This window comes from Bdellovibrio sp. HCB117, assembly GCF_047305915.1.
Classification (GTDB): domain Bacteria; phylum Bdellovibrionota; class Bdellovibrionia; order Bdellovibrionales; family Bdellovibrionaceae; genus Bdellovibrio; species Bdellovibrio bacteriovorus_B.
In genome coordinates, this window is record NZ_CP178622.1 from 1,088,087 (window position 1) to 1,202,770 (window position 114,684).

The following is a 114,684-nucleotide window of genomic DNA, read 5'->3' on the forward strand; positions in this document are numbered from 1 at the left end:
TTCCGCAACATTGAGAAGCCGTGCGATTTTTTACTTCGTTGAATTTTCGTTCCGTCTTTTGCAAGTCTTGTGCGGTGGCGACAGAAAATCCATTTTTTAGCATCTCGTTGCGCGAAGGGTTTTGATACTTTTCAGAAGACTTGTCCAGCTCGGCCGGTTTTTCTTCCGCAATTTTTTTCCACCAGGATTTTCCATCATCCCAAAGGGCTTTGCAGAGGGGCTGATGGACAGGCTTTTGTTTTTTAGAAATTCTTTGCAGATCGGCGCAGAAGTCTTTTTGAGATAGAGACAGACCTTCTCGGATTTGCTGAAGAGATTGAGTGGACTCATTGTCCGGTGTGCAATACGAATGGGCCATTGCTAAGCTCAAGAACAGAAGCATTGAAATCATATGTTTTATTCTAGCAAAGGAAGTGCAAAAGTTAAGTCCAGTCGCTGGTTAATGGACTGAAAACGTTTACTTAGGACTCCAACTTGTTTCAATGAGAGACTGGATCTCCACTTTTTCCATACTCCCTAAACACTCGTGTCACCGAAGCTGAAACACTCTGATTGGATCGCGACGGCGAAAAGATTTTACAGCGTCGAAAAGCTGTTAGACTTTTCTTAAGGGGAAACTATGTCATTCATGTCAGCGCGTCGATACCGCTATTTTGCGATGTTTGGGGTTGCAATTGCAGGCCTTTCTTTTTTATTCACAAACTGCGCGCGCGACAGTTTCGCCATCATCGAGCCTTCATCAAAAGCTCAAGCTAGCGAAGGGGAAGTGATTCCCGAAGATCCAGCAGCGGAGTCGGTAAAAATGATTCCTTGCTCGCAAACACAGTTCGAGTTCCCTTTATCAACCCACTGGTCGAATGAAAAAGTAGACGTCGTCGAAGGTGCTGCGGATACATTGCAAACAAGTGAACCTAACAAGGTCGGCACTCGTCGTATGTACAATTATGGTTTCATCCCAGACTATGATCACTATATCGGTACGGACTACGACCCTTATCGCTATCAAGACGCTGATTTTAGGTCATTCAGTAACAATCTTTGCCAAAAGACGGGCGTCGCTTTGGAAGTGCGCCGTCCTAGTTCCTTTTCAAACTGGAGTATCGCAAAAAAGAAAATCGTCGAGGGTCGAGGTTCGGTGCAGATGATTTATGCTTTACGCATAAGTGGAGCGTTGCTGAATGTCTTCTTACCACCTAATTGGAAAAGCAGTGCAAAGCGAGGAACCTATCCACTTGTTGTTACGGGCTCCTACGACCTGAAGCAGTCCTTCACGTCTGAAATCCCTGAAGTCGTTTCCAGGACGTGGGCCGAATCCAAAGTTCCTGTCATCGGAGTTCTTTGGAACGGCGGTGGAGGATTAAACTCTCGAACGGTGAACACTAAGGCGCGAGCTCAGTTTAACGACATCGTTCAAAATTTAGCAGATCACTTTGGCGCAGATCCTTATCGCATAATTGCGACCGGAACTTCGCGTGGTGGCGCTACGGCGATGGCCATGGCCTCGAATCCAGAAAGGTACCCTTATAAAGTCGTGGGAGCGTTTGTCTCAGTTCCCCCCGCGGACTTTGGCTTTTTGGCAGAGCTGACGGGCGCAACGGTTCCCTTTCTTATGCAAGCGGCCGAATGGACGATCGGGCTTTTAGATACTTGGAAAAAAGACTTCCGCTATCCAAATCTTGGAAACAAGATGACAGGTTACACGCGCAATGAAGCTCACACACACATCCTAGTGGGGTCGAAAGATCGCGCGACGATGGATGCGAATTTAAGTTTAACGAGTCCACGCTTTGTGAATGCTTTGAAGAGTTCCGGAACGCAAGTGTATTTGGTCATTGGCTCGCATGATTTCATTGTGGGGTGGGCGGATCAATATCGTTATGCACGTATTTTGCGAAATGCGGGAATTCCGATGGAGTTAAGTGTGAACTACCTTTCCGGTCACGGCGCTGTTGATACTGGAATGGATCCCGCAAACTTATCAAGAGTCATGAAACTTGTCGCCACTCGAAGCACAGTTTCGTTGATTCAAACCGGAAGAACGACTTATCGGCGTAATGATTATCTTCAAAAGAAGATGGTCGTCACTTCAGGGCAAGCCTTCACGATGGAAGTCCCAAGAATCGTCACACCAAGTGTTGAAGGCCATCTTATCATGACGGGTTTGCCGGGCACTCAGGTAGAGTACGACGGTGTATTTTCAACAACGGCGCAAGGGCCCACATCTCCATTCGGTCTTCAAAAAGCCACTCTAAACTCAGAGGGACTTTTAATAACAAAGTTGGAGCTGGAAGCTGGTTTTTATAGAGTGCAGTCTGTGCGCATCTTAAAACCGGGCCAATCGAAATGGCAAAGTTTGGATTTAAAGCAAGGGACTACAAGCTTAGAACGAGGCACTCTGACTGTCGAAGTCCGCGATGTAGATCCTCATCCTGACACCACAGCCGGTGAAATTGCTGACGCTTTAACCAGAACTTATTTAGGAGCCGGTGGAGTTTCTGGCACCAACGGAAATCCAAATCTTACTTACGGCATAGCTGAAACAAACTAGGGAAGGTCCAAGCGTTTCTTGATGGCTTCGACGGCGTAAGCGTTTCGGCTCAAGATGGCGAAGTCCAATAGGGTTTGCTTGGTCTGCTTCGTGCGGAAAGTTCTTAGTTCGTCTTTCGTAATAGAACTGATCAAAAGATCGACGACCATATCATCAAAGATGTGCACGGTTTCACCTGAAGATGTTTTGTAAGAATCAATATAGGAAAAAATTGCATACTCAAGCGCGGTCATGTAGATCGGAAGCGAATCCTGATAGATGAAGACCGGAAAGTTTTCCGTCGCCGCCGAATACAGCAGAAGAGACTCGATCTTGTCCAAGTAGTATCTGCTATCTAAATCGGTTCTTAATGTCGCTAAAGCATGAATGCGTTTGCCGATAGCAAAGGCCAACGGACTATCTGAAGAGTTCACAAAAATTACGGGGCGATAAAGCTGCTTGGCTACATAGAAGCGATCTTTCAAGTAGGAGCAGTGTGGTTCGCTGGCGATATTTGGCCAACGCTGAAGTAGGATTGAAATCCAGTCAAACTTCCAATTGTCCAGCTCTTCAAAAAAAGCGGCATCACAAGTTGTGATCTTCTTCATGATATAGTCGTCAAACGTGCGTCGATGAAGAAGGTCTGGATATTTCGTTAAGAAAAACCAAATTCTTTGGGAGTAGTAGTAATCCTGATCTTGCACGCCTAAAAGCAAAAGATACTCATGAAGGATCAATTGCTCCTTCATAGGCTGATTCAATCGTTCCCATTTCGCAAGAGAGATCATTAGCCTTTTGGGTGTTTCGTTAGGATAGCTAATAGCGGTTTTCTCGACGCCATCAAGGTAAAGCGGTTGGGCGCTGAAATCGATCACGAGATCAAACTCCTGCATCCCTTTTTTAATTTCAGCCAGTTTTTTTAAGCCCAAAAGATCGCGGGAAATTTCATCTGAAAATCCGATAAGCGTGCTGCGAGTAGCGGCGATCAGATTGATCACGTCGATTTCATTGAAATCTCCACCGAAGCCTTCCTTCCATTGCGGAGTTTCTTCAGAACTTCGAGCTGCGTCAGCAAAGTTCAGGCGAATCGAGTGAGATCCACCATGCGTAGCGAAAGCCTGGCAAGAGATTGCAAAGAGCAACGTGATACAAATCTTTTGAATCATAGAACATCTACCTTCTTAGTTACCGGAAAAAACGAAATAGAAAGTTTATAAACGGAATCCTTTTTTTCTGACTCTTCTTGAAGAAGAGTGGCAAAAGCTCTTTGAAAGGTGACGATACCTTGCTTAGCTTTTTCGATTTGATTTTTACTTACCGCCATCGTCATTGAAGACTGAAGACGTTCTTCAACGGGAATGTCATCAAGAGCATCTAACGCCAGATTCAAGATCTGTTTTTGTAGATCACGGCGAGCATCGGCAGTGCCATTGGGAGTCCCGTTAGAAACATGGTCACTGTTATCTTTCCATTTGCCGTCGTCGGCTTTTACAAGCATGTCTAATCTTAAAAGACGATCCACGGCTTCTTGTGTCTCGTTGGCACTGAGTCCTAAACGTGTTTGGATCCAAGCGACATCCGATTGAAAATCGGCCAGACGTGTGAGTTCTAAAATGGCATAGTGATACCAGTCGGCCATCACACGGAATTGATCCAGCGATAAACTTAAAAATTCAACCTGCTTCTCTACGCGCTCCATCCATTGGCCTTGCTTTTCAATTTCGCGCAAGAAGAAGTCGCGACGCTTAAGATGCTGAACGATGGTATTAGGCAATTTCAAGACAGTGATAAAGTGTTCGAATTTATCTTCACTGATCCCGATCTGACCATTCAAGATTTTTGAAAGATGGGAAGGGTTGATTTCTAAAGCCCGTGCGAAAGCTCTTAATGAATAGCGCGGGTTCACCTGACAGCGACGCTGCAGTTCTTTTTGTAAGGCCTCGCGCATGGAATTAGGTAGATCGTTCGTAGAGAGTTCCTGTGTCTTCAAGTCCATGTAAAAAACCTATTTAAAAAGAATTTGCGCCACTAAACGTCGAACGTCTTCAGCGGTTGGAGGGTTTTGTTTTTCGAGTTCCAGATAGATGTATGCGATTTCATGAAAAATCAGCACAGCTCGCTGTTCGATACTAAGTGGGTAAAAAGCTGGTGTTGTGCAGATTCGGTAACTGTTGCGAGCAGGATCAAAGAAGTTGATAGCCGCCAGTTTAAAATCCGTGATTTTATTCTGCGCTTGGGCCTCACGTAAAACGCGCATCGTTTCATGAAAAGTATAAGACGTTTCTGCCTGTGTGAAATCCGAAGCCGTGCAGTCTCCGAATTGAATAGATGTGTAAATGTCCATCGCCACAACAGGGTAACGAAGTCTAAAAATATACTCGGTGATTTTCGCGTGAAGAAGCTCGGCTTTGGAATAACGTGGTAGAACCTCTATTTTAGATTGCTGTTCAAACACGTCTTGAGCGAACCAAAGGCCTTGAGTCTGAACGGCAAAGCCTCCGTTACCGCGAATGAAGATCGCTTGCGCCGACTGGGGGACCCACAGCAAAATGAAGAACAGAGTCGGAATGCTACGACCAAGGAAAGACTTGAACATTGATTTCATAGACTTCTTTCTTTTCTCCGGCTTCAAGAAAACGCGCGGTTTTCTCTACAAATTTCAAAACTCGTTTTTTCACCAAAGGTAACTTCTTAGGATCAATACAAACACTTACCGAGCATACATCGCGTTTTTCCACGGGCACGGTGTCCAATTGAGAAATAATTCGGCTCAATGATTTTTTGTGGGAAGCACGCAGGGCTTCGGAAGGAACATCCAAAGTTGTTATAACGTGTTCATGATGTATGACGACTTTTTTATCAACAACTTCGATCAGTCCGACGGATTTCAGGTTGTGCAGGATTTTATCGACCTTATCTTTAGAGATTTTTAGTTTTTCCGCAATCCAGTCCGGTTTCAGCACGAAGTCGGTTGCTGTGGTCAGGGCCAGAAAAGCAAAGTGTATGGGGTCGGATATGATCTCAAAGCGTTCGGAGGAAAGACGGTGAGCTTTAGATGCTTCCCAGCTTTCCGGAGACTGGAAGGCTTCGGCTTGTTTGTCAGGAAGATTTAAGTTTGCCAGGATTTTTTTAGCCGTTTTTTCGGTGCACATTCTTCGACCGGAAAGATAGTCGTTCAGTTGCCCGATAGAAACGCCACAGTGCTTCGCAAAAGCCCTTTTAGAATAGCGCTCGTTGCGGCTTTGGCGCTCCTTTAAAAGTTTTTTGAGGAACTGCGGGAACTGTTTTCTCACTCGTATCTCCTTCGTCGCGGAGATTAGCCTTGCCTTTCAAATATTTGCAAGTTTGCAGTGTCACAAGTGTACGCTTTTTTTGTGCGCTCATTTACTAATACCTGATTTCAATAGCTTAAATACTTTTTTTAGTGCTCTTATTCAGAAGTGCGTCGCTTTTAAAAACAAAAAAGTATTTACATAAAAACTTTTGTTCCGAGAACCTGTAAAGATCTTCGCGCGGCCCGGCAGATTCAGTGTTTCAGTGCCAGTGACACACTATCTACTCCAGGGACCCCTCGTAAATTCAACCCCAGAAAAAACGTCTTAAGAGGTCTCTTTACGGGCCGAATAGACAGGTATGTTTAGAATCACTCGTCTTTTAGACCAAAAGGGAATGAGCCTTGTTGAGGCCCTCGTAGGGATCAGCATGATCGGTGTCGTTGCGGCGTCGGCGGCAACCCTTATGGTGAATGTCACCGATTCCCATGCGGTTGCTAATGATAAGGTTTCCTTAACGAATATTTCTAGCTCCCTGATGAATGTGATTATGAACGAGGCGGCTTGGTCGGTGACTAAGACCCGCAATAGTTCGATGGCGTGTTCTCGGACGGTGCCTTCGAGCTGCGCTTCTGGACATAAATCGAAAGTGTCTCTTTTTAATTCAGAGGGTAAGCAATTAACTCATTTAAATAATCCCGATTGGGGATTTTACTCCAATGGTCAACCTTGCAGTACATATGGAAGTAACGGCTGCAACTTCAAAGCGGAAATCAATTGGGTGGTAAAATGCAGCAACACGCAAAGCTGTCTTTATCCCGTTGAAGAAGTCTCCATAAAATTTTCTTATGCCGGAACACGTTCTATCAATACAGCTCTTTATGACATTCATGCTCTAAGCCGTAGCAGTCATGCAATGAACAGCTCTCCATTTTCAGTTTGTGCAGTCAAAGGAATGTCTTTCGTGGGTTATGGTCGCAGCATCGCAAGCGCAACAGGCGGTACCTACACGGCAGATCAGCACGGTTGTATTTCCAGTCTTGCCTTTCAAGGAGCTCGAGGAAGTCAGGGACCTCAAGGCCCTCGCGGACCCGCAGGGATCAAAGGTAAAGATGGCGTGGCTTACTATTCTGGAAGTCCGCCTGCAACGGGAGGATCTTGTGCTGGAGGGACACTGACTCTTCATTCGCCTGACAAAAAGAACAAGTGTGTTTTCAGCTATTCCTCTGCGGCTTACGGTGAAAGTACGACAGTGAAGTTGGTCGGCTCCACTTTTGGTTCCGGTCCAACTGTCGATTACTGGGCAGATTGTCGCACAGATGGAACTTGGAACTATCGCGCTCTCTGCCCTAATGCGAACGCGATGACCTGCGTTCAGGGAAGCCAGGATGTGAAATCTCCGAACGGAAAGAACACATGTCGCTTTGATTGGCCGATGGGGTCCTCTGGAGACGTGCACAAAGTTTCTGGTACTAACGGTGGTTCGGGCTCAGCAGTATGTCCTCAAGATTCAGGACACTGGACTCTTTCATTCAAGTGTCCCGACGATCCGAAAAAAGCGGGTATAACATGCCCGGCGGGACAAGAGTCCCTTCCATCTGCGAGTGGCGATGCAAATAAACACTGTGTGTGGTCGTTTAATGAGAGTGCTCCCAACAAAACGGTGACCGCTAAGCAGTACAATAAAAATGCCAGTGGTCATTTAAGTGCTTACTGTAACGACAAAGGGCAATGGGTCAATGTGCAAGCAAGATGTGATTAGACCCGAGGAAGAGTTATGAAGCTGTTATTAAATTCAAAAGGGTTCGGCATTGTGAATGTCTTGATGGCAGCAGGTTTGGTGTCCATGACGGCGTTATCTGTGGCTTCGGTTCTTTCAAAGCAAAGTAAGGATCAATCGGAATTCATGCTCAAAACTCAAGTGACTGAAATTCGTCGTTCTTTGCTTTCGGCTATTGCCTCGGATTCAGCGTGGCAGGAAACTCTCACACGAAATGCAGTGATGCGATGTCTTTCACCGCACCAAAAATATTGTGGACCTAATCAGACAGAGACCGCAGATATCGTTCTTTACGATGCCAGCGGACAGGTGTTTTACGACGGTACAAAGCCCACGGGTGGCTTTCGCATCGATGGTCTGCCCTGCGACACTTATTCGACTTCAGGCAATGACAACTGTCCCGTCAAGGCGTTCTTAAAATGGAGAGCCGCTTGTACAAGTGGGGACTGCACGCAAATCGAAAACTTCGTCAGCCTTTCGTTTGTGTATAGTCCTTCCAGCAAGGAAAAGAAATTTCCGTTCAACGCTCGTAATTACGGCGTTGAAGAGGTCAGTCGTATTAAAATTTCAGCTTCAGAATCGCCGGTTCTGGAGTGTGCAAGAAAATCGTCATTTTTTATTGGTGAAGGACAGTCCTTCAATGGGTACGTAGCGGACACGACAGGATGTGTACCATATGTTGCTTTTCAAGGAGCTAAGGGAGCCACAGGAGTCGCCGGGATGGCGGGTCCTCAAGGTGTCCCTGGAGCCAAAGGGGCCGATGCACATTGCTCGACTCCGTAAGTAAAAGAATCCGCTGACCATTGGGGGGAAGATGGCCGAAGGAAGTTTTGCCAAAAGGCGCAAGCTATTGTCACTGACGTTGCTCGTAGGTGTCGGGACCTCTATATTCTATACGAATTGTTCAAACTCTGGATTTACGACAACAGCGTCGTTAGAAGACTCGCTGCAATCCGCATCGACCTCGGCTTCATGCAATCAGGCTGTGCGAAATTTTCCACTGCCTACGCATTGGTCGAACACGGTGCTTGATATTGTGGAAGGAGCTTCGGACACTTTGCAAATCAATGAAAGTGATCCGGTGAAAACCCGTCGCATTTACAATTACGGTTTTTTACCTACGGTCAATGCTTATGTGGGAACTTCTTTTGACTTATTCCGCATGGACGATAATGACTTTAATAACTGGGCCGCGGAACTTTGTCGTAACAATGGTTTTCCTATCGATTTGGTGAAGCCCGGTTCGTATTCAGATTGGGTTGTCGCAAAGAAAAGCGTGAAGTCGAATAAACAATCCGTGCAGCTGCTTTATGCATTAAGAAAAGGAACATCCCTAGTAAACGTGTTCCTTCCTCCTGAGTGGAAAAGCTACGCCGCAAAAGGAACCTATCCCATCTTAGCTGGCGGATCCTACGACATCAGCAGTTCTATGCGTGGAGATACTGCTACTCTTGTCGCCGCTCAGATGAAACTTTGGAAAGAAAAGAAAAAGCCTTTCATCGTCATTCAATGGAACGGCGGTGGCGGTCGCGCTTCGATCACCATGAATCCGAAATCTCGAGATGACTTTAATAAAATCGTTCAAGATTTGTCAGAAAACTTTGGGGCGGACGCTCAGCGCATTGTCACGGTGGGTGGTTCTCGAGGGGGAGCGGCGGCTTTAGCCGTGGCTTCAAATCCAGAAAAAAATCCTTATCGCGTGGTTGCCACGTTGGCGGGTGTTCCGGTCACAGACATTGTTGAATACACCGAGCTGATGGGCTCAACCGTGGCGATGACATTAGGGATGACTGAGTACTCTTTGGGTCTTATGGATATATGGAAAAAGAATTTTTCTTATCCAGCGGCAAACAACGGTTTAACGGGCATGAATCGTTCTCAAGCGTATTTGCATGTGGTCACAGGAAACTCTGACGCCAACTACGTTCGCAATAATTTAAATTTAAATAGCTCGCGATTTTTGAATGCTTTAAAAGCTGCGGGTACGCGCGTGCACTTAGAGATCAGCTCTCACGATGTTTTCATTCCTTATGTGTCGCAATTAAAATACGCAAAGGCTTTAGAAAAAGCGGGAATTCCCACCGAATTGAAGGTCAATTATTTGGCGGGCCACTGGATCAGTCCGGAATTTAATTCTGTGTCGTCGCTGATGAATGTGATGGAGAACACCATTGATCGCAGATACTCCGCGATCTTTAACACCGGAACTAAAACTTATTTTAAAAATGAGTGTGGGCAGGGACTGAAGCAGATCTCAGGCCCGATTATGACATTTGAAGTGCCTCGCTTCACAAGTCCCAATATCGATGGCCACTGGCTGGTGACGGGAGAGCCCGGCGCAGTCATCGAGTTTGATGGAGTTTACCGTGAAACTGAAACCAGTCCTGTGTTAGGAAGTTTTGGTACGCAGACCGCGACGCTGAATTCCGATGGTGTTTTTATTTATAAATACCAATTGGATCCCGCCGTTTATGAAATCAAAAAAGTCCGAATGAAAAAGAAAGATAGCAATGTCTGGAAGGACATCAGCCTCGGTTGCACAAGCACGAGCATGAACAGTGGGGCCCTTTGGATTGAGGCGCTTCCGACAGAGCCTTCGCAAGACGATACGGCCGCTCGAGTTGCTGATCGTATCATGCAAGGTTATTTGGGACCGGGATACGTAAAAGGTATCAACGGCTTTCCCAATGTGACTTATGGAATTGCGGAATAAAGACAGCTAACAAAACAAGAAGGGGGGCTAATTCATTAGCGATTTTTCGTTAGTTGGCTTTTGTTCGAAGTAAAAAAGGGGGAATGATGGTTAGTCTTAATAAAAAGAATATTTCTAGAGGAATTCTGATCGTGGGAGGAGTAGGCACACTCCTGGTGTCGTTTCAGAATTGCGGTTCACAAGCGACCTTCGATGAAATGACGATGGCGTCGGGTTTGGACCCCTCAGGTCTGGGCACGGTGCCACCTGTGATTGTCGATGACAACGGAAACATCGTCGATAATTCAGGATCGACGCCGAACACGGGAACTTCGGGATCAAACACGAATACGGGATCTAACACGAACACGGGATCTAATTCGAGCACTACGACTCCTGGTACGAGTACCCGCACAAATGGCAGCTCGACGAAGGCTGCTCCGAAGGTGAGTGCTCTTTCAAACTATATCAAGTCTTTTCATAACGAAGTAGCCGACGGAAATTTCCATGGGCACTTTGTGGTTTCGGGAGTATCGATTGCGGAAAAAGAGCAGATCTATCTTTGTGTCGCGAATACTTGTTCTGACAAAGACTATGTGAAGTTGACACACCATCCATATGTCGCTGCGGTCAGCGCGCGAGACGGGGGTGTGCACTTTTCTGTCTTCTTTGCTAAGGTTCCGAATCTTGAATTGGGTGGCACGATGAGCGTGTACCTGTACAAGATCGATAACCAAGGCGGAAAAACATCTTTGGGTGGAATGAGATATCCTTTGCACGTCGCACTTCCGTACGTGCGCGATTATGCGTATCCGAAGTTTTCAACCGTCTCGCAAGTAGGTAATACGACGATTGGACTCGATATGTATTGCAACGGCGGTGGTGCCGGTCTTCCTAACTATTGGGTTGGGAACTGGAAATGCCGCTACGATTTGCGTGTGAATTAATGGATCCTCGTAAGGGCCCCCGATGGGGGCTCTTTTTCTTAGAACTGAATACTGCAATGACAAAGGGCATGGATCAATGTGCAAGCAAGGTGCGATGAACCCTCAAGGATTTATGAAGCCGTTAGTCAATCCAAAAGGATTCGACAACGCGTATTTTTTGATGACATCGGGTTTGGTGATAGACACCATGAAAAGACGAGGTCTACATCTGACTTTGATTTTGATGAGTTTCTTAATCTCGGGTCTTTACTCCTTTAGTTTAAAGGCACAAACGCTCTCCGGTGATATGTTTTATTATTCTATAAAAGATCGCTTTTCCCAAGAGTTCTGCAAGGATTCGGACCCATTGAGTTCTTGTGCAACGATTTCTCGCGAGTATTGTGAGTACCAGGTGGCTCATTTCCTAGATCAATGTTGGGGTGATGCGCGGTTGCCATGGATCGAGGAGCAAAGGAAGTCGACGGTTTTAAAACAACTTGGTCCCTGTGTTTCTCGGCGATTTGTTTCAACCAACAAAGGAAGCTGGCTACAGAGTAAAACATGTGAAGACTGGTTGCGAACTCGTGGGCAGGGTAGGCCTTTCTGGGAGGATAGTGCTGATATACGCAGTATTCGCTCGAAAACGCCAGCGGGTAAGAAAAATTCGTTGAAGCAGTTGTATCCAATAAAGGTCGCCGAAAAAACTGGAAATCTACATAGGATAAATAAGCTATTATCTAAAGAATTTAGAGTCCTTTGTCCTTCTCACAGCGGAAGAGATTTATATACTTGCGTTAAGACGGTCTATTCGAGCACGAATATAGAGTTCACAACGGATCTTGTGCTACTTTCGTCTGCTGCTGTGTACGCTATGTTGAAAGATAGGAATATGGGATATGCTTCATCAATTCTAAAATTAATGGGCGCAGAAAATTTAATTTTTCTTTTGGAAAAAATGGATTTGTCTAAATTGTACATCGCTCAATACCAAGCGCACGACATCGCCGAAAAAGTTGAACTGAACAATTTCAAAGCGATGGAAGAAAAACTGCTTCGTCAGGCGTATGGAGAAATCTCGAAGTCCATTGGTAAACTTCTTAAAGAAGCTGAGGCTTCTAAAGACGCCGAATCAATTCAAAATATCAAGGAAGCAAAGTTAAAATATTTAAAAGCTCGGTATGAAAAGATAAAGTCAGCCTCGTTAGCTATACCTTAGCTCAGCGGTGGCGCTGGTCTTCCTAATTACTGGGTAGGCAATTGGAAGTGCCGCTACGATTTGCGTGTGAATTAATGGATCCTCGTAAGGGCCCCCGATGGGGGGCTCTTTTTTTGATGACTTCTTAAGGCGCGACTTCGGTATGCCTCGACCAATGCTTTATGTATCAAGCCCATTGATACAGATTCTTTGATAACTCCTCAGGGTTCTTGAACATATTGTCGATGCGTAAGTAGGAGTCAAAAAATGACTCGTATATCGAAGCTGTATTGTTTGGAGAATTATGAAGGATAGAAGACAGTCTTCTATTGAAAAATCAGTCCTCATAATGGCGGTGTTGCAAATGCTGCCGGCTTGTACTCTTCAAGCAAACATCACCGACCTTCAGACTGTAGCCACCCCAAGTGTAGGTAGCTTAAAAGCCGCTCCTTTATTGGTTCACGGTCAGACCGTCAGTATGGGTAGCGGCTACGTGATTCGTGGTTCGTTTGGTGAAATTTCAGAGCGTCAACAATTACCAGCGAGTGAGTTTGCAATTGACGGAGTATCGAATGAATAGATTTCTCCTGTCCCTTCTCTTATTGATGGCGTTTGAGGTTGAAGCTCAGGTGAACAACGCAATCTCTTTCCATGCCATCGTTAAGAATTCTTTTGGGGAAGTCTTTACTCGCACGGGTCTAAGTGTAAATGCAAAAATCTTATCAGCTAATAATTGTATTTTAAGAGAAGAGCAGTTTAATGGTATTGCCATTACCGATGGCTATCTGAACTTATGGATCGGTCGAGGCATTGTTGGTGGTCACGATCCTGGGCTTACGATGAAAGAAACCATGGACAACTCACATGTGATTTCAAGTGGGCCATCTCAACCGGGGGGCTTGGTTTGCCTTGATGGCACCGGAAATGTTGATGGCGGAGTCACTTCGTTCAATCCTGCCGTGAGCGGTACGAAAAGAAAGTTTCGTCTATCCGTTGTAATTGACGGCCAAAATTTATTTGCAGATTTTGATATGGGTACGACGGCTTACGCTTTGAATGCGGAAAGCTTACAGGGTAAATCGCCTGCAGACTTTATCATGAGCAACAGCGCTCAAGGCGTAACACAAAATAATATCGAAAGCATCTTTAGTCGCTTCACAAAGCTGGATGCGATTTTGGGACGCTTTGATGCGACCGGGGTGAGCTTAGGCGCGAACATCACCGGAAATGCGGCGACCGCGACAACGGCAACAGTCGCAGATTCAATTGCTGGCGGTCTTAACGGTCTCTTACCGAATCAAACAGGCAAAGCAGGACTTTATTTGCGCACCGACGGAACAAATGTGAGCTGGGAAGCTGTTGCTGGCGGTAGTGGCAGCTTATCAAGCGTGGGATTGAATTTACCAAATATCTTTTCAGTTTCAGGAAGCCCACTGACGGCGGATGGATCCATCGTGGCCTCTCTTGTTAGTCAAAATGCAAGTTATGTTCTTGCAGCTCCGAATGCCTCTGCGGGAGTTCCCACCTTTAGGCCTTTATCGGTGAGTGATATCAGCAATGCAGGCAGCGCCGCTCTTTATCATGTTCCTGTGACAGGCGATGCCGGAATAACAGAGCTTGTAAAGGGTGATGACTCTCGCTTAACAAATGCACGTCCTATTCCGGATAACACAATCACGACGGTAAAAATTCAAGACGGCGCGGTTACCAATGACAAGCTGGCCGCCGGCATTAGTGCCGGAAAAATTTCTGGTTTAGGCGGATTGGCAACTAAGGACTTCGTAGATCTTTCAACAAGTGACGTTACGGGAACGCTAGCAGCATCAAGAATGCCAGCGCTTACAGGAGATGTCGTATCAACCGCAGGATCCGTGGCTACGGTCATTGGCAACAATGTCGTGACAAGTGCTAAGTTCAGACAAAGTATTGCCCGATCCGTCGTGGGTGTCAGTGGGAATGCGACGGCCAACGTGACTGATATTCAAGGAACGGCCAATCAAGTTTTGCGCGTTGATAATCTGGGAACGACATTGGATTTTGGAGCTGTGAATTTAGCTTCGACCAGCGCCGTGACAGGGGCCCTGCCAATCGCAAACGGCGGCACCGGTGCAACGACGGCCGCTTTGGCAAGAACAGCCCTGAGTGCCGCGGTAAGTGGGACAAACGGGGATATCACAAGCTTGACGGCAGTGACGTCTTTGAGTAGTTCGAGCGCGCTCTCATTAACTTCAGCGTCGAATACAAATATCAATATCACACCGGGTGGCACAGGGCGGGTGATTCTTGGTGGCAACGTAGGTTTGGGTGTGCCATCGCCAACGGAAAAACTTGAAGTGAGTGGCAATGTTAAAGCTACTAGTTTTATTTCAACTTCGGACAGTCGTTTAAAGACGAGTGTGGAAACATTGAGAGGCCTTGATACGATTCTAAGACTTCGCGGAGTCCACTTCCGATGGATTTCAGATCTGACGCCCGAGTTGGGATTGATTGCTCAAGAAGTCGAACAAGTGGCGCCGGAACTGGTGGTCACGGACTCGCGCGGATTTAAAGCAGTTAAATATTCCAACATTGTGGCGCCTTTAATTGAGTCTACCAAAGAGCTGTACGGTCTTTGTGTTGATACTTCAAATAAAGTGAAAGCGCAAAGTCGTGGTATTGCCACGGTCGAAACTCAGGTGCAGAAATTAGAAAATAAAATTCGCAAGCTGGATGCTGAAAACGCTGAGCTTAGAAGCCGCTTGGAAGCTTTGGAGAAGGCTGTTTATGAAGCTCGTTAATTATCTCCCTATCATTTTTTTGCTCATCTATTCGGATGCTGGCTATGCGCTTGGGACCGGTGTTGCTGGTAAGATTGAATTTGAAAATAAAAACCTATCTTATTACAACGGTACATCCTGGTTTACTATTGATTACTCGATCGGGACCAGTTGCTCAGGGCATGCAGCCGGGACTATTCACTTTGAGTCTCCTCAGATGAGATTTTGTGACGGCACTGACTGGCGCATTATTGTTAGCACACCTGTGTCGATTTGTGCGCCAGCTTCCGCTGGCGCTCTTGAGTTTAACTCTCCCAACTTGAGGTTCTGTGATGGTACTGATTGGCGACGGATCGAAGCTACGGCTCTCACAGCTTCGCCCTCGTTGTATTCTTCGCCAGTACCGAGCATCCAGGCCTTGGGTGATGCCAGTGCTTTAACTGGAGTGGGGACCAGTTCTGGGACGGAACCTTGGATTGAAGTTACTTATACTCAACCGAAAACAACGAGTTCAGCAACTTTTCGGCAGTTGGATCTAGCGGCGCCGGGGACTTGGGGAGCGCATTACCTTAACGGCGCATCTTATCAGTATCACGATGGTGCTGGCTGGGTGACACTAGCGAACTTATCAGGATTCACAAATGCCGGTGCAGCGATTACGTTTTCGCATGGAAGCGTAACGGCGACACGCTTTCGAGTTATACGTTTAAGTGTCACGAATTATCTGGGAGTGGGAGAATTTGTAATTAATCCGTGAGGGTTCGATTCGGTCTAGTCTTTACCTTAAATCATTCAAAAGCCCCTCAGTCGGGGGCTCTTTTTTTAGAACTGATGGAACTTCTCGTCGTTTTTAAAATTTAAAATAGCGCGAAAGCCGTGAGTTCCTGCCATGCCTGCGATTACTGTTCTTAACGCATTGATCATGCGACCTTGAGAACCCACCAGTCTTCCATACTCTGATTGCACAGTTTCAATTTGATAGATTGTCGTACGTTCTCCGACAGAATAAGTGACTTTAATATTTTCCGGAGTGGTCACGATTTTTTTGACAACGGATTCTAAAACTGAGCGCAGCGATTCCCTGACATCAGCCTGGCTAGTAGATAGGGCAGCGGACATGTAAACCTCCATGACCCTATTGAAACGTACATTGCGTAAATGATGAAGAGCTTAAGGACCATAAAGTGTGGAACCGTCGCTGAAACGACGATTCCACTAGCAAAGATTTTTTAACCGATTTTAAAAAGGTTCGCGATCCAAGCTACTGAAGAAAGAATTGAGCCTAAGTAGCTGCGCGGATTTGCTGGGACGTAACCACGTTTTCCTTGGATGTGTGTTTCAAAGTGCAAGTGCGGAGCTGTTCCGATACCTGTGTTTCCTGATAGAGCAATAAGATCACCTTGTTTCACAGACTGTCCCGCTTTGCTCTTAAAGCCAGATAAGTGAGCGTACAAAGTTTCAAGTTTATTGCCTGGGTGTACGACGATGACGTAGTGACCGTAGCCAGAAATTCTTTTTGTGCGGCGATTTTTCTCTGTGCGAGTCGCTAGAACTTTTCCATCAAGCACGCTGACGACAGAGGTGCCAGTTGCTGCGCGTAAATCAATACCTTTATGTAGTCGCTTGCGCTTAAGTACGGGATGGTTGCGCATTCCATATTCACTTGTCACTGTTAAGCATCCACGGCCACAGTTTTTAATCGGGCTGATCACAGTTTGCACCGCCGCCTTTTCAATGACACCAAACTCAATTCTTTCTGCGCGCATGCGGTCGACATATTTCGATAATGAATTCATCGAGTGCAGTCGCCCTTCTTGCATGAACTCATTGAAAGAGCGCAAAGCATCAGCACCGTTGCTTTCAAGGGCCCCAGTCACTCTTAAATCTGAAAGAGAAAGACAAAGATCCGTGCGATCCATGATCTCATCAGAGCGAATATCTTCGTCCATCACGTCAACGATGCGAAAGCCGCAGGCAAAACCTGCGCTATTTTTAGTGACCTCTGTCTTTCCGGGAGGAATGAAAGGAAAGCGGATGCGCTCGGGACTGCTCGTGGCATCACTTAGTGCGGAATTAATATTGTGTATATCAATCGCCAAAATAGATTCTTCTGGTAATTCAATCGCAGAGACCAAGGCACGTTTGCCATCCGCAAGCTCAGAAGCTTGGTAAAGATGAATGGCGAGCTTGTTTTCCAAGTAAAGCGTGTCATTGATTTCTTCAAAGGCCTGCGCCAAACCTGGCGTCGCAGTCATTACTAAAACACTTCCGAGTAACTGTGACAGAAACTTATTTCGCATACGTTCCTCCGATCCACTTTGGCGGAAATGCGAAGAACAGGCCATGATTTGGAGCCTATGAAAAGCCCCTAAAACGATTAAACAAGAAATCGCTGTCTAAGTTTTAGTGAGTTGGCTTCAAAAAATGTCACCGCGGATGGCAGGGATCCGCAGTAAGGGATTGTTTTCTAACTTAAAGGAGTTGGCGTGGGCGTGGGAAGTGGGATGATGTCGGGCTCTCCGGGCACTTGCGGAAAGCTGCCATCCATCCAAGCCTGCTTTGCTTTCTCGATCTTCTCTTTCGAAGACGAAACATAGTTCCAATAGATGTGACGAGGCTCAGGGAATGAATCTCCACCCAACACCACAACTTGAGTATCTTCCGTCGCCGTGATCTTTAAGGAAGAGTCATGTTCCAAAATCACAAAGTCATCCGGGCCGATTTCTTTTTCTCCCAAAGAAAGTTTTCCTTTGATGATGAAGAACGCAAGTTCCTGAGAGCCCGGATCAAATTCGAAAGTTCCGCCTTTCTTTAACTGCACATCCATAAAGAAAAGTTTTGAATACACATCGACAGGCGAAGTTTTTCCGAAAGCGGAGCCCGCGACCAAACGCACATCCGCATCACCTACCTGAAAGCGAGGAATGTCAGAGGCTGCATGATGCTTGAACGAAGGCTCGCGATCTTCTTCAGCTAAGGGTAATGCCACCCAGAATTGCAGAAGGTGCAAGCGATGTGCTTTGCCATGAAGTTCTGGTGGCACGCGCTCCGAGTGTGAGATTCCTTTTCCTGCCGTCATCCAGTTGACGTCTCCCGGAGCCAGGAGTTGTTTATGTCCCAAGCTGTCGTGGTGAAGAACAGCGCCTTCAAGTAAATAACTCAAAGTAGAAAGACCGATGTGGGGATGAGGGCGCACTTCCATGCCTTCTCCCGCAGGGAAATCCGTTGCTGGAAAGTAGTCGAAAAAAATGAACGGACCGATCATGCGTTTTTTCGCATACGGCATCAAGCGGTGCACAGTGGGGCCACCGACAGAGACAAGACGGGGAGCAATCTCCATAAGAATATTATTTTGTGTAGAACTCATATTATGTCCCCTTTCATTCTGTGGAAACTCATGATAGCCTTAACCAATTTAGCATGTGAATGAAAATTTAAGGAGTAGCATGAAAACAAAAAAAGAAATCGTCGATAACTGGCTGCCTCGCTACACGGGCGTGCCTTTGAACGAATTTGGTCAGTACATTTTGCTTACGAACTTTGGCAATTATGTGAAGATGTTCGCAGAAAAGTTCGATGTCCCAGTGCGCGGTCTTGACCGCCCGATGCAATCAGCAACAGCCGAAAACATCACTATCTTAAACTTCGGTATGGGAAGCGCTCTTGCTGCAACGTGTATGGATCTTTTAACCGCGATAAATCCTAAAGCGGCTCTTTTCCTTGGAAAATGTGGTGGTTTGAAAAAGAAAAACCAATTGGGTGATTTTATTCTTCCGATCGCGGCCATCCGCGGTGAAGGAACGAGTAATGAATACCTTCCTGAAGAGATCCCGGCTTTGCCATCCTTCCGTTTGCAAAAAGCGGTTTCTTCAATGATCGCGAAACATCAATGCGACTACTGGACGGGCACGGTTTACACGACGAACCGTCGCGTATGGGAGCACGACGAAAACTTCAAAGATTACCTGGCTAAAACGCGTGCGATGGCTGTGGATATGGAAACAGCGACGATCTTCGTTACGGGGTTCGTAAACGAAATTCCTCGCGGCGCTTTGTTGCTGGTATCTGATAACCCGATGATTCCCGATGGCGTGAAGACAGAAGAGAGTGATAAAAAAGTCACCGCTAATTTTGTCGACAAGCATCTGAACATTGGTATCGATGCTTTGCGCGAGTTGCGTGATTCCGGTGAATCTGTGAAACACTTGCGCTGGGATTGATTTCACACAAACTCTTGTTCCTGAAATTTCCAAAGTCATGCAGTTCGAATAGCTTCTAACTCCTAAATGGAGGCTCACTGCATGACTCGCTGGATGATTCTTTTTGTTACTTTAATTTCTGTTTCGACTTCTTGGGCATTTGATTCTTACGAAGTTCAAGCCACTCCTCGGCCGCTTCCCGATGCGCCTTATGAGCCTGGTCCCGGCGACCCTATTCCCAGCGAGCCGCCTCGTGAAGAGTTTATTCCTTATTCGTTAGGTGAGGGTGATACGGGACGCTTTGGTTCTAAAGATACCGAGTTTTATCCACGTTTTGATTTAGCGAGAGTTGTGAGTATTCGTTTGGTCGGCTCACGCAATGAGATTGATGTGAAAGAAGTGAAAGTTCTTTACGCTGACAACATGGTAGAGAGAAGTTTGTACACGCTTCAGGGAAATTTACGTTCCGGCGCGATGAAAGAAATCGCTTTGGATGGGCGACCTATTTATCGCATTGATATCTCTGCCAAGTCCGAGCGCTTCTGGAAAAAGTTAGGGAGTTACCGAGTAGATATCATCGCTGTACGATGACAAATGCCCAAAGTTTGAGCATGAAAATTCGATAGGAAAATAGAAAAAGGCCTCGGTTTCATAGGGGCCCTTTTCGTAAATTCACCTTTTTTCACGCAATTAACATGTTGTGTCATTTTGAAATGTGCGATATAACTGGCACCACTTTAATCACTACAACTGAAGTACATTTTGGGGAGGCTCGCTTTGATCAATCCTGGCACTAACATGCAAGCGGAAGAAATCGACTCTGACTTAGACTTGGACCTAGATAACGAAAAAGAGATGAAGAAAACCTCTGCTTTCGAAGCAGATATGGACGAGGACCTTGAGGCAGAAGCTGCTTTAGCTACTATGGCTGGCAACTTGTTGATGGAAGGCGAAGAAGACGACACGAACCTGGATGAAATCGAAAATATCTTAGAATTGCCAGACACAGGTTTCCCTAAGTTCACTTTGGCAAAAAATAAAGCTCGTTTCCTAAGAATGGTGAGCTGGTATCGTGGTAAAGAAGAGTGGATTGAAGTTGCTCCTTTGTCAGGCGTAACAAAACTCTTCAAGCAACAAACGAAAGAGTTGGAAGGCATCCGTTCTTCTAAACTTGATTATGAAATGGAACTTGAAACTGGAACTTTGACTCCGTCACAACGCTCTTATCGCCGTGACGAACTTAAGATGTGTAAAGTTCAAGAAAAAATGGCTGTTCACTTGATCTCTAAACTTCAAGTGAAAATCAAATCCGGCCGTAGATAATCCGCGTTCGCGGGTTGCAGTAAAACGACTTAAATTGTTGTAACCATCAAAGCCAAGGGTCTCCACCCTTGGCTTTTTTCTTTTATCGCACAGCACACAGACCCGACAAACCTTCCTGATGATTCTCTTTTAGTTTACAGTTTGAAAGTACTCTTAAAGAAGGAAAGGTAGTTCCTATGAAATCTTCTAAAAAGAAATCACAATCAAGCGCAGTAGCCATCGACATCGGAATCCCAGAAGCAGACAGAATCAAAATCGCAGACGGTCTTTCCAGACTTCTTGCTGACTCTTACACTCTTTATCTAAAAACACACAACTTCCACTGGAACGTGACAGGTCCGATGTTCCAAACTTTGCATTTGATGTTTGAAACTCAATACACAGAACTAGCTACGGCCGTAGACTTGATCGCAGAAAGAATCCGCTCTTTAGGCGTTCCGGCACCAGGCACTTATAAAGAATTTGCAAAACTAACAAGCATCGAAGAACCAGACGGCGTTCCATCAGCAAAAGAAATGATCCGCCAATTGGTAGAAGGCCAAGAAGCGGTTGTAAAAACAGCTCGCTCGATCTTCCCGAAAGTAGAAAAAGCGGGGGACGAAGTGAGCGCGGATCTTCTTACACAACGTATGCAACTTCACGAAAAGAATGCGTGGATGCTAAGAAGCTTGTTGGAAGAGTAGTTCGTAATTCCAGAATTTTAAAAATAGAAAAAGCCCTGGGGAATCCTCGGGGCTTTTTTATTTTTGAATCTAGAGCGTAAACTTAAAACTTAACGCAACCGCTTACCGCCACGGTGGCGGTAAAACGGGTGATCCTGCTTTCACTTCCACCGTGGAAGTAACTTTGTTTGCGAAAGGATAAGCGCCGACGTAGTTGCTCACTGCCACGATGGCAGTGAAGTTATGCTTGAAGCCCGATAGCCAGGGGAGCCAGGAGGCTTTTCGCTCTCCCAGAGTGACGCAATCGCTTACTGCCACCGTGGCAGTAGAATGAAGCAGCAAGTGTTTTCAGTTTGGAAGTTTTTGAAGTCCAAGCACAATTCTCAACCGGTAGAGTGAAGTGGTGAACGAAGAATGAACGAACAAAGATGGTAAAAACTACTTCGCAAAGCCGGAGTCGCACTAGCAACAAGATCCCAGCCGAAGGCATCTGCTAAAAACAAAAAGCAGCAAACCCAAAACAAATCTCCACACGCAAGCCCACTCCCACCAAGATAAATTTTTGAACAGCCTGCCAAGGTTAAGACATATCTTGCGGTATTTAGAAGTTGATTACTAACCGGACTACGAGGCTGGGAACGAATATAGGGGTGGCCCCGCAAAGGTCGGCCTTCGTCGGCGCCACGACGGCGCGAACCGCCGAAGGCGGCGACGATTGAGCCCGGATGGCGTGCCGACCGCCGCGGAGCCACCCCTATATTCGTTCCCAGCCAACCGAAGCCCCGAATAGAAATCAAGACCCAAAATAACCCGGCAGAAAGCCCAGTCTTTCCCCCAACTTAAACTGTCTCAAAAAAAAATCGCACCTGGCCCTAAATTCTCAGCGTGATACGCCGATAGGTACAAAGTGAGTCAATTAGCATTGAATAATGTTTCAAAAGGGGAGGATTTAAATGTCACGCACAGTAATGATCGTGGTGAGCGATAACCAGGAAACGATTGAGAACGCAAAGAAGTACTGGGAAACACACGATGTGACAGTTCAAGCCTATTCATCTTCACAATGGAGAGAAGGTCTTGATAATGCATTTTTCAGACAACAACTAGTAGCTGGTGTTCCTGCTTTGATTTCAGGTAACAGCCCAGTAAATTCTGATGCTGGCGGTAACGTAATCCAGTTCCCAACAGCGACAGCAACTTCATCTAGCGTACAAAAAATGGAAGAGCTAGAAGCTCATGCTATCGAAAACGCTATCGTACAATACAAAGGCAACTTGACTGAAGCTGCAAAAGCTTTGGGTATTGGTCGCGCGACTTTGTATCGTAAAGTAAAACAATATCACATCGATCCTTCAGCAGCTCGTAAGAAGAAAGTGGCTGCTTAAGACCCTTTTGAATTGAAAACCGAAGACCGGGTGTTTACACTCGGTCTTTGTTTTTTCGGGGACCTTTCGGAATGAGTCGTGTTCTTGCCATACTACTAGCACTCAGCTGCGCCTTCGGAGCGTATCATTTCACTTTGCAAAAAAGTTTCGTGAACCCGTATCCGGTGGTTTGTGATTTAGTTTCCTCAAAAATTTTTCTAGAAGACGACCAAGTCAAAAAATGGAATCGCATCTGCCATCGTCGCAGTCGCCTGGTGACGCCTTATTCGCCCAAAAAATTAGTCATTAAAGATATCAACAATGTGTTGGGTTTGCTCAACGTTTCTCATCTCGAGGTCTATGACTCTTCTGAAGTGAAGAGTATCTGGAGAGGAGAAGCCTTAGAAACAGGAATTGAAGCCGAGTTCGTCGACAGTGAGCTTGTGATTTTCAAACTTCATCCCAACTCGCCTGGGGCTTTGGCCGGCTTAAAAAAGGGCGACGTTATTAAAAGCATCAACCGCGAACAGCCCAATCCTTGGGAAGCTGCGACTGAATCGGGCACATACGTGATCGAAAGAAAAGAACAGGAAATTTCTTTTCAAATCAAAGCCGCTCATATCGTTCGCAAAGAAGAAGTCAGCTTTGAAGATCTAAAAAATAAAGCGGCGATGATTCAAATCCCTTCATTTCGTGCCGATTTTTTCGCCGATGAAAAAATCGCCGAGCTTCAAAAGAAACTTCAGAACGTCAATCGGCTGGTTATCGATCTTAGAGGCAATGCAGGTGGAAACTTCGTTGCCGGTTTGAGATTTCTTTCGTTGATTCTGTGTCAACCGGAAGAGGTCGGGCGTATCGTGCGACCGCGCTATTCGCAGAATGTGACAGCTGAACTTCCTGATGACTTGCGCGATGAAAAGCAGTTAGAGATTTTAGACCACAGCAAAGAAGTGCTCCTAAAAACTTTCAAACAGGACACTTGCTTCCGCGGCGATATCAAAGTCCTGGTGGATGGGAAAACGGCGTCGGTGGCCGAGATGGTCGCACAAGCTCTTAAAGAATTTAAAAAAGCCCCCCTATTAGGAAGTCCTAGTCGCGGCCAAATGCTTGTGGGCGTTTGGTATCCGCTGAATGAGGTAGGACCGGGAGTGGAGATCTCGATCCCGGAAGCTCTGTACCTCAGCAACAACAAGTACAAAATCGAAGGGCAGGGTGTCGAGTTAGATAAAGTCCTCTATTACAACTTGAATGAGATGCAGGCAGGAATAGACTCTTGGGTAAAAAGAGCTCTCGATTGAAGGCTGTTGAAAAAGGCCCGTCCGACTGCGTTGTCGGGCTTTGTCCTCGCTCCGACGTGCTGCTAGCAACGCCTGCGCTGCGGGAAAACCCTCCGCCTTGCGGCTGAACCTTTTTGAACAGCCTTCAAACTGGCCTTGGAGTTAGTTTTGCGGTTTGGCAGTTAATTTTTTCGTCTTGAAATGAGATGATCATTTTAATACGTCAAACATCTTTTGTTCGGCTGTTCAGCTCTTTTGCAGCGAGCGAGAATAAGATAGACTTATAGACGGCACAGTCCTCGCACTAATGAGTAATATCATTTTACGAGGGGAAACATATGAGGAATGCAAGCGTGATTGAATTTCCAAAAGCTCAGTCAGTAAGAAAAAGATTGCAGGATAAAGCTCAAGAGCAAAAAGCAGTTCTTGTTCTTTCCATTGCTTCCGTACTCATTATGTCTGTATTCCTGAATCAGTGGTTGGTCCAAGGGCCAGAAAAATTAACCACAAATGGCAATCGGGGTGTCGCTAGTATTGAATCAGCGGCATTGGCCAAAGATGTGAAGTGGGAACAAGACCTCGCTAAGAAATTAGCGTCGGATAAAAACGCTGTGGCCGGCAGTTTGGCCGTTGCACCCACTCTTCGTGATGAATTGATCTTTGGATTTTTGGAAGGTCGTTACGGTATGAAGCTCGCTCAAGGCAAAATCGAAAGCCTGGAGTTCATTGATGCTCAAGCGGGTGATCAGCCAATGGCTATTTCTGATAAAGCAGAGTTCTTAACGAAGTATTCCGAAGCTTTCGGTATTGGTTTTGACCAAGTCAGCTTGGCGCAAAACTCTGCGGAAGGTCCAGTGTACTCTTTGATCTCTGAATCTAAAGAAATCGTTGGTCGCGCGCAGTTCGTGACAGATGAACAAGGTCGCGTTTCGGCGATCAATTTTACACAATAATTGCTTTAGTCTTTCCTGTCCCAAGCCGATACGATCCTTATGGTATTTCGCGATCTATCGGCTCCACAGTCTACTCCATCTTCGAATGAAAAAACCGCGACACCGATTGCTTCGGTGTCGGATCGTTTTATCGCCCTTGTCTTGGACTTTCTGATTTTTTCTCCGGTGATCAGTTTAATTATTTCGGGATTGGTTCGTCAGACAAAAACGTATTTTCTTTTAGATGTCTCTTCAGCGGAAGGAATGATTTCAGCGACGTTGGTTATTGCCGTTGCAATCTTCTTTATATGCTTGTTGCAAACGGTGTTTTTGTATTATTGGCAGGCAACTCCCGGGCAGCTCTTTATGCAAATGCGTGTGGTGTCTTTTCCTCACGCACAGAATCGGCTTTCAATAAATCAGTGTGCGACCCGCGCTTTTTTGTGGTGCACTGGATTCTTGGTTCTAGCTATTCCATTTTTAGAAGTCGTCAGCCATCCATTGCGTCGCGCTTTCCATGAAAGAGCTTCCGACACCATGGTCATGACTTTGAAACATGTTCCTGATGACGGCCCTCATCCTCTGGAATCAAAATTCATCGCATCTTGGATGCGCATGAGCTTTTTATTTTTACTATTATTTGTCGTGATCGGTTTCTTTAAAACATATCATTCTCTTCAAGTCGGGGAGTATGCCTCGAAAGAAAACCGCAGTGTGGCTTCGTGTAAAGAAATTAAAAGTACCGAGTTGACGACGTCTTCACGAATGGATGCGGCTTTGGTGCTTTATCTCTTAAATGAAATCTCTCCTGAGTGTTTAAGCAAAGAAGCGGATGTGTCTTTGTGGAGTGACCCGGTCTCGTCTCAGGATCTAGCGTATCTGGCAAAGTATTTAACGGCATCAGAGTCGGAGCAGGAAAAGTATTTCGATAAAATCTGTGAAGACTCTTCATCACCAACTTGTGCGACAGCTCGTTATATGTTGGAAGATGGAGAAAAAGAAGAGCTAGATCATGCGGATCCGAAACTGTGGATTACACAGCTTCTAAAATCTGATGAAAAGTATGCCGAACAAGATTTCGTCGCAAGTCTTGCTTTAATCGAAGAGTTGCAGAAAGTGCCAGCGCTAAAAGCAGCATTGGAAAAACGTTTTGTCCGTTCGGTGTGGGGTCTTAATGAGATGGCCTATGCGCATCCTAAAAAGAAGGGACGTGTTCCTGCCAGTGCCTCGGATGAATCTTTCATTGAGACTTTCAAAGAAAGATACGAGGTTCCATGATTTTCCCAGCTCCCGAAGATTTTAGAAGTTATACACGCTACCCACTAACGATCACGCTTGTGGTGTTGAATGTATTTATCTTCTTATTGATCTTTAGTGGTGCACCGAATTCAGTTTCTTCAGCAAGTCTTTTGCAAAAAGACGGTCTGACTTTGACGGGCCGACTTTACTACCAATATCTTCAAACTTTACCTGCAGAACTTCTTTATGAGAAGCCAGCGTGGGTGCATGAAGTGACATCGAACAATGTCGAACAATTGGGTGTTTTAGGGGCTTACGCCCTTCGTGACGCTCGTTATTTAGCGACGGCGGAAACCTGGGCCTATAAGGGCGATGAAATTCAAATCAATCAGTGGCGTTCCGACATTCAAGAGTTTCGAAAGAAGTATCAGGAACAACTTTTATTTCGATTTGGTCTGAGTTCTTATGAAAAAGGCGCGCTTTCTTGGGTGACCTATCAGTTCTCGCACTCAAACTGGATTCATTTAATTTCAAACTTAGCTTTCTTGGCCGTGATTGGCATTGCGGTCGAAGCCTTAGTAGGAAGTGGAGCCTTGCTCTTTCTATACATGCTCGGCGGTATTGCTGGGGGCGCAGGCTTTTTATTCTCTGAAGCTCATGGAACAGTCCCGATGGTGGGGGCGAGCGCCTCAATCAGTGCGCTTCTCGCATTTTACTGCGTGGCTGAAACTCGAAAACGCATTCGTTACCTTTATTTCGTTTCGCCCATGCCCGGGCACTACGGTCCGATTTATTTACCGACCCTGCTGATCATTCCCTTATTCTTGCTTGTAGACCTTGCTAATTTCTGGTCGACACCTGAGGGCTTAGGGGGAGGGGTGGCCTACGCTGCTCATCTTGGCGGCACATTCTTAGGCGTTTTCGTGGCGCTTCTTTATCGTTGGAAAGCTCCGACGAGTTCGGTTTTAACTCAATCCTGACATTGTAATTAATATATAGCCGTTGACAGTTCTATTACGCTTGAGACACATTGGGACCCCAGAGGCTGTAAAATCACCCACAAACGAAATGGTGGACCCGAATGAAGCTATTGAAGCTCATTAAGTCAGTGATTGTTCTTACATTATTATCCGTTGGCGTTGCGAATGCGTCGCAATCGACAGTGATCCCGTACTACGGTGAAGAATTCTACCGTGATCTGAAAGCGGGCGTTTCCAACAGAGATCTACAAACAAGATTAAAAGCCGTTCTTAGAAGCTACCACGTACAACGTGCCGGAGCTTTAGACATGATCGTGAAGAGCTGCCAGGCCGGACAAGGCAAATGTTACGCTCACAGCGCGATCGGTTATGGTGCTGCCAGAGTCTTCTTGTTGGGCAACTACTACCTAGTAAAAGATGGCAACAATGGTTATGCCGTTCACGATGTTTACTGTGATAAAGATAAAAGACGTGCTGATTTCCGTGGCACTCCTCCAGCTCCCGGTCGCATCCCTGATAATGGCGTGATCAATGTTGAGCACACTTGGCCACAAAGCCATTTCACTCGCAGATTCCCAGATGAAGTGCAAAAGTCAGATCTTCATCATCTTTTCCCAACAGATTCACAGTTGAATTCCATCCGTGGTAACAATCCATTTGGTGAAGTGACTCAAGATTTGATGGACTTAAAGTGTCCTGCATCTCGTTACGGTTTGGGCACGGCGGGTTCTGATGAAGTTTTCGAACCACCAACGGCACACAAAGGGAACGTAGCGCGCGCTTTGTTCTACTTCTCGATCCGTTACGATCTTCCGATTGATCAGCGTGAAGAAGTTGTTCTTCGCAAATGGCACAATGAAGATCCGGTTGATGAAGAAGAGATGAGAAGAAACAACGAAATCTTCAAAGCTCAGGCAAACAGAAATCCTTTCATCGATTTCCCCGAGTTGGCTGACAGAATCGCTGACTTCTAAACTGAACATAATAAATTTTTGAATTACAAAAGCCCGTCGACCACGGGCTTTTTGTTTTTTGCATTCACTTGTTCGAAGAATTCAATAAATTTCTTAAAAAAACTGAAATTAGACTCTTGCAATGCTGAAATTGTTGTGTTGCAATCATTTCTACGGGAGGGGTGATACCACGGAAGGTCTCGGGGAGCATGATGTTCTCACCTCTATTTTTCTTTTATAAATGAATAACCCACGGTAGAAATACCGTGGGTTTTGTTCTTTTTGGGGTCTATTATGAATCAAGGCACAGCTTTAATGATAGTCGATGCTCAGGTGAATATGTTTGATCCGAAAAGACCCGTCTTTGAAGCCGAACATCTGTTGGAACGTCTTAAAAAGTTGCTTTCCTTAGCCCGCGCATCCGGCACCCAAGTTGTTTTTGTTCAAAATAATGGCACTGCCGGTGAGCCTGATGAGCCCCGCACCCCAGGCTGGTTGATTCATCCCGAGCTAGAGATCGCCATCGGCGACCTGATCATTCAAAAAACCGAGTGCAGTGCCTTTGCTGAAAATGATCTAGAAAAACGCTTGAAGCAGATGGGAATAAAAAAGCTCATCATCGCAGGTTTGCAGTCTGAATATTGTGTAGTCACGAATTGTGAAAAGTCGCTTGAGGCAGGGTTTGAAGTGATTCTGGTTTCCGATGCCCATAGCACCTATGACTCTGCCACGCAAAAGGCCCCTGAAATTATCGCCAGCATTAATGCGAAACTGCGCGACAAATTGGATTTGTGGCGAGTAGATGACGTTCGTTCGACGTAAATTGTCCGGCCTAAACTATTTATGAAATGCCTCTATGTATTCTAGAATAGTGAGCAAATACGTGGTCGTTAATTTAACCTCATGTACGACTTTCTGCTCCGAAAAATCATTCTTTAAACTCTGTATGATATTTCGTAAAATATTAATGTTACCCGTTTCCAAAAAGTGACCGAAGTTTTTAGATGCTTCCCTCAGGCTAACGCTTTTGGGTCTCATTTGAAGTAGCATATTAAATATTCTATTGGCCGTCCCATAGTAAGCCCTTAGCGCTTCCTCAGAATTTATATTATTTTGAATTACATGACTCTCAATAGGAACAAGATAGTCCTTAAACTGGTCATGCATCGCTTTGTTAAATTGGTTCACGGGTTCTACCGTTTTTACGGAACCGTCTATGCCGGAAATTTTTTCTTCTAGTGATTGAATCGTTTTTGCTTGGGAAGAGATAGTTGCTTCGCGTGCAGTTGCGACTTCCTCAATACGATTTCTTTTGTCAAATTCTTGGCTGTACATTGACCTGAGATGTGCCATCTCGTTTTCGATAGATCTTAATCGAGACGAGGCATCCACTGCTGCGTTAGATCTATAAACTCGGATAAACTCGATCAATTTGTATATCGGAAGTAACGCCGCAGATAGCGCGATATAAAAGCAGGTTAGAAGTACCGGGAAAATAAATGGGTAACTGACTATTTCTAAATAAGGCAGGTCAACTTTGAATAACGGAGAAGTTAAGAGGCGTTCCGTTTCCTGAATTTTTTGATCAACATTTTTGTCGGAAAAGACCGTTAAGACTATTCGCCAGTTCACGACAAAAAACAAAATCGAATAACTTCCAAAAATAGGATCTACGATACGGGCTTTTGCATTATCTAACGCGGACTTAATTACTTCTTCCATAATTCCCTCGTAACCCCCATATAATAAATTAAAATGAGTTTGCAAATAAAAAAGGCTTCGTATCACTACGAAGCCTTTTTAGTTTTAAAAGAGTTTCGAAACTATTCTTCCGCGGGAGCAAAACCACGACGAAGAGTGTTCTCTGTCACGGCCGCTGGCTCCATGTATTGTTTCAAGTAATCAGGGCCGCCGGTTTTAGAACCGATACCCGACATTTTGAAACCACCGAATGGATGACGATCCACCATCGCACCGGTGATGCCACGGTTGATGTACAAGTTCCCTACTTCGAATTCTTCTTTTACGCGAGCGATATTGGCAGGGCTTCGAGAGAACACACCACCAGTTAAAGCGTACTCTGTGCTGTTAGCGATTTCCAAAGCTTGATCCAAGTTTTTCGCACGGATCACCGCCACCACTGGTCCGAAGATTTCGTTTTGCGCTAGTTTTGAGTCGCCTGCGACATCGCCAAAGATTGTCGGTGGAACATAGAAACCATTTGTTGGCACTTGGCCCTTGAATAAAAGTTTCTGAGTCTTTTCGTTTTCCGCAATTGTGTTCATGATACGCTCGTGCGCCTCTTGATCCACAACCGGGCCCATATAAGCTTTTGGATTTTCAGCCGCAAGGACCGAGATCGACTTCGCCGCTTCCACCAAACGATCTGTGAAACGATCATAAACCTCATCAAGAACGATCACACGGCTGGCTGCTGAACACTTCTGACCGCTAAAGCCGAAAGCAGAGTACAAGACACCATCCACGGCTTCATCAAGATCCGCATCGTTATCGATGATCACGGCATTTTTACCGCCCATCTCGATAATGCATCTTTTCACGTGAGTTTGGCCGGGTTGAACATGAGAAGCTCTGTTTAGAATATGAAGACCGACAGCTTTAGAGCCGGTGAATGCAATGGTCGTCGTGAATTTGTGGTTCACAATGTGTTCGCCCACTTCTTCACCGAAACCAGGCAGGAAGTTGATAACACCCGCCGGGAAGCCCGCCTCTTGAACAAGCTTCATCAAACCGTAAGCCACCACAGAAGATTGTTCTGCAGGTTTCATCACCACGGTATTTCCAGTCACCGCCGCGGCTGTCACCATGCCGGCTAAAATCGCCAACGGGAAGTTCCAAGGAGCAATAACGGCAGTTACACCACGTGATTTATAGATGTAGTGAGAAAGTTCACCAGGCAATCCACCCACGCGCAACGGCTTTTGCAGGTGGCGCATGTCGCGAGCGTAATAACGGCAGAAGTCGATGGCTTCCGCGACGTCACCATCAGCTTCGGCCCACGGTTTACCCACTTCCATCACTTGAGTTGCGATCAATTTGAATTTATCGCGAACCATCAAGTCAGCTAGCTTATCAACCAAAGCCGCACGCTGTTCACAAGGCACATTCTTCCAAGTTTTGTAAGCAGCTTGCGCGGCCTGCATTGCTTGTTCGGCATGTTCGACAGAGGCCATGTTGATCTTACCAACCACTTGGGAAGATTCAGAAGGATTCACGCGATCAAAGTTTTTATCCGTGCGAACTTCTTTGTTGTTGATCACAACAGGAACATTCACGGGCAAAGACGCCTTCATGTCAGCCAGCGCTTTGAGCATCTTTTCGCGATCTGCTTTCACAGCGAAATCAAGAAGAGGTTCATTATAGAACTTGCCTGGTTTTTTAGGAAGGACCGGAGACGTCGGAGTCAAACCTTGAGCAGGGTCTTTCAAAAGTTCTGCTGTTGTTTTGTTATCCGCGAATTTTCCGCGCAACCAAGATTCGTTGGATGAGTTCTCAAGCAAACGGCGAACGAGGTAAGCCATGCCCGGGATCAATTCACCTACGGGAGCATACTCACGCATGCGGTAACCCATGTCGACGATAGTTTTCTTAATCGGCTCAGCCATTCCGTAAAGCATTTGGAATTCCAAAGCTTCTTTTGGAATATTCAATTTTTCAGCATAGACCATACAAGCCGCGATAGTTCTGACGTTATGAGACGCAAAAGCCGGGCGGATGTATTTGATGTTTTCAAGGAAGTACTTCGCGCACACTTCGTAGTTGGCGTCGGACTCGGCTTTGTTCGTGTAAACAGGAACGGGCCAGCCGCGTTGTTCAGCTTCAATAGTTTCGTAGTCCCAGTAAGCACCCTTCACTAGGCGAACCCAGAATGGAGTGCCGCGAGTTTTTGCGAAGTCTGTCAACATTTTGCAGTCTTCGAAAGAATCACGAAGGTAAGCTTGGATCACGATACCGAAGTATTTGTAGTTTTTAAATTCAGGCTCATTGATAAGCTCTGTGAAAACTTCCAAAGTCAGGTGTTTTACAGAGTACTGTTCCATATCCAGATTGATGAACACGCCTTTTTGCATTCCCAAACGGAATACGGGACGCATACGATCTTTCAAGATTTTCTTCGTTTCATCCCAAGCTGTGTCTTTGATTTGCGAGTAAAGTGCTGTCATTTTCACAGACACGTTTACTTTCGGCATTGCACCTTCATGATCGCGATCAATCTGTGGAACTTCATCCCACTTTTCAGCGTCTTTCGCGAGCCAGTTCACAAGTTCCACGTATTTGTTCGTGTACTCTTGCGCTTCTTTTTCAGAAAGAATGGCTTCACCCAAGATGTCGACAGTGAAAGTCATTTTGTTTTTGCGCGCTTTTTTCAGTACCGGCAACGCCTCGTCAGGGTTTTCACCCGTGATAAACATTTGCGCCATACCCACGACGTTTTTCTTAATAGCACCGGCCATCAAGCCCGGAGCCAAAGAACCCAATCCCAAACCCACGTTGAAAACAGGAGGAAGTTTTCCACCATCTTCAGCAAAGTATTCTTTCAAGTGGCGAGCGACTTCATCACCCGAGTTGATAGAAGGAAGTACGTCCACAAAGCGGAACATGTTGGTTTTGAATTTTTCATTTTTCATACTCCATTCCATGATGGAGCCGTACCAGAAATCTTTTGAGAAAATGGAAGCCTTTGATTGGCCTTCCATACGCTTCATAATCTCTTCGCCGCGCGCGACGATTTGCGATTGGATGTCGTTCATATTTTTACCTCAATGAGAGGGCCGCATATTCCCTCTAGGGAAGTAAAAACTCAAGTAATTTGCAGGAACAAAGTCGGGGAGATTTGATAGAATTGGACCAAGGCGTCATAGAGTGAAAACGCCTTGGATTTATAGCGAATTAAACGACTTTCCAGCTGTGTTTCATCTTTCCTGGAATTTCAGCTTCCAGAAGATCGCCTTTTTTAAAGGCACCCACACCCGGAGGAGTCCCTGTAAGAAGTAAATCCCCGGGCATCACCGGGAAGTGGGTACGCACAAACTGAAGCAGCTCTTCAAAGCCAAAGATCATTTGGGACGTGTTGCCTTGTTGGCGAAGCTCGCCGTTCACCTTCAAGACGATATCCAGATTTTTAAGATCCTCTAAGTCAGAAACCGGAAAAAACTCAGAAAGGGGACAGGCGCCTTTGAAGCTTTTTGCTAATGTCCAAGGCTGGCCTTTTGCTTTCAGCTGGTTTTGTTTTTCGCGATCCGTAAGATCTAAAGCAATGCAAGCCGCATCGATTTGCAAGTTGTCATCAAACTGCAAAGCCAGCTCTGTTTCGTAGTGCAATTCATTTTTCCAAGACGGGAGATGAAGCTCTTTCGCTGCTAAAGTAGCGCAGCTTCCCGCCTTTAAAAACAACAAAGGTTCTGTCGGCACTTCGTTGCCAAGCTCTTTTGCGTGTTCAGCGTAATTGCGACCCACAGCCCAGATATTTTGAATCATAAATGCACCCTTTTAAATTCGATAAACTCAAAGACACCATCGCTTTTCACTTCAAAGCCCACGTACTGACAGGGGCTCCAGTGAGAATATTCTGAATCCGAAAAATCTTTATCACTGGGAACTACGGCTAATGCTTCCACCACCAAATCATAATGCGAACACAAGAAAACCACGGCCTTTTTGTTTTCAGCCAAACGCTCAAAAAGTTTCTGGATACGTGAGCGAAACTCCGACAAGTTTTCGTCGCCTTGTTGCTCTAACAGCTCATCTGTATTTTGTAAGGGAAGATCGAAGTGCTGAGCCAAAGGACGGAACGTGCTATGGGTGCGCTTCTTCGGGGACACCCAAAGCTCTGTCGGCGTCGGCAATTCTTTTTTGAGCACCTTGTCGAGAAGTTTTGACGCCTGGGCATGACCCTCGGCCGTCAAATCCGGATCGCCTGAAAAATCCATAGCTTTTTGTGCATGTCGAAAGAGGTAGATCTTCATCGGGGTGCGCTCTCTTATACTTGAATTTATTGGGTGGCCCTGTTACGTTGCGATTTAGTTTTCCATAAGGTCTGGGAGTTTGTCATGAGTAAAGAGCGTGTTCATCGTTTTGTTTCTAAAGATTTAACTGTGCGTATTGCCGCAGTGAACGCGACTGAAGTTGTGAAGCATATGCAAGATCTCCAGCACACCTATCCGTTGGCGACAGTGGCGGTGGGCCGCAGCATGGTGGGTGCGATTTTGATGGCGTCCCAATTGAAAGATGGCCAAATGGTCGGTCTTCTTTTCCGTGGGAACGGCGCTTTGCAAAGCGTTTATGCGGAGGCCTCTTATGACGGCCATGTGCGTGGTTACACTCCAAACCCGCAATACCAACCTCCTACTTATGACAATGGATTGAGTTTGAAAGAGGCCATTGGAAACGGCACACTGAGTGTGGCTCGTCATCAGCCTTTCCAAAAACAACCTTTCCATGGAACTGTGGAATTGGTGAGTGGTGAAATCGGTCAGGACATTGCGCACTACTTGCATCAGTCACATCAGATTCGTTCCTTGGTTTCATTGGGTGTGTACTTAGATACTTTTGGTAAAGTGCAGGCCGCGGGTGGTGTGTTGATCGAAGTCATGCCGGGCGTGGAAGAGTCTGTCGTCGAAAAAATTCAACAGAACTACGAAGAGAAAAAGCCTAATATTTCGAAAATGTTGATGGAAGGTGCGACTCCAGAACAACTGGTGGCTCCATTCATGGATGGAATTCCATTTGAAGAATTAGAGCATGACAAATCCTTAGAATATTTCTGCCCATGCACAAAAGATCGCGTCGTACGTGCACTAGAGACATTGGGTGAAGAAGAGCTTCAAGATATGATTAACAAGAATGAAGAGGCTGATGTCACTTGTCAGATCTGTGGCAAACCGTACAAGGTCTCTGTTCCTGAAATTCAAGATATCAAAAATAGAATCCATAAAGAATCCATGCATTAGTTTTTTGGCGCGAGCGCAGACAGCGCTCGTGCTCTTGTCCGCATCTTTTGCTTTCAAATTCAGTTGCAAATTTCTAACTCAGAAATTTTCCCGGGCTGTGCTACCACATTCTGAGGAGACTTCTATGAAAAAAAATTCTTTATTCGTAGCTTTGCTACTGGGTTCAGTTTCTGCTTCCGCAGGCAGCTCAAGCTATGTTTGTAAAAATCAGTCGGGCACGGTGATCATGGATGCAATGGCGTCGGGGCTGGATGGAATTATTAACATTTACTATGAGCGCAACGGAAAGAAACATCACTATCGCGGTGATGTCGCTATAAAACCTGGCTATGCGAAAGACACTCCGCCAGAGAATTTTCTTTTGGCTCTGCCAACAACTAACATCAAAAAAGTGTCCGAGAAGTGCGAACAAATGCACGTCATTCAAGCCGATGGCACCGAATGCTACGGTCGTGAAGCTTGGAATATTGTGACGGAAGTGAATTACCTGATCAGTGCCTCAAATGGAAATGCCGTCTTTACAGATGAAAAACTGGGTGCAGATTCTCAAGTCGAAGGCAAAACAGAGCAGGGGTATATTCATGATCGTTTTAGCTGTCTGGATTCGGGCGTTACAACGGCCGGAGGCTGCTTCGCTGAAGAAGATAGTCAGCTAATTGAATGGGTAGAAATCCCTTGTAACTAGCGTCAGTCACTTCTTGGCAGGTGTCTAAGTCTTTGACACCTGCGGAGCTCTGTCGTTGAGGCCATGCCGGATTCAAAATTGCTCTTCCAAAAGGCATGAGCAAAACCACCTCCTATTTACTGAAAAACCGCGTCCTGCTATGGCTGGGGATTTTGTGCGGCATGAGCCTTTTAGTGGGAGCCTTGAGTTTTGCTTACGAAGTCCATTCGGCAAAAACATCCGTCGAACGCTATGTTGGAATTTGGGAAGATGATATTGCTCGCGCCAAGATCTTTCAGGGCGATCCCAGCCTGCAAAACAAAATTCTAAAGCAGCTTAAAGAAGTTCACGCCGCTGTAGGCACAACGGAAGTACAAAACCCGGAACAGTTGCAATGCGCGTTTTCTACGGACGTACCTATCACTTACAATTCATTGCCATCAGGATCCATGCGCGTATGTTTTAGCGCGCTTGATTTAGTTCTGCGCTCTTTTCTTTCACCGGTGTTTATGGTTGGAATCCTTTTAAGTTTTTTCTTCATCGGTTTTGCCGTTCGCCGCGAATTCTTAACCCGTCTGCATGAACAAAAGCTTGAAGCCGAATTGGCATTGAATAAAGAAATCGCCAGCATCTCGCGCCAAGTGGCTCATGATATTCGCGGGCCTTTAATGGCCTTAACGACGCTCAGTCGTCTTTCCCACGAAATGAGTTCGGAAAAGAAAGAGCTCTTAAATCTGGCCGTGTCCCGCATTGGTGGCATTGCGGAAGATCTTTTGAATAAAGGCAAGAAACAGGAAAAGACGACAACCACGGAAGAGCGCAAAGCGGACGATCTATCCTTAGTGACAGAGACGCTTTTAAAGGAATACAGATTCTCTCATCCTGATGTGACATTCACCTTGCATAAACATATCAAAAGTTCTGAAGTTCCTATTGCTTTAGAGGCGATCAAAGTTCAACGCATCCTAAGCAATCTATTAAATAATTCTTTAGAGGCTTTACCTGCATCAGAGGCAGCCATCAACTTGACTCTTTTAGAGCGTGATGAACATTGGCTTTTACAAATTATGGATAACGGCAGTGGGATTCCCGAGGACGTTCTTCCGAAGCTGATGCAAGAGGGCTTTACTCACGGGAAAGAAAACGGTCATGGTTTAGGTCTTTACGACGCCAAGAAAACTTTAGAGTCTATTGGTGGAGAATTGCAATTGCGCTCAAGATGGGGTGTTGGAACACAAGTGGTTTTACTTTTTCCCAAGAACCGAGAAACCGAAGCGCAGATATCTTAATTTTCTAACTGAATTCCCAAAACATTTTCGATGGTCTTATCGTAGACGTCTTTTTTGCGTGGCCTAGAGAGGCCAGAATCTTTCTTTCTGAGGACACCCAGCTCTTTGGGAACAGAAACGTAAAGATCCTGAACTTCGCCACCCGCACGAAGTTCAAATTTGTATTCTTCGTCCCGGCAGGTAGCAGTGAAAGAAGCCTGCTCTGGCAATCCCTTTTGTGGAGTCAGTTGCAGTTCACTGACGTTCAAGGTCGTGACCTTCATGTTCAGATTTTTTTCAAAAGGATTTTCAATATTTTCAATCGCGCAGGGAAAAAGTAAAACAGTCGGGGCGCCAATGGAAACTTGGATCCTAGGGGATAGTGCCAAGTTTTGAGTTGCTGAATTTTCAATCTTCATTTCAGAAACCAAAAGTCCCCAAGGATTTTCTAGAGTTCTTTCCGTGTTCTGCAACTTTAAGCTCGTTGTTATATAAAGCTGACTTTTTGTCGCCTCATCGTTCTTTGCCGCAGCTTCGGTGATTTGTAAATGCGTTGTCGCCTTATAACTTCCATCCTTTTGCTGTTGTAAAGTGACGATACGGCTTAAATGAGACAGATTTTTTTGTTGAATCTTTTCACGCAAACGACTGACTTCGCGCACACGGTTGTCGGCTAAAGATCCGATCATCAAAGAGGTTAAAGAGGTTTGCGACTGCCAGAAGTTATTTGAGTCGTAGTTATAGTAACGATCTAAGAACTGACGCAAAAAAGTGAGTTTTTCCATTTCGCCAACTTGGGAGTTTTGTAAAACACCTTTTGCCGCGTCCATCGTGATTGCAACCACGCGAGGATTGTTTTTAATTTGCCAGTACTTATAACTGACAAAGACAGCCCAAAGAAAAGTGAGTAGGAGAAGGGCAGAAAGAACTTTTACTTTCATTGGTCGCCTTTTTCTAAAGGCAGAATCTCAATCATTTGATCACGGTGATATTTTTTATTTGGGCCTTCATCCACCCATTGATCAATTTTGTAAAGTTTGATGCGGGCTTTGCCACTTTGAAAGTACTTCTTATCGGCGGGGCCCTTGGTGTCTTTTAAGAGGGTCGCTGGTCCGTTTTGAAAGAAGTCCAACTGCGCCTTCATTTTTTCATTTTCTAAGCGCATCACTTCCATATCTTTTTCATCATTGAAATAGTAGTTCGCGGCGACAGCGGTCACAACACCCAGGATTCCACCCCAGTACATCGCGTGCAATTCAGGGCGCTCATCATCCGGTGCGGTCGCAGCGCCAATCACAGCCCCGACACCAATACCGATTCCGGTCGTGGCCAAACGACTTTTTTGATTTGTAGAGCAGGCAGAAATAAAGAGGGCACACACAAGCAACAGCAACAATGATGATTTCATATAGACAAGTCTAAGTTTAAACACCAAAGACTGCAAACACTGGCTGGCTGGCTTTAAGGCTGGAAATTATTTAAGAAGATGCTTGTACAAGGGAAGGTACATGTCCTCGTCCATCTCGACTTCCCAATCTTTGCGACAAGGATGATCAGTGAATTCGACATTGGCACCCGAAAGAATCGCAAGCGGGCAGCGCTCGTTGGCTTCGCCCATCATCAACACCGCCGAAGCCGCTAAGCTGTCAGCCACATTGATCTTGGTCATCTTCAAAGGGCGACCAAAGATATCCTCTTGGCCGATCATATTGCGCAGGGGATGAAATCCCGCCAGCGACAATGTGACTCCCGTCACGCCTAAACGCAAAGGTCCAGTGCGAGAGTCGGTTAAGAGTACACCCAGGTCTTTAATTCCTAAACGTTCGCGAAGGGCGGAGCGAATTTTTTCTGCGGAAGCGTACGGCTCTAAAGGGTAAAGAATGTAATCGCCGTGTTCAGAATTGGATTCGTCAATACCGGCCGCAGGTAACATAAGACCATGCTTAATCGTCAGGCTGACTCCATGTCCGATTTCACCTAAGTAGTGATCGGCTTCACGACGGATCAATGATTTTTTATCGATATTAGCTAAAGACTCAAATCGATTTTCAGCAATACTGACAATCTTTGAAGTGATTGCCAGGATTGTTTTTTCTTTCCACAACAAAGGATCGACAGAACGGATGATGAACTCCACCAAATCATCGCCTTGATGAAAGACATCAGTTTGAATCGGGGTGATCATCATCGTTTTTGTCACGGTCTTATCCTAGTTTTTGAATGATAGCGTCTGTGAAGGACACCGTTGAGCCTTTACCACCCAGATCTCCGGTACGTGCGTTCACGTCAGATAGCGCGGCCACCAGTGCTTTCATGATCGCGTCTGCTTTTGCATTTTCATGCACGTGCTGAAGCATCATCACCGCGGATTGAAGTAAAGCTGTTGGGTTGGCTTTATTCTGTCCAGCGATGTCGGGGGCAGATCCATGAACAGCTTCAAAGATCGCCGCTTTTTCACCGATATTGGCGCCTGGAACAACTCCCAATCCACCCACAAGACCGGCACAGAGATCACTTAAGATATCCCCGTAAAGATTTTCAGTGACGATCACGTCAAACTGTTGAGGCTTTGTCACTAACTGCATGCAGGCATTATCGACGATCACATCTTTGGTTGTGATCTCGGGATATTGCCAGCCGATTTCTTGCGCGACTTTCAAGAAAAGGCCGTCGGACATTTTCATGATGTTTGCTTTATGAACGATGGCCACGCGATTGCGGCCTGTGCGTTGAGCAAGGTCATACGCATAGCGAGCAATACGCTCAGAACCTTTGCGAGTGATGCGCTTAATGCTTTCTGCGGTGTCTTCATCCACCATGCGCTCGATACCTGCGTACAGGTCTTCGGTGTTTTCACGAACGATGGTTAAATCCACATCGTTACAAACGCAGTTTACTCCAGGCAAAGAACGAACCGGGCGGACGTTGGCGTAAAGATCGAACTTCTGTCTCATCGTTACGTTGATTGATTTATGACCGCCACCCACGGGAGTTGTCGTTGGACCTTTGATCGCCAGTTTATTTTTATTGATAGAATCGACGGTGTTCTGAGGAAGAAGTTCACCCAAAGTATGCAAAGCCACTTCGCCGGCTTGATGCTCTTCATATTCAAAAGGAGCTTTAACGTGCTTAAGAACGCGGATCACCTGAGTCATGATCTCAGGACCAATACCATCACCAGGAATCACTGTGAGTTTAGTCATTAACGGAAGCCTTTCTATTTGTGGCTTAGGTTTTAACACATTCGCGCGCGGACTGGCAGGGGGAGTTTTTTAACTCCCTACCAGGGAAGGTAGGATGTGGTGATAAGATGTGAGGGCCGCCAGGATTTCCCGAATGGGTGAGAGCCCGAAGAGTCTCATTTTGAGACTTGCTTTTCCTATAGAGCAATCGCCGGACCAACTGTTTCGGAGCCCTTTTGCACCACACTTTGCGGCGAAGGGGTGTCAGCTTTCTTTACACGGACAAAGTTCAAAGAATCCAAAAGCTTAGGGGGATTTTTAGCCCTTGTCCAGGAACGAGACACTGCGGTTTAAACGAAGCCTAAAAATGCAGCAGGTTTGAATAGGGAAGACAAAGCCTTGTCATTCTAGTGACTTAGGTACCGGCAAACAGAGGAAGCATTGTGGTCCCATCCTTGTAATAGAAACCCTTCGTGGAGGTCGCTCTCATGTTGAAGTGGCTTGGGACCGCGTTGGTCCTTATTACAGTTATATCGATTCAAGCCTGTGCGCCGAAGTCTCAAGAAGACTGCGGTTTCGTGCAAAACGTGTATGGCGAACGCATCTCTTGGAAAAGCGATGTTCCTGTCACGATGTATATCCACGCGCAAGTTCCTGACTCTATGATTCCAGCTATTTTGAAAGCGGCAGACACGTGGGAAAAAACCGCAGGTCGCAAACTCTTCAATATCGTCACGAGCACTCGTTATACAGGTCCGATCAATCCCCACAAGGACAGCGTCAACGTGATCTATTTGATGTCTTCTTGGGAGGACAACCGCGCTTCCGAACAAGGTCGCACGAGTGTTTATTGGATCGGGGATCAAATTAAAGAAGCAGATATTCGTTTAAATGCCGCTGATTTCGGATTTTACTGGAACGGTCAAACTCTGACTAGAGCTGCAAAAACAGATCGTCAGGGCTCAGCTCCTGTAAATATCGAAGCGCTTGTTCTGCACGAAATGGGACACGTTTTGGGCCTGAAGCACAAAGATGGCGCGGGTTCCGTGATGGCAACGTATTTGGCGAGCGGAGATGATCGCGTGAACTTAGCGGGAGCCGATCAAACGGCCCTCCAGTGCGAATATTAAGGCGCTCAGCATTGTAAAAACTTTATGTAAGATTATTTAAGTTGTTGGATTCGAAAAAAGCTAACTAGACTTTGAATTCTGCGCTTCGTGCAGGGTGAAGGAGAGCAAAATGAGAGTGATCACATTAGATAAAAACGCAAAGGTTGAATCGTCTGTGGATTCTTATTTGGGCTCAATCGAAGAATTGTCTCCCATGGTACACAAGTCTTACCATGAACTTGCGGATACTCCTGTTATCGAAAAAGATTCTTTGGCGCAACTTCACGCCAACATTGAAACTCTGACGGATCTTCAAGCGCGTTTATCTTTCCTTATGCGCGAAGTTCGCTACCTAATGAAAGTGTAGTGAGACCGCTTTCTCTCCACCATCGGTGGAAAAATTACGAACTACGAACTTGTGTTAGATGACAGATTGTTAATAAAAAGATCTAATCCTGTTTATGGGAAAAGATCTCGGAGAATTCCGAACTTACATTCAAAGTCATTTCGAAAAATGGGGATTCACGAAAGCTGAATCTGAGATCGGCATCCTTATTCTTCGCGGACTGAGTCTTCGCGAGATTGCCGGTCAGCGCGGCACTTCAGAGACGACCACACGTCAACAAGCCCTCAGCCTTTACAAAAAAGCTTCGGTCGATGGTCGCCATCAACTTTCTGCTTTCTTTTTAGAACAATTGTTGGGTTCGGGTGGGGTTAAGCCTTCCGGTCGAAACGGCTGATATTGCCTTTAGGAATCTGAAATACAACCCAGTCACCATCACGTTGACGGGTCATGCCTTCTGTAATGACAGGCTTATCAAATACAAACTCTTCACGGAATGTTTGGAAGTTCGCACTGCTTACTTTTTTTCCGCTGACTTCATCTTCAAATTTGTCTTTGAAAGAGCGTTGGCCCGTGATCGTCGCTTTGTCGTTTTGGATAGAGACTTTCACTGCGTCTTTTTCATGCTCGGGAACATAGGCTCTTAACGTATAAAAATCCGAACTTTCACTTAACTGGCTTCCGCGGTCTTCCACTTTATAAAATGGATCACTGGCCTTGTTCGAGTAGTGGGAAGCGGCTTTCACGAAGTCCTTACGGGCTTCACCCAGTTGACGAACATAGCGCTGAGTTTGAATGTCTAAAGCTTCCCTTTGTGCGTCTTCGTTTTTCATGTAAACGCTTTGGAATCTTTCGTGCTGGGTTTTAAGCGTGTCTTCATTTGCTTTTTTATTATGCATGATTCTTTCAGAATACTGCTGATTCACGCGCTCTTCTTTGGAAGCCCATTGTTTTTGTTGCTGATCGTAGCGTTTCGCCGAAAAGTCATTCAAACGCGTCAGCTTCTTTTGTTGCTGCTCTTGTTCAAAAGCGATTTTCTCGTCACCACGTTGTTGAGTGTCTTGAAGTTCTTTTTCATTGCGCGTGCGCACGCGTTCCTGGGCGTATTTTCCACGTTCCACTTCATTCGTTAAAATCGCATCGTTTTGTTCACGTTGTCGATCCAAACGCTTTTCACTGAAATCATTAATCTGCTGCATGTCTTGATTGTATTTTTGTTTCGCGCGCGCGATGTCTTCGCCACTGCGAGTGCGAACATCTTCGATGCGAGCTTGAGAAGAGTCTTCGATCTCTTTCACTTTTTGGCGGGCGCTGGTTTGAGCTTCCGCCACCGCGACCTGACGTTTTTGTCGAGTCTCTGACAGCTTTTCGTCATAGCCTTTTTGTAAAGACTGAGTGCGAGCATTGTAGTTCTCGGTCAAACGTTGGCGTTCTTGGGACGCTTCTTCGGCCAGTTCTTTTTGACGGTGACGGATGTGATTGACGGCGGCTTGGTTTTGTTCGGTCAAGGCCGTCTTTTTATCATCATAATGATCTTTAAGATCTTCGAGTTGAGCTTCGCCTTGTTTTACGATCTGCTTTTTTTTGCGTGCGTAGTCCGCTTGAAGGTCATTCAATTCGGCTTGTTGGGCTTTGCGCTGTGAACTGTCGATAGAAGACATGCTCACAGTGTATCAAATCAAGACGAATCCATTAAGGTGCAGGATTTTCTTCTGTGGGAATCTGGCCTTTGGGGTTGGGGCAAAGCGGTTGGAAGTCGCCAGTACGGCCGTAACAGCGCCAAGTATCGATATATGTGACCTGTTCATCCGGAGCGACGGGGTAATAGTAGCGATACTGTTCGGGATCGAGAGTGCTTTCAACCAGACGGAAGTCTGTAGCGGGCTTCGTGGGATCTGTGGATATTTTTGAGATCTTCAATAGAAATACGCGGTACTCAGCCTGAGACAGGCTGGGGCTTAAAAATAAAAAGAAAGCCGATAAGAAAACTCGATATTTCACAAGTCTTCCTATCGGCTTTGCGGTGGGAAACTTTATTAATCTGTCTTTCACTTCCAACCTTACGGTGTCGTGAATTCAATAACCTCACTCAGTGATTTTCCTAAGTCTTCTGAGATACTGACCGCTTGTGCCGTGTAAGTAGTTTGGGATTTTAATCCCGTGACTTGCACAAAGTGGTTGGTTCGTAAAACGTTGTCCGAATTTGTAAGAATCACTTCTTGAGTTTCTTTATTAATCAATTTCACTTGCGACGTAGCGGCGATATCAGTGCTCCAGCTAAGCTGCACACCTTGAGTGATAATCTCGGCCACTTTGAACTTTGTTATCAGTGGATTTGTACCTTCGACACAAGGATTGTAGGCTTCATTTTTGGGGATGAAGAAGTTGTCCTTCTGAACAACCTTCCAGCCACGAGCCAACAAGTCATTGTACGCTTGCTGCGGAACAGATCCTTTGTTCGGATCAAAGAAGTGCTCATTGCCAGTCTGACCACAAGCCTCATCTTTTCCGGCGACGGAAGCTTTTCTCCAAAGCAGAACATTTGAGATGTGATAACGGGGACCTTGATAATAGGTGAGTTCCAAAGGCACGGTTTTATCGCGATTCATCGAAATGATTTGCGAAGCGCAGCCCATGCGCGTGGGATGTTCACCGTCGTTATCAATCACGGTGGTTTTTAAAGGACTTTCTAAAGTGCCGGAAAGAATTTTTAGTTTAGATCCGTCATCAGAAAGCAGGGCCAATTCGTAGTCGCCCTCTTCGTCGTTTGCAGAAAGTTTTAAGATCGTTTCAAACTTCACACCGAAATTTTCGATCAGCATAGAGCCGGCATCATCTTTTAAAACATCATGTGTTTGTGTCGCAAATCCTTCGTGGAACATGCGAGTCGGAACATTGAGATCCGCAAAGAAAAGCTTCTGATCTGATTTTTTAGCAAACGTCACATAGTCTTCAGACTTATTTAGTAAAGGCATTCCCGGAGTCACATAATAAAGGCTCGCTTTAATACCTTGTTGAAGATTGTCGGCGGGAATTCCACCGAAAGGATCACACACGGTCTTATCTAGTGGATTGGCGTTGACGTCGACTTTCGATATCTTCAATGCGGTCCCGCTGCTTTGTGCAGAAACCGAGTTCGCTTCCAGTCCGTTTTTCAATCCACAAGATGCAATTCCAAGCTGAAGAGAAACGAGTGCAAGTGTGGTTTGCAATCTCATTGTCATCCCTCCGTGCGAGATGAGCCCAGAATACCACCACACCAACGCTTTGCATTATTTTTCAAGAATGATGTCGATTTAGAACTCCAAGAGTTCGACAGAAATTAAAACATCACGATTTTCAGAGGGAAGTCCGCCCAAACTGTCGAAGTTTTCGTCGGAAAAGGTACCTGCTACCTTTTTAGCACAAAGGGAAGCAGGTATCTTTTAGTGTTTGTGTTCGTTATTTGCGCGGACGGTGTTTTCGACGATGTGGAAGTAAGCTCTGACTAGCATTTGGTAGGATTCAGAGTCTAAGGCTTGAAGGTAAGCCATCTTCTCGAAGTATGTTTTTTTTGCGATCAGTTCGGTCATGACGTCTTGGACTTTTTTCATCTTGTCGAAGCTGTAAAAGTCTTTGTCGTCTTTCACTTCTTTCAGGACATCCGCGATTTCTTTGTTGTCAAAAAGAACGTGAACACCCATGGCTGAATGAGATAGCAATGCTTCCATTCTTTCCAAACTTGTCTCTTCTATATTGACCAAGCGCGCCTCCTTGCGACGTCTTACTTCCGATGGTGAGGAATAAATCATCCCGTTGCAAGACCAAAAATGAGACTATGACGAACCTTGTCGATCTCACTTTTTTTTAAGTTGTTGGGGATCGTAAATGTTCTGATAATAGAACGTGTGAAGGATGCGAAAGAATATGGCGAAAACTAAATCCCGTGCGAAGAAGAAAACAACAAGTGCCTCTGAAAAAGAGTACATTATCGTCGATGAAGCGGCGGGACTTATTTTTGACTCCGAGGAAGATCTTTACGGCTATTTCCAGTCAGCTATCGATAAACTCGAATCGGAGTACCAATCTTTACGAAGTCCTGACGATTATAATGACGAAGAACAAATTGGCCGAGAGCATTATCTTGAGGCGACATTGGACGAGCCAGATGAAGTTTGGTTAGACGATAAGACTCTGGAAGAGTTCCCTGTGTATCACTTCATCAAAAATATCGAGCAAGGTGATGAGGCATTTAAGTATGTCGCAGTGGCCTATGTGTCATCTGAAGATGAATATCCGACCTTTGTTTTTATTCACTTCCCTACAAAAGACAGTCGCGTATGGCAGAACTACCAGCGTGGCGAGATGGCCTACGACAAAAACTTTGAAAGCGTCGCTGAAGGCGCCATCGAAGGTGATGCGCTAGGTGAAGGTGATCCTTTGGCGATGGGTCTTTATATGGCCATGCTGAAAGTGCGTGGTGAAAAAGATATCGCTCAAGACAAGTTCCCAGAATTTGCTGCCCTTCGTGAAGAGACAATCGAAAGTGCGGATGAAATCTGGCGTAAGAACGACCTAGACGGAAACGTTCTCGTGAGTTTTATCAAGGAATTTCCGGATCACGAGACAGTCAAAGATTTGACTTACATCGCGGTCACTCAAGAAGACGAAGAGTCGAATGTACATTCGCTTTTATTCTCGTTCCCGACGACGGATCGCACTTTGGTAGATCGTTATCGCCAGGGCGAAAATCTTCAAGCGGACGAAGTCTCTCAAGAGTCTGCTCACTAATGGTGGCAAATCGCTAGCTTCATGCAGGACTAAAAAGAAGAAAGCGTACCTTTGGGGTACGCTTTTTTTGCTTTTGGAGGGTGAGGGGGATCACCCTTTTTGAAGCTTCTTCTTTTTTCTTATTAGAAGCAGTAGTTGTTAGCCATCGATACGAACTGAGAGGTTGTGTAGCCTTGGTTCAAGTAGCTTGCGAATGGGTGCAAGTTTTTAAGTACACCAGCGCGAGCTGTTCCTGTTGACTCCAAAGCGTAGTCTGCAGGGTTTGCGTAGAACGCTGGAAGAAGGATATCTAGAGCGTTCAACGACTTGTTTGTGCTCAAGTCATAGTTCGTTACTTTAAGTACATCGTATTCACCTTGAGTGTCTTTAAGATCAACCAAGATATTTACTGCGCTGAAGAAAGTTTGTGGATCCGTAACACCCAATGCTGAAGCTACTGCCGCAACATCGGACCATCTCATTGTTTTCATCCAACCAGTCAAAGCTTGACCTGTTGTTGGGTGAACGATGATGAATTGAAGTGGAGTGTTATCCAATTGAGTGCTGCCTGAAGAGTTTGCCAACCACTTCCACATAGAGATGTATGAAGAATCGCTTTTGAAAGTTGCAGGCAATGAAGTCAAGCGAGCGTAAACAAAGTCCATGCGAACATAGTTGCTGTTGTCAGTGTAAGCTTTCAATTTCGCAGTGATGTCGTTAGCAGAGCGTTGGTTGCAGTAAGCTACAGACTTCGTTGAAGATGAAGTGCCTGTATCTACTACGCGGCTTGAAAAATCCGAAGATCCCGCCGTGTTTGAAGATCCGCAAGCAGTTAATAGTGCCGTTGCAGTCAGTACCAGGATCGTTGTTAGAAGTTGTTTTGAATTTTTCATATAGCCCCCTATGCCATAGTACTAAAGCAATGGGGGTGCCATATTTCACTCTGAAACAAAGTTGATTTCGACGTATTTTCAATGACTTGCAGAACGCAGGCTTCTCACAGTGAAACGATCTCAAAGTGGTCCGTCAAACTTATGGGGGAGTGCCGCACTTAGAGTGTCACTTTTGCGCAAGGGATCTCAGGCTGAGACGAAACGAAAGTCTGCGCTTAAAGACTTTCTGCATTTTTCTGAGAGTTTTCGTCGTCTGTGAACTCTTCTCTCTGAAAGATAGGACCGTAAGGAGCAATAAGCTCTCGGGTCCACCAGACGCCGTCTTTACGAAGTTCGGCGAAGCTCGAAAACTTATATTCATAGCGAAGAAGACGAAGCGCTTTGGGGGGCTGTCCTTTGAAAGGGTCTTTCTCAAAAAGCATCAAGACATCTTGAGAACCTTCGAAAATACGTGTGAGCAGGTTTTGCAGCCACAAATTCTCGTTGAAAGACTCTAAAGCGGCAAACCACATCTGCCAGTCTAAGCGTGGCTGGTGAGGAGCCACCACAGTTGGAAAACGCTTTAGGGATGTGGGTTTATGTTTAAATTCGTAAGTCTCCCAGTGAACTCCGTCATTGCTTCCTTCTAAGACCAGCTCCGGACGGACGCGAGTCATCACTGCGAAAAGACCATACGGATTGCAAATGCGGAAGGGATAGAAAAAACGCATGTAGGGAAGCATGAAGTCCCAGGTTTTGGATTTTTCCGCCAAACTTTTGGCAATCCAAAACAAAGAAGAAGGCACAACAAGAATCACTGGTATCAATGCAAAGACCGTAGAAACCGGCGTGTTTTCGACCCAGTTGATCTTAAAGCCCCAGGTTGAATCGGGAAGAACACCCAGGCAAAGACCCAAGGTTAAAATATTAAAGAAGCCATAGTTGCCAGTCAGAATGATTAGAATCTGCAACGTAACTAAAAGAATGACGGCGGCTGTTTGCAGAGGACCAGGATAGAAAATAAAAAATGGTGCGACAAGTTCGATAAAGAACAAGGTCATCGTGCAAAAACGCAGAACGCCGGCAGGAAGTTTATGAGCAAAGTAAGCAAGCGGCGTTGGCAGGGGCTGTGTCCAGAAGTGGAAAGAAAGAGCCGACAGGTCCTTCCAATAGGGGTCTTTATTCGCAAGCTTTACTACGCCTGAAAGAAACATCAGCTTAAAGAGCAAAAAGAGCACCATGAAGTAGATGATCGGATGTAAGACGTGAGCTCCCAGGGGCAGCCATTCCCATTGAAAGGGGGCAAAGAAAAGTCCTAAGAAGCCAAACTCTAAAAGTAAACTGTCCCACTGATAACTTAAAAAGAGCTGTCCTGCGCTGACAAACGAAAGATAACAGACAAAGCAAATAAGAAACATAATGCTTTGACTGAATCCTAAGAACGCCAGTGAAGCCGCCGTCATTCCAATGAAGCAGACCGCTTTCAAAGCCAGGTCCGAAGAGGCAAACCAAAACACCGACGGCACGTGATAAAATCTTTCCGAGCGCATCTCTTTATCTAAAAGATTTAAAAGATGATCGATGGACAAAATACCTTGCCGTCCATAAAGACCCAAAAGCTGAGGCAAAAGCGAAAGAAAGGCGATGAAATAACAAAGACTCAACGTCTTAGAGAAAATCCAGCTAGAGATGTTGTAGTCTGTTAATAACATAGAACCTTTTTATTAAGCTTCGCCGATTTCAACCCAAGTAATACCGTCGCCACCACTTTCTGGTGAACCGGCTTTCCATTTTTTCACATAGATGGAGCGTGACAGATAAGTGCGAACGGCTTTCTTTAAAGCTTCAGTTCCGTGACCATGGATAACTTTGAGGCGATCTTCGCGCGAAGTGGCCGCTTTATCCAAAGCGACTTCGAGTTCTGACAAAGCATCTTCCACGGTTTTTCCGCGCAAATCCAAAGTGCGATCTTCGTCAGCTAAAGCCACTGTGAAAGAAGAACTTTGACGAACCAATTGTGAGGTTGGATTTTGCGGTTTTCCTGGTGGTTTTAAATCCTGCCAATGAAGTTGTAAACGCACAGAGCCTGAAAGCACTAGGACTTCACCTTTGTTATTCGGCGTGCTTTGCACGATACCATCAGAGCTTAATGTCGGCACATAGACCTTGGATCCTGGCGGGAATTTTTTTGCAAACTCTTCCGCATTTTCCGGAGCGCCTGGTGTTGTGACAGGTTTCGCTTTAACGATTTCAGGAAGCTTGTATTTAATTTCTTGCAAAGCCGTGTGGCGTTTGAAAGTTTCTGTGACTTTCGCCTGAGCAATGGCTTCTTCGACCTTGCGCTCGGCTTTTTTCAAAGTTCTTTGCAGCCACTCTTCTTTATCTTTATTGAATTGCTCTAACAAGCCTTCGTACTTGCGTTTTGTTTCTAACGCCTTGTTCGTTTCTTTTTTAAGATGATCTTGCAGAATGCTGATATCAGATTTCAGTTGTTCAATTTGCTCTAAGCCTTCTAAACGCGCGCGAGTCGCGGGAGCTAGAACTTCCAAAGCTCTTTGCACGATAGCTTGAGATACGCCGACGCGTTTGGCTGTTTGAATAGCTAACGAATCCCCTGGGATGCCTGCGATGAACTGATATGTCGGGCGACCGGTTTTAGGATCGTACTCAAGACTTCCGTTAAGCACGCGCGTTTCTTCATCCCATCCGGACTTCAAAGGTCCTAAGTGCGAAGTGATAACGGCAAAGACATTGTTCGAAGAAAAACTTTCGATAAAGCTTCTTGCTAGGGCACTTCCTTCTTCTGGATCGGTGGATCCGCAGATCTCATCAATCAGAATAAGATTTTCGCGGCCTTTCATCGCTGCCGCTTTGCCTAAGATTTTTAAGTGAGCGGCAAAAGTACTAAGCTCTTCATCAACACTTTGTGCGTCACCAATGCCGATAAGAATATCTTTAAAGAATGGAAGCTTCGACGTTTCGCTGGCACAAATAGGAAGGCCACAGCGAGCCATTTGCGCTGCAAGACCAATGGATTTCAAAAGAACCGTTTTACCACCGGCATTAGGACCGCTCAGAAGTAAGATTCCTTTTTTTCCTTCCAAAAGAACCGAGTTTGAAACGACCTTCTTGCCGGAAAGCTGTAAAAGCGGATGGCGAGCTTCGATCAACTCTAACGAATCAACAGAGAACTCGATCGGGTGGGCTTCCACGAGTGTTGCAAACTGCGCTTGAGAAAAGCGCACGTCGGCCTCTTCAAGAAGTTCGCGTGTGATTTCAATTTCGCTGGCTTTAGACGAAAGATATCTTGAAAGCTCGGTCAAAAGTCTTTCGATCTCATCTTCAATTTCAACTTCGATTTGGCGCAGACGATTGTTCGTAGGAATGACAGTTTCTGGTTCCATGAACACAGTTTGTTTTGTCTGAGAAGATCCATGGATCACGCCCGGAAGGTGGTGTTGCATGCCACTGCGAACAGGCAAGACCCAGCGTCCATCACGAGTGGTGACGTACTTATCTTGAAGTACGTTTTCCATGTTATGGGCTTTCACCAAACGATCCAACGTCGTTTGCACTTCGCGAGCCAGACGTTCTTTTTCTTTATAAAGACGGTACAGAGTTTCACTGGCGTCAGCGCGAATTTCTCCGCCCGGAGTCAGGATTTGATCGATTGCGGATAAAGGCTCATCGGCTTTCATCACGCTGCTGGCTAATTTCTGTGCCCAGTTGTTTTCAACTGTGTTTAAAGCCTCTTTCAAAGCGAGTGCTTCTAAACAGAAACTGCGAACGTCTTTGATTTCTAAAGTTTTTAAAACCGCGTGCTTTTTAAGGCGGGTGATCCAAGTGGAATAAAGATCCAAGCTTTGCATGAACGGGCGGATGCCTTGATTTAAAACTTCTGTGGCATCAGCGATTTCTTGGAAGCTCTGGTAAGCCTGTTCCTTGGAAGCTAGTGGTTTTGTTTCCATCACGGCTTCACGGCCGGCTTCACTCGTCGCATGCGAACGAATCTTTTCTAAAATTTCTATCCAATCAAGAACGACGAGATCTTGCATGAAGAGCTCCTGTAATAATCAAAGTCAGTAGGGCGGCGATCAAAAGAACCCAGTCGAAGTGGCCCCACTTTGTGTAGAAAGTCATCGGCGCGTTTTTCAAATACTTTATCACGAACTGACCGCTCCATTCCTTATGAAGAGGTGATTTTTGTAGAACATCACCATTTGCAAGGACGGCCGTACTGATTCCCGTATTTGTTGAACGCACCAAAGGTCGACGCACTTCAATTCCGCGCGCCAATGTCATATAAAGATGTTGATAAGGTTCGGCATGGTCTCCGAACCAAGAGTCATTTGTGACATTCACCAAAATGTCAGAGCCTTTTTTCGCCAGCCCGCGAGAGAATTCAGGATAAAGACCCTCGTAACAAATCTGTCCGCCCCAATGAATTTCTTCACCACGGAAATTCCAAGTCATGACTTCAGGGCCGTTGCCGCGACCGAAGTTAGAAACAAAAGGCAGAAGTTTGAGCAGGAACGGGAAGCGCTCACTCAAAGGCAGGTATTCTCCGAAAGCTAGAAGTTCGGTTTTGCGATAAGGGTGATCTAAGTTGTTGGTTTGAGCGTCGATAAGGAAAAGGCCGTTGTAAGTCGATGTATCGACCTTCTCGTCCGTCTTTTCGTCTTTTGAGTAGGCTCCCGTGATCAAAGGCTTTCCGAACTGAATCAGTCCGGCCTTCAAAATTTCCGTGTGTTTGCGGCCCAGAAGGTGTTGATCCAGGTAGTCAGGAAATGCTGTCTCGGGCCAAACAAAAATATCTGTGTCGGGGAACTTCTGATGAGCTTCGGCTGTCAGGTTCACAAATTTGTTCGTGATAGCTTCTTGATAGCCTTTGCCTTGCTCGGCATAGACTTTTTCAAGATTACCGATGTTGGCTTGAACGATCGTCGCTTTGATTTCTCGATCAAAGCGGTTCCAGTTTTTTCCGTGGAAGTGACCGATGCCCACTAATGCGGCAAATGACAAAGACAGAAAACTTAATTGTGTCAGGGCTTTTTTCACAAAGTTTTGTTTCAGCCAAATGTAACCCACCCACGCATTGAAAAGCAAAACGACGGAAGAAAGGCCCAAGAAGCCAATGATGTCTGCAAGGTGATAGGTCGGAATTTTCGCCCAGAACAGAGTATAACCAAGATTCCAGTCAAAAATCACCGGCCACACGCGCTCTAAAAGAGACTGCAAGATTGCGATGATGAAAAGGCTCGGCCCCGCTTCCAGCTTGAATTTCAGGCGCAACCACGTTCCAGCCGCCACGGCGACGGGAATGTAAAGATGCATGAACGCACAAAAAAGCAGCAGAGCTACGACAGAAACTGACCAGGGAATTTGCCCGAATTCGTGAGCAGTGTAGGCAATCCAATGAAAGCCAATCATGCTGAGCACGAACTGTGTAATCCACGCCGCCCAGAATGAATTCTTCACGGATTTGCTATCTTCGACAGCGTAAAGCCAAAGCGGCGTATAGCAAAAGATTAAAGCCCAAGGAGGAAAGGGAATGTAGCTTGTGCCTACAAGAATTCCCGAGAGAATCGCCCAACGAAATTCGTAGGCTTTCTGCTTGAAAAATTGAATCGTTCTCTTCATCATGGTATTAGTAACACAAAGAGTGAGTGAGTCCACTGTGAATTTATCAACGAAATTGAAAATCCGATGTCCATCTTGCGCGAAACTTTATGAGGTTTCTTGTGACGATATTCATTCGGAAACGCCACTATTTCAGTGCATTTCTTGCGAGACAAGATTCAGTTTCGAATATCCTCCTACAGATCTTCAGAATGTGGCCTGCTTTGCGGTTTCAATGACGGCCACTGAGGCTCCCAAAGAGGAAGAAGTGGCCCCTGCCGCTGCCGCTCAGCAGCATCTGGGCGAGACTTACTCTGTGGAGCCGGGCACTCATGAAATGAAATCTTGCCCGAAGTGTGGCGCCTTGAACGGCCGTCGCGCGAAAGAGTGTTACTCTTGCCACGTTCTTTTTGAGCGTCTCGAGGGTTTGCCTAAAGACCCAAGCTTGAAGGCACAGCCAAGTCTTGTGCGTAAGTGGAAGAACTTGGTTGAAAACTTTGAAAATGAACAGCTTCACGATGAGTTCATCCGCGCTTGCCATGAATTGGATGCCCTTCGCTTTGCAACTTTGAAGTATGAAGAGCTGAAAGCCGCGCAAGGCGGGGATCCGCAATGTGATCAAATGATCGCGCGAATCAACAGTCTGATGATGGTCGGTTTGTCTCAGAAGCCCGTGGCCACTGTTGGTAAAGTTCAAGCGGCAGCTCGCCCGAAATGGCAGAAGTACATGTACTGGGGGCCGTTTGGTCTTAGTGCTTTTTTAATTCTTTTAGGAATGATCAATCTTGGTCACCGCAACCTGATCGGTGTCGGTGTGGCGTTGGCATTTATGTCAGCGGGATTGATGATCATGATTCGCGGAAAGATTTCTCTTTCCGACTTCGTTGACTAGTATTTCTTTTTCTATGAAACACTTTCTTTTGAAGGACATCCATGCGCTTTGACATGCGTTTTTCCTCCATGCTGAGATTTGTTTACGAACATCACAGCAAAAGGATTAGACATGTTAAGTTGGTCGCACTTCTTACTGACCCTCTGCCTATCTATCTCGGTCTCATCTGCAGCAGCATCGCAGGTTGTTTTACGTTCTGAAGAAAGTCGATGGGTGGTTGAGCTCATTTCCGAAAGCTCTGACGGTTGGCCGGTTGTATCTCAGCGGATGACCTTTCCTTCAGAGGAAGAAGCCACAAAGCAAGCTGCTTTATGGAAACAAACGTTTCCCAATACACAAAAAAGGATCTTCACGCCGAGCGTAGTTTCGGGAAGTTTGTGGGTGACAAAGCATGCGTGGTCTGAGGATTGGGAACGTCGCTACGCAAAATGGATCGAAGCCGAAGTCGACAGTGAGTTCTTTGTTCGTTACAAGATCGCGACCGACTGTGCTGATGTCGCCTATTCCTTAAGATGGATCTTTGCAAGAATCCATGGGTTGCCAGCAGCTTCTCGTCTAGGAGGCAGTAACACCCTATTAACAAACGAAACTTTACGTGGAGAGTGGGCGCGCCTTCCCACGTCAGCCGACTGGTTTAATGATCGTCGTTTTTTGGCAGCTCTAAATTATCTTTTAGATATGACATATACGCATACGCTTTGGAACGACTCTTTTCCGGTAGCGCTTAATAAAGCGGCTCTTATCTCTGGAAGTTATCATCTTTCTTTGCGTGAACAGAGTGGGCATACTCAATTAATTCGTTGGTTGGGTGAAAATGCCGAGGTGCCTTTTCTAACTCTGAACTCATCAGTACCTCGCATAGTTCGTTCTTTGGCTGAGTCTATGCTTTTTGCTGATTTTCCGAAAGAAAAAGAAGGGGCAATCCTTCGCTTTCGGTGGGCCGTGAAAACAGCAAACGGAATCACTTTAAAGAGTTCGACTGAAATGCCAGGGTATTCTAGGGAACAATACTCCTTTAAGTCTGACAAGGACTTTTCTATTGCTCTTTTTGAGCACATGGGTTTTTCCGACAGTGTGAACTCAATTCGAGAGTATATCTACAAAGATATATTTCAGCAGTTCAAATTACGAAAAGAATTAGTCGAAGAAGGGTTTGCAAAGTGCAAACTCATAGACTGTAGGCCCGGAACTGTCGGATATGAGAATTGGAGCACCCCTTCCAGAGATTCTCGCATTAAAGGAAAGATTGCGAGTCTTATTGCCTTTCCAACGCCCCCACAGGAATCACCTTTACTTTCGGCGGAAGTGTTCAACATAGAGGGAGTTTCATGGACTCTTAAGGCCTTGATTTGGAACTGGAAGCACGCGCAATTTGATTCTGATCCTCGATCTTCCGTTACTCAAAGATGGGGCGCCGGAGGAGCTTCTTGGGGCCAAACGCAAGAAAAGTTCTTTGTTGATAAAGCAAAAGAACGTCTAGTCTACCTACAGATGTCCCGAAACCAATGTCGGAAACAAAACTGTACTTTTGGTTCATCAGGTTGGGAAGTAACCAGTTCGAATAAATTCGACAGAGAAATCGCTAGCAGGATCAAGTACATTTTGGGAGGTATGTCAGCACTTCCCGAAAAGGCTCTACAAGCTTTGTTTTCACGCATGAGTAATGAAGTAGTCATCGTGAGTGGGCAAAAAATTAATCTGAAACATATACTTTATAACAGTATTAACATGAACTCATCAGCTTCCGCTTCCATGGAAGAGCAATGGGCCCTCGGTACGGATTTGTCTTTGATGCTGCTGCCTTCAGCCGCGCGGCCTTATTATGATCAATGGTTGTATGATCAAGATAATAAAAAAATATTCAGTCGTACGGGAGATATGATTGATGTAGGTGGTGCGATCCTAGCGGCATTCAAATCCGCACCGGTGTTAATATTGAAAAGAGACAATGATTTAGAGTTGTTGAACCTCAGGACGGGAGCTAGAGAAATCTTGCCGCAACATTTCCATGATGGGGAAATGTCTGAAGAAGGCATAATTATCAGATCCGGTGGTACGACATCGGTTTGGCTTTTAGATGTAAGTTCGATAAAACTGTATGAAGCATTAAGAGTCCCCGGTGTTGATTCGAAAATCATTTCTGGTTTCCTTGTAGATGGCTCAAAGTCGTACGATTTAGAATTTCGCAAGTCGTATAATTTTGTGTTGAGCTTGGAGGGGGTATTCACTCAATCAGGAAACTTTTTTGGTTTCATTGATAAAACATCCGGTAAGTATATGTTGCTTGATAGGAAGTTAGCCATTCTCGCTGAGCTCCCTATCTTTGGCGAAGGGTTAGTGACAGGGTTCGATGCCGATCAGCGTATTCTGACTATTACCCAAGAAGGCGAATCCATAGTTTATTTTATGGATGAGAGCTTGAACTCGATCTCAAATCAAAAAATTCAAGGGACTTGTTGGCTGGAAAATGAATTATTGGCTTGTCGTAGCAGGGAAAAGGCCTCTTTTTTTCGTATCGAATACGGTGATTTGAAGCTGGAAATGGAAGGCCAGAATTTGCAATGGGTTACTAAATCAGCTTACGCCAAGGCAACTTCTGATGATTCGCTTCAAGTCTTCTCTCGTATCAACGATAAACTCTTAATAACTGCTTTTTCGGTATTTCCTCTAGAGGAGGGCCGGGTAATTCTAAAGACGACAGCGGATGGCGCTTATCATATTGTAGATTTAAACGACCTCTCAAAACCTGTTTTCACGAATATTTTTTCATCAGAATTTGGGGTTATGTCAGAAAAGTTCGGTAAAGATCTTGTTATATACCCCGCTGCAATGGACTCAATAATTCTTTGGAAGAACTATCAGCGAAGGCATTAAGCAAGGAAGGGTTAGAACCCTTCCGAACCTTGTTTCGTACCTAGTTTTGATGGACGAGATTTTGGGCCGATGGCGTCGATCAAGGATCTGCCGAATTGGCTCATCTCTTTAGTTGTCGGATCAATACCATTTTCAAGATCACGATTTCGTTTTTCATTCGGATCCGCAGTGAAAAGCTTCATGTTTTGCGTATTCACGGCAACAACACCTGTCGCGGAAACACCCTGATCTAGAATCGTAAGTGCTTTATAAAGATTCAACTGACGAGATGTTCTGGTTTTTGAAGCGAGCTGTGATTGGGCATCGCCGGTGGCAAGAATGTACTTCTTCACATCTTCTGCTCTGAAAGACTGCTTGTGTGCCATCGTCAAAGCCGCAGCACCGGTCACAAACGCAGTGGCTTGCGAAGTTCCGGTCATATACCCGTAAGCATTTCCGGGAAGGCAAGAAAGAATGTTTTGTCCTGGAGCTGCGATATCTACAGTTTCAATACCATAGTTGGAAGACGCGAGCACTTGTGTGGAAGGGTCAATCGCCGTCACCGAAATGATGTTTTTTAATTTATAGTCAGCCGGGTAATAGTGGAATTGATCCGAGTTCGAACGCTCATTTCCTGCCGCTGCGACAAAAAGAATTCCTTTTTTCTCGGCTTCGGCAACAGCATCATACTCTTCTTGAGAGAACTCCGTCCCACCACCAGAGTAGTTGATGATGTGAGCCCCCATTTTTACCGCGTAGCGAATAGAAGCCACCGTGTTTTTCAAGTTGTCGGTGCCGGGAACTTTCGGATCGTAATACTTAAGAATCATCAAGCTAACTTCCGGAGAAATCCCTGTAATGCCTTTGTTGTTTCCAGCTTCAGCACCAATGATTCCGGCAATGTGAGTACCGTGACCGTGATTGTCGTCGAGTTTGTTGTTGTTAGAAACAAAGTTCCAACCATAAACGTCGTCGACAAAACCGTTACCGTCATCATCGATACCGTTGGTCGCTTTATCGCGGCCTTGGGCATCTAAACCTGTTTCACCTGGATTTTTCCAAAGATTGCCTTTGAGGTCCTCGTGCTTCACATCAATTCCTGTATCGATCACGGCCACCACGATATCGCGGCTGCCTTTAGTGACCGACCACGCGCGAGCGGCATCGGATTTTTTCAAACCCCAAGCTTGGCTGATCGCGGGATCATTGAAAAGAGCACTGGGCTCGTCTTCGACTTTGTCAGTTTTAGAAGTGATGAAAGAGTTTTCAAAAAGACGATCGCTGTCTTTTTTGCTGGAACTCTGTGTGCGAGAAGGGGAGTTTTCTTCAATGGAATATAGGTAGAAACCCAATCCACCAAAGAACAATAAACCGACACAACATGCTGCAATCCACACTTTGCGAGAAAACATGAATGTTCCCCTTTCTAGACTAAAACTTATCGGAGATTTCCAGTCGGGGCATAAGGGAACCTTGGTCCTGTATCAATTTAAGACATATCAATAGATAATGAAGTCATCGCAAGAGCTTAGCTTTGAAAGCGCAGGGATCGTGGCTTGATAAGCCTTCTCAAGTTAAAGGGCTTATGTCTGATGCCGAAGAGGTGAATATGAAAAAGCTTATTATCATTTCTTTGTTGGCGCTCGCGGGATGCAGTCAAAAAGTCGGCTCTGGCGAGTTGGATTTAGGAAGTCTTTCTGAAGACATCACTTATCACTCCCAAACTGAAAGCACTCAAGCTGCGGGAAGTTTCAGCTATGTGCAGATGGAGCTCAAGGTCGACGGCACCTTCACGCAATCCGAAGCGGAATGGACATCACCCACAGTAGGCAAGAAATGTTCTTTATCGGGAACATGGACGGCGCCGGTCACAGATCCTACGAGCGCAGTGGGGAATGAATTGGTTCTTAACGTCACCCATGTAAATGGCGGAGCCTTAGGCACGCCTGTGGAAAAGCGTTACGAGTTGAAAGAGTTGACGGCAGACACTTTGAAAGTCGTTTACACCGTCGGCGCGGATGAAGTGGACATGACGAACGTGAACTATGTGACTTATCCGGAATACAGTTCCGCTGCGACGGGAAGTTTCACGGACGATAATTTTTGTAATCGTTAATTAATTGTTGGATCTAGAAATAAAAAATCCCGAGCTTTTGACTCGGGATTTTTATTTTTAAAGCTGCTGACTGATACTTTCTTCTTTCACAATGTCTTTTTTCTTATTCGATTTCAAAGAAAGAAGTTCTTCCGGGAACGGTGTTCCCGATGTCGTGTTCAGAAGTCTTTGATAGAAGATGTAATTTCTCATCACCAATTTGATGTAAGCGCGAGTTTCTTCGTAAGGGACTTCTTCGATAAATTCAACAGAGTCTTCGCGGAAGCGGGTTTTCAACCAACCGCGGATCGCACTGTCATTGGCATTGTAACCAGACACAGCCAAGATGAATTGATCGTCGTACTTTTTCATTAACGACTTTAATTCAAAAGCACCCAGCGGGATGTTGATCTCTGGTTTAAACAAGTCATTGGCTTCGGAATATTCTAATGAGTTTCTTTTCGCTAATTGTTTTGCCACGCTTGGCAGAAGTTGCATCAAGCCGAAAGCATCGACCGAGCTGCGAGCTTCAGGATTAAATGCCGATTCTTGACGGATGATCGCATAGATGAACGCCTGAGGAGTTCCGCTTTTATCAGAAGCTTGCGCGATGATGTCTGAGAACGGCTGCGGGAATAAAAGATCTGGATGATCGTTCAAGAGGCGATCTTTCACAGAAGAATCCAATGCGCCAATCGCAGAGAATAGTGGAAGGTAAAGACCTGTGCGCGCGTAGCCAGAAGAAATCGCAAGCCAAGTTTCTTCTGAAGTCACTTTCTTCTTTTTTAAGTCCTCAACCGCGATGTTCAAAACTTTTTCAGCGAAAGGTTTTTCGTCGACAGAAATCAACCATTCCGTTGTTAAACGCATTTGCGGATCTAGCTCCGAAACGCCTAGAAGGCTTAAACCTTGAAGTTCTTTGTTGTCGATCTTAAGTGGCGTGAAGCTCTGTTTAAGTTCACGAACAGCTAAAACGCCGTAGTAACCTAGTGGATCTTCTTTAATCAAACCTTGAAGTTCGTTTTGAGCATCGGAATTTTTACCCAGCTTTTCTAAAGAGCGCGCTAACCAGAAGCGAGCGCGTGATTTGTCAGCAGGATCTTTCACAAGATCGCGCATCTGCTCAAAGCTTGTTTTAGCCTCTTCCCATTTTTCTAACTTGTAGTAGTTCCAAGATTTCAACCACGCGATTTTATCGCGCAGGCCTGGCAAGCTGACAGGTTGTTGGTAGCTGGCCTCGAAGTATTCTATAGCCTTTGTGAAGTTGCCTTTTTCTTCGTCAATACGTCCTTGGATAAAATAAACTTCATCCATCGGATAGATGCCACGAAGCAGGCGGTGAGTTTCGTTTAAAACTTTCACGGCTTGTGAAGTTTGATCTTCTGTCCAAAGCGTTTTAGCAAAAAGGACTTGAGCATCGTGATAGCGCGCAATCGCACGGCGATCTTTTTTGTTTTTTTGGAATTGCTTTTTAGACCAATTCACAAGGTCAGCCGTCGCGTTGATATAATCCGAACGCTGTTGCGCCACCTTGTAAGTCTGACGGATGTTTTTCAATGTTTGGAAATATTCATCCGGACCCGTTTGTTCTGACGCCAAGATTTTTTTATAAGTCTTTAGCGCATGGTCGAACTCACGATGAAAGCGATAGTCCGAAGCCACATTGCTTAAATCTTTTTCTAAAGGAAGCGGATTTAAGCGCGGGGAGTTTTTGTAAAGCGCCGTTTGAATCTGCTCGACGTCTTCTTTGGATTCAGACTTCTGAGCCGCAAGAAGAGCTTTCAGGTAAAATTCTTCTTTGTTCTTCTTGTTGTTGTCCAAGCGAGCTTTTTCAACATAAGCGGTCATGTCGTCGCGTAAGTCCGAAGTTTCTAAAGCCTCTTTAAGTTTAATATCAACCATCAGGTCGCGATACCAAGGCACCGTGCTGCTGGGAAGCTCGGCTAAGGCTTTATCGTTCACACAAGTCTCGTAAGCACGAAGCAACGCCAGATCATGAAGGGGAAAGTCGTTTTCTGACGACAAAGACTTAAAGCCTTCGCAAGCTTCTTTTGGTGCGGACGTTTTTTTGGCCATCGCCAAAGTGTAGGTCTTCCACCAACGAATATTGTCCTCTTTAGCTCCGACTTCTAATTTTTCTAAATCAGAAACTGGAGCATTCTTCCATTTGCTAATGAAATTAGGAACAGGTGGAGTTAAGCGTTTGTCGATTCGCGTGTCTAAACGCGATGTCGTAGCACAACCTAAGATGACGGAAAAAAATGAGAAGGCGAGAATTATTTTCGGCATAACCCGTTTAGGTTATGCCGATTTGTGGAATTTAACAACCCTGACTCAGACGAAATATCAGGTTATTTAACAAAACGCGCCGCTTAGATACGGCCCGTTTGAAGAGCTTGGATACGAACTTCAAGAGGCGGATGCGTCATGAACAATTTCGCAATTCCACCTTTGTCGCGATTTGAAATCATCAAAGTCGCTGTCTGACCTTCCTCTGGAGGAATTGGCAGATCATAAACTGAACGCAATTTTTGCAAAGCCGCAATCATATTTTCGCGAGAAGAGTACTTCGCGCCTCCCGCGTCCGCACGGAACTCACGGCGACGAGAGAAGTAATTCACGACGATAGATCCCAACAATGTGAACGCGATGTCGCCTAGGATTGTCACCGCAAAGCGAACAATCTCACGATAGCGCTCTTCCACGTTGGAAGCGACCAGGTTCGCCAAGATACGAGAGAAGAACATCGCAAAGGCATTCACGATACCTTGGATCAAAGTCATTGTGACCATGTCTCCGTTTGCGATATGCGCCACTTCGTGGGCCAGAACTCCATCAAGTTCTTTTTCATTCATTCTTTGCAAAAGACCTGTAGAAACCGCAACTAGAGAGTTGGATTTAGATGGTCCTGTCGCAAACGCATTGATGTCGACAGATTCGTAGATACCGACTTCAGGCATTTTGGAAAGTTGCGCACGACGAGCAAAGTCGTGGACTTTATTTACCAAGGCGCGAAGTTCTGGGTTTTGGTTGTTAGGCTCGATGATTTTTACACCATGGAACATTTTCGCCATCCACTTCGACATAAGCAAAGAGATGAAGGCGCCGCCCATACCCCAAACCAAACAGAACGCCATCAAGAATGGGATGTAAGAGTTAAGACCTGCAAGACCAAGGAATCGGCTCACAAGAGACCAAACGATTCCGATCGTCACCATGACAAGGACGTTTGTAAGAACAAATAAACCGATACGTTTTAAAAATGCCATTTATGCACTCCTTCTAGAGTCACCATTAATAATGATAACTCTAAAAGGAATGTCAATGCCATCACATCACGTCGTGACGGGTTGTTTTTGATTCTTTTGACCAGTGCCGTTAGGGGTGGTGCTAAAATGGAACTTCAAAATATCCTTTTCCAGTTCCACATTGACACGTCCACCGTCGACCAGGCGTCCAAAAAGTAATTCGTCGACCAAGGCTTTTTTCAGATGCTCATCCACGGCACGCGCTAAAGGACGGGCACCGTAAACTTTGTCGTAGCCTTTTTTCATTAGCCACTTAATTACTTCTTGAGAAACATTCAGTTCCACTTTTTTCTCGAGAAGAACCATTTTTAATTCGTCCACGAATTTTTGAGTGATCTTCGTGACCATGTCCTCGCTGAGATCACGGAAGGACACAACCGCGTCCAAACGATTGATAAACTCAGGAGAGAACGCTTTTTTAATGGCATCCATAGAAAGTGAACTGCGATTTTCTTCCACCATGCCGATCGTGCCGCGCGAAGTTTCTAAAGCTCCGGCATTTGAAGTCATAACAAGGATAACGTTTTTAAAGTCAGCAACACGTCCATTGCTGTCGGTGAGGCGACCGGCATCCATGACTTGCAAAAGAATGTTGGTCACGTCGGTATGAGCTTTTTCAATCTCATCCAGTAAGAAAACTCCATAAGGATTTTTCGTTACGGCCTCTGTTAAAAGACCGCCTTCTTCATAACCCACATATCCCGGAGGCGCACCGACTAGGCGAGCAACCGCATGCTTTTCCATATACTCAGACATATCAAAGCGCTCAAAGTGAACACCTAGAATCTGTGCAAGTTGACGGCACACTTCGGTTTTACCCACACCCGTAGGCCCGGTGAAAAGGAAGCTGCCAATAGGTTTATTAGGTCGCCCCAATCCGCTGCGAGAAAACTTGATACTTGAGACCAAGCGATCGATGGCTTCGTCTTGACCGAAGATCAAAGCTTTTAATTTTTTATCAAGATCACGCAACTGCGTTTTTTCACTCGAAGAAATACTTGCGATTGGAAGACCTGTCATCTTCGCGATGGTCTCTTCCACTTCAGGTGCATCGATCTTCACATCTTCAGCGTGTTCGAATTTTAAGCGGAAGTGAGCTCCCGCTTCATCCAAAACGTCGATGGCTTTATCTGGCAGAAGCTTTCCATGAATGTGCTTTTGCGATAACTCAACCGCCGCACGCAGAGCTTCTTCTGTGTATTGGACCTCATGAAATTCTTCATATGATTTACGAAGACCACGGAGGATTTTAACAGCATCTTCGTTGGAAGGTTCGTTGATATCAATTTTTTGGAAGCGTCTATTTAGCGCACGATCTTTTTCAAAGTACTGACGGTATTCCACGTGAGTGGTCGAGCCAATACAGCTGATATCGCCACTTGCTAGAGCGGGCTTTAACAAGTTTGAGGCATCCATAGAGCCTCCGCTTGTTGCACCGGCACCCACGATCGTGTGAATTTCGTCGATGAATAAAATCGCGCCTGGACGTTTTGCGATGTCTTTCACGACAGCTTTCAAGCGTCCTTCAAAATCCCCACGGAATTTCGTTCCCGCAAGCAATCCACCTAAATCTAAAGAGTAGATCACAGCGTTTTTAAGTTTTTCCGGAACATTTCCTTGCACGATTTTTTGTGCAAGTCCCTCGGCCACGGCCGTTTTACCAACACCGGGTTCGCCGATAAGCAGAGGATTGTTTTTCGTACGACGACACAAAACTTGAATCGTTCTTTCGATCACGTCTTCGCGACCAATCAATGGATCCAATTTTCCAAGCTTGGCTTTGTCGTTCAAGTTGACACAGAAACTTTCAAGCGGAGAGCTGCGACCTTCTTCATAAGATTCGCCTTGATATTCGCTTGAACGGGGAGCCGCAGAAGGAGGAATGTCGTGTTCCTTTCCATCTTTTGTGATCCCATGGGAAATATAATTAATGATGTCAAATTGAGTAAGACCTTGTCGCGCCAGAGCGAAAGTGGCGTGAGAATCTTGCTCGTAAAAAAGAGAAACAAGCAAACTGCCTTCACTGATTTGATTGCGGCCAGCACTTTTCATTTGGATGGCAGCACGTTGAATCAGACGGTGGCAGGCGAGGGTGAATTCGGGAGTCCAGGAATCAAAACCACCATACGATGACAACTGGTCATCGGTGATTTGAGGAATTCCTGATTTCAGATGATCGCGCAAATCTTGACGAAGTTTTTGCACATTAACGGCGCAAGCTTCGAGGATCTCTACCATCAGAGGAGATTCGGTTAGCACCAACAAGATGTGCTCTAACGTCACGAATTCGTGATGGTGGCGTTTGGCGAGTTCAGTTGCTTCGGCGAGCTTCCGCTCAAGTTCGCGGCTCATCATGCTTCCTCCTCCAGTGTACTTTTTAGGGGATACTGATTGAGTTGCGCGAACTGATTGACTTGCATCACCTTCATTTCCGCAATCTCCAAGGAGTAGACCCCGGCGACACCTGCACCCTTCTTATGTACATCTAACATGATTTGCGTCGCTTGCTCCTCTGTTTTCGCAAAAAAACGACGCAATACAAGAACCACAAAATCCATCGGCGTGTAATCATCATTAAGAAGAATTACTTTATACATCTTCGGAGTGTCTAGTTTTGGGACAAGCTGGACGCCAGCCTCTCCCTCCGGACTCGAGAATGGATAATTACTGCCGTTATTATTATTGTCGTTGTTTCCCATACTCATAAGTCTACTACCTCACGACTCAATTTGAGCACTCTTTAAGACTTGGCAAGTCGGGGGTCCTAATAAAGCTATTCGTTAGTCGAGACTAGCTCTGAAAATGATGATGCAAACTCATTGCAATTTATGCTGTCTGATTCGAGACAGTCACTTGCAATAAGCATTTAATTTTGACACACTTATGTGGGTAAGCAGAATTAAAGAACCATGGAGGTCTTAATGTTGTTCTCTTCTAAGAATTCTCAACGCGGTTTCTCGCTCGTTGAGTTGATGGTTGTGGTGGCAATCATCGGTATCCTCGCTGCAATCGCAGTTCCATCTGTAAATAAATATATGGCGAAAGCTCGTCAGTCTGAAGCTAAGACGAATTTGTCTTCATTGTATACGGCTGAGAAAGCTTTTTATTCTGAGTATAACACGTACGACAGCCGTTTCGCGGCGGTTGGTTATACGCCTGAGGGTTCGCTTCGTTATAATGTTGGGTTTTCTGATGCTGGTAAGCAAGCAGGCAATGCAGAAGGCTACACTACAACTCCGGCGAACGTGGCGTTTGCAGCAGCGACATATTGTGGTGCGGCTGGTGTATTTCAGAATGGTTGTACATTGTTGAATGGCGCTACGGGGGCTGCTCCACCAGCAATTACGAATGCTATGTGTCCTATTAGTTCGAGTGGTGTTGTGGCAAACTGCCAGACGAGAGCTGACAGCTTTCAAGCTGGAGCTGGTGCGCAAATCCAAACCGGTGGCGCGGCTCAAGACTTTTGGGCCATCGATAGTTCGAAAGTTATGAGAAACACAGTTATCGGTATTCAATAGTTAATGAAAACTACCGTTGAATCTACTTTTGATTTCAACCTTAAAATCCCCAGTATTTTACTGGGGATTTTTGCTTTAGCGGTCATTGTCTTTTCCCAGTTCTTCGCGGCAAGTTCGTTAAAAAAGGAACGCGCACTGATAGCGCCTCCGCCAAATCTTCAGCATTTTTCGTTTGGTTATAGTGAAGCAATGGCAGATCTTTTTTGGATTCGCGCGGTTCAAGATTTCGATTATTGTGATCAGCAAATCGCACAAAATGTATGTCGAAATAATTCATGGCTTTACAGCATGCTAGATACCATCACGAATCTAGCACCCAAATTTCGCATTCCCTATGCGGCAGGTGCGTTAGCATTGACCGTTATCATCACTGATGTTGACGGTGCGACAAAGATTTTTGAAAAAGGCGTTAAAGAATTTCCGAACGATTGGCGCATCTCTTACCGCGCAGCTTATCACTACCTGTATGAAGTGAAAGACAACAAACGAGCGGCGGAATTATTAATTCAAGCGGGTAAAAACGGGGCTCCTCCATGGGTTTTCACCTTGGCCGGCCGACTTTATTCCGACTCTGGCAATATGGAACTTGCCGAAGCACTTCTACAAGAAATGAAGGACACTCAGCAAGATCCCACGCTGATAAAGCGTCTTCAGGACAAAATCGATTCCATGAAAGCCTCTTCTAAGTAAGAAGCAATGCGTCCAATGGCTTTTTAAGGCCGAACTCTCGCAGAAAATTCAAGCAGGCATTGACGGATCCTCATTCGTCACCATATTTTGATTTGCACAGCACATTCAATAATTTAGGACACGAAAAACGAAAATGGCTCAAAGAGACTACTACGAAATTTTAGGCGTTGCCCGTGAAGCAGACCAAGACACGATTAAAAAAGCTTATCGTAAATTGGCGATGCAATTCCATCCTGATAAAAATCCAGGCAACAAAGAAGCCGAAGATAAATTTAAAGAGGCTGCCGGAGCTTACGAAGTTCTCAGTGATCCAGATAAGCGCGCGAAATACGATCGCTTCGGTCACGACGCGTTCACAGGCCGTGGCGGTGGTGGAGCTGGCTTCACCGATGTGGAAGACATCTTCTCTCATTTCGGCGATATTTTCGGAGACTTCTTCGGTGGAGGCATGGGTGGACAACAACGCCAACGCCGCGACAGAAATTCACCACGCCGTGGTTCTGATTTAAGATACGTCACTGAAGTCACATTGAAAGATGTGATCACAGGTTTAGAAAAAGAAATCGAATTCGATACCGATAAAAACTGCGACGACTGCAAAGGCTCTGGCGCAGAAAAAGGTTCGCAAGTTACGACATGTACAATGTGCGGAGGCTCAGGCCAAGTCGTGCGCTCGCAAGGTTTCTTTGCAATGGCTTCGACATGTCCTCAGTGTCAGGGGCAAGGAACCACAATTAAAAATCCTTGTAAGTCCTGCAAAGGTAAAGGCCGCGTCGCTGAACATCGCAAGATCCGCTTAAACATCCCAGCCGGTGTCGACACAGGCACAAGACTGCGTGTAGCTACAGAAGGTGAGGGCGGCTACATGGGCGGCCCTCCAGGAGATCTGTACGTAGAAATCCGCGTGAAGCCCCACAATCACTTCGAGCGTCGTGGTGATGACTTGGTCGCAGAGCTTTCTGTTCCGTACGTACAAATGCTTCTAGGCGCAGAAATCGAAGTTCCAACGGTCACGTCAAAAGCGACCGTCGAAGTGCCAAAAGGTTCTCACCCTGGTGATACAGTTAAACTTCAAGGCGAAGGCCTGCCGTCATTGCGTGGAAATCGTCGCGGTGATATCTACTTCCACATCAATGTGCAGCTACCAGATAAGCTGAATAAAGACGAAGAAAAACTTCTTCGCGAAATCGCCAAAGCCCGCGGGTTGAAAGTTTCCCCAGAAGGCGGCGGATTTTTTGGAAGAAAAAAATAAGAAATTTTAAAAAGCTGAACATCCGTTCAGCTTTTTTGTCTAAGCTTGTTAAATGCATCCGTGTACTGGCCGAATGCAAGCGGTTTCTCAATACTCATAAAAAATAGATCCGATAATGCTGCTGCCATCGTGGCAGTGAAAAATAATTCACGTAAGAATTGTCCGCACTTCCACAGTGGAAGTAAAAAACCTCTATTTCGTGGCAAACCATTTTTTTAGCAGGACACAGGTTAACAGCAGTTTTGAATAAGAGTGCTAAGTTAAAAAAAATTGTTTATCGAAATCGTGCATAGTTAACAAATTACGAACAAAAACCAGTTTATGGCATTAAGGCAACTTTTCCTTCAGCCGATCATTGAAACGAAAAAAAATGCGTGAAAGAGGTTTTATGTTCGCACTTACAATAGCACTTCTTGCTTTATCCATTACTAACTTTGCTAAAGCTGCTACCTGTGAAGAAAATAAACAGCAGGCCTTGGCTACTGCTAGGGCAGAATGCTCAGGTTCTGGGTGCTATCCCAATTCATTTTGTTATAGCTATTTAGGATTATTTTTTGAAAGAATTCCGAATAGTCCAACGAACGCATACTCTGTCACTTGTAAAGTAAAGTTTCTGTATCCTAATCAGCCTGAATTTATTTCCTCTACACCCGAAGGAAGTGTCGATGACTGTATTTCAAATTCACAAGTGCATGTGAAAAAAACGTCTCACAGCCAGATGAATTCAAAAAAAGTATGCGGTTCCATAGTTGGCGTCGAGGATCAAACGTTAGGTGAAACCATTTCACTAGTGGGGGCATCTTTTTCCTTACAGTATTCGACAGCGCTATCTCGGGGAAGAACCGGAGATTATACTATCGAGGCTGAGGTAGTGGGAGCATTGCCACGAGATTATCTCACTTCCTTTACCTATGAAGTATTTGACGGTACGACAACAATTCTTAGTCAGACGTTTCTAAACACCCCCAATCAAAACTTTACTTTTGTTTGGAATGGATTAGATCTTAGCTCTAATCCCGTCTTCGGCCCTAGAAAATTCAAAGTAGACAGAACTGAAACTTCCCCTGTCGGATCCTTTACCTATCCCGAAGAATTTTACCTAGGTAGCTTTGATGCTTCCAAAATTGGACTCGGTGGATGGCTGCCTTCTAATTTCCATTTATACAGCTATGCAACGAACAAGTTGTATTCAAGTGATGGTAGCGTAAGGCACGTGGTTGCACAGCCTCTCGGGGGGCTCCACTATGTTGCAGATCTAAGCGGAGATCTCGTGTATTTTTTCGACTCTACAGGAAGGCAGGTTTCCACAAAATCAGGATTTTTGGGCTATACAGTTTATTCTTTCAATTACGATGTCCAAGGTCGTTTAATAAGTATTGCCGAGCCATTCGGAAAAACTACCTATTTTAATCGCGACCTTTTTGGAAATTTGACAGACATCGCCGCCCCGAACGGAAAAATTACGACTGTAGGGCTGGATAGCAATGGTTTCATTTCGTCAGTTACAAATCCTAACAGTGAGACATATACCCTGACAAATTCTACAGAAGGCTTACTTCTGTCGTTCCAGAAACCGATGGGGCAGGTCAGCACCTTCTCTTACGACTCTAAGGGGAACCTTATTAGGGACGAGCACTCAGGCGGATATTTTTTTGAACTCGTGAGAAGTCTTACACCTTCATATCCAACAGATATAAATCTAGTATCTCGGATGGGGCGAGTAACTAGAGCTTACGGTTCGGGTGATGCCAAGACCGTCAAACGCACGGTCAATTACTCTGTCGGCGGTTCTGAAGAATATCAATATTCCTCAAATGGTACCACAGCAGAAGAAACAATTGTCGATAGAGGTGTAAGGACCTATAGCTCCTATTCTGTTGATTCGAGATTTGGCGGTACAGCAAATCGGCTAAGCTATGTAGAACAGAGAACACAAAACAGCGCGACTAAAAGAGTAGATAATACATATAATATCTCTCTTAGCAACCCATCTGATCCTTTTTCTATTTCAAACTATTCAGTTACGCAGTTCTTTGATTCTCAATATTTCTCACAGGTAACAACAGTTTTCGATCCAGCAAATAAGCGTTTTACAGCTACTTCAATGTCAGGAAATACTTCAATCGTAGACATTGACGCTTATGAGAGACCCATTCTTTTAAAGAATGGGAATGAAGACAGTATTTCCTTATCTTATACAAATGAAAACCTGACATCCGTTACTCAAGGAAGTCGTAATACCGAGCTCGGATACAATAGTGATGGATATATTTCTACTATCACAAATGCGCTAAATCAGGCGACAGGTTTTATTTACGACAGTGCTGGAAGAATTACTTCTAAGGTTTTATCTGATAGTCGTGTAATAGGATTTACTTATGATTCAAATGGCAGACTTGCATCCATAACTCCACCAGGTCGCAGTGCGCATTTTTTCGCGGTCAATGCAAGCGAGCTTCCTTACACTTATAACCCTCCTTCGCTTTCTGGAGTTACAAATGTTCAGACGGCTTACGCTTATAACAACGATAAGCAGCTAACTCAAATCTTGAAACCTTCCGGTGTCGTTATCGATGTTAACTACAACTCGACAAATGGACGATTGCAGTCCTACGTTACGAGTGAAGGAACTTACAGTATTTCAGTTGATTCAACCTCTGGACTGCCAAGCTCAGTTAGTGTGCCAGGGGGACAAAACGTTTCGATCTCGTATAACGGCAAAATTCCTTCGTCTGTCTGGAGTAACGATACGATTGGCGGATCTTATCTTTCCCTCGGCTATATACCGACATTTACGACAGGCAATCTAATTTATTCAGACGAAATTTATCAGGGTGGTAGTTTAGGTGTCGTAAATTATACGTTCAATGCCGACCGTAAGTTAGAGTCTGCGGGTCAGCTATCTTTAAGCTACTCGTCACCGAATGGTCGCCTTTCAGGAACTGTGATCGGCAATTCTCCAAATAATATTGGTGATACTTTTAGCTATAACTCGTTTGGCGAATTAACAGGATACGATGCGAAGTACGGTACCAACAGCATATTGGCATACACTTTAAATAGAGATGCTCTTGGTCGGGTTGCGTCTAGAACGGAAACTGTGGGGGGAGTAACGGACACGTTTGAATATACTTACGACGACGTGGGTAGGCTCACTGAGGTAAAGAAGAATTCCATTATTCAGTCTACTTATGGATACGACACGAATAATAATCGAGTTTCCGGAAATGTTGGTTCGCAGACGATCACGGCTAGTTACGATGCTCAAGATCGTATCACGTCTTATAATGTCTTTACTTATGTACATAACACCAACGGCGAAATGATTTCCAAAACCAATACTTTGACGGGAGAAACTACTACTTTCACATACGACTCATTTGGAAATACAAAAACCGTGACGCTACCGAATAGTGACGTCATATCTTATTACTACGATGGCTTATTTAGAAGAGTTGCAAAGAAGGTTAATTCCACGCTTATAAAGCGATGGGTGTACATGGATCAACTTCGGGTTGCTGCCGAGCTTGATGGCGCGGGAAATCTACAGAAACGGTTTGTATACGCATCAAAATCTAATGTTCCCGACTACATGGTAATGTCAGGTTCTTCTTACAGAATTGTATCCGACAGCTTAGGTTCACCTCGTCTTGTCGTAAAAGTTTCAGATGGTTCTGTGCTTCAGAAAGTTACCTACGATGAGTTCGGAAGAGTATTGAGTGACACCAATTCTGGTGCAATTCCGTTCAAGTTTGCTGGGGGGCTCTATGATGAAGATACTCATCTCATTCGATTCGGAGCGAGAGACTATGATCCTAGTATAGGCAGATGGTTGAGTAAGGATCCCATTTTATTCTTAGCAGGTGACTCAAACGTATTTGGCTACGTTGCTCAGGATCCTGTTAACTCCATAGATCCTAGTGGACTATACGAAATATGTACGACCCCGTTGGGCGGGTTCAGTAGCGAATTTGGTCCGGTATATCATCAATATTTATGTGCTAATGGCGTCTGTGGAGGACAAACGCGTAGTGGAAACGCGATAAGCAGCGCAGGAGTGGATTCGAATGATCCTGCGCCAGGCAGCACTGGAGTGAAATGTAAAGAAGGGCCCAAACATCGTCAAGGCTGTATGGATCAATGTGTTGCAGATGCTATTGGTGGTTCTCGACCTCAATATAGCGTGATAAACGTAGGTGGTGCAAACTGCCAAAAATGGGTCAGTGACACAGTCGAGAGGTGTTCGGCGCAATGCAATCGAAATTAAGTTCATTCAATATTATAAAAGCGGTCTGGTTGACGCTTAGTGTGGGTGTTGCCATTTTTGGATTGCTGGCGCAAGGGGATTCGAGTGTTGTTGCCAGCTATCTGATTTGGCTTCTAACGTTGCCATCCGGAATTGCAGTTTATTTCGGTGTATCATTTGCGCTGAGTTTTATCGCAAAAGAATCTTTGGGCTTTGGAGGCCTCTACGATTTTTCACTTACTCTTTTTACTTATTTGCTGGCGATTATATTTGGCTATTTTCAGTGGTTTATCGTCGTTCCCAAAGAAATATACAAGTTGAAGAAAAATAAAACGTCTCGCGCGTGGTTCATTGTTTATTTCATCTTGATTATTTTCAGTGTTTATCTTTTTCTCGGACACATTTTCCCATCTGTCGACTAAAGTTCGCTATTAAAAGCTATCGTAAAGTCGACAAGCGTCTTCAACTTGGATGTCCACCTCCACCGGAATATCCCGCATCAACCCACTCAAGCTCTTACACGGTCCAATATTCACAAACCTCGTAACACCATCATTCCTACAAATCGCCTGCACCGCTTGGTTCCAGTGAATCGGTTTGCAAATACTCAAAAGAAACTCTTCGCGAATCGCAACCGGATCAGAAATCGGCGTGGCACCAAAGCTTGAATACATCGGAATCGAAGGCCGACGAACCTTCACAGACTGAAAATCCTCTCGCACGCATTCCACATAAGGCAGAATGTAACGTGAGTGCGCGGGATACTCTAAGATCTTCATCGTATTCCATGACTTGTCCTTGGCGCGCTCTTCCACTTTTTCCAACTCTTGAAAACGACCGCCAATATTCAGGAATCGGGGAGTCAAACATGACACGTCCACGGCAATATCCGAGAACCATTTATAGTCTTCGTCAGTAAAAACCTGACTCTTCGGAGCAAGAACGCCAATATTCCGTCCGATCTTGTCAATACCGTCAATTTTCTGAGTGAACTTGATATGGTTCACCACCGCATCTTCAAAGCTGTAGGCCTGTGCAAATACCGCGCGCGCGAGGTCTCCTAATGAGCAGCCCATCACGAAATCGGGTGGCCCCTCTTTTTCCGCGAGTTCTTCAGCCACGGCAGTTTGAATACTGCAAATCGCAACGGCCGCAACACTGATGTTCTGAATAGAATAAATATCCTCCACGCTGCCTTCTAAAAAATCTAAGAAAGACATGCGTTGATGAAAATGGTCGCCGATGATTTCTTCGGCGTGATGCAGATATTTTTTTACGCGAGGACGTCCTAAATAGCGAAGCCGATCCGTGCGGCGAAGTAAGGCGTTGAGCCCCGGAAAAATATAAGCCTGCTTCATACGAGCTCCGCCTCATGCTTCCAAGAGCGAGCGGCATACAGGCCGCCTAAAACTTGCGAAGCGGCTCTTTCAAAACAGAGCTCTTCGGTTTGGCGGATCCACTTTAAGACCTCGGGCTTAATGAATCCACGGTCTTTTAGGCGCAAATGCACCATCTGCGTATGCTCGGCTTCGTCTCTTAGAATTTCGTCTAAGATAAAGGCAACATCCACGGAATGCGTGGTCTCACTTAACTGCGCATAGTGTTTAAAGACCCGCATCTCTAGCCCCAAGGCCCCAAAAAGATAGATCTCATCGGGATCAGAAAACTTTTTCATCACATGGCTAAAGTAGGTCACCAGATATCTTTCCGTGGCCTTACGCATGCGCACTTCAAGAACTTTGTACTTTGCTTGCTGCAAGAGCTTGCGACGTCGCAGTAAAACAGTTTGTCTTAAAAGCTGCGCGTGCCTTTTTTCATCACCCACGTGTTCAACCATATCAGCCGGCAATGGAAGACCACGGCGCTTAAAGATTTCTTGCATATGATTTGCCGCAAGTTCCTCGCTATCACCTAAGGCGTAAATCCATAACGAAGTCGCTGCAGAATCCGCACTTAGCACATGACCCAGCTTTTCACTGGCGGTGACGCTCTCTTTGCGTTCGCCGACATTGACATAAGCAGAAATCACATCAGTCATACGTAATACCATTTTATGGCACATCTCTTTTTCGATCGTCAGAAGTTGATTTAAGCAGAGCTTCTCAGCTTGGGGCAAAGTCTCCATCATCTTCTTTCCGAGCTGAATATGATTTTTTTCGTCAGCCAATACGGAAGTTAAAATGGAGCGGATGGTTTCCGAAGGCGTCGCCTTGATAAAACAAGAATATATCTGAAATGGGAACTGCTCGATCGTCAAAGCCCCATGCACGTAAGCATTGAAGCGCGACTTTGCTTGAATCAAGATGGGGTTTCCGAAATAGCCGACAGTGAAACTTTCCGCGATGTTTTGCAACTCCAAACGCAATTCTCGTTCGCGTGAATTACCGGCTTCAGGAAAAGGCCGGACCGCCCATAAGGCATCGCGATGCCGAAGTTCATCTTCGGCATGAGCTTTAATTTCTGAAATAAATTGGGGAGGAGTCGAAGCCGACACATTTCCCAGAATTTGTTTTGCCGCTAAATCCTCCATGTGACCTAACGCCGTTAAGAGCGCCGATTCCAAGCGAGGATCCTGGCAGACTAAAGACATTAACTTATGAATTGAATTATACAGTTGTTCTATTGATGTTCGCATGAAGTGGGATACTTATACGCCCATACAATTTGAACAATTCTAAAGAGCGAAGCCTGTTAAAATACGTTCAAGATATTAAGGACGACATAAATTAAATTTCTGACTTCGTTCCATCACTTTCTTTGCGATACCAGACCGGTTTGCACGTTCCATGATTCGTCCCCTCGTGCGAACATGCGGTGAGTCCCACAACCAAATCCATTTCCGCTCGAAATAACACGAAGTCACCGGTTTTTGCGACGGGTTTTTCAATTTTCACTCGTCCTTTTTCATCCACAGTGACATTCATAAAAATATTGAACGTCGTTGAAATCTGATCTTCATGAATTCCAAATTCCGCAAGGTTCCTTGCCAGGTTTTCATGACAGCTCGGATGATAGTCCTCGTTGCCCGCGATAATCTGAAACATCCGAAGACTACAAGGAGTCATTAAAAAATCATGGCGACCACAGCTGTCTTCTAAGATCGTCAGCATCACATTGCTACGATTGGAATAAAGATGATGCCCCGAAGTCAGATAAATCGTATCGGCCCAATCGATAGAGCGACCTGCCGAAAGACTTTCCCAAAGATCGCGAGCATTAAAGCAAAAAAGATCCGACACTTGAAAATCATGCGGAGTCATAACACGCAAAAGTTCCCCTTTACGTAAAAGAAAGGCTGCTCCTGTTTGTGCAGGCATCACACAATAAGTTTGTTCTAAAGTATCAGACACGCGACAACGCCTTTTTCGCTAATCCCACAAGTCCTTTCGTGAAAGGACACTTCCAATCCGAAGAGTTCGCACGACCGGAAAACTGAATTGCTTCCCACACGTCGTTATGAAGTTCTGCCATCGGGTTGACGGAGCCTTGAAAACGCTCATCGCGCTGACGGTTTAACTTGATCATCGGCTGATAAAGGCCTTGCTCTTGAAGTTCGTGAAATTGACTGTACAAGTTAAAAACCAAAGCGGGATAAGGAAGGCGACGCGAAAGACGGCTGCTTAATGGATGCAGTCCTACAACAAAGTATGCGCTGCCGTCTAAACTAAAACAGAAATTCTTGTCTTCCGGATTGTCACTGAATGTCGGATCCCAATTGCCGGCGATATCGGGATGATTCCATATCGCCGAAAGCTCATTCCAAAGTTTCATTTCAAATTCTTCTTCGCTGTTGACTGAATCCTGCGGAAAAATCGCGAAGTAAGTGAGGTTCTGAATTTTTTGAGATCGCTGTTTTTCTTTAAATGCGATCAAGTTCGCCGCCAAGGTTCGAGCGCTCTCACCGCTGCCAAAGCTTGAGTACGTGTCGAAGATCAGTTCTTTTTTGAAAAGAGCTTGAACCGCAGCAATACAGGGATAATTTTTCTGAGAGATCAAATTATGAATGTCAGATTCAACCTGAGAAATGTCCATGGACTATGATTAGTCGAAAGGACTAGGTGCTACAACGGCGACACTCATGTGTTTTACCACTGATTGCGGACGGGAAATTTACTTCGCACGATCGGCAATCAAAAGAGCCATTCTTTTCCGATTTTAATTTTCAACTTGGAGTTATCGATTGTTTTGCAATTTAAATTGTTATTCTTTTTGCGCTGAAGACTTCACACGTTTCTTGATGGACTCAAACTCAGGGCTCTCTGGATGGGTTTGCGTTGATTTGCCGTTGTCATCACTGAGCTGTTCATCCTGCTCGGCCTCGCGCTTTTCCGCGCGAATCTCGGCTTGGGCCAATCCAAACATAAGCAGCGACGAAACCAGAACCGCTGCCATCTTGAAACTGAAGTGTGTCATAAGCTGGGCTCCTATCATAAGAGTTTGATTGATCGATAGAAGTAGGGTAACCGAATGAGGTAAAAATCTTATGAATATGGCATTTAAATTCTTTAATCCGGGTGCTGCAAAATCAGGCAGAAATTGAGGCCCCGGCGTTGAAGGGTTTGCGCCGAGGCCTTGAGGGGCTTCGTTTCCTGTTTTTTTAAGAGAGGAGCGAAGAGCCCATAATGCACGTCGCTGCTCCATAACACGAGTTAAATATCCGTAAGATATTGAAATTATTCGTTAAAAAAATGTCATAAAAAAGTAAGATGACGAGCTTGACGAATAGGAAGTCCGACCCACATTTAAAGAGCTATAAGCAGTTAATATTTAAGGAGAATTAGTATGGGTAAAATTATTGGTATCGACTTAGGAACGACGAACTCATGCGTCGCGATCATGGAGGGCGGCGAGCCTAAAGTGCTTGTGAATGAAGAGGGCGCTCGTACTACTCCTTCAGTTGTCGCTTACACTAAGGACGGCGATCGTTTGGTAGGTCAAATTGCTAAACGTCAAGCGGTGACGAATCCTGAAAACACAATCTATTCTGCAAAACGTTTCATCGGTCGCAGATTTGAAGAGATTCAAGAGGAAATCAAACTTGTTCCTTACACTGTGGTTGCTAAAGGCAACGACTGTGCTTTCAAAGTTCAAGGTAAACAGGTTTCCCCAGAGGAAATCGGTGCCGCAGTTCTAGCTAAATTGAAAAAAGTGGCTGAAGACTATCTTGGTGAACCGGTAACTGAAGCTGTAGTGACAGTTCCAGCTTACTTTAACGATGCGCAAAGACAGGCAACGAAAGATGCTGGTCGCATCGCAGGTCTTGAAATCAAACGTATCATCAACGAACCGACGGCCGCCGCTCTTGCGTACGGCATGGAAAGAAAGAAAGACGAAAAAATCGCTATCTACGACTTCGGTGGTGGTACATTCGATATTTCTATCTTGGAGGTTGGCGATGGAGTTGTGGAAGTTCGCGCTACTAATGGGGACACTCATTTGGGTGGCGATAACTTTGACACCGTAATCTTAGAGTGGTTGATCTCTGAATTCAAAAAAGATCAGGCGATCGATCTTAAGAACGACAAAATGGCTTTGCAACGTTTGAAAGAAGCGGCAGAGAAAGCAAAAATCGAACTTTCTTCTGCGCAGGAAACTGAAATCAATCTTCCGTTCATCACGGCAGACCAATCAGGTCCTAAACATTTGCAAACTCGTTTGACTCGCGCAAAATTCGATCAAATGACAGAAGATCTAGTAAAACGCTCTATGGAGCCTTGCCGTAAAGCCTTGGCTGATGCGGGCATGAAAGCTTCCGAGATCGACGAAGTTGTCTTGGTGGGTGGATCGACTCGTATCCCATCTATCCAAAAAGCGGTGAAAGAGTTCTTCGGTAAAGAACCAAACCGCACTGTGAACCCTGACGAAGTGGTGGCAGTGGGTGCCGCGGTACAAGGGGGCGTTCTTGCTGGAGACGTGAAAGACGTTCTTCTTCTAGACGTAACTCCACTCAGCCTTGGTATCGAGACTTTGGGTGGCGTTATGACGACACTTATCGAAAGAAACTCAGCGATCCCTACGAAGAAATCTCAGGTGTTCTCGACTGCTGCTGACAATCAGCCAGCCGTAGACATCCATGTTCTTCAAGGTGAGCGTAAGATGGCGACAGATAACAAAACTCTGGGCCGCTTTGAGCTAGTGGGTATTCCGCCAGCTCCACGTGGTGTTCCTCAAGTAGAGGTGACTTTTGATATCGACGCCAACGGTATCTTGCACGTAAGTGCGAAAGATATGTCTTCTGGTAAGACTCAACAGATCAAGATCACGGCGCAATCAGGTCTTTCTGAAGATGAGATCAAGCGTGCAGTGAACGATGCTGAAGGTCATGCTGAAGAAGATAAACGTAAAGCAGAAGCAGCAACTCAAAGAAACAACTTGGACAACTTGGTTTACCAAACTGAGAAGTTGATCAAGGATTCTGGTTCTCAATTGCCTGAAAGCGAAGTGAAAGCGGCTAACGACGCGATCGCAGAAGCGAAAAGGGTTCTAGAGAACAAAGGTGCGGAAGTGAGCGAGCTCAAAGCTCAGTTTGAAAAACTTCAAGCTGTGACTCACAAAATGACTTCTGAGCTTTATAAAAAGCAAGGAGCGCAACCAGGTGCTGACGGTTCTTCGGGTGATCAAGGCGGCGGCGAAGCCAAAGCTGAAGAGAAAAACGGCGACGACGTGATCGACGCTGACTACAAAGACGTCAACTAATCCTAGGCGTATCTAACATAAAAACTTTAAAGGCCTGTTCGAAAGAGCAGGCCTTTTTTATTTTAAAATTCAAAGCTTTTAAATCTACTGAGGAAGAAGCGGCGTTTTTACGTAGCTGACACCGTTGGATTCAGCAGGGGGCAAGTGACCCGCACGAATATTTACCTGAAGGCTTGGAATCAAAAGCTTCGGCGCTGCTAAAGTCGAATCTCTTTGAGTGCGGAACTGCACAAAGTCTTTTTCGCTGACATGGCCTGCAAGTTGAATGTTCTTTTCTTTTTGTTCTGCAACGCTGGTTTGAAAGCGTAATTCGCGACCTTGGGGTTGATAATCATGGCCTACAAAAATTCGAGTCGAATCAGGCAACGTATAAATTTTCTGAGTGATGGAATTATATAAGTTATGAGCACTTCCATTCGGGAAATCACAGCGACCCGTCCCTGAATCCGGCATAAACATCGCATCACCCGAGAATAAAGCATCTTCAATCAAATAAGAAACGCACGCAGGCGTGTGGCCCGGTGTCGCCAAAGTTTTTATTTTTAATGATCCCGCCTCAAAGACCTGTCCATCTTTAAGCAATAAATCAAAATCTTTCCCTTCGGTATTTACATCTGTCAGGTTGAAGAGTGTCTTAAAAGTTTTTTGCACTTCAGTGATTTTCTCACTGATAGCAACCTTGATTCCCGGAAAGAAATTTTTAAAAAGTTGAGAGCTTGAAAGATGATCCGCATGAGCATGTGTCTCTAACACAAAGTGCGGCTTTAAGTTTTTTTCCTTTAAAAACTTCACCACAGGTTCCATGGCTTTAGTGGTCAGTTTTCCCGAGGCCTGATCAAAATCCCACACAGGATCAATAACCACTGCATCCAAAGTCGTCGCATCAAATGCTACGTAGGTGAGCGTGAAAGTCCCTGGGTCAAAAAAATGTTGAATTTGCAAAGCCATGTGGTCCTCGATATTTGTGCAAAAGATATCTTTGCAAGAATATCCTTAGGATGATCTGATAGTGAAGAACTTTAAGTAGGGGATTCGACAATGACTGAAACTATCGCCTATGCCCTGGGTGGGGGCGCTTTGATTGGACTGGCCGTCTCTATCATGCTGGTCTTTAACGGTCGTGTGACCGGGATTAGCGGGATCACAAATAGTTTTTTGACCGCACAAGAAGGAAGACTGTGGCGAGGCGTCTTTATCATCGGGCTTTGGCTTGGCGGGTTCGTGATGGCGATGATCAATCCGACCTTTTTCGCAGTTCCTGAAACGCCACTGCCTTCAGTGTTAATTGCGGGCTTTCTTGTGGGATTCGGTACTGTGATGGGAAGTGGCTGTACCAGTGGGCATGGCATCTGTGGACTTTCACGATTGTCGCTGCGTTCTTTAGTCGCGACGGTGACGTTTATGCTTGCAGGAATTCTTGTCGCTACGGGTTTAAAACATTTCGGGGGAGTTTAAATGAAGAACAGAAAATATCTTCAAGCCGTCGCTTCCTTCGTTGTTGGTTTTACTTTTGCCTTAGGTCTTTCCATCTCGGGAATGACTCAGCCTAGCAAGGTGTTGGGATTTTTGACTTGGGATGAAAACTGGGATCCGACTTTAATCTTCGTCATGCTAGGAGCCATTCCAGTACACGCTATTACTTATTATTTGGCTCGGAAAAGAAAGTCTCCACTTCTGGATTCAGAGTGGCATGTGCCAACGGCAACAAAGATCTCAAAAGAGCTTGTTATTGGAAGCGCGCTCTTTGGTGTGGGGTGGGGCCTTGCCGGTTACTGTCCTGGTCCGGCGCTGACCTCCGTCGGTTCGGGATCCCTACAGGCTGTTTACTTTGTCGGAGCCATGATGGCAGGAATGTTTGCTCATCAGTTGTTTAAAAAGTCTTTCTCGAAATAGCATTGCACCGATGTAAATTTTGATTTGCGCGCCGAAGTTCTGAGTCCAAGAATTTTTGCGCAGCAACTTTTTGTAATTATAAATTTGACCTCACTGCTTGAAGGTTTACGATGAAATATAAGCCTGAGGTGAGTATGCATAAAGATCTATATCCCGTCCCTCCAGAAACAGCGAAGAATGCCTGGATCAATGAAGCCAAGTACAAAGAGATGTACGAAAAATCCATCAAAGATCCTGAGGGTTTTTGGGCAAAAGAAGCCGAGCGCTTGGATTGGTTTAAAAAATGGGACAAGGTCAAAGAAACTAGCTTCAAAAAACCTGTCAGCATTAAGTGGTTTCAAGGCGGAAAACTCAACGTGTCGTACAACTGTATCGACCGCCATTTAAAGACCAAAGCCGACAAAGTCGCATTTATCTGGGAAGCAGACAATCCACAAACTCCCTCAAAAAAAATCACATATAAAGAACTTCATCAAGAGGTCTGCCGTTTTGCTAACATCTTAAAAAAGATGGGAGTAAAAAAAGGCGATGTCGTGACGATCTATCTTCCGATGATTCCCGAGGCGGCCTATGCGATGCTTGCGTGTACGCGCATTGGTGCTGTGCACTCGGTGATTTTCGCAGGCTTTGCGCCTGACTCTATCGCGGACCGTATTATCGATGGACAATCGAAATTTGTTGTCACGGCAGATGCGGGTTTCCGCGGCAGTAAGTCCATCGCTCTTAAAGAAAATATTGATAAGGCACTCGTCAGAGCACCTGTCGAGAAAGTTTTAGTCGTTAAATACGCACAGACGGATATTCAGATGCAGGCTGGCCGCGATATTTGGTATCACGACGAAGTGAAGTCGGCGAGCGATCAATGTCCTCCTGAACAAATGGATGCCGAAGATCCATTATTCATTCTTTATACTTCGGGATCTACGGGCAAACCAAAAGGCGTCTTACATACGACGGGGGGCTACTTGTTATGGGCAAGTATGACTCATCAGTATGTTTTTGATTATCATGACGGGGATATTTACTGGTGCTCTGCCGACATCGGTTGGGTGACAGGACACAGTTACATGATCTATGGCCCCTTGGCCAATGCGGCAACGTCGTTGATCTTCGAAGGCGTTCCAAATTATCCAACGCCTTCACGTTTCTGGGAAGTCGTCGACAAACATCAAGTTTCTATTTTCTATACGTCGCCAACGGCATTGCGATCTCTTATGCGGGAAGGAGAGACTTTCGTTAAATCCAGCTCTCGCAAGTCTTTAAGAATATTAGGCACTGTCGGAGAACCCATCAACCCCGAAGCGTGGGCATGGTACTTCGAAGTGGTCGGTGATGGTCGTTGTCCGATTGTGGATACGTGGTGGCAAACTGAAACAGGCGGACATATGATCACGCCATTGCCTGGTGCTATCGCGATGAAACCGGGTTCGGCGACACTGCCATTCTTCGGAGTTCAGCCAAAACTTTTAACTGTTGAAGGAAAAGAAATCACTGAGGTTGAAGGCGAAGGCGTGTTAGTGATCGCTGATTCTTGGCCTGGTCAGATGCGTTCGGTGTATCGCAATCATGACCGGTTTGAAGAGACGTATTTTTCAACCTATCCCGGATACTATTTTTCAGGAGATGGATGTCGTCGAGACAAGGACGGATACTATTGGATCACCGGCCGTGTGGATGACGTGATCAATGTATCAGGTCACCGTATTGGGACGGCGGAAATCGAATCGGCCTTGGTTGCGAATCATCGCGTGGCAGAGGCGGCCGTGGTGGGATATCCGCATGAAATCAAGGGCCAAGGGATCTATGCCTTTGTGACTCTTAAAACCGGAGAAACGCCGAGTGAGGATATTCGCAAAGAGTTGATTCAAACGGTGCGCAAGGAAATCGGGCCCATCGCTACGCCGGATCTGATTCAATGGGCTTTCCGTCTGCCTAAAACTCGTTCCGGTAAGATCATGCGCAGAATCCTTCGTAAAATCGCAGAGAACCAGCCAGATCAATTGGGAGATACGAGCACTCTTTCCGACCCAAGTGTCGTCCAAGAACTGGTAGACAACCGTATGAATCGGTGATAGTTTTCTGCCCTGCATAAACGAGGATAATCTATGAAAACAACACAATGGATGACTTTGATTTTGATGGTTCTTGTTGCCGCTTTCAGCCGCTTGATTCCGCACCCTTGGAATTTCACGGCGATCGGTGCCATGGCTCTTTTTGGTGGGACTTACTTCCCGTCAAAAAAACTATCGATGGTGATTCCACTGGCGGCTTTGTTCGTAAGTGACCTGGTTTTGGGTTTCCACGCAACAATGCTTTATGTTTACGTAGGATTTTTAGCGGTTGTTTTATTGGGATGGACTATGCGCGAAGGGAAGACCGTCACTCGTGTTGGGACTATGTCTTTGGTCACAAGCGCGGTCTTTTTCCTGATCTCTAACTTCGGTGTTTGGATGATGGAAGGTCTATACCCAAAAACAGCTCAAGGCCTTGTTTCATGTTACGTTGCGGGCATTCCATTCTTCGGAAATCAAATCCTTGGCGATCTGTTCTTTACGGCGGTTCTTTTCGGTGGTTATGAAGCTATCAAAAAATTCGCTCCTGATTTCGCAGTTAAAGCTTCTGCTTAGTTTTAAAATGATCCACAAGCTCACATTGATCCTGTGAGTTTGTGGAGGATTCAATCTTCCTCGATTCCCCACCAGAAATATTTACGGTTTCCGTCTTGTTTTTCTTGCTAACTTCATTCGGATATTGCATGCCGGCCGCATTTACGGGTAAAAGTCGCTATGGCTTTTGACTCTCACGGATTCACTAAAAAACAACTGGGTTTGCATCGTCCTATCTTGGACGGCAAAGTGAACTTTCCACTGTGCTTGGCACCGATGGTGGGTCTTACGCACGTGGCTTTGCGTGAAGTGATTCGTGAGTACATGCCTGCGGATGCTTTTACGATCTGGCCGACAGAGATGTTAAACTCTCGCCGCATTCCCAATGAAAATCTTGTGACGACGCCAGAAACGATGCGTGCGCCTCACGAAACGGGGCTTGTTCCACAAATCTTAGGCAATGAAGAAGTTCCCATCATGGAGAGTGTGAAGCGCTTAATCGAGTGGGGAGCCGAAGCCATTGATATCAACATGGGTTGTCCCGTGCAAAAAGCGTTGAAGCACAACTATGGCGTCGCCTTAATGGGTGATCCATCTTATGCCGCAGAAGTCGTTCGCATGACCGTCAAAAATGCGACAGTTCCTGTCAGCGTAAAGCTGCGTGCCGTCGGGAGCACTAAAGAATTTGACGAGCTTCTTTCGTTCGTATCAGGACTTCGTAATTCCGGAGCTGCGTGGGTGTGTTTACATCCTCGAACAGCGGCTCAAAAACGTCGTGGCTCTGCGGATTGGGAGCAAATCAAACAACTTCATAAAGCTGTCGACTTTCCCGTGATCGGTAATGGTGACATCCAAACTGCCGACGACGCGAAAGCAATGCTTGAAGAAACGGGCTGCGATATGGCGATGGCAGGCCGAGGTTTGGCGGCACGCCCCTGGATGATGTGGCAGCTTGGTGAAGACTTGGGCTTTGCTTCTCCCGCAGGTAAAGAGGGCATGAAAGCTCCTCGCACTTCGGAAGAAGAAGGCGCTGAATACGGAAAATGTCTTTTAAAATTGATACATCTAAGCCGACAGTATTTTGGTGATGACTTAGCCATGCGCAAGGTGCGTTTCTTTGTTCGTACGACCAGCGTGTGGCTGTTATTCGGTAATGCGCTTGTCGGAGTGTGTGCGAAAGCTCGCAACGTCGATGAAATGATTGAGGGTGTGCAGAAATTTTTCGAGGGCCCCGTTGAAATGAGCCCTCGCACAGAATTGCGCCAATAAATTAAGGAAAGCGTGGTGGTACCGGTGGGTTCGGTGGTCTGATCGGTTCCTGACCGTAAGCCGAAAGATTCACACGGTAGTTCTTATCTGAAGTCCACACTAACAATGTGCCGCTTGCCGGGCCAGCGAAAGTATTCCAGTAAGTTACAAAAATCTGACAAGATTTACCTGGTTTTAAAACCGTCGGACAGTTGTCTTGGGCACTAAAACCCATGCCTTTAATGTCCCACACGATTTTGGTGATATCTTGATCGCCCGTGTTTTTAAGCTGCAAGCTGCCACGAGCTGTTCCGTTGTAAGGAGCAGAACCCAAACCCATGTAAATCACTTCCGTTCCGCCCACAGGATTGATTTCTTCTGCGTGAGCAGATGAGACCGCCAGTGTCGTCAGAAAAGCGAACAACAAAGCCTTCATTATTTTCCTCCCAGCATGGAATCAAGTTTACCTTCTTCATCCAAGGCTTTCAGATCTGTGTAACCACCGACCAATTTGCCGTCGATAAGAATGATAGGAACTGTTCTCCATCCTGTTTCATTTTTGATGCGATCGATTTCTTCTTGTTTGCCCGTAAGATCCACAACATCGTAATCGATGCCTTTGCCATTCAAAAAATTGATAGCGCGGTCACAATAGGGACAAGGGTCTTTTTTATAAATAACTACTTTAGCCATAATTCTTTTTGACATACGGGTGCAGGGGAGACAAGGATTCTTCCTGTCATGCAGTGCTTACTTTGTCAGTCACCAAACTCAAATGCTTTTAAAGTGGTAAAGAAGCCCGAACGCAATTATTACCACTGCGAAGACTGCGATTTTATTTTCATGAACCCCGCAGAGCGTCTGAGTCTTGAGGAAGAAAAGCAACGTTATGACCTTCATCAAAATCAAGAAAGTGCGGGCTACTTAGCGTTCTTTGATCCGCTCATCAAAGGTGTTACAGATCACTTTAAAGCCGCTGGTGTAGAGAGTTTGGAACTTACGAGTTTGGATTATGGCTGTGGTCCGACGGCGACATTGAGCAAGCTTCTAAACTCGCAAGGGTTTGAAACTTCCGACTATGACGCTTTTTATTTTCCAGACACCGAAAGTCTGAAGCGCACTTATCATCTAATTACAAGCACTGAAGTGTGGGAACATCTTCACAATCCCAAAGTGGAAATCGAGCGCATGTTAAGCCTCCTCAAACCCGGGGGGATATTGGCAATCATGACTTCCGCTCACAAAGGCGAAGCGGCCTTCCATGACTGGCATTATCGACGTGATCTTACTCATGTCGGATTCTTCTCAGAAAGAAGCATGAATTGGATCGCGGAGCGATTCCGTTTGCATGTTGTGAAGATGAAAAGTCCCTACTTCATTTTTCAAAAAATGTTCTGAAGCGAACAAAAACATCGGATCGCATAGGTCTCGCTGTGAGAATCGTTTGTTCGAATCTTGATTGAGCCTCCAGATACTCCGAAGAGTTACTTGGAGTTGATCTGGCTTTTACAAATTTTTTATTTATTCTGCTCGTTTCGTTAAATTCTTTTGCTATCTCTAGTAGCGAGAGCCTTCTGCTTTCGGTCGCCTGTAAGAAGAAACCCGAGTGTGCCACCACTTACAAAGATCCCATTGAAAAAATAAAACTGACCTGTGAGATGCAAGTGCAGTCGCTCAAATGCGCTGAGCTTGCGAAAAAAAATCCAGAGTGGGCGCCGCTGATGCGACGTTGTGATTTGGATAGCTTGTGCAAACAAAACGACGACTTCCTTCGCGAGCAGGGAGTTGCCTGTTTGCGTGGTTATAAAAATGCGATGATTGATTTGGGAATTTCGCTCAAAGACATGGCTGTGTCTTTGGGCGGATTCATCGAAAACTCCTGGGAAGGCTTTAAAGAAAATAACAAAAAAAGAGCTGAGTTCCTGCGTGAGTGTGACAAGCTTCTTTCTTGTAAACGCGACTTGGTCAAAGACGATCATCGCTACAATAAATTGAGTGATGCCGATTTGGAAAAATATCCGGCGACTTTCCTCTATATCGAAGCTCAAGATATGAAAGCTTACATGTCGTCCATTCGCCGAATGACGCCGAAGCCTTATGTGCCTATCTCTGAAAGGCCTGTGGCCGAAGATGTGCAACTTTCAGTTGAACAGCGTAATAAATTAGGTGCGCTTAAAAACATGGTGATGGATACATTGAATAAACAGTATCAGCGCTATTCCTGTTACAACGCCTTAGCGCAAGAAGAGCTGGCATGCTACGCGATCGGAAATGTCATTGATCCGACAATTCTGGTGGGGGGGTACTTCTTAAAAGGCGGCCGGGCGGCCATCGCTGCGGGACGAGGCATAAAAGCCGAAGTGACTGCTTTAGAGGCCGCGGAACTTGCCAAGGCCACCGAGGCCACTAAAATCGTGGAAGCATCAAGAATCACAGAAAGTGCGAGTGCTAAAACTTCCGGAAGCACCGTCACTCAGGCGCAGAGGAATGCTGATAATTCAGATATCATCGCCAAACGAAGAAAATCAGATCAAGAGGTCGGAAAAAACTCTTCGACGGCGTCCTCCAGGTCAGCAGGCTTTAAAGACCGCGAGGGCTTGATAAGAAAATATCTCGAGTATTCACCAACGACGGTGGCGCAGAATGAAAAATGGATTTCTTTAGCGAATAGTGGGACGAAAAGCAAAGCCACCTTTCTGGATGTGGAAAACTCGCAGATGAAAGTTCTTAATGATTCTTTGAAGGATAAAAATCTGGTGACGGGTCTTACAAATTATCACAAAGATCTTTTGCTCAGTAACGTGAAGGCCTTGGAAAAAGAATTTCCGGGCTTGATCGTTGATCCCTATTCGGATTTTAAATCAATGCGTTTTTCTTTCAGTGGCAAAGTGCCTAAAGATCTTGAAGCGCGCCTAGCAAAAGTATTCAAAGAAACAAACACCGAATTTGATACCTATCTAAAAGAAAACGGCATCATCCGCAGCGTGGAAAAGTCGGATCAATGGTTCAGAGCGGGCATAGGACAAAGTGCCGATCAAGCGAACTTGGCGGCTCGCTATTCTCGCCAGCTTTCCGAAAACGAACTTCAAGCGTATTCGAAATCAGAACTTCAAATTATGATGAGGCAGAAACTTTCTGATATTGAAAAAGATCGTCAAAGCCTGCGCCAGTATTTTGGAAAAACCAACTTGGTCTCAGGTCAAACCTTTGACACTGATGTCTATGACATTGTTCGCAAAGGGGCGGGTGACACCACGAAGATTTCAAAAGATCTGGCCAATCGATTTGGAACGGAGGCTTTAGATACATCGCAAGTGAAAACTTTAGAACGTTACGTGAAAGCAGCCGATGATTTTTCGCCCGGTCTTTACATCGCAAAAAGGGAAACACCGCATTTCAACGAAGCGACCATGGGAGGACTTTCCGCTGATATGATTGGAATGGGCGGCGCGAACCTGAAAGGGACCGCGGAAGCTTTAGCGGGGAAGACAAATTTAGATAAAGTTTTGGAAAGCACTCGTCTGGCCGAAAAAACCGTCACCCATCACTTCGTTGAACAGAAGAAGGCTTTTCAAGAAGTTTTGCAAAAATCCGTGGATCCCGGAAAGCTGCAAACCGTCTGCTCGGGGGATGATTGCGTGGCGATTGCCAGCAAACCTCTATCGATTCAAGATAAAGAAAGTGTGATGAAAAACTTGGCACAGACCAAGTACTCTGGATCTTTCCGTCTCTCTTTTGTTTCTGACGGTGTCAAAGATGCTTCAGCACGCAACATCCTAGCTACTCACGGTGAATCGGTTGAGAAAACACTTCGAAAATCTTTGGGTTCCTCCATGGAGCCTGCGAAATTAAAAGGTCTCACTTTCGGAGTCGATATGCAAACCACCCACCTGAATTCGGGTGGAGTTAAGCTGATCGTAGGGCAGTCGCCTTTGGTTCGGCTTTCTGCTAGAGAGCGCGAACAAATTCAAAAGGCCTTTAAAGAAGCGGTGGAGTCATTAAATAACGATCTGCGCGCGCAAAGAAAAAGTGCCAGCTACTCAGCGGTCAATTAGTTGGCAGAGCAAATACGCTCAAGATTTGCACGGAACTCGACAGGTTTTTTTAAGATTTTAATTTCATCAAAAACTTGTTTCGCTTCGGCATTCTTTAAGGAAAGTGCTTTGAGCCACTGTTTTGTGCGCGAAACCGCAAAGTAATCGTTGATATAAAGCGTGCTGGCTTCAAAGAACTGAGGCAGAAGGGGTTTTGCCCGTTGCCAGTTCATTTCTTCAACCGGTTCATTGGAAAGGCTCTGTTTGATCTGACGGAAGATAAAGGGATTGCTCATCACGCCACGACCGATCATATAGTCTTCACATTGTGTGACTTCCACGCAGCGTTTGAAGTCGGCGACATTCCAGATTTCACCGTTGGCGATGATTTTCAATTTCGTCGCCTCTTTGATTTTCGGAATCCACTCCCAATAAGCAGGTGGTTTATAACCATCGGTTTTGGTACGACAATGCACGGTCAACCATGTGGCGTTTGCTGCTTCGACGGCTTGAGCGATTTCTAAACATTTCGTTGGATCATCAAAACCTAGACGGATTTTTGCTGTCACCGGCACATGCGCGGGTACAGCCTTACGAACCGTATCCACGATCGTGTGAACACGATCACAGGACTTTAAAAGACTGGCGCCCCCATCATGACGGTTCACTGTTTTTGCCGGGCAGCCAAAGTTTAGATCAATTCCGAGTGCGCCAAGTTTGACGGCTCTTTGTGCATTGAGCGCCAAAGGTTCGGCATGACCGCCAAGAAGTTGAACAAAAACGGGTGTACCCCAACGAGTGCGAGAATTGGTTTTTAGCTCTGGACAGTTCTTATAAAAGACACTTTCAGGGTGCAAGCGATCGGTAACACGAAGAAATTCGGTCACACACTGATCCACACCACCAATTTGTGTCAAAGTGTCGCGCATCACCCAGTCAACGACACCTTCCATCGGAGCCAAAAAAAGTTTCATGCTTTAAACGCCACCCATTTTTTTGACGATATCAAAGTGCTTCTTATCGACGGGCTGAACCGAAAGGCGAGAGCCTTTTTGCAAAACCACCATGTCTGCCAGTTTTTCGTTGTCACGCAAGTCAGAAAGGCTGATGAAGTTTTTAAACTTCGCTACGAATTCGACTTCGACGCAGAACCAGTTCGGTTTTTCTTTTGTGGCTTTGGCATCAAAGTATTCAGATTTTTTATCGAACTGAGTTTTATCTGGGGCTGCCGCTTTGGATACTTTCGCGATCCCCGCGACTCCAGACGGCTCGGCATTAGAGTGATAGAATAAAACAAGATCACCGACCGACATCTCTTTCGACATGAAGTTGCGGGCTTGATAGTTTCGGACGCCTTCCCACCATGTGGTTCCATCTTTTTTTAGAGTATCAATGGAATAAACGTCAGGTTCTGATTTCATCAACCAGTATTTCATTTTGTTTTCTCCGATTTGATTTTTCCGGATTTAAAAAACCATTCGCCCGCTTGTTTGCGGAAGGTGCTGACCTCGTGATGAACGTACTCTTCGTCATCAACAGTGTAGAAGGCTTTAAACTCCACGGTGCCTTTGGTCCCTTTTTCTTCAGCCTTTACGATTTCTAATTTAAGGAATTTCGCACGCTCTGCCCATTCTTTATTGGCGTCTTCGTCAATCAGATCCAAAGTTTGGGGATCCGTTGTATCGCGCAGATACTCCATTTGATTTTTCGCAAACGCCGAATAGCGTGAACGCATCAAAGCTTCGGCTGTTGGAGCTAAGGCTTTGCCAGAATGATAAGGACCACAACACTCACTGTAAGTTTTCTCGGAACCACAAGGACATTTCATAGTCCGCGAACCTAACACAACGCCTTTCTAGCACCTACGCCCATCGCATCGCGTCGCGCAAAAGGTACCTGCTTCCTTTTCTACACAAAGGGAAGCAGGTACCTTTAAGAGATGGAAAAGAAATGGGCGTTTATTACTGGGGCGACTTCGGGGATTGGCTGGGCGACGGCTTTGGCTTTGGCGGGACAAGGGTATTCTATTTTTGCGACGGGACGTCGTCGTGATAAACTCAATGAGTTAGAAACGGCTTTAAAGGCGGCTCATCCGAATATCCAAGTGAAGTCCGCGCAGTTTGATATCAGTGATCGCGATGATGTGACTCAATTTATGAAAGCTCACTATGCGGAAATGGCTCATATTGATGTTCTGGTGAATAACGCCGGACTCGCTAAAGGCGTCGATAAGATGCAAGATGCGAAACTTGAAGACTGGGACACGATGATTGATACCAACGTGAAAGGTCTTCTTTACGTCACGCGTGGGATTGTCGAACACATGGTTCGCAGAAATTCTGGTCACATTGTAAATCTGGGTTCCGTGGCGGGTCGTTGGACTTATCCAGGCGGAGGCGTTTATTGCGCAACGAAATTTGCGGTGCGCGCCTTGAGCGAAGGTCTGCGCATGGATCTTCTGGGAAGCAAAGTGCGTGTGACCAATATTGAGCCGGGCATGGTCCACACGGAGTTTTCTTTGGTGCGTTTAGGCGATCAAAGCAAAGCTGATAAGGTCTACGAGGGAATGACGCCGCTTTCAGCGCAAGACATCGCTGAAACCATTGCTTGGTGTGTCGCTCGCCCGGCACACGTGAATATCCAAGAACTTGTTATTTATCCAACTGATCAAGCTCACGTAGGCCAAGTGGCAAGAAAGAACTAAAGTCAGATCTTTGAAGGAGTTTGCAAATGGCAGATATGCGTATTGAAAAAGACACCATGGGTGAAGTGCAAGTCCCCGCCGATAAATTCTGGGGAGCACAAACGCAAAGATCCACTCAAAACTTCCGCATTGGCGGCGATCGTTTTCCTCGAGAAATGATTCGCGCGTTGGGGATCTTAAAAAAATGTGCCGCGCAAACAAATCAAAAACTAAATCTTTTAGACGCCAAGAAAACCGACGTCATTGTGAAAGCCGCAGATGAAGTCATTGCTGGAAAACTGGATGCACACTTTCCTTTGGTCGTATGGCAGACGGGCTCGGGCACTCAGACAAATATGAATGCCAATGAAGTCATCGCCAATCGGGCGATGGATATGATGGGTGTTAAACTTCCTTCTAAAGAAATCCATCCCAACGATGACGTGAATAAAGGCCAGTCTTCAAATGACACCTTTCCAACGGCGATGCATATCGCTGTTGCCGAGCAGGTTCATCATCGCCTGCTTCCCATGATGGAAAAGCTGCATAAGGCTTTAGAGAAAAAACAAAACGAGTTTAAAGACATCGTGAAAATCGGGCGCACTCATTTGATGGATGCGACGCCGTTAACGTTAGGCCAAGAGTTCTCGGGCTATGTCACTCAGATGAAGCACTCGATCCAACGAGTGAAAAACACTCTTCCGCACTTGCATGAATTAGCTCTTGGAGGAACGGCGGTAGGAACGGGACTGAATACTCATCCCCAATTTGCCGTTGAAGCGGCCCAAGCGATCGCCGCTGAAACTAAAATCCCTTTTGTTTCCGCAGAGAACAAATTTGAAGCTTTGGCAGCGCACGATGCTTTGGTGGAAGTGAGTGGCGCTTTGAATTCTGTGGCCGTCTCATTGATGAAGATTGCGAATGACATCCGTCTTTTGGGGTCGGGTCCTCGTTGCGGAATCGGCGAGCTTCACTTGCCAGAAAATGAACCGGGAAGTTCGATCATGCCGGGGAAAGTGAACCCGACTCAGAGCGAAGCTATGACTATGGTCTGTGCTCAGGTGATGGGGAACCATGTGGCTGTCTCTATCGGAGGAGCTACCGGTCATTTCGAACTGAATGTCTTTAAGCCTTTGATCGTCTTTAACGTTTTAAATTCGGTACGTTTGCTTGCAGACGCCTGCGAGTCATTTACTGACCATTGTGTCGTGGGAATTGAAGCCAACACCAAACAGATTCAGAAGCATCTTGAGCATTCTTTAATGCTTGTAACCGCTCTGAATCCTCACATTGGCTACGACAATGCTGCCAAAATTGCCAAAACTGCCCACAAAAATGGCACTACGCTGCGCGAAGAAGCTATCAATCTTGGACTCCTTTCTGGCGAAGAATTTGATAAGATAGTACAACCTAAAGAGATGGTTGGGGCCCGGTAGGGCGCAGAGCGGAGGCCGGCACGGCCGGGAGCTGAAGCAGCTCAGAACTGGAGTAGCATTCGATGAATTCACTATTGGCAAAAGCGGACTGGATGGAGCGCGATGATATTCGCCCTTATGTTTTCGTACGTCCAGAAAACCAAATCGCTCAGCCAGGGTCTCTTCATCGCTTAGACTGGTTCACGAAGCAACCTGTGTTCAAAGATCCTTTGGATTTAAGTGAACTGGCTTTTGCCGATCGCATCTATTCGATCGAAGAGCGCGCTTTCGGTCCTTCCAACATGGCCATGCCCCGTTGGGTTTTTTATGATTGCGCCGTCATGCCAGGATTTGTTGCGGGCTTTGCCTGCAAGCCTTCGGCATTGACGAAAAGCATGCGTGAAGCTTTAGATCCCAAAAAATTTCCGGCGACGAATTCTCCGATCAAAACTTCCAGCGTTTTAAAAGAAGTGACATCTTTAGACGAGATGGACTGGATTCCGCTTTCTCTTTTCATCATCATTCCGACGATGCATCGAGGAGAGTGGGTCGCGCACAACCTCTGCTCGATCAATTCTTTGCTTCCACAAGGCGAGGGCTTTTACGGTTTAGGATTTTTATCTAAGGCCTTCGGTCTTTGGTACGCCAATGTCGATCAATGTTCGGGCATGACTCAATGGGGAAGTCCGGCGTTGAAGTTGCACTCTCACTATGGTCACTTGGAAGTCATCGGGGCTTATGCTCCGGTTCACTCTCATGCGAAAACCATCACGTACCGTGTGAAGGTGAATACGAACAACTGGGAAAAGTTTTTTAATAAAGAAGAGGACTATGCCTTTTTGGAAAACTATGGACCGACAAACTCCATGATTGATCCCAAAAGTGAACAAAGCATGTTGGAGTTCCAACACCGCATTGAAAGCAATAGTGGGCCTTACTTCTTAAGTGCAAGTGAGATTGCGCAAAAGAAGCTCGATGAAAAATTAATGATTTATAGTTTGAAACAACAATACTAGATAGGAAGAACAATGACGATGAATACACTGCCCCCCGTCGCGAAATCTTTTTTTGCTTTCTGCAAAAAATGTGATGCTGATAGATACCACGTGGTCCTAGCGCACACATCGGCGACGTCGGCAAAAATCAAATGCGAGATTTGCGGATCTCAAAAAACTTACTCTCTTCCTAAGACACAAACTAAGACGGGCAAGCCTTTGACGGGTGCTGCGGCGAAGAAGCGTGAACAAACAATGAATTCTCGCCGTTCCAGCCACCGCAATGAGTACGAAATGTTGATGGCGACTGAAAACGCACCAACAGCTTCTTACAACATGAAGGGCAAGTTCGAAAAGAACACGAAACTTCAACATCCAAAATTCGGGATGGGTTTCATTAAAGACGCTATGTCTGATAAAATCGAAGTCGTCTTTGAAGACGAAGTTCGTACATTGATCCACAATAGAGTTTAATATGTATCTGTAAGGCCGAAGTCCATTCGGCCTTTGAAGTAGTGAGTATTATGGAATGGCTTAAGGGGCTGAACCCCGAACAGCAAAAGGCCGTAAAGCATAATTACGGCCCTTTGCTTATTTTGGCAGGGGCGGGTTCAGGAAAAACGACAGTTCTTGTTTCAAGAACGGGACGCTTGGTTTCAGAGCGTGTGGCGCAAGCACAAGAAATTTGCGTGTTAACGTTCACGAACAAGGCGGCGCGCGAACTTAAGCACCGGGTTGGAGTGAAGCTGGGCAATACGGGGAAAAATCTCTGGGCAGGGACTTTTCACTCGTTTGGCCTGCAGATCCTGCGCCGATTCCATAAACACGCGGCTCTTTCACCTTACTTCGGTATCGTCGATCAAAGTGATTGCAATGCGATTCTTAAAGACCTGATGAAGGATATTAAGAATTCGGGCAAAGATAAGTTCGACGTCGATAAAATTCTGACAATGATCAACGACAAGCGCACGGGGTTGGCTCCGCAGACGGAAGCTTTCGACGAATACCACGAGATGGTCGAAGTCCTAACGCCGAAGTTTGCCAAGCGCTTAGAGCACTTAGGTGTGGTGGACTTTGAAGGTCTTCTGATTAAGCCCTTACAGCTCTTTAGAGAACATCCAGATATTCTTGAAAAAGTTCAAGGCATGTTCAGTCAGGTGATGGTGGATGAGTTTCAAGACACCAATCGCCTGCAAATGGATTTGATTCATCAAATCGTTAAGTCTCATAACAATCTGACGGTGGTCGGCGATGACGACCAGTCGATTTACGGTTGGCGCGGGGCGGAAGTAAAAAATATTTTGAACTTTCCGCAGGAATTTAAAAACTGTGAAGTGATTAAACTTGAGCGCAATTATCGTTCGTCAGCTGAAATTTTAGCTGTCGCCAACGCGGCGATTTCTAAAAATAAGAACCGTCACGGTAAAATTTTAAGAGCAGAAATAGCGCAAAGCACGGGTGTGCTGCCTGAAATGTTTTTGTTGGAACGCGAAGAAGATGAATGTGAGTTCGTCGTCAGCGAAATTCAGCACTTTATGCGCCAAGGTCACTCGTATAAGGATTTTGCCGTGCTTTATCGCTCCAACACGCAAGGTGGCTTGATTGAGTCGTCTTTGCGTCGTGCGAATGTGCCGTATCATATCTCGGGTGGAACTTCGATCTTTGATCGTCGTGAAATCAAAGATTTGATGGCTTATTTAAAGCAGTCTTTAGCGCCGAATGAGGTTTCTTTACGTCGTATTATCAATGTTCCGTCTCGCGGTATTGGTGACACGACGATTGAAAAGCTCAGTGAATTTGCGCTTAAAAAACGCATTAACTTCGTGGATGCCTGTCGTTTCTGGCGTGAAGCCGAAGTGCAGGAAAAAGCGGGTCTTGCGATTGATGATTTGATGAAGTTCATCGAGGATCTTCCAAAGAACATTCTGGATTTCAATGTCGGATCGTCTCCGGGTGCAAAGATGGTGCAAATCTTTGCAGATATTGGTTATCGCGAATACGTTTATGGAACGGCCGCGGACCCGACGAGTGCCGAGAAAAAATGGATGGTCGTTGAAATTCTGGGCCGCATTTTGGATGCGTACCTAGGGCGTCGTTCTTATGACGTAGAAAGTATTAAATCTTTCATCGATTCAATGCTTTTACGCGACGATATGTCAGGTGAAGAGGAAGAGCCGAACAAAGTGCAATTGATGACTCTTCATGCCTCTAAAGGTTTGGAATTTCCGATCGTGATTTTAGCGGGGATTGAAGAAGATTTATTGCCGCATAAAAATTTAGGTTCGGATATCGATGAGGAACGCCGTTTGTTCTATGTTGGTGTCACTCGTGCGAAAAAGCGCCTGGTGATGTCACGGTGTCAGCAAAGAAAAAAGAACGGTGTGGTTCGTCCCTCAGCGCCGTCAAGATTCCTTCTGGAAATCCCGAAAGAGCTTTATACCGAGTTTCCTTTAGGAGCGCGCCCCGTTTCCGGGCAAGAGCGGGAAGATTTAGTATCGAGCTTCTTGGCGAAGTTGGACAGTAAACTGACCCCTCCGCCGAAGAAATAATCTTTAGAACATTTAGAACTGCCCCCTTTTTCTGTGCAAAGTTATTTCGAGCTCTTGGCGTGGCACTTGCCATTGCTGATTCTCATGAAGTTCAAATGCCCTTACTGCTATACTCAAAGAAATCCAAGTTCTGCTTCTCGGACAATTCGCAAGCTTGGATCTTATTATCGTAAGTCCGATGGTCAGCATCTCTCCAGATTCTGGTGCTTTTCTTGTCGCAAAAGTTTTTCTGCAGCCACGTCGAGTCCCTTAAAAGGTCAGAAGAAAAGACATTTAAATAAGACTGTCTGTGACTTATTAACGGGCGGTGTTAGTCAGCGGGAGGCGGCAAGAATATTAAAAATCAATCCCAAAACCGTAGTGCGGAAGTTCCGGTTCTCTATTGCGACAGCTAAAGAAGAACTCAAAGAGTGGAATAAAAAGTTTCCGCTTTGTACTGAAGTGGAATTTGATGATCTTGAAACCTTTGAACATACTAAGTGCAAGCCTCTTTCGGTGACTTTGATGGTTGAGTACTCGACTCGAAGGATTTTAGGTTTTGAAGTAGCGCAAATGCCAGCGAAGGGAAGGATAGCAGCATTTGCCAGAAAGAAGTACGGACCTCGGGCAGATCACAGGTCTCAAGCTCGTAAAAAGTTGTTTTCAGAGATGCAAAAATTTGTTTCGCCAATAGCTCTAATCCGATCTGACTCAAATCCTTACTATCCAAAAGATGTAAAAAGGTATTTCCCGAAAGCCCGACATGAAACCATCTTTGGTGGAAGAGGAGCTATTGTTGGTCAGGGGGAATTAAAGAAACTGAAGTGGGATCCGATTTTCAGTTTGAATCACACTTGTGCGATGTTAAGAGCCCACATCAATAGGCTCTTTAGAAAAACCTGGTGTACAACCAAGAGAGCTGATCAATTAGCGGGGCACATTGCTCTCTATGCTCTGCTTCATAACCGTCGCCTCGCCACAGGCTGAGGGGGCAGTTTTAGAACATTTTTTGGAAATCAGGTGGCAATGGCGTTTCAAAAGTTTGGATGCGGCCACCGATTGGCAGGCTCAAACGGAATGCATGAAGGAACATGCGATCTGTTTTATAGATGCCCGCCATTTTCTTATTGTAAGCGTCGTCGCCATAGCGAGTGTCGCCAACGATAGCGTGTTTTGCCAAAGCCGCGTGTTTGCGGATCTGATGTTGACGGCCTGTTAAAAGACGCAATTCCACCAGCGAAAAATACTTATTGGATTTAAGCACTTTGAAAAGAGTTTTAGCTTCTATGCGGTCTTTCAAAAGACCTTGAGGATTTTTACGTCCCTCCGCTTTGTCAGAAATCGGAAAGCTCCACTCTTGCCACTCGTCAGAAACGTCCATGCTGCCGCGAAGAACCGCGTAGTACATTTTTTCTGCTTTGTGAGTTTGAAACTGTTCAGAAAGGGCAGCTGCTGTCTCTTGCTCTGTCGCAACAACCAAAAGACCGCTGGTTTCTTTATCCAAACGGTGTACAGGATAGATGTCGTGGAAAGTTCCCGGATGAAGTTGTTTTTTTAGAACGCTGCGAACGTCGCCAGCTTCATTGTGTACGGAAATGCCAGTGGGTTTATTGATAATCAGCCAGTGTTTTGATTTTTCAATAACAGGCAGTTTGTTCACGGGTTTCATGTCGGGGACTCCTTCAGAATCTCTTGCACTTGCTCGACAAGAAGATCCTGTTCGGTCAAAGCACTGGAAAATAGAAACCTTTCTTTACGGGAGACCGCCAAAGAATGCACGGAAATTAAGACGAGCAGGTTAAAGAAGAACCCCAGCCAGCTTAAAAATAGGAAAAAACTACCCATCAAGAGCAGATTTTTTTCGTAGGCTTTGAGATCCTGATCTTCTTTTCCCTCTTGAAAGGGCTCTAGATCCGAGCGCGACTCACGCCAAAGCAGCCCGGCTTTGCGCAAGTTCGCCTGCATTTTTCGGTACGTGGTACGTTGGACTTTCCTGCGATGAAGCCAGATTTGCAGACCCGTCACCCCTGCCGAAGGAATCCATCCGATGACATAAGCTGCTGCCAATTCCGGAGCCATACATGTCCTTTCTGTAAGTCTAAGGATAGTCTTGAGAGCTGATTCTTAGCAAGAGACGGATGTATACCCAGGAGGGAGACATAAGAAAATGCAACAATAGGTGGCAGGGGGTGATTATGAGTCCTGCCGTCCAAGAGTTTTTGCATTTTTTAGACAACTATCATGAAGACGATCTGGATTATGGCGACTTTAAGCGCGAAGTGGACCTGCATCTGCGCCGAATGATCGAAGGTCTTCATCCTTTGACCCCAGAACAAATCTGGCAACTGCGTAAAATGCGTGAGCAGCTTCTTTGGTCTTATCGCTTCGATGTCGAGGAGATGCGTTCCCTTCTGATGGAGGAATCAAAGCACCTTGAGGATTTTGCGCCACCAGAAATCTAACAGAATAACTCTGTGCGCCGCTCTTGCGCTAAGGAACACCTCTGGGTAGGCTTGATTCACCAGGAGGTTTCTGATGTCAGCATTGGCGCAACAGGAGTTTTGCATCACACTCAGTGATTTGGCCTCTTTCATGGAAATAGCCCCTTCCGAAGTAAAGCAGAAGGCGGAAAAACATCTGCATAAAAAAATCAAGTCGCCTTGGCTTATGCCCGAAGAGGTTCGTACACTCTTGCTGGCTGAAGGTTTTAAGTACCCGCAAAAAGTCATCTCCGTGCAAATGTTAAAAGGCGGGGTGGCGAAGACCACTTCTGTTTTGAACATGGGTTTGCGAGCAGCGATGTATGGTGCGCGCGTTTTATTCGTTGATTTAGATCAGCAAGCCAATCTGAGTTTTGCCCTGGGCGTAGAAGACGAAAGCCTTCCGGTCTGGGTGGATATCGCTGAAAAGCGCAAAAGCATTGAAGAGTGCGTTCGCTTTGTTGAGCCTCACGTGGATTTGATTCCTTCTTCTTTGAACAATTCGGTTTTAGAAAGAGTTCTGATGAACTCCAACCGCAATTGGGCGCAAATGGTGAAAGCTCCTTTAGAAAAAATCAAACACCGCTACGACCTGATCTTAATCGACACGGCCCCGGCTTTAAGTGCGGTGAATACAGCGGTGACGGTGGCTTCCGATGAGGTCATTTTACCGGTGAATCCTGATAAGTTCGCGTTCTTAGGCTTGCAGAAGAACTTGAGCGAATTAGACGACATCAAACAGGACTTCGACTTGGAATTTACGAAAAAAATCCTGTTCACAAAGTTTGATGGTCGTGAAAACACCAGTCATGAACTTTTACAGAAATGCATCGAATCTTTTGAGGATTGCCTGATGAAGGGGTATATTAGAACTTCATCCGAGGTGAAAAACACCGTGCGTTCCGGCAAGGGATTGTTTGCTGGAAAGTCCCCAGCCAAAGCGGATTATGATTTTGTCACTCGAGAAATGTTAGGATTTGTCTAAGAGGTGTCACATGCCAGAAATTAAGCACTACGACGGTAAAAAGAAACATTCATCTAAAGGCGGGCACAAAAAAGCTCACCACCATGATAAGCACGCACCAAAGCGTCGCCCTCATCATGAAATGGAAGCTGATGAGGCTCTTCACGATGAAGAAAACATCGAGATGGAAACTGCGGCGATCATGAACGACGCCGGTGTGATCGTCGACGAAGCGGAAGTGACGATCGAAGAGGCAGATGCTATCAATACCGAAGCGCAAAACGAAGGTGTTCGTCCGGAAGAAATCACGGTGGAAGCTCATCGCGTTTCTGACGAAGACACGTCTCATGAGGATATGATGTCTTCTAACGGCGAAGGCCCCCAAAAAGTTCACTTAGAATTCTACGGCAGCGAATTGATCCGCATGAAAGCTCCCAAAGTCATGGAACTTGCTGACACCGTGGCTGACGAATGGGTTCACGACGGTCAGTTTGAAGGCCTTCCAGTGGGGCATCCTTTGGCGCAAATGGCAGCTGCAAAAGCTTTACGTACAGCCAAAGATGTGGAAAAGAAGCTGGAAGAAAAAGGCGTTTTCGTCATGGCGAAAATGGGTTTGGACTACGTAAAATCCAAGATCGATAAAAAATAAAAGGTTTCATGTCCACACGTGCTACTCGTTTGAATGATATTTTAAGCAAAGCTCTCGTTCCGATCCATATGGAAATCGAAAACGAGAGCTTTATGCATTCTGTTCCTCCCGGCAGCGAGACTCATTTCAAAGTTTTGGTGGTCTCTGAGAAGTTCACGGGAAAATCCCGTATTGACCGCCAAAGAATGATTAACGAGCTTTTAAAAGAAGAGTTGCAAAGCGGTCTTCACGCCTTGACGCAGAAAACTTTGACGCCAGAAGAATGGGAAAAGCAAAAAACAGCCTTGAATTTCGAGTCCCCGGAATGTCTTGGGGGCAGCAAACACGACAGAAAATAAATTAATCGGCGAATTCGTTCAGTTTGGATTTAAGTTCGCCCAGAAGTCTTTTGACTTCACGAAGCTGCTCTTCTTCAGGAGAGATGCGATTGGACATCTGTTCTGTCAGAGTGTCCCAGCTATTCAGTGCTTCGGTTAGATCCTTATTCAGGTTTCCAAACAGCGATTTGCGCGAAGAAGAGGGCTTTTCGGAGGTCTCCGAACGGGCGGCCGCTGCTTCTAAGAGCGTATTCGATTGTTTCTCTAAGGCGTCGTCACTCATTATGCTAATTACAATCTGCTTATTTTGTTTGCCGAAAGTGCTTCATGCACAGGGGCGACAGTTTCATAAATGGAACTCCATTTGACAAGTATTTTTAGCCTGGTAAAGATACTCTCTTTTAGGAGTGTGACATCATGTCTCAAGAGATTATCTACACAATGAAGGGCGTAAGTAAAGTATATCCTCCACAAAGATACGTGTTGAAGGATATTTACCTTTCTTACTTCTATGGCGCAAAGATCGGTGTTCTTGGTTTGAACGGTTCTGGAAAGTCGACTTTGCTTAGAATTATGGCAGGTGTGGATAAGGACTTCCTCGGTGAAGCTTTCCCATCCAAAACAATGAAAGTCGGTTACTTCGAGCAAGAACCTCAGTTGGATCCCGCATTGACGGTCAAAGAAAATATCTTTGCTGGCATGGGCGAGTTGCCAAAGTTGATGGGCGAATACAACGCGATCAACGACAAATTCTCTGATCCTGATTTGGATCCAGATGAAATGAACAAGCTGATTGAAAAACAAGGCGCGATCCAGGAAAAATTGGAAGCTTTGGGAGCTTGGGACGTTGATCAAAAAATCGAAATCGTGATGGATGCTCTTCGCTGTCCAGATGGCGATCTTCCTGTGACAAACCTTTCGGGTGGTGAAAAGCGCCGTGTGGCTTTGGCAAGATTGATCATGTCTGAACCAGACATCTTATTGCTGGATGAGCCGACGAATCACTTGGACGCAGAATCAGTGGCTTGGCTTGAACAATATCTTTCGAAGTTCCCAGGAACCGTGATCGCGGTTACCCATGACCGTTATTTCCTAGATAACGTAGCGGGCTGGATCTTAGAACTTGATCGCGGTGAAGGCATTCCTTGGAAAGGAAACTACACGTCTTGGTTAGAACAAAAAGACAAGCGTCAAGCCAACGAAGCTAAAGACCAAGCTCGCAAAGCAAAGACTTTAGAGCGCGAGTTGGATTGGATCCGTCAAGGGGCGAAAGCTCGTCAGGCGAAGTCGAAAGCGCGTATTTCGAACTACGAAAATCTATTGAAAGAAGCCTCTCCAGAGAAAATCCAAGAGATGTCTATCTACATCCCGCCAGGACCTCGTTTGGGTGATATCGTCGTTGAGGCGAAAAACATCACGAAGGCTTACGATCACAAAGTTCTTTTGGACGACGTCAGCTTCACCATTCCTCGTGGTGCGATCGTGGGCGTTATTGGACCGAACGGTGTGGGTAAATCGACATTGTTCCGTATGATCACGGGTAAAGAAAATCCAGATTCTGGAACTTTCAAGGTCGGCGAGACAGTGAAAATCGCTTACGTCGATCAAACGCGTGAAACTTTGGATCCGAATAAAACGATCTTTGAAGAGCTTTCTGGCGGTCAAGACGTGATCCAATTGGGAACTCGCGAGATCAATGCTCGTCAGTACGTTTCTTGGTTTAACTTCTCTGGAACAGACCAACAAAAGAAAGTCGGTCAGTTGTCGGGTGGTGAAAGAAACCGTGTCAATATGGCGAAGATCCTTAAGCAAGGTGCGAACTTATTGCTTCTGGATGAGCCGACGAATGACTTGGACGTAAATACAATGCGTGCTCTTGAGGAAGCCTTGTTAGAGTTCGGTGGATCTGCTGTGGTGATCTCGCATGATCGCTGGTTCTTAGACCGCGTTTGTACTCATATCATGGCGTTTGAAGGGGATTCTAAGATTGAATTCTTCCCTGGAAACTTCACGGAATACGAAGAAGACCGCAAAAAACGTTTGGGCGAAAATGCCGCTCCGAAGCGCATTCGCTTCAAAATGGTGTAAGAGATCGGCTCAATCTGTTTTGCAAAAAAGGCTCCCGCAAAGGGGGCCTTTTGTTTTTTAGGGCTGAGCCAGAGGAAGTGTCAGAACCACCTTCGTACCCCGAGGTTGACTGTGAGAAGGGGTTTCTTGCGAAAAAATCTCGATGGTTCCATCCATCATCTGCAAATACTCTTTTACGAGCGGCATGCCATAGCCAGTCCCTTTTTCACCCTGAGTTCCTGCGCGGGTCGTCTGCGCATTGATATTAAAGATCTGTCCTAAAATGGAAGCGGGGATACCGATGCCGTAATCCTGGATTTCAATCACCACCTGCGAGTCCGTGGCATAGGCTTTAAGCTCAATACGGTCCCCAGGGTGAGAGAACTTAATAGCATTATTGAGCAAGTTTAAAAGCACCACATTGCTGAGGATGGTCTTTTCGCCATTGATAAGCATGCGATCCCGCGAAATATCCAATGACAGCTTGATTCCCTTTTTCTGAGCCAAATCCAAAGTGCTTTCGTAGACCTCGTGCAAGACCAGAGTCAAAGAGATGGGTTTTAGCGGAAGAGCCGCTTTACCATCTTTCACCGATTTCAGGTGGCGGACTTGGGCCAGAAGGCTATTGATGTCATCGACGGCTTTTTCAATTTTTTCAAACTCAAGTGAGCTTAAGTTTTCGCGGTCTTCTTTGGCTTTAACAAGATTGTAGGTCATTGAAGAGAGGGTGTTTGCGATATCGTGAATCAGGACTCTCAAAAGGTTTTCAATATCCAGGTTCTTTTCCATGAGGCGTTTCATGAAGCGTTCTTCGCCCATTATATATTGATGGGTGGTGAAGCAGGAAAAGATCAAGAACGTGACCAGGTTAAAGAGCTTTTCTCTGCCATAGTCCCCGTACTCCTCAATGACGTTGGGGCCTAAGTGGTTTGCTTTCAGATACCAATAAAAGATGATGATTCCAGAAACAATGAAGTAACCCGCCACCGCCCCGGGAAGGCCCATTAGAATCCCCATCACCAAGGGGATGGCGGCAAGCCAGAAGACTCCGGGCGCATCCCCACCGCCGGCGGTATAGAGCAAATAGGCGAGGATCGAAGAGGAGCAAATGCTAAGAGTTAAGGCCGACAACAAATAGTTCTTAGAGACTTTAAGGACCAGGGGTGGCAATAGCGCAAAGATCAGCCACATCGGGATCAGGACGGAATTGTATTCTGAGGTTTTGTATTCGAAGTTGAATTTAACAAGGTAGACAAAAGAGACAGCAATGCCAATGAAGTAGATCACCTTAAAGTAGGTGAGCCTCTTATTATATGCATCTTCAGACGTAAATTCTAAGTCGTACATGCTGTCGTTATTTCCGATCGTCTCTTGGCTTTTCGGGAATAAACAAAAACGGCTTAAGCTATTTCAGAATTGTAATAAAAATTTGACCGACCTAGGGTGAGACAAGTTCGCGCAAAGTCTGATAGTGAGTTTTTAGCTCTAAGAATTGCTGCGTGTTTCCACCATGATCCGGGTGAAGAGCTAGGGCTGCCTGGCGGAAGGCCTTCTTAAGTTCGTTTGCAGTGAAGCCCTCGTGCAAGTCGTGCACCCAAGTCTTCAGGAACTCAAAGGCAAGTTTTTGAGAGACCGAGAAGTTGTGCGCCTTTCTTTGTGGACGAACTTTCGGTTGCGGGTAGTGTCCTCGGCGTGTTTGAAATTCTAAACGGTTGATTTGACCAAGCAAAAAAGCCATGTGAGCTGGGTCGGAATTCAGGCTGGAAGACTCTTTTTCAGGGGAGAAACTGGTGTTTTCACCCATTTTGTCTCGAAGAATTTGTTTGAAGCTTGCCTGAAAACTCATGCGTTTCTTATCGGGACACCCCCGAAAAATCGCAGTCCAGAAGCGGTTTTCCATCGGGAAATCGACCTTTTTCCTAGGGAATCAGGCGTTTTCTCTAGGGGAAAACCGCATTTCCCGAGGGGAAAAGTGCCTTTTCAGAGGGGTTTCCGCAGCAGATGCGCAAAAAAAAATGAAAAGCCTGCATTTTTTTTTGGACAAACCCCTCGACTTAGATACACACTAAGCTCATTCGTATAAACGAGACTAAAAACCTAACGGAGGAATTTAGAAATGGCGAAAGCTAAGAAAGCTACTACTAAGAAAGCTGCAGCTAAAAAAGCTGCTCCAAAAAAAGCTGCAAAAAAAGCTGCTCCTAAAAAAGCCGCTGCTGCGAAAAAAGCTGCTCCTAAAAAAGCTGCTACAAAACGTAAACCAAACGCTGCATTCATGAAAGCGTTGACTCCATCTGCAGCTTTGGCAGCAGTTGTTGGTGCTTCTCCACTTCCACGTACTGAAGTTGTTAAAAAACTTTGGGCTTACATCAAAAAGAACGGTCTTCAAGACTCTAAAAACAAAAGAAACATCAATGCTGACGCTAAATTGAAAGAAGTTTTCGGCGGCAAAACGACTGTTTCTATGTTCGATATGACTAAATTGGTTTCTAAGCACCTTAAATAGGTCTTAGAGTCAGTTTAAACTGAACTAGATTCAAAAAGCCTAGGTAACCCCTAGGCTTTTCTCTTTTTACGGCCTATCCAAGGGCCGGCCTCTGTGCTATATATCCCCTCTATGGGAATTAAGCCTTTATCTTTAGAAGAAATCAAAAAAATGACCCGTGCCTGCCGTATTGCTGCCGATACTTTGACGTATCTGGATAAGTACGTAAAAGCGGGGATCACAACGAATGAAATCGACATACTTGCCAATGATTTCATGCTGACGAAAGGCGCGAAGTCCGCTTGTCTTGGTTACCATGGCTATCCTAAGTACACGTGCACATCTGTGAATGAAGTTGTCTGCCACGGAGTTCCCGATGATAAAACCATTCTTAAAGAGGGCGACATCATCAACGTTGACGTGACGGCTTGGATTGATGGCTTCTTCGGTGACACCTCAAAGATGTATGCCATCGGAAACATCTCTGAAGATGCCAAGGACTTGATTGAAACTGCCCGCATGGCTCGCGATATTGGTATTGAAACGATCAGACCTGGCGGCTTTACCGGCGATATTGGCTTTGAAACTCACAAATACGTGACTCGCAAAGGTTATACAACCGTGAAAGAGATCGGCGGCCACGGTGTCGGTCGCACCTTCCACGACGAGCCTTTCGTTCCGTCTTACGGGAAAAAAGGAAAAGGCGAGCGCCTGGTTCCTTTCCACTGCATCACTGTCGAGCCGATGGTGAACCAAGGTACAGATGAAATCGTGGAGTTTGATATTACCGGCTCTTCGATCAAATATTATCATACCGCAGATGGTCTATTATCCGCACAGTTTGAACATACCGTTCTTGTGACGGATACTGGTTACGAAATTTTGACTTTGCCGTAACGGCGGCGGCCGGCAGAGCTGGAGCGACGGAAGTCGCGGAAGCTGAAGCAACTTTTGATTTTTTATAAACTAACAAGAGGAAACTCAATGTCACTAACGACAACAAACGGGAAATCCGCAATGAAAAAAAATGCTAAAGCAGCAGCTAAACCAGCTGCAAAAACTATCTCTGGCGACTTCAAAGTTTGCAAAGAGGCGATGGAAAATCCAGAAGTCTTCGAAAAATTGGCTAAATGGGGCCGCGAAGAAATCAAGATCGCTGAAACTGAAATGCCAGGTTTGATGGCCGTTCGTAAAGAATTTAAAAAACAACAACCATTGAAAGGCGCGCGCATTTCTGGTTGCCTTCACATGACAATCCAAACAGCTGTCCTTATCGAAACTCTTGTTGAGTTGGGTGCGGAAGTTCGTTGGTCTTCTTGCAACATCTTCTCGACACAAGATCACGCAGCGGTGGCTATCGCAGCAGCAGGCATCCCTGTATTTGCATGGAAAGGTTTGACTGAAGAAGAGTTCAACTGGTGTATCGAACAAACTATCGTGGGTTGGGGCAAAGAAGGCTTCAACATGATCCTTGATGACGGTGGTGACCTTACAAACATGATGCACGAGCCACGTTTCGCAAAAGAGATGAAGAAAATCATCGGTATCTCTGAAGAGACAACAACTGGCGTGCACAACCTTGAAGTTCTTCTTAAGAACGGCAAGTTGAAAGTTCCTGCGATCAACATCAATGACTCTGTCACTAAATCTAAGTTCGACAACCTTTACGGTTGCCGCGAGTCTTTGGCTGACGGTATCAAGCGTGCGACGGACGTGATGGTTGCTGGTAAAATCTGCGTGGTTGCGGGTTACGGCGACGTAGGTAAAGGTTCTGCTCACTCTCTTCGTGGGTTGGGTGCTCGCGTTCTTATCACTGAAATCGATCCTATCTGTGCATTGCAAGCGGCAATGGAAGGTTTCGAAGTGACGACGATGGAAGAAGCAGCGAAAATCGCTGACATCTTCGTAACAGCAACTGGTTGCTGCGACATCATCACTGACAAACACTTCAACATGATGAAAAACAACGCGATCGTGTGCAACATCGGTCACTTCGATATCGAAATCGATATGGCTTGGTTGAACAAGAATTCAAAAGTTCGTGAAGTGAAACCACAAGTGGACATCCACACTTTGAAAAACGGTCGTCAAGTGATCGTTCTTGCAAAAGGTCGCTTGGTGAACTTGGGCTGTGCAACTGGTCACCCAAGCTTCGTAATGAGTAACTCATTCACGAACCAAGTGTTGGCTCAAATGGAACTTTTCACGAACCGTGATAAGTACCAAGAGATCTCTGTTTACCGTTTGCCTAAGCACCTTGACGAAAAAGTGGCGGCTCTTCACCTAGACAAACTAGGAGTGAAGTTGACTAAGCTTTCTTCGAAACAGGCGAAGTATCTTCATACTTCTCCTAACGGGCCTTTCAAGCCTGAACACTATCGTTACTAATCACCCGCTCGGGTGGTTCAGTCCTCGCGCTAAAGGGAGCCGTGCTGGCTCCCTTTTTCTTTTTTCTTTGTCTTCTGATTGCTATTGCTGATCTTTCTTTGCGCTGCGGAACTCGGTTTTGCCAGCAGCACAGCCCCTTTAACACCCAAGCTGGAATTTGTAATTGAGAGCACGGGTCGGATTTGTTCCGCTGGAGATTAAAGAGGATCGGACCTTTGTATTAAATTGAGCCGGCTGCTTTAGGGTAGGGCTTGAGGGGCCGATAAGTTGTTAAGGTTTCTTTATCAACTTGTACGTCTCTGGGGTAATAAAGTGCAGATATTTTCTTATCTGTTTTTTTCAATGATCTTCTTACCGTTAGTGAGCTGGGCATCACCGGCGTCTTTGACTTACCAAGGGCGTATTCTTAAGACGGATGGAACTCCGCTTGAGTATAACAACGTTTCATTTCTTTTTCAGATTACGAATCCTTCCGGCAGTTGTGTGATTTATCAAGAGCAGATCACCGGATATAGCATGGTTAATTCCGGGGGTGTGTTTGATGTGCCTATTGGAACGGGGACTGTGCAGTATCCTCTCGGTGGAGCCACGAATGTTCTGAAGGCTTTTGATAATACCGCGACATTCACTTGTGGAACTTGTTCTTTGGTGGCAGGGACTTATACCTGTGCGGATGGCTCTAGCACTTACGTGGCCTCTGTCGGTGATCTTCGTAAACTGCGTGTTTCTTTTTATGATGGATCGGGTTGGAAAGTGGTTTCGCCGGATTCGATTATTCGTTCGGTGCCTTTTGCCGGTTACTCGTATTCTTCAGAAAGACTGGGGACAAATGTCGCGAGCGATTTCCTTTTGAAAGCCGGATTGCCAACGTGTCCTGCAAATAGTTTTTTGACGTGGGATGGTTCTGCGTTTACCTGCGGATCTGTGGTGGGCGCGAGTGGCGGGACAGTGACGAATGTTGCCACAGGTACGGGGCTTTCGGGGGGACCGATCACTTCATCGGGTACGATCAGCCTTGCAAACACAAGTGTGACTTCGGGCTCTTATGGTTCCGCGAATCAGGTGCCTGCATTCACTGTCGATGCTCAAGGTCGTTTAACGGCGGCAGGCAATGTCGCGATTTCTTTAACGACAAGTGATATCTCGAATCTTTCTTCCACTCTTTCCAACTATGTTTTGCAGTCGACCTTCAATGGTTACGTTGCTTCCGCAAATTGCACTGCAAGCCAAAGCATGTATTGGAATTCTGTTTCGGGAAATTTTCAGTGCCAGTCGATTTCTTTGAGTTGGGCAAGCATCACCTCAGGAAAACCCACAAGCTTGAGTGGTTATGGCATCACCGATGCCGTCGCAAATGCGGGAGGAAGTCCTTCCGTACAAACAGGTCTTGATGCAAGCAAGCCTGCAAGCCCCACGGCGGGAGCCATCTATTTTTCAACAGACACGAATCGTATTTATCAATACAACTCTGGAGCGTGGAGTCTTATGGCTTCCGCGGCAGGAAGTGGCGGTACGATCACGGCCCTAACCTCAGATGTGACGGCGAGTGGTTCTGGTTCTGTGGCAGCCACAGTGAATTCCGTGGGCGGTTCTTCTGCTGCGAACATTCGCGCGGCAGAGCTTGCTGCCAATGCGGCGACAAATTTGAATACCGCAAGTACGATTGTAAAACGCGACGGTTCCGGAAATTTTTCAGCAGGTGCAGTGAATGCTTCCTCCGTTGTTTTCAGAGACACAGGAAGCAACACCGCAACCTTGCAGGCACCAGCAGCTATTGGCACAAGTTATACTTTAAAACTTCCTACGGGTCAGGGCTCTGCAAATCAGTTGCTCGTAAACGACGGTGCGGGAAATTTATCGTGGACAAGTCTTTCTTCGATGGGAGTGACGGGGCTTTCTGTGAATACTCCTCTTACCAACACAGGAACGGCAAGTTCGCCCGTGATCGGCATCCAGCAAGCGACGACGTCTCAGTCAGGATATCTTTCAAATACGGACTGGAATACTTTTAATAACAAACAAGGAACGTCTTTGACGTCGGCAAATATTTGGGTGGGAAATGGTTCTAACGTGTCCACCGCTGTCGCTCCAAGTGGAGATGTGACAATGACGAATGCCGGGGCCTTTACAGTTAGCAAAGTACAAGGCACTTCCGTAAGTGCAACAGCTCCGTCATCAGCGGGGCAGGTTCTTCGTTATGACGGAACTGCCCAATATGCTCCGGCGTTTTTACGTCTGGCAGATATTCGTGCGACGATCACTCCTTTTAGTGGAGCCTTTGCGAGCGCTGCCTGTTCTGCAGGACAAAGTCTTTACTGGCAGTCTTCAACGGATACATTCCAGTGTCAGAATATTGCCATCAATGACGGACAACTGACATTCACGGCCTCACGTTCAGCAAATACATTTCTTGCAGGTCCAACCAGTGGCTCGGGGGCGGCGAGCTTCCGTACACTTGCTTCTTCGGATTTACCGATCACGGGTTCCACGGGATCTTACATCAACGGAGGAAACTCTTTCGGTGTCGCTGCAAGCTTGGGAACGAACGACGGTAATAGTTTGACCTTGGAAACGAACGGCTCGCCGCGGGTGACGATTACAAATACTGGATCCGTAGGTATCGGTACTGCAAGCCCAACGGCTCTTTTAGAAGTGGAGTCTGCAACGGCAAATTCGGGTCTGCGATTGAATGCGCCTTCAGGGTTTAATAGCTATGTTGATTTCTTCAACAACGGCACTAAAAAAGGAAATATCTACTGGAATGGGACAAGCTCGACATTCCAGATCAATGATATCGGTAATACCAATACGGTGATTAACGGCGCAGGTGGTTTCGTCGGAATCGGTACCTCGAGCCCGGTGTCGATCTTACAAATCGGTGGAAATAATTATTCGACAACTTCTTGGACGACTCAAGGGTCCCAGCTCTACATTCCCGGCGTTATCATAACGGATACAACTGGTTCGGGAACTATCGCCAATCGCGCGATCACCTCTATCGGCACAAGCACATTGGCGGCCTCGAATGCAGAGACCATCACAACGGCCTCCACGATGTACATCGCAAGTCCTCCCAGTGCAGGAACGAATGTCACGATTACAAATCCACTCGCCTTACAGATCGCGAACGGAAACAGTTCCTTTGGCGGTCGTGTTGGTATCGGCACACTAAGCCCCACACATAATCTTCACGTGGTGGGGAGCGTGAATGTTGAGAGTAATACAGCGCAAGAGATTCGGATGAGAAATACAAATCTGACCTCCACCAATAAGTCATGGCGGATTGTGCAAGATGCGGCAGCAAACTTCACGCGCATTGCGAACGACGCGGATAACATAAATTACATGGCTTTCCAGATGGATACGGGCAATGTGGGGATTGGAACTGTGAATCCTGCTTCTAAGTTACAGGTGGCGGGTAATCTTCATCTTGGAGTGCAAAGCGGCGCCACTGACGACAACAGCGATTACATTATCAAATCAAACGGCCAACTTGTTTTGCAATCGAATCAGTCCGGTTTGGCGGATAATCAATACGTTCATTTGGTGCTCGACGCCGGAACGGCGACGAGTTCGGCAAGCAATATTGTGATGAAAACAAATGCCACCGAAAGAATGAGGGTCACCAACACGGGCATCAGTATGGGAACAACCGCGCAATCGATTGCAGGAAAAACTCCCACGCTTGTAGTTGCAGCCAATGGCACACCCACGATCACAAGTTATACGACCACGGCAAGCGCGATTAATCATATTATTTTTGCAAATCCCAACGGCGAAGTGGGGTACGTAAATACAGATGGCAATACCACGATCTTTGGTACCGCTTCAGATCGCCGTTTAAAACAGAACATTCGCGATTTCGATTCGGCTTATGTCGACGACGTGATTTCGCGTCTACGCCCACGTCAATGGGAGTGGAAAACCGATGAAAAACACGGCGAAGGTTTTATCGCGCAAGAACTGGCTGAAGTTATTCCGGAAGCGGTCAGTAAAGGTGATGACAACCCTCAAGGTCAAAGAGGCGAAGAGGGATTTAAGTTGTGGACCGTTGATTATAGTAAGATCACTCCGTATTTGACGGCTGAAATTCAAATCTTACGTCAAAAAATTACTGATATCTTCGCTACGCAGTCGCGCGAAATCGCGAGTGTGAAAAAAGAAAACGCAGAGCTCAAACAGGAAGTGTACTTGCTAAAACAATACATCTGCGAAAAAGACCCGCAAGCAAGTGTGTGCAAGAAATAACATCCACGAATTTAAAAACGACTTTTGTTAAACAGCTATTTTGCCAGTTTAAACGGAACCTTTGAGTACAGTTTACCGTTCACCATAATTTCTAAATAATGCGTTCCAGGATAGTAAACCCGTGTCGTCACCGGTTTGAAAGAGTGCTTCTTTCGAACGTTAAAAACTTCCTTGGCCTTGACATCTTTGCTGGTGAGTTTAAACACTTTGGGGCTTGTATTTCCATTGGACTTCTTATGATGAACTAAGTAGTCGACCATGATCTTTCCAGTCTTGGAACTTTCAATATCAAATGAGAACTCCAAATGATCGCCCACGTTGACTGAAGACTTATTGAGCTTCAGGTTTTTGATTTTCACAGAGTTGTTCGAGTCGTAACCCAAAAGCTTAAGAGCCGCAGGGTTGCCTTTTTTAATCAAGGTGCGTAGAGCATGACGAACAATCCAGTCGATCTTGTCCTGATGTTTTGCGGGTGCTTCCTTAAGCCATCTTGCAGCCGTCTTAATTGCGATGTCTGCATGGTCTTTCGAGATGTCATTCAGATGGTTGGCGACGGATTTGCGAACATAAAGTTCGTCGTCATATTTTAATTTATCTAAGAGCTCGATTGTTGGGGTCGGGTCTTTGATAAAGCTTTTCAGTTGTTCTCCCCACGGCAGACGTGGGCGTGAACCCTCTGAAACCAAGCGGCGGACGTGATGGTTTTTGTCCTTGCTCCATGTGTGCAAGACCTTGAGTGTTCTTTTTTCTTCGTGAATCAGAAAGGGGCGAATAGCGAATTCAGCGGTGAAAAGTTCCGTGAATGTGTGAAGTGCTTTCATGGATTCATCGAAATCTTTAAGGCCGTAGCGGTGTACGTACTCTGTGAAGGCCCAAAGATCAAAGCCCTTCAGGGGGGCAATGCCGGTGGCTGGATTTGTTGTCGCTTTTAGTAAAATAGCCAAGGCTTTTTTGTAGTCTTCAGGAAGATGAGTTTTTAAGAAATCACAGATCAAGCGCATGCGCGGCTTTAACTCTAACTCTGGAAGTTTGTGGCTGAGTTTAATGAAAGCCTTATCGTCAAAGGCTGGGTAGTGATGGGAAATATGCTTTGCCATGCGCTTGACTAAAGCTTCGTTGATCCAGTTTTTAAAAGCGGTGTCTGTAGTTTCTTCGTTTTTCTGAGGCATGACTTATATAAGGTGCGGACCTTTTATTTGTCACGGTGAAATGCTGATTTTTGGCAGTCGCTAAAATGAAAAAAGCCTCTGGGGTGCAGAGGCTTTTTATAAAAAACTATTTATTGAAAGTCATTTTATCGCAATAAGCGCGCAGCTCTTGAATGCTTTCGCGGATATCGTCAAGGGCGCGGTGTTTGTTCGCCTTTTGGTAAACGTAATTGAACTTGTTATTGATGATCACCTTCCAGGAAGACACATCCACCATGCGATAGTGCAGGCGGGGAGCAAGGTCTTTCATGTATTTGTCGATGAAAAGACGATCTTGCATGATCGAGTTTCCTGCTAAGATCGGGCGATCTTTGGGATCGGGGAAATGCTTTTTCACCATATCCACAAGTTTGGCTTCGACTTGATCTGGCTCCATACCGAATGGAACTTTTGCTGTCAGGCCAGACTTCTTATGGTGCTCGGTATTCCAAGCGTCCATATTGTCCAAATATTTTTGCGGTTGTTTAACGACAGTTTCAAATGTGTCCAGCTCTTTGAAATTAAGGTCTGTCACGATGGCTGCAACTTCGATGATCACTTCTTTTTCGACATCGAGACCTGTCATCTCCATATCGAGCCAAAAAAGTTTATTCATGAGGAAATCCTGTTCTAGGGTCAGTGACCCGGAAAGACTTCCATTTTGATCGAGGCGGGGAACTAAAACAAGAACTAGCTACTTCTGTTGCTCCATGCCGGAGCGAAGAGCCTCTTCCACGGTGCGGATCAGCTTGCGCTCATCCCAAGGTTTATCGATAAAGGCATACACGCCCAAGCGTTGCGCCTCGACAACCATCTCTTTTTGGCCATAGCCGGTGTGAATGATGAACGGAATCTTAAGATTGTTCTCACGCATCCATTTAAGGACTTCCAAGCCTGATTTCTTAGGCATCTTTTCGTCAGAAAGGACGGCGTCGAATTGATGGGTTTTTAATAGATCAATGCCCTCAAGGCCATTTGCGGCTTGAGTGATTTCACCCGCGGATTCCTCAAGCAGAGCCATCAGAACTTCGCGTAATTCCGACTCATCATCGATGATGAGAAGACGACCTTTTTTTCCAAGAGTATCAAGAGTAGCCATAAGACAATTATGGCAAAAGTCATTCGAGCCGTCACCGACAGAGCGTCGGTGAGACGGTCAATTTATCGTGCAAGACTAAATTTGGATTTGTTTTCTTCTGTTAAGAAGTTTTTATTTCGCTTTCGAAGAGCCCGTGATTTTGTACTCACCAGCTTTAGAAATCGCCGCCTGAATTTGATCTTGAGAGATGTTCACGCCCGTTTTTGACGAAATCACAACTTTTCCGACGCTAACTTCACATTTTTCAAGTCCATCCATTTTGCAAACTTGAGCTTGGATGGCTTTTGCGCAAGAACCGCAATGCATGCCTTCCACGTTGTAAGTCACTGTATCAGCCAAAGCGGCTTGGGATAGCAAAAGAGTCGTAAAGATAAGGGCCTTTTTCATAGTGTCTCCTCTTGGACAAGAGCCCTCACAGTATACCCGAAATCGGGGTTTTCCAAGCCGTCCTGATGTTGCAGTCCGTAGTTTGGGCTGTATGGAATGGAGGTTGAAACTGGGTAATGCTCAAAAAGAGGGCATTGCTACCCCTTGTTAAGCTCTTTTTAAACGTTTATTAAAAAATTGATTGAATTGCGCGACCACTGTGGCTATAAAAGATTCTCCAAATCGATGTGGGGTGGTAGTTAAGTTGGTTATAACGTCCGCCTGTCACGCGGAAGGCCGCGGGTTCGAGTCCCGTCCACCCCGCCATTTTTTAGCGAAAATGGCCGACCCTGCAAACGATGGAAATCAAAAGGAAGCCTTGAGCTTCCTTTTTTTGTTTGTGGGTTTGTAGTCCATAGGTTGGTTTAAGTCGTAAGGTCCACTTTTCTCAAACCTAAACTGATCTTTTCTTATTTAGGTCTTGGTTTGTCCTATGTTTCCAAATTATCGCTAGGAAGTGATCGCCATAAAGGCGAAGTTTTTCTGATGTTACACCAATTATGTTTGCCATTGATGCGGCGTCATCTGGCATTTGCCGAGCCATCTCTTCAAGAGTGAAGTTTTTAAATAC

Annotated in this window: 108 protein-coding genes and 1 tRNA gene (2 of these 109 only partly in view); 59 read left to right on the forward strand and 50 right to left on the reverse strand. The window is 45.7% G+C overall.

The features are described from left to right. A protein-coding gene (locus ACLWBD_RS05250) for a hypothetical protein (protein ID WP_063209128.1) crosses the window boundary here: on the reverse strand, positions 1-391 show its 5' portion. It extends 773 nt beyond the left edge of the window; only the first 391 of its 1,164 coding nucleotides appear in the window; its start codon is at positions 389-391; its stop codon lies off the left edge, out of view. 228 nt (positions 392-619) lie between these two features. On the opposite strand from ACLWBD_RS05250, the gene ACLWBD_RS05255 reads away from it, so the two are divergent. Next, entirely contained in the window at positions 620-2,548 is a 1,929-nt protein-coding gene (locus ACLWBD_RS05255; RefSeq protein ID WP_413569866.1) for an alpha/beta hydrolase family protein, read from the forward strand. Here ACLWBD_RS05255 and ACLWBD_RS05260 read toward each other — a convergent pair. The 4 genes from ACLWBD_RS05260 to ACLWBD_RS05275 are packed head-to-tail and all read right to left on the reverse strand — an operon-like array spanning position 2,545 to position 5,820. Beyond that, positions 2,545-3,693 (reverse strand): hypothetical protein, encoded by a 1,149-nt coding sequence (locus ACLWBD_RS05260; RefSeq protein WP_063209132.1) that lies wholly within the window; start codon positions 3,691-3,693, stop codon positions 2,545-2,547. The genes ACLWBD_RS05255 and ACLWBD_RS05260 overlap by 4 nt on opposite strands. Then, positions 3,690-4,523, reverse strand: coding sequence for a TIGR02147 family protein (locus ACLWBD_RS05265; RefSeq protein WP_413569867.1), 834 nt, complete (start codon positions 4,521-4,523; stop codon positions 3,690-3,692). The genes ACLWBD_RS05260 and ACLWBD_RS05265 overlap by 4 nt, the downstream gene beginning before the upstream one ends. 9 nt (positions 4,524-4,532) lie before the next feature. After that, complete coding sequence (locus ACLWBD_RS05270; protein ID WP_155722597.1) at positions 4,533-5,132, reverse strand: hypothetical protein; 600 nt, start codon at positions 5,130-5,132, stop codon at positions 4,533-4,535. Continuing rightward, the gene (locus tag ACLWBD_RS05275; protein ID WP_063209137.1) at positions 5,098-5,820 is read right to left on the reverse strand and encodes a TIGR02147 family protein; all 723 of its coding nucleotides are present in this window, start codon (positions 5,818-5,820) and stop codon (positions 5,098-5,100) included. The genes ACLWBD_RS05270 and ACLWBD_RS05275 overlap by 35 nt, the downstream gene beginning before the upstream one ends. 340 nt (positions 5,821-6,160) lie before the next feature. Between ACLWBD_RS05275 and ACLWBD_RS05280 the strand changes: the two genes are divergently transcribed. The 8 genes from ACLWBD_RS05280 to ACLWBD_RS05315 all read left to right on the forward strand — a co-directional run bounded on the left by ACLWBD_RS05280 (position 6,161) and on the right by ACLWBD_RS05315 (position 15,905). Beyond that, on the forward strand, positions 6,161-7,561 hold the full coding sequence (locus ACLWBD_RS05280) for a hypothetical protein (RefSeq protein WP_063209139.1): 1,401 nt from the start codon (positions 6,161-6,163) through the stop codon (positions 7,559-7,561). Positions 7,562-7,576: 15 nt separating this feature from the next. After that, positions 7,577-8,362, forward strand: a complete 786-nt coding sequence (locus ACLWBD_RS05285; protein ID WP_413569869.1) for a collagen-like protein — start codon at positions 7,577-7,579, stop codon at positions 8,360-8,362. Between the two features lie 31 nt (positions 8,363-8,393). Next, positions 8,394-10,292: a prolyl oligopeptidase family serine peptidase gene (locus ACLWBD_RS05290; protein ID WP_413569871.1), complete on the forward strand. Its 1,899-nt coding sequence runs from the start codon at positions 8,394-8,396 to the stop codon at positions 10,290-10,292. 83 nt (positions 10,293-10,375) lie between these two features. Continuing rightward, positions 10,376-11,218: a hypothetical protein gene (locus ACLWBD_RS05295; RefSeq protein ID WP_155722598.1), complete on the forward strand. Its 843-nt coding sequence runs from the start codon at positions 10,376-10,378 to the stop codon at positions 11,216-11,218. A 223-nt stretch (positions 11,219-11,441) separates the two neighbouring features. Continuing rightward, entirely contained in the window at positions 11,442-12,413 is a 972-nt protein-coding gene (locus ACLWBD_RS05300) for a hypothetical protein (protein ID WP_413569872.1), read from the forward strand. A 283-nt stretch (positions 12,414-12,696) separates the two neighbouring features. After that, the gene (locus tag ACLWBD_RS05305) at positions 12,697-12,972 is read left to right on the forward strand and encodes a hypothetical protein (protein WP_155722599.1); all 276 of its coding nucleotides are present in this window, start codon (positions 12,697-12,699) and stop codon (positions 12,970-12,972) included. Then, complete coding sequence (locus tag ACLWBD_RS05310) at positions 12,965-15,169, forward strand: tail fiber domain-containing protein (RefSeq protein WP_413569874.1); 2,205 nt, start codon at positions 12,965-12,967, stop codon at positions 15,167-15,169. The genes ACLWBD_RS05305 and ACLWBD_RS05310 overlap by 8 nt, the downstream gene beginning before the upstream one ends. A 19-nt stretch (positions 15,170-15,188) precedes the next feature. Then, positions 15,189-15,905 carry a hypothetical protein gene (locus ACLWBD_RS05315; RefSeq protein WP_413569876.1) on the forward strand — a complete coding sequence of 239 codons (717 nt, stop codon included), beginning with the start codon at positions 15,189-15,191 and terminating at the stop codon, positions 15,903-15,905. Between the two features lie 65 nt (positions 15,906-15,970). On the opposite strand, the gene ACLWBD_RS05320 is transcribed toward ACLWBD_RS05315, so the two are convergent. The 3 genes from ACLWBD_RS05320 to ACLWBD_RS05330 all read right to left on the reverse strand — a co-directional run bounded on the left by ACLWBD_RS05320 (position 15,971) and on the right by ACLWBD_RS05330 (position 18,515). Next, the gene (locus ACLWBD_RS05320; RefSeq protein WP_063209152.1) at positions 15,971-16,267 is read right to left on the reverse strand and encodes a KH domain-containing protein; all 297 of its coding nucleotides are present in this window, start codon (positions 16,265-16,267) and stop codon (positions 15,971-15,973) included. Positions 16,268-16,377: 110 nt separating this feature from the next. Beyond that, on the reverse strand, positions 16,378-17,448 hold the full coding sequence (locus ACLWBD_RS05325) for a M23 family metallopeptidase (RefSeq protein WP_413569877.1): 1,071 nt from the start codon (positions 17,446-17,448) through the stop codon (positions 16,378-16,380). Positions 17,449-17,615: 167 nt separating this feature from the next. Next, positions 17,616-18,515 (reverse strand): pirin family protein, encoded by a 900-nt coding sequence (locus ACLWBD_RS05330; RefSeq protein ID WP_413569878.1) that lies wholly within the window; start codon positions 18,513-18,515, stop codon positions 17,616-17,618. Between the two features lie 79 nt (positions 18,516-18,594). On the opposite strand from ACLWBD_RS05330, the gene ACLWBD_RS05335 reads away from it, so the two are divergent. The 11 genes from ACLWBD_RS05335 (at position 18,595) to ACLWBD_RS05385 (ending at position 28,899) form a co-directional block, all read left to right on the forward strand. Further along, entirely contained in the window at positions 18,595-19,368 is a 774-nt protein-coding gene (locus tag ACLWBD_RS05335; RefSeq protein ID WP_063209158.1) for an AMP nucleosidase, read from the forward strand. 81 nt (positions 19,369-19,449) lie between these two features. Further along, positions 19,450-19,938 carry a hypothetical protein gene (locus tag ACLWBD_RS05340; protein ID WP_063209159.1) on the forward strand — a complete coding sequence of 163 codons (489 nt, stop codon included), beginning with the start codon at positions 19,450-19,452 and terminating at the stop codon, positions 19,936-19,938. A gap of 186 nt (positions 19,939-20,124) precedes the next feature. Beyond that, positions 20,125-20,670: a hypothetical protein gene (locus tag ACLWBD_RS05345; RefSeq protein ID WP_253696931.1), complete on the forward strand. Its 546-nt coding sequence runs from the start codon at positions 20,125-20,127 to the stop codon at positions 20,668-20,670. Positions 20,671-20,846: 176 nt separating this feature from the next. Continuing rightward, complete coding sequence (locus tag ACLWBD_RS05350) at positions 20,847-21,353, forward strand: Dps family protein (protein WP_063209162.1); 507 nt, start codon at positions 20,847-20,849, stop codon at positions 21,351-21,353. Positions 21,354-22,285: 932 nt separating this feature from the next. After that, positions 22,286-22,717 carry a helix-turn-helix domain-containing protein gene (locus ACLWBD_RS05355; RefSeq protein ID WP_063209163.1) on the forward strand — a complete coding sequence of 144 codons (432 nt, stop codon included), beginning with the start codon at positions 22,286-22,288 and terminating at the stop codon, positions 22,715-22,717. Between the two features lie 71 nt (positions 22,718-22,788). After that, positions 22,789-23,994 (forward strand): S41 family peptidase, encoded by a 1,206-nt coding sequence (locus tag ACLWBD_RS05360; protein WP_413569879.1) that lies wholly within the window; start codon positions 22,789-22,791, stop codon positions 23,992-23,994. A 317-nt stretch (positions 23,995-24,311) separates the two neighbouring features. Continuing rightward, positions 24,312-24,926, forward strand: coding sequence for a hypothetical protein (locus tag ACLWBD_RS05365; RefSeq protein ID WP_413569880.1), 615 nt, complete (start codon positions 24,312-24,314; stop codon positions 24,924-24,926). A gap of 39 nt (positions 24,927-24,965) precedes the next feature. Continuing rightward, the gene (locus ACLWBD_RS05370; RefSeq protein ID WP_413569882.1) at positions 24,966-26,183 is read left to right on the forward strand and encodes an RDD family protein; all 1,218 of its coding nucleotides are present in this window, start codon (positions 24,966-24,968) and stop codon (positions 26,181-26,183) included. Beyond that, the gene (locus tag ACLWBD_RS05375) at positions 26,180-27,124 is read left to right on the forward strand and encodes a rhomboid family intramembrane serine protease (RefSeq protein ID WP_413569884.1); all 945 of its coding nucleotides are present in this window, start codon (positions 26,180-26,182) and stop codon (positions 27,122-27,124) included. The genes ACLWBD_RS05370 and ACLWBD_RS05375 overlap by 4 nt, the downstream gene beginning before the upstream one ends. Before the next feature lie 101 nt (positions 27,125-27,225). Then, the gene (locus ACLWBD_RS05380) at positions 27,226-28,098 is read left to right on the forward strand and encodes an endonuclease I family protein (RefSeq protein WP_413569886.1); all 873 of its coding nucleotides are present in this window, start codon (positions 27,226-27,228) and stop codon (positions 28,096-28,098) included. A 273-nt stretch (positions 28,099-28,371) separates the two neighbouring features. Then, the gene (locus ACLWBD_RS05385; RefSeq protein WP_413569888.1) at positions 28,372-28,899 is read left to right on the forward strand and encodes an isochorismatase family protein; all 528 of its coding nucleotides are present in this window, start codon (positions 28,372-28,374) and stop codon (positions 28,897-28,899) included. Between the two features lie 15 nt (positions 28,900-28,914). Here the strand turns inward: ACLWBD_RS05385 and ACLWBD_RS05390 are convergent, their stop codons facing one another. The 4 genes from ACLWBD_RS05390 to ACLWBD_RS05405 all read right to left on the reverse strand — a co-directional run bounded on the left by ACLWBD_RS05390 (position 28,915) and on the right by ACLWBD_RS05405 (position 34,064). After that, on the reverse strand, positions 28,915-29,799 hold the full coding sequence (locus ACLWBD_RS05390; protein ID WP_413569890.1) for a hypothetical protein: 885 nt from the start codon (positions 29,797-29,799) through the stop codon (positions 28,915-28,917). 101 nt (positions 29,800-29,900) lie between these two features. Then, entirely contained in the window at positions 29,901-32,849 is a 2,949-nt protein-coding gene (pruA, locus tag ACLWBD_RS05395; protein ID WP_413569891.1) for an L-glutamate gamma-semialdehyde dehydrogenase, read from the reverse strand. Positions 32,850-32,988: 139 nt separating this feature from the next. Then, complete coding sequence (locus ACLWBD_RS05400; protein ID WP_063209179.1) at positions 32,989-33,576, reverse strand: fumarylacetoacetate hydrolase family protein; 588 nt, start codon at positions 33,574-33,576, stop codon at positions 32,989-32,991. Further along, entirely contained in the window at positions 33,573-34,064 is a 492-nt protein-coding gene (locus ACLWBD_RS05405) for a phosphoglycerate mutase family protein (protein WP_063209181.1), read from the reverse strand. The genes ACLWBD_RS05400 and ACLWBD_RS05405 overlap by 4 nt, the downstream gene beginning before the upstream one ends. Before the next feature lie 84 nt (positions 34,065-34,148). Here ACLWBD_RS05405 and ACLWBD_RS05410 point away from each other — a divergent pair, with 84 nt between their 5' ends. The 3 genes from ACLWBD_RS05410 to ACLWBD_RS05420 all read left to right on the forward strand — a co-directional run bounded on the left by ACLWBD_RS05410 (position 34,149) and on the right by ACLWBD_RS05420 (position 37,001). Further along, a complete protein-coding gene (locus ACLWBD_RS05410; RefSeq protein ID WP_413569893.1) occupies positions 34,149-35,048 on the forward strand; it encodes an Hsp33 family molecular chaperone HslO in 900 nt (299 codons plus the stop codon). Between the two features lie 124 nt (positions 35,049-35,172). Then, positions 35,173-35,733, forward strand: coding sequence for a hypothetical protein (locus tag ACLWBD_RS05415; RefSeq protein ID WP_413569894.1), 561 nt, complete (start codon positions 35,173-35,175; stop codon positions 35,731-35,733). 95 nt (positions 35,734-35,828) lie between these two features. Continuing rightward, positions 35,829-37,001 (forward strand): sensor histidine kinase, encoded by a 1,173-nt coding sequence (locus ACLWBD_RS05420; RefSeq protein WP_413569895.1) that lies wholly within the window; start codon positions 35,829-35,831, stop codon positions 36,999-37,001. On the opposite strand, the gene ACLWBD_RS05425 is transcribed toward ACLWBD_RS05420, so the two are convergent. The 4 genes from ACLWBD_RS05425 to ACLWBD_RS05440 form a co-directional block, all read right to left on the reverse strand. Then, positions 36,998-37,921 (reverse strand): hypothetical protein, encoded by a 924-nt coding sequence (locus ACLWBD_RS05425; protein ID WP_413569896.1) that lies wholly within the window; start codon positions 37,919-37,921, stop codon positions 36,998-37,000. The genes ACLWBD_RS05420 and ACLWBD_RS05425 overlap by 4 nt on opposite strands. Beyond that, a complete protein-coding gene (locus tag ACLWBD_RS05430; protein ID WP_413569898.1) occupies positions 37,918-38,388 on the reverse strand; it encodes a hypothetical protein in 471 nt (156 codons plus the stop codon). The genes ACLWBD_RS05425 and ACLWBD_RS05430 overlap by 4 nt, the downstream gene beginning before the upstream one ends. A 66-nt stretch (positions 38,389-38,454) precedes the next feature. Continuing rightward, positions 38,455-39,180 (reverse strand): coenzyme F420-0:L-glutamate ligase, encoded by a 726-nt coding sequence (locus ACLWBD_RS05435; protein ID WP_413569900.1) that lies wholly within the window; start codon positions 39,178-39,180, stop codon positions 38,455-38,457. A 4-nt stretch (positions 39,181-39,184) separates the two neighbouring features. Continuing rightward, complete coding sequence (locus ACLWBD_RS05440) at positions 39,185-40,183, reverse strand: isocitrate/isopropylmalate dehydrogenase family protein (RefSeq protein ID WP_063209202.1); 999 nt, start codon at positions 40,181-40,183, stop codon at positions 39,185-39,187. Positions 40,184-40,650: 467 nt separating this feature from the next. Here ACLWBD_RS05440 and ACLWBD_RS05445 point away from each other — a divergent pair, with 467 nt between their 5' ends. The 3 genes from ACLWBD_RS05445 to ACLWBD_RS05455 all read left to right on the forward strand — a co-directional run bounded on the left by ACLWBD_RS05445 (position 40,651) and on the right by ACLWBD_RS05455 (position 42,011). Next, complete coding sequence (locus tag ACLWBD_RS05445) at positions 40,651-41,292, forward strand: matrixin family metalloprotease (protein WP_413569902.1); 642 nt, start codon at positions 40,651-40,653, stop codon at positions 41,290-41,292. Between the two features lie 109 nt (positions 41,293-41,401). Continuing rightward, positions 41,402-41,638: a hypothetical protein gene (locus tag ACLWBD_RS05450; protein WP_063209206.1), complete on the forward strand. Its 237-nt coding sequence runs from the start codon at positions 41,402-41,404 to the stop codon at positions 41,636-41,638. Between the two features lie 94 nt (positions 41,639-41,732). Continuing rightward, the gene (locus ACLWBD_RS05455) at positions 41,733-42,011 is read left to right on the forward strand and encodes a helix-turn-helix transcriptional regulator (RefSeq protein WP_063209208.1); all 279 of its coding nucleotides are present in this window, start codon (positions 41,733-41,735) and stop codon (positions 42,009-42,011) included. Here the strand turns inward: ACLWBD_RS05455 and ACLWBD_RS05460 are convergent. The 4 genes from ACLWBD_RS05460 to ACLWBD_RS05475 all read right to left on the reverse strand — a co-directional run bounded on the left by ACLWBD_RS05460 (position 41,986) and on the right by ACLWBD_RS05475 (position 45,357). Further along, entirely contained in the window at positions 41,986-43,275 is a 1,290-nt protein-coding gene (locus ACLWBD_RS05460) for a hypothetical protein (RefSeq protein WP_063209210.1), read from the reverse strand. The genes ACLWBD_RS05455 and ACLWBD_RS05460 overlap by 26 nt on opposite strands. Positions 43,276-43,306: 31 nt before the next feature. Continuing rightward, positions 43,307-43,615, reverse strand: coding sequence for a hypothetical protein (locus tag ACLWBD_RS05465; RefSeq protein WP_063209623.1), 309 nt, complete (start codon positions 43,613-43,615; stop codon positions 43,307-43,309). 59 nt (positions 43,616-43,674) lie between these two features. Then, positions 43,675-44,832, reverse strand: a complete 1,158-nt coding sequence (locus ACLWBD_RS05470) for a hypothetical protein (protein WP_413569903.1) — start codon at positions 44,830-44,832, stop codon at positions 43,675-43,677. Between the two features lie 207 nt (positions 44,833-45,039). After that, positions 45,040-45,357: a hypothetical protein gene (locus tag ACLWBD_RS05475; RefSeq protein WP_253696937.1), complete on the reverse strand. Its 318-nt coding sequence runs from the start codon at positions 45,355-45,357 to the stop codon at positions 45,040-45,042. Between the two features lie 163 nt (positions 45,358-45,520). Between ACLWBD_RS05475 and ACLWBD_RS05480 the strand changes: the two genes are divergently transcribed. Next, entirely contained in the window at positions 45,521-46,384 is an 864-nt protein-coding gene (locus ACLWBD_RS05480) for a PBECR2 nuclease fold domain-containing protein (RefSeq protein ID WP_253720847.1), read from the forward strand. A 122-nt stretch (positions 46,385-46,506) separates the two neighbouring features. On the opposite strand, the gene ACLWBD_RS05485 is transcribed toward ACLWBD_RS05480, so the two are convergent. The 4 genes from ACLWBD_RS05485 to lnt all read right to left on the reverse strand — a co-directional run bounded on the left by ACLWBD_RS05485 (position 46,507) and on the right by lnt (position 52,878). Continuing rightward, positions 46,507-47,256: a hypothetical protein gene (locus tag ACLWBD_RS05485; RefSeq protein ID WP_063209216.1), complete on the reverse strand. Its 750-nt coding sequence runs from the start codon at positions 47,254-47,256 to the stop codon at positions 46,507-46,509. Positions 47,257-47,471: 215 nt separating this feature from the next. Further along, positions 47,472-48,947: a lipase maturation factor family protein gene (locus ACLWBD_RS05490; protein ID WP_413569905.1), complete on the reverse strand. Its 1,476-nt coding sequence runs from the start codon at positions 48,945-48,947 to the stop codon at positions 47,472-47,474. Between the two features lie 12 nt (positions 48,948-48,959). After that, a complete protein-coding gene (locus ACLWBD_RS05495) occupies positions 48,960-51,290 on the reverse strand; it encodes an endonuclease MutS2 (protein ID WP_063209220.1) in 2,331 nt (776 codons plus the stop codon). Beyond that, positions 51,268-52,878, reverse strand: coding sequence for an apolipoprotein N-acyltransferase (lnt, locus tag ACLWBD_RS05500; RefSeq protein WP_413569907.1), 1,611 nt, complete (start codon positions 52,876-52,878; stop codon positions 51,268-51,270). Before lnt ends, ACLWBD_RS05495 begins: the two co-directional genes overlap by 23 nt. Here lnt and ACLWBD_RS05505 point away from each other — a divergent pair. Beyond that, the gene (locus ACLWBD_RS05505) at positions 52,877-53,746 is read left to right on the forward strand and encodes a hypothetical protein (RefSeq protein WP_413569908.1); all 870 of its coding nucleotides are present in this window, start codon (positions 52,877-52,879) and stop codon (positions 53,744-53,746) included. The genes lnt and ACLWBD_RS05505 overlap by 2 nt on opposite strands. 78 nt (positions 53,747-53,824) lie before the next feature. Next, positions 53,825-56,620: a hypothetical protein gene (locus ACLWBD_RS05510; RefSeq protein WP_413569909.1), complete on the forward strand. Its 2,796-nt coding sequence runs from the start codon at positions 53,825-53,827 to the stop codon at positions 56,618-56,620. A gap of 11 nt (positions 56,621-56,631) precedes the next feature. Here the strand turns inward: ACLWBD_RS05510 and ACLWBD_RS05515 are convergent, their stop codons facing one another. Beyond that, positions 56,632-58,011, reverse strand: coding sequence for a S8 family peptidase (locus ACLWBD_RS05515; protein WP_063209226.1), 1,380 nt, complete (start codon positions 58,009-58,011; stop codon positions 56,632-56,634). A gap of 197 nt (positions 58,012-58,208) precedes the next feature. Here ACLWBD_RS05515 and ACLWBD_RS05520 point away from each other — a divergent pair, with 197 nt between their 5' ends. Then, positions 58,209-58,715, forward strand: a complete 507-nt coding sequence (locus ACLWBD_RS05520) for a hypothetical protein (protein WP_413569911.1) — start codon at positions 58,209-58,211, stop codon at positions 58,713-58,715. A 57-nt stretch (positions 58,716-58,772) separates the two neighbouring features. On the opposite strand, the gene ACLWBD_RS05525 is transcribed toward ACLWBD_RS05520, so the two are convergent. From ACLWBD_RS05525 to clpS, 4 genes are all read right to left on the reverse strand, one after another. Further along, complete coding sequence (locus tag ACLWBD_RS05525) at positions 58,773-60,983, reverse strand: tetratricopeptide repeat protein (protein ID WP_413569912.1); 2,211 nt, start codon at positions 60,981-60,983, stop codon at positions 58,773-58,775. 83 nt (positions 60,984-61,066) lie between these two features. Then, a complete protein-coding gene (htpX, locus tag ACLWBD_RS05530; protein WP_063209230.1) occupies positions 61,067-61,963 on the reverse strand; it encodes a protease HtpX in 897 nt (298 codons plus the stop codon). A gap of 66 nt (positions 61,964-62,029) precedes the next feature. Then, positions 62,030-64,357, reverse strand: a complete 2,328-nt coding sequence (gene clpA, locus ACLWBD_RS05535; protein ID WP_063209232.1) for an ATP-dependent Clp protease ATP-binding subunit ClpA — start codon at positions 64,355-64,357, stop codon at positions 62,030-62,032. Continuing rightward, the gene (gene clpS / locus ACLWBD_RS05540; protein ID WP_253720845.1) at positions 64,354-64,707 is read right to left on the reverse strand and encodes an ATP-dependent Clp protease adapter ClpS; all 354 of its coding nucleotides are present in this window, start codon (positions 64,705-64,707) and stop codon (positions 64,354-64,356) included. The genes clpA and clpS overlap by 4 nt, the downstream gene beginning before the upstream one ends. A gap of 216 nt (positions 64,708-64,923) precedes the next feature. Here clpS and ACLWBD_RS05545 point away from each other — a divergent pair, with 216 nt between their 5' ends. From ACLWBD_RS05545 to ACLWBD_RS05565, 5 genes are all read left to right on the forward strand, one after another. Then, positions 64,924-65,520: a type IV pilin protein gene (locus ACLWBD_RS05545; protein ID WP_413569914.1), complete on the forward strand. Its 597-nt coding sequence runs from the start codon at positions 64,924-64,926 to the stop codon at positions 65,518-65,520. 3 nt (positions 65,521-65,523) lie between these two features. Continuing rightward, the gene (locus tag ACLWBD_RS05550; protein ID WP_413569917.1) at positions 65,524-66,210 is read left to right on the forward strand and encodes a hypothetical protein; all 687 of its coding nucleotides are present in this window, start codon (positions 65,524-65,526) and stop codon (positions 66,208-66,210) included. A 133-nt stretch (positions 66,211-66,343) separates the two neighbouring features. Continuing rightward, positions 66,344-67,462, forward strand: coding sequence for a molecular chaperone DnaJ (gene dnaJ / locus ACLWBD_RS05555; RefSeq protein WP_063209236.1), 1,119 nt, complete (start codon positions 66,344-66,346; stop codon positions 67,460-67,462). Between the two features lie 388 nt (positions 67,463-67,850). Further along, complete coding sequence (locus tag ACLWBD_RS05560; protein ID WP_413569919.1) at positions 67,851-71,729, forward strand: RHS repeat domain-containing protein; 3,879 nt, start codon at positions 67,851-67,853, stop codon at positions 71,727-71,729. Next, positions 71,714-72,130 (forward strand): hypothetical protein, encoded by a 417-nt coding sequence (locus ACLWBD_RS05565; protein WP_063209240.1) that lies wholly within the window; start codon positions 71,714-71,716, stop codon positions 72,128-72,130. Before ACLWBD_RS05560 ends, ACLWBD_RS05565 begins: the two co-directional genes overlap by 16 nt. A 9-nt stretch (positions 72,131-72,139) precedes the next feature. Here the strand turns inward: ACLWBD_RS05565 and ACLWBD_RS05570 are convergent, their stop codons facing one another. The 5 genes from ACLWBD_RS05570 to ACLWBD_RS05590 form a co-directional block, all read right to left on the reverse strand. Further along, a complete protein-coding gene (locus ACLWBD_RS05570; protein ID WP_413569921.1) occupies positions 72,140-73,066 on the reverse strand; it encodes an ACP S-malonyltransferase in 927 nt (308 codons plus the stop codon). Then, positions 73,063-74,298, reverse strand: a complete 1,236-nt coding sequence (locus ACLWBD_RS05575; protein WP_413569923.1) for a ferritin-like domain-containing protein — start codon at positions 74,296-74,298, stop codon at positions 73,063-73,065. Before ACLWBD_RS05575 ends, ACLWBD_RS05570 begins: the two co-directional genes overlap by 4 nt. Before the next feature lie 136 nt (positions 74,299-74,434). Further along, complete coding sequence (locus ACLWBD_RS05580) at positions 74,435-75,058, reverse strand: DUF1989 domain-containing protein (RefSeq protein WP_413569925.1); 624 nt, start codon at positions 75,056-75,058, stop codon at positions 74,435-74,437. Next, positions 75,051-75,740, reverse strand: a complete 690-nt coding sequence (gene gntA / locus ACLWBD_RS05585) for a guanitoxin biosynthesis heme-dependent pre-guanitoxin N-hydroxylase GntA (RefSeq protein ID WP_413569927.1) — start codon at positions 75,738-75,740, stop codon at positions 75,051-75,053. The genes ACLWBD_RS05580 and gntA overlap by 8 nt, the downstream gene beginning before the upstream one ends. A gap of 168 nt (positions 75,741-75,908) precedes the next feature. After that, the gene (locus ACLWBD_RS05590; protein WP_063209248.1) at positions 75,909-76,121 is read right to left on the reverse strand and encodes a hypothetical protein; all 213 of its coding nucleotides are present in this window, start codon (positions 76,119-76,121) and stop codon (positions 75,909-75,911) included. Positions 76,122-76,490: 369 nt separating this feature from the next. On the opposite strand from ACLWBD_RS05590, the gene dnaK reads away from it, so the two are divergent. Further along, positions 76,491-78,404: a molecular chaperone DnaK gene (gene dnaK / locus ACLWBD_RS05595; protein WP_413569928.1), complete on the forward strand. Its 1,914-nt coding sequence runs from the start codon at positions 76,491-76,493 to the stop codon at positions 78,402-78,404. Between the two features lie 84 nt (positions 78,405-78,488). Here the strand turns inward: dnaK and ACLWBD_RS05600 are convergent, their stop codons facing one another. Further along, entirely contained in the window at positions 78,489-79,352 is an 864-nt protein-coding gene (locus ACLWBD_RS05600; protein ID WP_063209252.1) for an MBL fold metallo-hydrolase, read from the reverse strand. Positions 79,353-79,442: 90 nt separating this feature from the next. On the opposite strand from ACLWBD_RS05600, the gene ACLWBD_RS05605 reads away from it, so the two are divergent. The 5 genes from ACLWBD_RS05605 (at position 79,443) to ACLWBD_RS05625 (ending at position 84,172) form a co-directional block, all read left to right on the forward strand. Continuing rightward, positions 79,443-79,859 carry a YeeE/YedE family protein gene (locus ACLWBD_RS05605; protein ID WP_413569930.1) on the forward strand — a complete coding sequence of 139 codons (417 nt, stop codon included), beginning with the start codon at positions 79,443-79,445 and terminating at the stop codon, positions 79,857-79,859. Further along, positions 79,860-80,297, forward strand: a complete 438-nt coding sequence (locus ACLWBD_RS05610) for a DUF6691 family protein (RefSeq protein ID WP_413569932.1) — start codon at positions 79,860-79,862, stop codon at positions 80,295-80,297. It abuts the gene before it with no gap. 134 nt (positions 80,298-80,431) lie between these two features. Next, entirely contained in the window at positions 80,432-82,369 is a 1,938-nt protein-coding gene (gene acs / locus ACLWBD_RS05615; protein ID WP_063209634.1) for an acetate--CoA ligase, read from the forward strand. Between the two features lie 33 nt (positions 82,370-82,402). Further along, positions 82,403-82,924, forward strand: coding sequence for a DUF6580 family putative transport protein (locus tag ACLWBD_RS05620; protein WP_413569934.1), 522 nt, complete (start codon positions 82,403-82,405; stop codon positions 82,922-82,924). 159 nt (positions 82,925-83,083) lie between these two features. After that, complete coding sequence (locus ACLWBD_RS05625) at positions 83,084-84,172, forward strand: tRNA-dihydrouridine synthase family protein (RefSeq protein WP_413569936.1); 1,089 nt, start codon at positions 83,084-83,086, stop codon at positions 84,170-84,172. A gap of 1 nt (position 84,173) precedes the next feature. Here the strand turns inward: ACLWBD_RS05625 and ACLWBD_RS05630 are convergent, their stop codons facing one another. After that, positions 84,174-84,587 (reverse strand): hypothetical protein, encoded by a 414-nt coding sequence (locus ACLWBD_RS05630; RefSeq protein WP_063209262.1) that lies wholly within the window; start codon positions 84,585-84,587, stop codon positions 84,174-84,176. Beyond that, positions 84,587-84,844 carry a glutaredoxin domain-containing protein gene (locus ACLWBD_RS05635; RefSeq protein WP_253696942.1) on the reverse strand — a complete coding sequence of 86 codons (258 nt, stop codon included), beginning with the start codon at positions 84,842-84,844 and terminating at the stop codon, positions 84,587-84,589. The genes ACLWBD_RS05630 and ACLWBD_RS05635 overlap by 1 nt, the downstream gene beginning before the upstream one ends. A gap of 48 nt (positions 84,845-84,892) precedes the next feature. Between ACLWBD_RS05635 and ACLWBD_RS05640 the strand changes: the two genes are divergently transcribed. Both ACLWBD_RS05640 and ACLWBD_RS05645 read left to right on the forward strand, forming a co-directional pair. Further along, on the forward strand, positions 84,893-85,549 hold the full coding sequence (locus ACLWBD_RS05640) for a class I SAM-dependent methyltransferase (RefSeq protein WP_413569939.1): 657 nt from the start codon (positions 84,893-84,895) through the stop codon (positions 85,547-85,549). 266 nt (positions 85,550-85,815) lie between these two features. After that, entirely contained in the window at positions 85,816-88,206 is a 2,391-nt protein-coding gene (locus tag ACLWBD_RS05645; RefSeq protein ID WP_413569940.1) for a hypothetical protein, read from the forward strand. On the opposite strand, the gene ACLWBD_RS05650 is transcribed toward ACLWBD_RS05645, so the two are convergent. Genes ACLWBD_RS05650 through ACLWBD_RS05660 form a run of 3 tightly spaced genes read right to left on the reverse strand, consistent with a single transcriptional unit; the run spans position 88,203 to position 90,031 of the window. Continuing rightward, positions 88,203-89,159 carry a tRNA dihydrouridine synthase gene (locus tag ACLWBD_RS05650; protein ID WP_413569942.1) on the reverse strand — a complete coding sequence of 319 codons (957 nt, stop codon included), beginning with the start codon at positions 89,157-89,159 and terminating at the stop codon, positions 88,203-88,205. The two genes, ACLWBD_RS05645 and ACLWBD_RS05650, sit on opposite strands and share 4 nt — an antisense overlap. Before the next feature lie 3 nt (positions 89,160-89,162). Then, positions 89,163-89,621 carry an EVE domain-containing protein gene (locus ACLWBD_RS05655; RefSeq protein WP_413569944.1) on the reverse strand — a complete coding sequence of 153 codons (459 nt, stop codon included), beginning with the start codon at positions 89,619-89,621 and terminating at the stop codon, positions 89,163-89,165. Continuing rightward, positions 89,618-90,031: a YchJ family protein gene (locus ACLWBD_RS05660; protein ID WP_413569946.1), complete on the reverse strand. Its 414-nt coding sequence runs from the start codon at positions 90,029-90,031 to the stop codon at positions 89,618-89,620. Before ACLWBD_RS05660 ends, ACLWBD_RS05655 begins: the two co-directional genes overlap by 4 nt. A 93-nt stretch (positions 90,032-90,124) precedes the next feature. Here ACLWBD_RS05660 and ACLWBD_RS05665 point away from each other — a divergent pair, with 93 nt between their 5' ends. From ACLWBD_RS05665 to ACLWBD_RS05690, 6 genes are all read left to right on the forward strand, one after another. After that, a complete protein-coding gene (locus tag ACLWBD_RS05665; RefSeq protein ID WP_413569948.1) occupies positions 90,125-90,889 on the forward strand; it encodes an SDR family NAD(P)-dependent oxidoreductase in 765 nt (254 codons plus the stop codon). Between the two features lie 35 nt (positions 90,890-90,924). Further along, the gene (gene fumC, locus ACLWBD_RS05670; protein WP_413570716.1) at positions 90,925-92,304 is read left to right on the forward strand and encodes a class II fumarate hydratase; all 1,380 of its coding nucleotides are present in this window, start codon (positions 90,925-90,927) and stop codon (positions 92,302-92,304) included. Between the two features lie 62 nt (positions 92,305-92,366). Next, the gene (locus ACLWBD_RS05675; RefSeq protein WP_063209277.1) at positions 92,367-93,299 is read left to right on the forward strand and encodes a hypothetical protein; all 933 of its coding nucleotides are present in this window, start codon (positions 92,367-92,369) and stop codon (positions 93,297-93,299) included. 12 nt (positions 93,300-93,311) lie between these two features. Next, positions 93,312-93,752, forward strand: coding sequence for a hypothetical protein (locus tag ACLWBD_RS05680; protein WP_063209279.1), 441 nt, complete (start codon positions 93,312-93,314; stop codon positions 93,750-93,752). Between the two features lie 50 nt (positions 93,753-93,802). Continuing rightward, positions 93,803-95,827 (forward strand): ATP-dependent helicase, encoded by a 2,025-nt coding sequence (locus ACLWBD_RS05685; protein ID WP_063209281.1) that lies wholly within the window; start codon positions 93,803-93,805, stop codon positions 95,825-95,827. A gap of 360 nt (positions 95,828-96,187) precedes the next feature. Next, positions 96,188-96,793: a hypothetical protein gene (locus ACLWBD_RS05690; RefSeq protein ID WP_253696945.1), complete on the forward strand. Its 606-nt coding sequence runs from the start codon at positions 96,188-96,190 to the stop codon at positions 96,791-96,793. A gap of 10 nt (positions 96,794-96,803) precedes the next feature. Here the strand turns inward: ACLWBD_RS05690 and ACLWBD_RS05695 are convergent, their stop codons facing one another. Continuing rightward, positions 96,804-97,475 carry an RluA family pseudouridine synthase gene (locus ACLWBD_RS05695; protein WP_413569953.1) on the reverse strand — a complete coding sequence of 224 codons (672 nt, stop codon included), beginning with the start codon at positions 97,473-97,475 and terminating at the stop codon, positions 96,804-96,806. Next, a complete protein-coding gene (locus tag ACLWBD_RS05700) occupies positions 97,472-97,885 on the reverse strand; it encodes a hypothetical protein (RefSeq protein WP_413569954.1) in 414 nt (137 codons plus the stop codon). Before ACLWBD_RS05700 ends, ACLWBD_RS05695 begins: the two co-directional genes overlap by 4 nt. Before the next feature lie 116 nt (positions 97,886-98,001). Here ACLWBD_RS05700 and ACLWBD_RS05705 point away from each other — a divergent pair, with 116 nt between their 5' ends. The 4 genes from ACLWBD_RS05705 (at position 98,002) to ACLWBD_RS05720 (ending at position 100,237) form a co-directional block, all read left to right on the forward strand. Further along, positions 98,002-98,268: a hypothetical protein gene (locus ACLWBD_RS05705; RefSeq protein ID WP_063209289.1), complete on the forward strand. Its 267-nt coding sequence runs from the start codon at positions 98,002-98,004 to the stop codon at positions 98,266-98,268. A 73-nt stretch (positions 98,269-98,341) separates the two neighbouring features. Next, positions 98,342-99,271: a ParA family protein gene (locus tag ACLWBD_RS05710; protein WP_063209291.1), complete on the forward strand. Its 930-nt coding sequence runs from the start codon at positions 98,342-98,344 to the stop codon at positions 99,269-99,271. A 10-nt stretch (positions 99,272-99,281) separates the two neighbouring features. Further along, on the forward strand, positions 99,282-99,899 hold the full coding sequence (locus ACLWBD_RS05715) for a hypothetical protein (RefSeq protein WP_063209293.1): 618 nt from the start codon (positions 99,282-99,284) through the stop codon (positions 99,897-99,899). 8 nt (positions 99,900-99,907) lie between these two features. After that, on the forward strand, positions 99,908-100,237 hold the full coding sequence (locus ACLWBD_RS05720) for a BolA family protein (protein ID WP_063209295.1): 330 nt from the start codon (positions 99,908-99,910) through the stop codon (positions 100,235-100,237). 1 nt (position 100,238) lies between these two features. Here the strand turns inward: ACLWBD_RS05720 and ACLWBD_RS05725 are convergent, their stop codons facing one another. Continuing rightward, on the reverse strand, positions 100,239-100,499 hold the full coding sequence (locus ACLWBD_RS05725; protein WP_413569957.1) for a hypothetical protein: 261 nt from the start codon (positions 100,497-100,499) through the stop codon (positions 100,239-100,241). Positions 100,500-100,633: 134 nt separating this feature from the next. Between ACLWBD_RS05725 and ettA the strand changes: the two genes are divergently transcribed. Beyond that, positions 100,634-102,304 (forward strand): energy-dependent translational throttle protein EttA, encoded by a 1,671-nt coding sequence (gene ettA / locus ACLWBD_RS05730; protein WP_413569959.1) that lies wholly within the window; start codon positions 100,634-100,636, stop codon positions 102,302-102,304. Positions 102,305-102,361: 57 nt separating this feature from the next. Here the strand turns inward: ettA and ACLWBD_RS05735 are convergent, their stop codons facing one another. Both ACLWBD_RS05735 and ACLWBD_RS05740 read right to left on the reverse strand, forming a co-directional pair. Next, positions 102,362-103,630 carry a sensor histidine kinase gene (locus ACLWBD_RS05735; protein ID WP_063209301.1) on the reverse strand — a complete coding sequence of 423 codons (1,269 nt, stop codon included), beginning with the start codon at positions 103,628-103,630 and terminating at the stop codon, positions 102,362-102,364. 91 nt (positions 103,631-103,721) lie between these two features. After that, positions 103,722-104,129, reverse strand: a complete 408-nt coding sequence (locus ACLWBD_RS05740) for a J domain-containing protein (protein WP_413569962.1) — start codon at positions 104,127-104,129, stop codon at positions 103,722-103,724. Positions 104,130-104,399: 270 nt separating this feature from the next. Between ACLWBD_RS05740 and ACLWBD_RS05745 the strand changes: the two genes are divergently transcribed. From ACLWBD_RS05745 to ACLWBD_RS05760, 4 genes are all read left to right on the forward strand, one after another. Continuing rightward, positions 104,400-104,786 carry an SWIB/MDM2 domain-containing protein gene (locus tag ACLWBD_RS05745; RefSeq protein ID WP_063209303.1) on the forward strand — a complete coding sequence of 129 codons (387 nt, stop codon included), beginning with the start codon at positions 104,400-104,402 and terminating at the stop codon, positions 104,784-104,786. Positions 104,787-104,897: 111 nt separating this feature from the next. Continuing rightward, the gene (gene map, locus ACLWBD_RS05750) at positions 104,898-105,662 is read left to right on the forward strand and encodes a type I methionyl aminopeptidase (protein WP_063209305.1); all 765 of its coding nucleotides are present in this window, start codon (positions 104,898-104,900) and stop codon (positions 105,660-105,662) included. A gap of 87 nt (positions 105,663-105,749) precedes the next feature. Beyond that, positions 105,750-107,153, forward strand: coding sequence for an adenosylhomocysteinase (gene ahcY, locus ACLWBD_RS05755; protein WP_063209307.1), 1,404 nt, complete (start codon positions 105,750-105,752; stop codon positions 107,151-107,153). Positions 107,154-107,495: 342 nt separating this feature from the next. Next, positions 107,496-111,401: a tail fiber domain-containing protein gene (locus ACLWBD_RS05760; RefSeq protein WP_413569965.1), complete on the forward strand. Its 3,906-nt coding sequence runs from the start codon at positions 107,496-107,498 to the stop codon at positions 111,399-111,401. Positions 111,402-111,436: 35 nt separating this feature from the next. On the opposite strand, the gene ACLWBD_RS05765 is transcribed toward ACLWBD_RS05760, so the two are convergent. The 4 genes from ACLWBD_RS05765 to ACLWBD_RS05780 form a co-directional block, all read right to left on the reverse strand. Next, entirely contained in the window at positions 111,437-112,570 is a 1,134-nt protein-coding gene (locus ACLWBD_RS05765; RefSeq protein WP_413569967.1) for a DNA alkylation repair protein, read from the reverse strand. 106 nt (positions 112,571-112,676) lie between these two features. Continuing rightward, positions 112,677-113,204, reverse strand: coding sequence for an oligoribonuclease (orn, locus tag ACLWBD_RS05770; protein ID WP_063209313.1), 528 nt, complete (start codon positions 113,202-113,204; stop codon positions 112,677-112,679). A gap of 78 nt (positions 113,205-113,282) precedes the next feature. Then, complete coding sequence (locus ACLWBD_RS05775) at positions 113,283-113,687, reverse strand: response regulator (RefSeq protein WP_063209315.1); 405 nt, start codon at positions 113,685-113,687, stop codon at positions 113,283-113,285. A 111-nt stretch (positions 113,688-113,798) separates the two neighbouring features. Beyond that, on the reverse strand, positions 113,799-114,074 hold the full coding sequence (locus tag ACLWBD_RS05780) for a heavy-metal-associated domain-containing protein (RefSeq protein WP_063209317.1): 276 nt from the start codon (positions 114,072-114,074) through the stop codon (positions 113,799-113,801). Positions 114,075-114,303: 229 nt separating this feature from the next. On the opposite strand from ACLWBD_RS05780, the gene ACLWBD_RS05785 reads away from it, so the two are divergent. After that, positions 114,304-114,380: transfer RNA gene (locus ACLWBD_RS05785), tRNA-Asp, on the forward strand. A 127-nt stretch (positions 114,381-114,507) separates the two neighbouring features. On the opposite strand, the gene ACLWBD_RS05790 is transcribed toward ACLWBD_RS05785, so the two are convergent. Continuing rightward, positions 114,508-114,684 carry the 3' portion of an HRDC domain-containing protein gene (locus ACLWBD_RS05790; RefSeq protein WP_413569969.1) on the reverse strand. It continues 612 nt past the right edge of the window, so 177 of the gene's 789 nt are visible here — the last part of the coding sequence; the start codon falls outside the window, past its right edge; it ends in the stop codon at positions 114,508-114,510.

What these genes read in the sequence shown, in the direction of transcription:
- ACLWBD_RS05255 (WP_413569866.1), top strand. Translation starts at nt 620, where the DNA reads ATGTCATTCATGTCAGCGCGTCGATACCGCTATTTTGCGATGTTTGGG.
- ACLWBD_RS05260 (WP_063209132.1), bottom strand. Translation starts at nt 3,693, where the DNA reads ATGATTCAAAAGATTTGTATCACGTTGCTCTTTGCAATCTCTTGCCAG.
- ACLWBD_RS05265 (WP_413569867.1), bottom strand. Translation starts at nt 4,523, where the DNA reads ATGGACTTGAAGACACAGGAACTCTCTACGAACGATCTACCTAATTCC.
- ACLWBD_RS05270 (WP_155722597.1), bottom strand. Translation starts at nt 5,132, where the DNA reads ATGAAATCAATGTTCAAGTCTTTCCTTGGTCGTAGCATTCCGACTCTG.
- ACLWBD_RS05280 (WP_063209139.1), top strand. Translation starts at nt 6,161, where the DNA reads ATGTTTAGAATCACTCGTCTTTTAGACCAAAAGGGAATGAGCCTTGTT.
- ACLWBD_RS05285 (WP_413569869.1), top strand. Translation starts at nt 7,577, where the DNA reads ATGAAGCTGTTATTAAATTCAAAAGGGTTCGGCATTGTGAATGTCTTG.
- ACLWBD_RS05290 (WP_413569871.1), top strand. Translation starts at nt 8,394, where the DNA reads ATGGCCGAAGGAAGTTTTGCCAAAAGGCGCAAGCTATTGTCACTGACG.
- ACLWBD_RS05295 (WP_155722598.1), top strand. Translation starts at nt 10,376, where the DNA reads ATGATGGTTAGTCTTAATAAAAAGAATATTTCTAGAGGAATTCTGATC.
- ACLWBD_RS05300 (WP_413569872.1), top strand. Translation starts at nt 11,442, where the DNA reads ATGAGTTTCTTAATCTCGGGTCTTTACTCCTTTAGTTTAAAGGCACAA.
- ACLWBD_RS05305 (WP_155722599.1), top strand. Translation starts at nt 12,697, where the DNA reads ATGAAGGATAGAAGACAGTCTTCTATTGAAAAATCAGTCCTCATAATG.
- ACLWBD_RS05310 (WP_413569874.1), top strand. Translation starts at nt 12,965, where the DNA reads ATGAATAGATTTCTCCTGTCCCTTCTCTTATTGATGGCGTTTGAGGTT.
- ACLWBD_RS05320 (WP_063209152.1), bottom strand. Translation starts at nt 16,267, where the DNA reads ATGTCCGCTGCCCTATCTACTAGCCAGGCTGATGTCAGGGAATCGCTG.
- ACLWBD_RS05325 (WP_413569877.1), bottom strand. Translation starts at nt 17,448, where the DNA reads ATGCGAAATAAGTTTCTGTCACAGTTACTCGGAAGTGTTTTAGTAATG.
- ACLWBD_RS05330 (WP_413569878.1), bottom strand. Translation starts at nt 18,515, where the DNA reads ATGAGTTCTACACAAAATAATATTCTTATGGAGATTGCTCCCCGTCTT.
- ACLWBD_RS05335 (WP_063209158.1), top strand. Translation starts at nt 18,595, where the DNA reads ATGAAAACAAAAAAAGAAATCGTCGATAACTGGCTGCCTCGCTACACG.
- ACLWBD_RS05340 (WP_063209159.1), top strand. Translation starts at nt 19,450, where the DNA reads ATGACTCGCTGGATGATTCTTTTTGTTACTTTAATTTCTGTTTCGACT.
- ACLWBD_RS05350 (WP_063209162.1), top strand. Translation starts at nt 20,847, where the DNA reads ATGAAATCTTCTAAAAAGAAATCACAATCAAGCGCAGTAGCCATCGAC.
- ACLWBD_RS05355 (WP_063209163.1), top strand. Translation starts at nt 22,286, where the DNA reads ATGTCACGCACAGTAATGATCGTGGTGAGCGATAACCAGGAAACGATT.
- ACLWBD_RS05360 (WP_413569879.1), top strand. Translation starts at nt 22,789, where the DNA reads ATGAGTCGTGTTCTTGCCATACTACTAGCACTCAGCTGCGCCTTCGGA.
- ACLWBD_RS05365 (WP_413569880.1), top strand. Translation starts at nt 24,312, where the DNA reads ATGAGGAATGCAAGCGTGATTGAATTTCCAAAAGCTCAGTCAGTAAGA.
- ACLWBD_RS05370 (WP_413569882.1), top strand. Translation starts at nt 24,966, where the DNA reads ATGGTATTTCGCGATCTATCGGCTCCACAGTCTACTCCATCTTCGAAT.
- ACLWBD_RS05375 (WP_413569884.1), top strand. Translation starts at nt 26,180, where the DNA reads ATGATTTTCCCAGCTCCCGAAGATTTTAGAAGTTATACACGCTACCCA.
- ACLWBD_RS05380 (WP_413569886.1), top strand. Translation starts at nt 27,226, where the DNA reads ATGAAGCTATTGAAGCTCATTAAGTCAGTGATTGTTCTTACATTATTA.
- ACLWBD_RS05385 (WP_413569888.1), top strand. Translation starts at nt 28,372, where the DNA reads ATGAATCAAGGCACAGCTTTAATGATAGTCGATGCTCAGGTGAATATG.
- ACLWBD_RS05390 (WP_413569890.1), bottom strand. Translation starts at nt 29,799, where the DNA reads ATGGAAGAAGTAATTAAGTCCGCGTTAGATAATGCAAAAGCCCGTATC.
- pruA (WP_413569891.1), bottom strand. Translation starts at nt 32,849, where the DNA reads ATGAACGACATCCAATCGCAAATCGTCGCGCGCGGCGAAGAGATTATG.
- ACLWBD_RS05400 (WP_063209179.1), bottom strand. Translation starts at nt 33,576, where the DNA reads ATGATTCAAAATATCTGGGCTGTGGGTCGCAATTACGCTGAACACGCA.
- ACLWBD_RS05405 (WP_063209181.1), bottom strand. Translation starts at nt 34,064, where the DNA reads ATGAAGATCTACCTCTTTCGACATGCACAAAAAGCTATGGATTTTTCA.
- ACLWBD_RS05410 (WP_413569893.1), top strand. Translation starts at nt 34,149, where the DNA reads ATGAGTAAAGAGCGTGTTCATCGTTTTGTTTCTAAAGATTTAACTGTG.
- ACLWBD_RS05415 (WP_413569894.1), top strand. Translation starts at nt 35,173, where the DNA reads ATGAAAAAAAATTCTTTATTCGTAGCTTTGCTACTGGGTTCAGTTTCT.
- ACLWBD_RS05420 (WP_413569895.1), top strand. Translation starts at nt 35,829, where the DNA reads ATGAGCAAAACCACCTCCTATTTACTGAAAAACCGCGTCCTGCTATGG.
- ACLWBD_RS05425 (WP_413569896.1), bottom strand. Translation starts at nt 37,921, where the DNA reads ATGAAAGTAAAAGTTCTTTCTGCCCTTCTCCTACTCACTTTTCTTTGG.
- ACLWBD_RS05430 (WP_413569898.1), bottom strand. Translation starts at nt 38,388, where the DNA reads ATGAAATCATCATTGTTGCTGTTGCTTGTGTGTGCCCTCTTTATTTCT.
- ACLWBD_RS05440 (WP_063209202.1), bottom strand. Translation starts at nt 40,183, where the DNA reads ATGACTAAACTCACAGTGATTCCTGGTGATGGTATTGGTCCTGAGATC.
- ACLWBD_RS05445 (WP_413569902.1), top strand. Translation starts at nt 40,651, where the DNA reads ATGTTGAAGTGGCTTGGGACCGCGTTGGTCCTTATTACAGTTATATCG.
- ACLWBD_RS05450 (WP_063209206.1), top strand. Translation starts at nt 41,402, where the DNA reads ATGAGAGTGATCACATTAGATAAAAACGCAAAGGTTGAATCGTCTGTG.
- ACLWBD_RS05455 (WP_063209208.1), top strand. Translation starts at nt 41,733, where the DNA reads ATGGGAAAAGATCTCGGAGAATTCCGAACTTACATTCAAAGTCATTTC.
- ACLWBD_RS05460 (WP_063209210.1), bottom strand. Translation starts at nt 43,275, where the DNA reads ATGTCTTCTATCGACAGTTCACAGCGCAAAGCCCAACAAGCCGAATTG.
- ACLWBD_RS05470 (WP_413569903.1), bottom strand. Translation starts at nt 44,832, where the DNA reads ATGAGATTGCAAACCACACTTGCACTCGTTTCTCTTCAGCTTGGAATT.
- ACLWBD_RS05480 (WP_253720847.1), top strand. Translation starts at nt 45,521, where the DNA reads ATGGCGAAAACTAAATCCCGTGCGAAGAAGAAAACAACAAGTGCCTCT.
- ACLWBD_RS05485 (WP_063209216.1), bottom strand. Translation starts at nt 47,256, where the DNA reads ATGAAAAATTCAAAACAACTTCTAACAACGATCCTGGTACTGACTGCA.
- ACLWBD_RS05490 (WP_413569905.1), bottom strand. Translation starts at nt 48,947, where the DNA reads ATGTTATTAACAGACTACAACATCTCTAGCTGGATTTTCTCTAAGACG.
- ACLWBD_RS05495 (WP_063209220.1), bottom strand. Translation starts at nt 51,290, where the DNA reads ATGCAAGATCTCGTCGTTCTTGATTGGATAGAAATTTTAGAAAAGATT.
- ACLWBD_RS05505 (WP_413569908.1), top strand. Translation starts at nt 52,877, where the DNA reads ATGGTATTAGTAACACAAAGAGTGAGTGAGTCCACTGTGAATTTATCA.
- lnt (WP_413569907.1), bottom strand. Translation starts at nt 52,878, where the DNA reads ATGATGAAGAGAACGATTCAATTTTTCAAGCAGAAAGCCTACGAATTT.
- ACLWBD_RS05515 (WP_063209226.1), bottom strand. Translation starts at nt 58,011, where the DNA reads ATGTTTTCTCGCAAAGTGTGGATTGCAGCATGTTGTGTCGGTTTATTG.
- ACLWBD_RS05520 (WP_413569911.1), top strand. Translation starts at nt 58,209, where the DNA reads ATGAAAAAGCTTATTATCATTTCTTTGTTGGCGCTCGCGGGATGCAGT.
- ACLWBD_RS05525 (WP_413569912.1), bottom strand. Translation starts at nt 60,983, where the DNA reads ATGCCGAAAATAATTCTCGCCTTCTCATTTTTTTCCGTCATCTTAGGT.
- htpX (WP_063209230.1), bottom strand. Translation starts at nt 61,963, where the DNA reads ATGGCATTTTTAAAACGTATCGGTTTATTTGTTCTTACAAACGTCCTT.
- clpA (WP_063209232.1), bottom strand. Translation starts at nt 64,357, where the DNA reads ATGATGAGCCGCGAACTTGAGCGGAAGCTCGCCGAAGCAACTGAACTC.
- clpS (WP_253720845.1), bottom strand. Translation starts at nt 64,707, where the DNA reads ATGAGTATGGGAAACAACGACAATAATAATAACGGCAGTAATTATCCA.
- ACLWBD_RS05545 (WP_413569914.1), top strand. Translation starts at nt 64,924, where the DNA reads ATGTTGTTCTCTTCTAAGAATTCTCAACGCGGTTTCTCGCTCGTTGAG.
- ACLWBD_RS05550 (WP_413569917.1), top strand. Translation starts at nt 65,524, where the DNA reads ATGAAAACTACCGTTGAATCTACTTTTGATTTCAACCTTAAAATCCCC.
- dnaJ (WP_063209236.1), top strand. Translation starts at nt 66,344, where the DNA reads ATGGCTCAAAGAGACTACTACGAAATTTTAGGCGTTGCCCGTGAAGCA.
- ACLWBD_RS05560 (WP_413569919.1), top strand. Translation starts at nt 67,851, where the DNA reads ATGTTCGCACTTACAATAGCACTTCTTGCTTTATCCATTACTAACTTT.
- ACLWBD_RS05565 (WP_063209240.1), top strand. Translation starts at nt 71,714, where the DNA reads ATGCAATCGAAATTAAGTTCATTCAATATTATAAAAGCGGTCTGGTTG.
- ACLWBD_RS05570 (WP_413569921.1), bottom strand. Translation starts at nt 73,066, where the DNA reads ATGAAGCAGGCTTATATTTTTCCGGGGCTCAACGCCTTACTTCGCCGC.
- ACLWBD_RS05575 (WP_413569923.1), bottom strand. Translation starts at nt 74,298, where the DNA reads ATGTCTTTAGTCTGCCAGGATCCTCGCTTGGAATCGGCGCTCTTAACG.
- gntA (WP_413569927.1), bottom strand. Translation starts at nt 75,740, where the DNA reads ATGGACATTTCTCAGGTTGAATCTGACATTCATAATTTGATCTCTCAG.
- ACLWBD_RS05590 (WP_063209248.1), bottom strand. Translation starts at nt 76,121, where the DNA reads ATGACACACTTCAGTTTCAAGATGGCAGCGGTTCTGGTTTCGTCGCTG.
- dnaK (WP_413569928.1), top strand. Translation starts at nt 76,491, where the DNA reads ATGGGTAAAATTATTGGTATCGACTTAGGAACGACGAACTCATGCGTC.
- ACLWBD_RS05600 (WP_063209252.1), bottom strand. Translation starts at nt 79,352, where the DNA reads ATGGCTTTGCAAATTCAACATTTTTTTGACCCAGGGACTTTCACGCTC.
- ACLWBD_RS05605 (WP_413569930.1), top strand. Translation starts at nt 79,443, where the DNA reads ATGACTGAAACTATCGCCTATGCCCTGGGTGGGGGCGCTTTGATTGGA.
- ACLWBD_RS05610 (WP_413569932.1), top strand. Translation starts at nt 79,860, where the DNA reads ATGAAGAACAGAAAATATCTTCAAGCCGTCGCTTCCTTCGTTGTTGGT.
- acs (WP_063209634.1), top strand. Translation starts at nt 80,432, where the DNA reads ATGCATAAAGATCTATATCCCGTCCCTCCAGAAACAGCGAAGAATGCC.
- ACLWBD_RS05620 (WP_413569934.1), top strand. Translation starts at nt 82,403, where the DNA reads ATGAAAACAACACAATGGATGACTTTGATTTTGATGGTTCTTGTTGCC.
- ACLWBD_RS05625 (WP_413569936.1), top strand. Translation starts at nt 83,084, where the DNA reads ATGGCTTTTGACTCTCACGGATTCACTAAAAAACAACTGGGTTTGCAT.
- ACLWBD_RS05630 (WP_063209262.1), bottom strand. Translation starts at nt 84,587, where the DNA reads ATGAAGGCTTTGTTGTTCGCTTTTCTGACGACACTGGCGGTCTCATCT.
- ACLWBD_RS05635 (WP_253696942.1), bottom strand. Translation starts at nt 84,844, where the DNA reads ATGGCTAAAGTAGTTATTTATAAAAAAGACCCTTGTCCCTATTGTGAC.
- ACLWBD_RS05640 (WP_413569939.1), top strand. Translation starts at nt 84,893, where the DNA reads ATGCAGTGCTTACTTTGTCAGTCACCAAACTCAAATGCTTTTAAAGTG.
- ACLWBD_RS05650 (WP_413569942.1), bottom strand. Translation starts at nt 89,159, where the DNA reads ATGAAACTTTTTTTGGCTCCGATGGAAGGTGTCGTTGACTGGGTGATG.
- ACLWBD_RS05655 (WP_413569944.1), bottom strand. Translation starts at nt 89,621, where the DNA reads ATGAAATACTGGTTGATGAAATCAGAACCTGACGTTTATTCCATTGAT.
- ACLWBD_RS05665 (WP_413569948.1), top strand. Translation starts at nt 90,125, where the DNA reads ATGGAAAAGAAATGGGCGTTTATTACTGGGGCGACTTCGGGGATTGGC.
- fumC (WP_413570716.1), top strand. Translation starts at nt 90,925, where the DNA reads ATGCGTATTGAAAAAGACACCATGGGTGAAGTGCAAGTCCCCGCCGAT.
- ACLWBD_RS05675 (WP_063209277.1), top strand. Translation starts at nt 92,367, where the DNA reads ATGAATTCACTATTGGCAAAAGCGGACTGGATGGAGCGCGATGATATT.
- ACLWBD_RS05680 (WP_063209279.1), top strand. Translation starts at nt 93,312, where the DNA reads ATGACGATGAATACACTGCCCCCCGTCGCGAAATCTTTTTTTGCTTTC.
- ACLWBD_RS05685 (WP_063209281.1), top strand. Translation starts at nt 93,803, where the DNA reads ATGGAATGGCTTAAGGGGCTGAACCCCGAACAGCAAAAGGCCGTAAAG.
- ACLWBD_RS05695 (WP_413569953.1), bottom strand. Translation starts at nt 97,475, where the DNA reads ATGAAACCCGTGAACAAACTGCCTGTTATTGAAAAATCAAAACACTGG.
- ACLWBD_RS05700 (WP_413569954.1), bottom strand. Translation starts at nt 97,885, where the DNA reads ATGGCTCCGGAATTGGCAGCAGCTTATGTCATCGGATGGATTCCTTCG.
- ACLWBD_RS05705 (WP_063209289.1), top strand. Translation starts at nt 98,002, where the DNA reads ATGAGTCCTGCCGTCCAAGAGTTTTTGCATTTTTTAGACAACTATCAT.
- ACLWBD_RS05710 (WP_063209291.1), top strand. Translation starts at nt 98,342, where the DNA reads ATGTCAGCATTGGCGCAACAGGAGTTTTGCATCACACTCAGTGATTTG.
- ACLWBD_RS05715 (WP_063209293.1), top strand. Translation starts at nt 99,282, where the DNA reads ATGCCAGAAATTAAGCACTACGACGGTAAAAAGAAACATTCATCTAAA.
- ACLWBD_RS05720 (WP_063209295.1), top strand. Translation starts at nt 99,908, where the DNA reads ATGTCCACACGTGCTACTCGTTTGAATGATATTTTAAGCAAAGCTCTC.
- ACLWBD_RS05725 (WP_413569957.1), bottom strand. Translation starts at nt 100,499, where the DNA reads ATGAGTGACGACGCCTTAGAGAAACAATCGAATACGCTCTTAGAAGCA.
- ettA (WP_413569959.1), top strand. Translation starts at nt 100,634, where the DNA reads ATGTCTCAAGAGATTATCTACACAATGAAGGGCGTAAGTAAAGTATAT.
- ACLWBD_RS05735 (WP_063209301.1), bottom strand. Translation starts at nt 103,630, where the DNA reads ATGTACGACTTAGAATTTACGTCTGAAGATGCATATAATAAGAGGCTC.
- ACLWBD_RS05740 (WP_413569962.1), bottom strand. Translation starts at nt 104,129, where the DNA reads ATGAGTTTTCAGGCAAGCTTCAAACAAATTCTTCGAGACAAAATGGGT.
- ACLWBD_RS05745 (WP_063209303.1), top strand. Translation starts at nt 104,400, where the DNA reads ATGGCGAAAGCTAAGAAAGCTACTACTAAGAAAGCTGCAGCTAAAAAA.
- map (WP_063209305.1), top strand. Translation starts at nt 104,898, where the DNA reads ATGGGAATTAAGCCTTTATCTTTAGAAGAAATCAAAAAAATGACCCGT.
- ahcY (WP_063209307.1), top strand. Translation starts at nt 105,750, where the DNA reads ATGTCACTAACGACAACAAACGGGAAATCCGCAATGAAAAAAAATGCT.
- ACLWBD_RS05760 (WP_413569965.1), top strand. Translation starts at nt 107,496, where the DNA reads ATGATCTTCTTACCGTTAGTGAGCTGGGCATCACCGGCGTCTTTGACT.
- ACLWBD_RS05765 (WP_413569967.1), bottom strand. Translation starts at nt 112,570, where the DNA reads ATGCCTCAGAAAAACGAAGAAACTACAGACACCGCTTTTAAAAACTGG.
- orn (WP_063209313.1), bottom strand. Translation starts at nt 113,204, where the DNA reads ATGAATAAACTTTTTTGGCTCGATATGGAGATGACAGGTCTCGATGTC.
- ACLWBD_RS05775 (WP_063209315.1), bottom strand. Translation starts at nt 113,687, where the DNA reads ATGGCTACTCTTGATACTCTTGGAAAAAAAGGTCGTCTTCTCATCATC.
- ACLWBD_RS05780 (WP_063209317.1), bottom strand. Translation starts at nt 114,074, where the DNA reads ATGAAAAAGGCCCTTATCTTTACGACTCTTTTGCTATCCCAAGCCGCT.